The organism is Aquipuribacter sp. SD81, from assembly GCF_037153975.1.
Classification (GTDB): domain Bacteria; phylum Actinomycetota; class Actinomycetes; order Actinomycetales; family JBBAYJ01; genus Aquipuribacter.
Map to the genome: position 1 here is coordinate 1 of NZ_JBBAYJ010000016.1, position 93724 is coordinate 93724.

Genomic DNA, 93724 nt, shown 5'->3' on the forward strand with positions numbered 1-93724 from the left:
CCCCCTCGCCCCGACCCGCCCCGCGGCTCCGCCCAGCCGACCCGCCGCACCCCTCGCCCGGCCCTCCGCGGCCGCACCCGGCACCGTCCCGCCCCTGCCCACCCCCCGTCCGATCCCCCCGTCGCCCACCGGCACGACGACCATCCCCGGAGGCCGCTGATGCACGCCCTCGTCGTCGACGACTCGCGCGCGATGCGCCGCATCGTCTCGTCCATCCTCAGCCCGCTCGGCTTCACGCCCGTCGAGGCCGACCACGGCGCCACCGCGCTCGCGGAGCTCGAGCGGCTCACGGCGGACGGGCAGGTGCCGGTGCTCGCGTGCGTCGACTGGAACATGCCGGTCATGGACGGGCTGCAGCTCGTGTCGGCGATCCGCGCCGACCGCCGGTGGCGCGACGTCACGCTCATGATGGTGACGACGGAGTCCGAGCACTCGCAGATCGTCCGGGCCCTCGCCGCGGGTGCCCACGAGTACCTCATCAAGCCGTTCACCGCCGACGCGATGGCCGACAAGCTCCGCTACCTCGGGCTCGTGCCCGCCGCGGTGGCGTCGTGAGCACGGCCACGGGCGACCTGCCCGCGCTCGCCGACCACGTCGACCCGGCCGTCGTCGTCGAGCTCACGCAGGCGGTGTGGGCGTCGTTCGTCGACGCCGAGGTCGAGCTGCTCGAGCGCTGGGACGTCCCCGGCGCCGACGAGCTGCCCGACCCGGTCGTCGGGCGCGTCGACATCGTGGGCGCGCTCGACGCCGTCGTCCACGTCGCGCTGGCCGGCGAGGCGGCCCGCGAGCTCGCCGCCCGCATGCTCGGACTCGGCGCCGACGAGGTCGCGGTCGACGACGTCCTCGACGCGACCGGTGAGATCACCAACATGGTCGGCGGCAACCTCAAGGCCGTCCTCGCCGACGACCACCGGCTCGGTCTGCCCGCCGTCACCGCACCCGGGCTGCTGCCCGGCACGACCTCCGGTGAGGTCGTCGCCGCGCTGCAGTGGGGGGAGCACGCCGTCCTCGTGACGGTGTCCCACGCCGAGCCCGTCCACCTGCCCCGCCCCACCGAGCACAAGGACTCCCTGTCATGAAGGTTCTCGTCTGCGACGACTCCCGCGTCATGCGGCAGATCGTCGTCCGCACCCTCCGCCAGGCCGGCTTCGACGGCGTCGACGTGGTCGAGGCCACGAACGGGGCCGAGGGCCTCGACGTGGTCGCCGCCGAGCGGCCCGACCTCGTGCTGTCGGACTGGAACATGCCCGAGCTCACGGGCATCGACTTCCTGTCGCACCTGCGCGCCCGCGGGGACGCGACGCCGTTCGGCTTCGTCACGAGCGAGGGCTCGACCGAGATGCGCGACCGCGCCGCCGCCGCCGGGGCGCTGTTCCTCATCGCCAAGCCGTTCGACGCCGACACGTTCGCGGAGACCCTGGCGGGTGTGCTGTGAGCCTCGTCCTCACCCCCAAGGGCCCGGCGCCCGTCCCGGTCCCGCACCTCAAGCCGATCCGCGACCTGTTCGCCGACCTCACCGGCCGGGAGATCGAGATCTCCTCGGGTGCGGAGCCGGTGGCGGTCGGCGGCGCCTCGGGTGCCGTCGTCGGGCTCTACGTCGACGCCTCGCTCGAGACGCGCGCGATCGTCATGTTCGACCTCGAGCTCGCCGCCTACAGCGGCGCGGCCCTGGGTCTCGTGCCGCCCGCCGTCGCGCAGGACGCGGTCGAGGCCCGCGAGCTGCCGCAGACGCTGTACGAGAACTGCTACGAGGTGCTCAACATCTTCGCGTCGCTGTTCAACCTGCCGAACGCCCCGCACCTCAAGCTCTACACCGCCTTCGGCCCGGACGACGAGCTGCGCCCCGACGTCCGGGAGCTCGCCGTCCGGACGGCCCCGCGCGACGACATCACCCTCGAGATCGGCCGCTACGGCACGGGCCGGCTCAGCATCGTCGTCCGCTGACCCGCACGGCCGGACCCCCGCTCCGGCCACGACGACACCTCGGACGGCCCCCGGTGCGCTCCCATGCCACCGGGGGCCGTTCGTTGTGTCGCTGTGGTCGGTCGCAGAGCCGGCTCAGGGGGCGCGACGCACGGGCGCCCCCGCCCGCAGCGCCCGCGGGATCTCCGCGACCTCGTCGACCCGGGCGAGCAGCCGGGTCACGTCGGCCCCGTCGGCGGGGGAGTCGACGGAGACCGTGAAGGTGACGCCGGTCGAGGCCCACTGCTCGTCGAAGCCGCCGCCCGCCTCGACGCGGACCCCGGCGAGCGGCACGCCGAGCGCCGCCGCCTCGCGGTAGCAGTCGTTGAGGACGCAGCCCGCGACGGACAGGTGGAGCAGGTGCGCCCCGGTGAAGTCCGCGACCACCCCGACCCCGCCGTCGGTCCAGCGGTGCGGCAGGCGCACGGTCGCGTCGGGCGGGGTGAGGCTGCCCGCGCCCGCAACCACGTCGAACGTGTGCACGGGCCGATCCTGGCACCCCGGCGCGGCGCGCGGTACGGCCACGACGACACAACCGACGGGCTCCGGCGTCCCTGGGCGCACCTGACCACCGGTGGCTGTGTCGTCGTGGCCGCCATGGGCGTCGCGGGAGGCTGCCTCAGGGCAGCAGCAGCAGCTCGACGTCGTCGCTGCCGCCCGAGGGCACCACCGCGACGGCGTCGGCGCACGCGAGACCCCACAGCTGGGCCGGTCCGGCGGGCCCGGCCGGCTCCACGACCCCCGGGGCGCCTGCCCAGCGCACGGGCACGAGGGCCGTCACCGGCCGGCCCGACGGCACCTCACCCGCGAGCGAGGCCCTCGGCCCCGTCGCCGGGGCCCGTCCCGTCGCGCCCGCGAGCAGCGGGCCGAGCAGCACGAGCAGCGCCGCGACGGCGGCGAGCGGGTTGCCGGGCAGCCCGACGAGCGGGCGGCCGTCGGGCAGGACGGCCAGCAGCATCGGGTGACCGGGCCGGACGGCCACGCCGTCGACGACGAGCCGCGCCCCGACCCGGCGCAGCCACGGCCGCAGGTGGTCGGCGGGCCCGGCGCCGGCCATGCCGCACGTCATGACCACGTCGGCCTCGACCGCGAGCAGCGACTCCAGCGCGGGGTGGAGCTGCTCGACGGCGTCGTCGCTGCGAGAGCGGTGCACGAGCCGGCCGCCGAGGTGGGCGACCAGCCCCGGGAGCGACGGGCCCACGGCGTCGCGCACCTCGCCCGGCGCGGGGACGCCGTGGGTGACGACCTCGTCGCCGGTGAGGAGCACCGCCACCCTCGTCGGGGTCCGCACCGTCAGCGCGTCGGCGCCCGCGCTCGCGGCGAGGCCAAGGGTCGCCGGGGCGACCCGGTGCCCGGCGGGCAGCAGCACCGTGCCGGCCGTCACCTGCTCGCCCCGCGCGCGGACGTGCCGGCGCGCCGGCAGGGCCCCCCGCACCGCGACCCGCCCGCCGTCGGCGTCGACGTCCTCGGCGGGCAGGACCCGCTCGGTGCCCGCAGGCACGACGGCGCCCGTCGCCACCTCCGCGGCGTCGCCGTCGCCGAGCGGCGCCGACGGCGTGGCGCCCGCGAGCACCCGTGCACGCACACGCCACGACCCGGGCCCCCGCACCGCGAACCCGTCCATGGCGGAGGTGTCGGCGGCGGGGGCGTCGACGAGCGCGCGCAGCGGCTCCGCGAGCACCGCGCCCAGGCACTCCGCGAGCGGCAGCGTCGTCGCCGGGGCGGCCACCGACCGCCCCACCTCCGCCGCGGCCCGCCGGGCCCCGGCGACGTCGACGCCGGCGTGGTGCCGCACCGGGCCCGGTCCGGCGGGCTGCCGGGCCGTGTCCGGTGCGGCGCTCGTCACGAGCCGACGAGCGTGCCGTCGCCCACGGCGACCGGCGCGGGCTGCCGGGCCTGCAGCCGCACGACGACGGACTTGCTGGCCGGGGTGCGGCTCACGTCGGCCTTGTGGTCGAGCGGCACGAGCACGTTCGTCTCGGGGTAGTACGCGGCCGCGCAGCCGCGCGCGGTGTCGTAGGAGACGATGCGGAAGTCCTCCGCGACGCGCTCGCCGTCGGTGTACTCCGACACGATGTCGACGTGCTCGCCGTCGGCGAGCCCGAGCTCGGCGAGGTCGGCCGGGTTGACGAAGACCACGCGGCGCCCGCCCTTGATGCCGCGGTAACGGTCGTCGAGGCCGTAGATCGTCGTGTTGAACTGGTCGTGGCTGCGCAGCGTCTGCAGCAGCAGCCGACCGGCGGGGACGCGCGGGTACTGAAGCTCGTTCGCCGTGAACGTCGCCCGCCCGGACGCGGTGTTCCACCGGCGCTCGCGCGCGGCGTGCGGCAGCACGAACCCGCCCGGGTGGGCGATCTTCGCCTCGTAGTCCTCGAAGCCCGGCACCACGCGCTCGATCGCCGCCCGGATGGTCCGGTAGTCGTCCTCGAAGGCCTGCCAGTCCGCGGCGAGACGGTCGCCGAGCACCTCGCGCGCGAGCCGGCAGACGATGGCGACCTCGCTCAGCAGGTGCCGCGACGCGGGGCGCAGCGTGCCTCGGCTCGCGTGCACCGCGCTCATCGAGTCCTCGACCGTCACGACCTGCTCGCCCGTGCGCTGCTCGTCCCGCTCGGTCCGGCCGAGGGTCGGCAGGATGATCGCGGTGTCGCCCACGACGGCGTGGGAGCGGTTGAGCTTCGTCGACACCTGCACGGTGAGGGCGCACGAGCGCAGGGCGCGCTCGGTGACGGCGGAGTCCGGCGTCGCGCGCACGAAGTTGCCGCCCATCGCCATGAACACCTTCGCCTTGCCGTCGCGCATCGCCTCGATGGCCGCGACCGTGTCGTAGCCGTGCACGCGCGGGGAGGTGAAGCGGAACTCCTCGTCGATGCGGTCGTGGAACCAGTCCGGCATCCGCTCGAAGATGCCCATCGTGCGGTCGCCCTGCACGTTGCTGTGCCCGCGCACGGGGCACACACCCGCGCCCGGGCGTCCGATGTTGCCCTGCAGGAGCAGCACGTTGACGACCTCGCGCAGGGTCGCGACCGAGTGCTGGTGCTGGGTGAGGCCCATCGCCCAGCACACGACGGTCCGCCCGCTCGAGGCGAAGCGCTCGGCGAGCTGCTCGATCTCCGCCCGCGTCAGCCCGGTCGCGGTCAGCACCTCGTCCCAGTCCAGCGACGCGAGGTGCGCGCGGTAGTCCTCGACGCCGCTCGTGTGCTCCTCGAGGAAGGCGTGGTCCAGGACGCTGCCCGGCTGCTCGGCCTCCTTCTGCAGCAGCAGCGCCCCGACGGCCTGGAACAGCGCCATGTCGCCGCCGACGCGCACCTGCAGGTAGTCGTCGGCGAGGTCGGTGCCGGTGAGGACGCCGACGGGCTTCTGCGGGTTGCGGAACTTCAGCAGCCCCGCCTCGGGCAGCGGGTTGACGGCGACGACGACGGCGCCGTTCTCCTTCGCCCTCTCCAGCGCGCTCAGCATGCGCGGGTGGTTCGTGCCGGGGTTCTGCCCGGCCACCACGACGAGGTCGGCGCCGTGGAGGTCCTCTAGCTGCACCGAGCCCTTGCCGACGCCGATCGTCTCGCTGAGGGCCGAGCCGGACGACTCGTGGCACATGTTCGAGCAGTCGGGCAGGTTGTTGGTCCCGAAGCCGCGGGCGAAGAGCTGCCACAGGAAGGCGGCCTCGTTGCTCGTGCGCCCCGACGTGTAGAAGACCGCCTCGTCCGGGTCGTCGAGGGCGCCGAGCGCCGCGCCGATCGCGCGGAAGGCGTCCTCCCACGAGATCGCCTCGTAGTGCCGGGACCCGCTGCGCTTGACGACGGGGTGGGTGAGGCGCCCCTGCTGGCCGAGCCACCAGTCCGAGCGCCCCGCCAGGTCGTCGACGTCGTGCTCGGCGAAGAACTCCGGGCCGATGCGGCGGACCGTCGCCTCCTCCGCCACGGCCTTCGCGCCGTTCTCGCAGAACTCCGCCGGGGACCGGTGGTCCGGGTCCGGCCACGCGCAGCCGGGGCAGTCGAAGCCCTGCTTCTGGTTGAGCAGGCGCAGGGTGCGGACCGTCCGGGTCGTGCCCATCTGCTTCCACGACAGCTCGAGGGCGTGGTACACCCCCGGGACGCCGGCCGCCCACGTCTTGGGTGCGCCGACCGCCATGCCGTCGTCGGTGAAGTCCTCGCGCGGTGCGCTCGTCGCCACGGTCGTCGTCTCCTATCCGAAGAGCTGGGTGACCCTGCTGACGGTCTCGGCGACGCCGTACACGAGCCCGGCGCCGACCACGACCCAGAGGAACACGGCTGCGGTCCGCTCGCCGCTCGACGCGCTGTCCCCGTCGCTCGGCACGCTGTCTCCGTCGCTCATGGTGTCTCGTCCTCTCGTCGTGGGGTCAGCGCTCGCCGGCGAGGGCGACGTCGTCGCGCTCGGCGGCTCGCTCGGTGGGCTCGTGGAAGCGGGCGTCGACGGGCCGCACGAGCAGGTTCGCGACGAAGCCGACGACCAGCACGCCGACCATGATGTAGAGCGAGAGCAGGTAGAGGTCGGCGCCCTCGGCGCCGCGCGCGGTCTGCACGTCCTGGATGCCGCTCACGATGTACGGCCCCGCGATACCGGCCGCCGACCACGCCGTGAGGAGCCGGCCGTGGATCGCGCCGACCTGCAGCCCGCCGAAGAGGTCCTTGAGGTACGCCGGGATGGTCGCGAAGCCGCCGCCGTAGAAGCTGAGGATGACGATCGTCAGCAGCACGAACAGCACGAGCGAGGACGGCCCGAGCAGCGCGACCCCGAGGTACAGCAGCGCCCCGACGCCGAGGTACATCATGTACGTGTTCTTGCGGCCGATGACGTCGGAGGTCGACGACCACACGATCCGCCCGGCCATGTTCGCCAGGCTCAGCAGGCTCACGAAGCCGGCGGCGGCCGCGGCCTCGACGCCGGAGAAGGCCTGCACCATCGGCGACGCCTGGGCGAGGATGCCGATGCCCGCGGTCACGTTGCAGAACAGCACGACCCACAGCAGCCAGAACTGCGGGGTGCGGATCGCGCTGCGCGCGGTGACGTCGGCGGTGGTGCGCATGCTCGGCTCCCCCGTCGCCACCGGCGGGGTCCACCCCGCGGGGCGCCAGTCCGCGGCCGGCACGCGGACGACGTAGGCGCCCAGCGCCATGAGCACGAGGTAGACGACGCCGAGGGTGAGGAAGGTCGGGACGAGGCCGGCCACGAGGTCGCCGTCGCCGTAGGCGTTGAGCAGGCGGCTGCTCAGCGGGCTCGCGATGAGCGCGCCGCCGCCGAAGCCCATGATCGCCAGACCGGTCGCGAGACCGGGGCGGTCGGGGAACCACTTGATGAGCGTCGAGACCGGGGAGATGTAGCCCAGACCGAGCCCGACGCCGCCGAGCACGCCGTAGCCCAGGTACACGAGCCACAGCTGGCCGCTGGCGATGCCGAGCGCGCTCACGAGGAAGCCGAGCACCCACGCGGCGGCGGAGGCGGCCATGGTCTTCCGGGGGCCGTTGCGCTCGACCCACGTGCCGCCGAACGCGGCGGTGAGGCCGAGCATGACGATCGCGATCGAGAAGATGGTCGACACCGCCGACGCGCTCGCGTCGAAGCGCTCCTCGAGCGGCGCGTTGAAGACGCTGAAGGCGTAGACCTGGCCGATCGACAGGTGGACGGCCAGCGCGGCGGGGGGCACCAGCCAGCGGTTGAAGCCGGGTCCGGCGACCGTCCGGTCGCGGTCGAGCACTCGAAGCATCGTCGCTCCTCGGGTCGGGGGATCAGGTGAACCCTGGTCACAGGCGAGGTGGCTCAGCGTTCAACCGCCGAAGGAATGTCGGAAGCGCCGTGATCGCCAGCCGGACGGTCGTCCGTGCGACGAACGGTCGTCCTGGCACGACGAACGGTCGGGTCGTGCGGTCCGCGCGACCGCACCGGATACTCGCCGGGTGCCCATGACGGTCCGGCGGCGCGTGGTCCGCCACGACACCAGCACCGCGACGGTGTCCGCCCGCCCGGACACCCTCGCCGTCGAGGAGCCGCTCGAGGTGCGCCTCGGCGGGCGGCCGTTCAGCGTGACGATGCGGACGCCCGGGCACGACGTCGACCTCGCCATCGGGTTCCTCGCGGGGGAGGGTGTCGTCGCCGCGCCCGACGACCTGTCGTCGGTGCAGGCGATGGGGGCCGCGGTCGACGTGCGGCTCGCGCCGCACGTGCCGCCGCCGGACCCCTCGCTCGAGCGGCACGTCTTCACGACGTCGGCCTGCGGGGTGTGCGGCAGCGCCTCCCTCGAGGCCGTCGACAAGGTCGCCCGCTTCGACGTCGCCGCCGACGCGACCGCCGTGCGCGCGGACGTGCTCGCCGGCCTGCCCGACACCCTGCGCGCCTCGCAGGGGGTGTTCGACCGCACCGGCGGGGTCCACGCCGCCGGGCTGTTCACCGCCGAGGGCACGCTCGTCGTGCTGCGCGAGGACGTCGGCCGCCACAACGCCGTCGACAAGGTCGTGGGCTGGGCGCTGCGCGAGGGCCGGCTGCCGCTGGCCGGGCACGTGCTGCAGGTGAGCGGTCGGGCCTCGTTCGAGCTCGTGCAGAAGGCGCGGCTCGCGGGGGTGCCGGTGCTGGCGGCGGTCTCGGCGCCGTCCTCGCTCGCGGTCGAGCTCGCGGAGGACGCGGGCATGACGCTCGTCGGCTTCAGCCGGGGCGGGCGCTTCACGGTCTACACCGGTGACAGCCGGGTCACGGCCTCCTGACCCGCCGCGCCGGGCACGAGATCCTCACTGCGCGTGACATTCTGCTACCGGGGGCTCAACCTCGGTGCCATGCTGACCGAAGTACGTGGTGACGCCGCCCCTGCGGCCGAAAGACCCGCCTGACGCGACCACAGCGGTCGCTCACTACGACCGGAGGTCTCGCCATGAAGAAGTTCACCCTCTCCAAGGACGAGGCGTACGTGCGTCTCGCCGCCGCCACCACGACCGTCCTCGCCGTCGTCGCCGTCGTCGGCGCGCCGAAGAAGTTCGGCTGAGCCGGACGGCCCCCTGAGGGAGCAGCCCTGACGCGGCTCCGGCTCACCCGCTACGCGGTGCTGGCCACAGTGACCGCGGTCCTCGGGACCGCGGTCGCTGTCATGTCCGTCCTGTCGCAGGACTGGTCCGCGGTGCTCGTGCACCCGGTCGGGTTCGCCCTGCTGGCGCTGCTCGTCCTCATCGGCGAGGTCCGTCCGATCGCCGTGTCCCGCGGCGACGACGTCGACCACGTCACGCTGTCGCTGTCCTTCGTCCTGCCGGTGCTCGCGGTCGGCGGGCTCGGTCTCGCCGTGGTCGTGCTGCTGCTCGCCTCGCTCGTCGACGACGCCATCGCCCGGCGCGACCCGGACCGGGTCCTCTTCAACGCCGGGCAGTACGTGCTCTCCCTCGCCGGCGCCTGGGTCGCCTTCGCCCTGCTCGCCGGCGTCCCGCTCACCGGTGCGCGCGTGCAGATGACGGCCGGGCTCGTCCTGCCGCTGCTCGTCGCCGGTGTCGTGTTCGTCGTCGTCAACCAGTGCCTCGTCGCCGCCGCCGTCGCGACCTCGACCGGCCAGCCCTACGCCCGCGTCGTGCTGTCGGACATCCGCTTCACCATGACCGTCCAGGTCATGCTCGTCGCCGTCGCGCCGCTCGCCGCGATGGGCCTGCAGGCCGGCAGCGTGTTCATCGCGCTGCTCGCGGTGCCGGTCGCGGTGCTGCACCGCACGGCCGCGGAGGTCACCCGGCGCGAGCAGGAGGCGCTGCACGACCCGCTGACCGGGCTCGGCAACCGCGAGCTGCTCCGCACGCGGCTGCAGCGCGCCCTGCACCACGCGAGCGAGGACGGCACCCCCGGGCCGGGGCTCGTGCTCCTCGACCTCGACCACTTCAAGGACGTCAACGACACGCTCGGGCACCCGGTCGGCGACGAGCTGCTGCGGCAGGTCGCGAACCGGCTGAGCGCGAGCGTCGACGACCGCGGCACGGTCGCACGCCTGGGCGGCGACGAGTTCGCCGTCGTCGTGCCCGGCTCGCTCCGCGACGTGGAGGGGGTCACCCGCGCCCTGCTCGACGCCTTCGACGAGGCCGTGCTCGTCGGCGACCTCCGCCTGCTCGTGCGCGCGAGCGCCGGCGTCGCCGCGGCGCCGGACCACGGCACGACGCCCGCGGAGCTCATGAAGAACGCCGACGTCGCGCTGTACGACGCGAAGGCGGAGCGGGGCCGGTGGGCGGTGTACGCCCCCGAGGAGGACGTCAACTCCGTCGACCGGCTCCAGCTCATCGACGACCTCAGCGTCGCGCTCGACGACGACGCCCTCGACGTCGCCTACCAGCCGCAGGTGCGGGTCGCCGACGGGCGCACCGTCGGGGTGGAGGCGCTCGTCCGCTGGCACCACGAGCGCCGCGGAGACCTGCCGCCGGACCTGTTCGTCCCGCTCGCGGAGAACGCCGGCATGATGCCGCGGCTCACCGCCTTCGTGCTCGACGCCGCCCTCGCCGAGCTCGCCGGGTGGCACGCGGCCGGGCACGACGTGCGGGTGGCCGTCAACGTCGCGGCCCGGCAGCTGTCCGACCTCGCCCTGCCGCCGCTGGTGCACGAGACGCTGGTGCGGCACGGCGTGCCCGCGAGCGCCCTGGTCATCGAGGTGACGGAGACGGGAATCCTGTCCGACCCCGTCCGGGTCGACCGCGTCGTCCGCGAGCTGCGCCGGCTCGGCGTCGCCATCGCCGTCGACGACTACGGCACGGGCCACGCCTCGCTCAGCTACCTCAAGCGGCTCGACATCGACGAGCTCAAGATCGACCGCTCCTTCGTCGTCGACATGGCGACCAGGCCGGAGGACCTCATCATCGTGCGCTCGACCGTCACCATGGCCCGCGAGCTCGGCCTGCGGGTCGTCGCGGAGGGCGTCGAGGACGCCGCCACCAGCGCCGCGCTCGTCGAGCTCGGCTGCGACACCGCGCAGGGCTGGTTCCACGGCCGCCCGTGCCCCGGCCCGGAGATCCTGCTGCGCCTGGACTCCGAGGCCCGCGCCGGCACCGGCACCGAGGTCGGGGGCGGCGCGTGATCCTCGTCGTCGCCGCCCTCCTCGTGCTGCTGTCGCCGCTGGTCGCGCGGCGCATGCCCGCCCTCGTCGACCGTCGCTGGCGCGCGCCGTGGCTCGCCTTCGGGGCGCTCGCGGCCCAGGTCGTCGTCATCGAGGCGCCCCTCGGCGCCGCGGCCCCCGTGCTCCACGTCGTCACCTACGTCGTCGCGGGGCTGTTCCTGTGGCTCAACCGCCGCGTGGCCGGGTTGTGGGTCGTGTCGCTCGGTGCCGCGTGCAACGGGGTGACCATCGCGCTCAACGGCGGGGTGCTGCCCGCCTCGCCCGCCGCGGAGCGCGCCGCGGGCTTCGACCCGGACGTGGAGTTCCTCAACTCCGGCTACGTCGAGGACCCGGTCCTGTGGTGGCTCGGCGACGTCTTCGCGTGGCCGGAGCCGATGCCCCTGGCCAACACCTTCAGCGTGGGCGACGTGCTGCTCGTCGTCGGGGTCGGTGTCCTCGCGTGGCGCGGCAGCCGACGCCTCGGGCGCACGAGCGCGGCCGCGGTCGGCGACGACCCCGTCGCGGAGCCCGTCGCCTAGTAGAAGCCGTGGCGCGCCAGCGGCTCCACGAGCTGGCGCTCCTCGTACGACAGGTGCGACAGCAGCGTGTCGGTGAGCAGGTCGACCGCGTCGGCGAGCCGCTGCGGGCCGTCCGGGTCGGCCACGAAGGCGACGAGCGCGCGGTCCACCCGCTCGAGCACGTCGTGGATCGCGTGGTGCTCCTCCTGCAGCCGGTCCAGCACGGGGCCGAGCGCCGTCTCGGCGCGCCGCAGGTGCGGGAAGACGCTCTCGTCCTCCAGCGTGTGGTGGCCCGTGACGACCCGGCAGTACTGCACGCAGTACGTGCCGACCGTCCAGCGGTTCTGCCGGATCGTCATGGTCGCGACGTGGCTGCGCGCCTCACCCGGGTCGACCGCGCCGGTCGTCACCTGGTCGACGAGGTCGCGCAGCTGTGCGAGCTCGCGGCGCAGGTGGTCGTGCACGTCGACGAGGTGCTGCCCGGCCGCCTGCTCGTGGGCGGTGTACGCGCGGTCGGGGTCCGGGGCGACGACGGCCGGGCGGGCCGTCTCGTCCCACACCCGCTCCTCGCTGAGCCGCACGCCGTCGTCCGGGGTCGGGCGCACGCCGAGGCCGCTCGGCAGGTCGGTGGCCGGCGAGCCGGTGGGACCGGTGGGGTCGACCGTCCCGGGCGCCGGCTCGACCGGGGTGTCCGCCCGGTCCCGTGCGGAGGTGGGCGGTGCGGGCCGCTCGGCGCGCTGCCGGCGCTCGGCGGCCACGAGCTCGCGGACACCGGGCGCGACCTCCTCCGCGAACCGGCGGAGGGTGTCCGGCTGGTCGCCCATGACGACGAAGCCGCTCATGCCGTCGACGAGCGCGAGCTCGGCGAGCTGCTCGACCCACACGTGCGACGGTCCGTCGAGGAAGCCCTCGCCGCGGCCGTGGAAGCCGCCGCCGACGTTGTACAGCCGGCGGACGGCGGCCGGGTCGCGGCCCGCGGCGACGGCGGCCTCGTCGATGCGCGCGTTCATGTCGGCGAGCTGCTCCGGCGGTGCGTACGGCGCGCTCGGCAGCCAGCCGTCGGCGAGGCGGCCGACGAGGCCGAGCATGCGCGGCTTGTAGCCGCCGACCCACACCCCGATGTCGTGCGCCGGCGCCGGGCCGGGGTGGGCGCCCGCGAGGCGGTGGTGCGTGCCGTCGACCCGCGCCGAGCGCGCGCCGGTGTCCCACAGCGCCCGGACGACGCCGATCGCCTCCTCCAGCGCCGTGACGGCCTGACCCGGCGTGAGCCGCTCGCCGCCCATCGCGACGATCGCGTCCCAGAACGCCCCCGCGCCGAGGCCGAGCTCGACGCGCCCCCCCGTCAGCAGGTCGAGGCTCGCCGCGGAGCGGGCGAGGACCGCGGGCTGGCGCAGCGGCAGGTTCGCGACGTTCGGCACGAGCGAGACCCGGTCGGTGCGTGCCGCGAGGTACGACAGCAGCGTCCAGGTGTCGAGGAACCGCGCCTGGTACGGGTGGTCCTGCACGGTCACGAGGTCGAGCCCCAGCTGCTCGCTGAGGGTCGTGAGCGCGAGCACCTGCTCGGGGTTCTCCGCCGTCGGGGTGAGGAAGGAACCGAAGAGCAGGTCGTGGCCGTAGTCCGTCACGGCCGGTGCAACGCCGTCGGGCCCGCCCGCCATCCGCAGCGTCGAATTGCCGCCTTCGTCCGGTTGGCGTAGACCGTGACGCGTCCGGCCGGTCGGCCGGGCGCACGCGTCGACGAGGGGGTCGACCATGGGGAACCGCAGCGCACCGGTCGCGCTCGCCGTGCTCGCGCTCGCCGTGTCCGGCTGCGCCGGGTCCGCGGGTCGCACCGAGCTCGTCTTCTTCCAGTTCAAGCCCGAGGCGGTCGCCTTCTTCGAGGAGGCGGCCGCCGACTTCGAGGCGGCCAACCCGGGCGTCGACGTGGTCGTCGACAACGTGCCGGACGCGGAGACCGCGCTGCGGACGAGGCTCGTCAAGGGCGACGTGCCCGACGTCATGACGCTCAACGCCAACGGCACGTACGGCGAGCTGGCCTCGGCGGGCATCTTCGCCGACCTCGCGGACATGCCGGTCGTGGCCGATGTGACGCCCGGCTACCTCGACGTCGTGCAGGAGCTCGGGCAGAGCGAGCCCGGCGCGGTCGACGGGGTCCCCTTCGCCGCCAACGCCAGCGGCGTCCTCTACAACGTCGACCTGTTCGAGGAGCACGACCGCGAGGTGCCGCTCACCTTCGACGAGCTCGTCGAGACGGCCGAGTACTTCGAGGGGGAGGGCGTCACGCCCTTCTACGGCATGCTCGCCGACGCGTGGACCGCGCAGTCGCCGATGGCGCCGCTGACGGCGCAGACCGCACCGGACGGGTTCTTCGAGGCGCGCTTCGCGGGCGACACGACCTTCGCCGAGGGCTGGCGGGAGGCGTGGGAGAAGCTCGCGACGCTCTTCGAGTACACCCAGCCCAACGTCGGCGCCGCGAACTACGTCGACGGCACGCGCGCCTTCGCGGAGGGCGAGTCGGCGATGCTGCTGCTCGGCAGCTACGCCGTGCCGCAGATCCGGTCGTTCGAGCCCGAATTCCAGATCGGCTCCTTCGCGCTGCCGGGGACCGACGACCCGGCCGAGACGACGCTGGTCTCTGGCGTCGACGTCGTCCTCACCGTCGGGCGCGACACCGACGTGCCCGAGGAGGCCCGTGACTTCGTCGCCTTCCTCATGGAGCCCGAGCGGCTCGAGCGCTACGCCGACGAGCAGGTCGCCATCCCCTGCCTCGAGGGCGTGCAGAACGAGGACCCGGCCCTGCAGGGGGTGCGGGAGTACATCGAGGAGGACCGGCTCGTGGGCTTCACCGACCACCAGTTCATCCCCGCCGTCCCGCTCACGCAGACGCTGCAGGAGTACCTCGTGACCGGCGACCTCGACGAGGCGCTCGCCACGCTCGACACGACCTGGGACCGGGTCGCGCAGCGCCGCACCTGGGGCCTCGGGGCGGTGGAGGGCTGATGGCCACCGCGACCCGGGGCGCGGGCGGTCGGACCGGCGCAGGCCCGGCCGAGCGCACCGCGGACCCGCCCGGCACGCGGCCCGGCCGGCGCCGGACGACCGACCGGGCGTACTACTGGATGCTGCTGCCGGCCGTCGTGCTGTTCTTCGTCTTCCACACCCTGCCGGTGCTGCAGGGCATCTTCTACAGCTTCACCGACTCACCCGGCTACGGCGACTACAGCTGGGTCGGCCTGTCCAACTACGCCGCGCTCGTCACCGACGACCGGATCCGCTCGGCGTACCTCTTCACGTTCGGCTTCGCGGCCGTCAGCACGGTGCTCGTCAACGCGCTGGCCCTCGCGCTCGCGGTCGGCCTGAACGGCCGCATCGCGTTCCGCCGCACGCTGCGGGGGCTGTACTTCGTTCCGAACGTCCTCGCGATCCTCGTGATCGGCTACGTCTTCCAGTACCTGTTCTCGACGTCGCTGCCGGCCATCGCGACCGCGCTCGGCGTCGACCGGCTGTCGACGTCGATCCTCGCCGACCCGGCGCTGGCGTGGGTCGGCATCGTCGTGCTCGCGGTGTGGCAGGCGACGGCGTTCAACATCATCATCTACCTGGCCGGGCTGCAGACCGTCGACCCCGACCTGTACGAGGCTGCGGCCATCGACGGCGCCTCGCCGTGGCGGCGGTTCTGGAGCATCACGTTCCCGCTCATCGCGGGGTTCTTCACCATCAACATGGTCCTCGCCCTCAAGACGTTCCTGCAGGTGTTCGACCACGTCGTCGCCATGACGGACGGCGGCCCGGGCACCGCGACGGAGTCCGTCGCCCTCGTCATCTACCGCGGGGGCTTCCAGGGCGGCGAGTACGGCTACCAGATCGCCAACGCGGTCGTCTTCATGATCGTGATCATGGTCTTCGCGGTGGTCCAGCTGCGGGTCCTGCAGCGGCGGGAGGTGGATGCCTGATGAGCGCGACCGGGACCACGGCCGTCAGCACGAGCGCCGCCGCGGAGGAGAAGGCACCCGGCCTGCGCCGGGACGGGCCCGACCTGCCCGGCCGGCCCGGACGCGCCGCGCGACGCCGTCGCGGGCGTGGCCCCAGCGGCGTGAGCTGGTGGCTGACGGCGCTGCTCGTCGTGCTCTCGCTCACGATCCTCGTGCCGCTGTACTTCACGGTCGTCACGGCGCTCAAGACGCCCGACCAGCTGGGCGGCAGCGGCTTCGGCCTGCCGAGCGAGGTGCGCCTGAGCAACTTCGCCGACGCGTGGACCCTTACCGACTTCCCGCGGGCGCTGCTCAACTCGGCGTTCATCACGGTCGGCGCGGTGGTGCTCACGCTGCTGACCAACTCGATGGTCGCCTACGCGATCGCCCGCAACCTGCACCGCCGCCGGTTCAAGGTGCTCTTCTACTACTTCATCTCGGCGCTGTTCGTCCCGTTCCCCATCCTCATGCTGCCGGTGGCCAAGCAGACCGCCGCGCTCGGGCTGGACAACCAGGTCGGGCTCATCCTGCTGTACACGGTCTACGGGCTGAGCTTCAACGCCTTCCTCTTCGTCGCCTACATCCGCTCGATCCCCATCAGCCTCGAGGAGGCGGCGCGCGTCGACGGGGCGGGCACGTGGACCATCTTCTGGCGGGTGGTCTTCCCACTGCTCGCGCCCATGAACGCGACGGTGGGGATCCTCACGTGCCTGTGGGCGTGGAACGACTTCCTGCTCCCGCTCGTCATCGTGTCCGACCCGGCCGGCGCGACGATCCCGCTGGTTCAGTACGTGTTCCAGAGCCAGTTCAGCGCCAACTACACCGTCGCCTTCGCGAGCTACCTCATGGCGATGGCGCCGCTGCTGCTCGTGTACGTCCTCGCGCAGCGCTGGGTCATCTCGGGGGTGACGCGCGGCGCGGTCAAGTGACGGGTCGGTCGTGGGACGGGTCGGTCGCGGGACGCGTCGGTCGTGGGACGGGTCGGTCGTGCACGACACGGTCGTGCGTGAGCGACCGTCGGAGCACGTCCCCCTCAGGTCGTCGTGCACGACCTACCGTGACGCCCGCGCCGGGTCGGCGGCGACGGGCCGCGGCCGGCTCGGCGGACGGGACGGACGCCACCGGTGAGTTCCCGGCCGGGATGCCGTCTGCCGCACCGTGACGCACGCGAGGGACGCGTGCCGACGAGGAGGACACCACCGCATGGGACGCATCAGGGTCCACGAGTTCACGACCGTCGACGGCGTGGTCGACACGCCGATGTGGGCGGTCGACTTCCCGTTCACCGACGGGATGGAGAAGGCGCTCGGTGAGGTGACGGGTTCGTCGGCCGCGATCCTGCTCGGCCGGCGCACCTACGAGATGTTCGCCCCGGCGTGGTCCACCCGGACCGTCGAGGACGACCCGGGCGCGCCGTTCTTCAACGACACGCACAAGTACGTCGTCTCGTCCACCCTCGCCGACCCCGGCTGGGGCCCGGCGACCGTGCTGCCGTACGACGCCGACCGCATCCGCGCGCTCAAGGACGAGGTCGACGGCGACCTCTACGTGAGCGGCAGCGCGACCCTCGTTCGGGCCCTGCTCGCCGACGGCCTCGTCGACGAGCTCAACCTCGTGCAGTACCCGGTCGCGCTCGGGGAGGGGATCCGCCTGTTCCCCGAGGGCTCGCCGCGCACGCCGCTGCGTCTGGACGGCGTCGAGGACTTCGGCAACGGCGTCGTCCTCCTGCGGTACGCCGCGGGCGCGGCGGCAGGCTGACGACGCCGCGCGGCGGGGCCGGGTACGGGCGATGCTGGCGCGCGTGCCCGCCCAGCCGCTGCAGCCCGTGCCCGCCCTGCTCGACGACCCCGTCGCCCGCCGCATGCTCGACCTGCTGCCCGACGGCACGCTCGACGAGGTCGACCTCACCGCTTTCGACCGGATCGGGCTGCCCGTCCGCGCGGCGTCGTCGTACCCGACCTCGCCCGAGGAGCCGCCGGGCGGGGGCATCGGCTACGGCGCCGACCCGCGCGCCGCACGGCTGTCGGCGCTCGGGGAGCTGACGGAGTCCGCGCAGGTGTCCGGCTGGGTCCGGCGGTCGGACCCGGTCACCGCGAGCACCCGGGAGATGGTCGCGGCCCGCGGCGCCGAGGCGGTCGTCGACCCCGTCGCGCTGCCCGTCGACGCGGGCGCCGACACCGACCCCGACCGGCCGTTGCGGTGGCTGCCGGGTCGGCGCTGGCGCGACGGCGCGCTGCACGAGCAGGTGTGGCTGCCCGCGGAGGTCGTCAGCACGTCCGGCGACGACGTGCCCGGTGGGGCGCCGGCGGGCGGCTGGCTCGTCACGTCCGTCACCAACGGGCTCGGCGCGGGCGACACGCTCGAGCGCGCGGTCGGCCACGGCCTGCTCGAGCTGCTCCAGCGCGACGGCAACGGGCTGCGATTCCGCGCGCTGGACGCCGGGCACGTGCTCGACGTCGGACCCGGCGGCGGGCTGCTCGACGACCCCGTCACCCGCTCCGCGCTCGCGGCCTTCGACGCCGCGGGCGTCGACGTCACCGTCAAGCTCGCCTCGCTCGAGAACGACGTCGTCAACGTGTACGCCGTCGGCCGCGACCGCCTCGAGGACGGCGTCGAGCCGGTCCACCCCCTCGTCGTCACCGCCGCGGGGGAGGGCACCCACCCGGACCGCGAGGTCGCCGTGCGCAAGGCCGTCCTCGAGCTCGCGGCGTCGCGGGCGCGCAAGGTGTTCACCCACGGACCGGTGGAGACGGTCGACGCGCTCGCCCCCGACGGCTACCGCGCCCGCTGGGAGGCGCACCACCCGTCGGGCGGGGAGCGCCGGGCCCTCGAGGCGATGCGCGCGTGGTGCGCGCTCGACGCCGCTGCGCTCGCGGACCTGCTCGCGCCGACGTCGTTCCTCGAGCGCGAGCGGACACCCGTCACCGACCTGCCGGCTCGGCCCGACCTCGCGGGCACCACCGCGTGGCCCCGGGTGACGGCCCTCGTCGCGGACCGGCTCGCGGGTGCGGGTCTCGACGTGGTCGTCGTCGACGTCACCCCGCCGCAGGACGACGCGCCCCGCGTGCACGCCTGCAAGGTCGTCGTGCCGGGTCTGGAGGTCGAGAACCTCTCGTACGGGCGCCTCGGGGAGCGCGGGGCTGCGCGGCTCCTCGCGATGCAGGCGACGGGTGACGAGCGAGTGGCCGGCCTCGTCGGCCTCGGTCCTCCGGACGGCCCGGGCGCCCCGACCGACGCCGTGCCGGTGCGGCTGCACCCGGACGCCGTCGAGCGGCTGGGCGGACCGGTGTGGTTCTCGCGCGCCCGGGCCGCGGCGCTGCTCGGGCCGCTGTACGCGCTGTACCGCGAGCCCGGTCGCCACCTCGCCGCGCGCTGAGGCCCTCGTCCGAGATGTCGGCCTCGGGGCCGCGGGTTACGGTGCGCCGACGGCGCCGCGGGACAGGCCTGGCGGGGCGTCCACCGGAGGGACGACGATGACGGTCAGCAGGCGCACGTTCGTACGGGGGCTCGGCTACGGGGCGACCATCGGCGCGGTCGGGGCGGGCCTGGCGGCCTGCAGCTCGGACACCCCGGCCCCGGCCGGCAGCGCGGGCGGCAGCGCCGCGGCGGGCGGCTCCGGCGAGCTCACCCTCACCACGTGGGGCAGCGACGCCGAGATCGCCGCGTTCCAGACGATCGCCGACCGCTTCGCCGAGGCCGAGGGCGTGACGGTCACGATCGAGAACCTGCCGTACGACCAGATCCGGACCGTCGTCGACCGCCGGCTGCAGGCCGGGCAGGCGCCCGACCTGTTCCGCGTCTCCTACACCGACGTCGGCGGCTACGCCTCGCGCGGCGTCCTCGCAGACCTGTCCGGGACGCTCGACGCCTCCTACGGCGAGGAGTTCCTGCCCGCGCTGTGGGCGGCCGTGCAGTCCGACGGCGTCCCGGTCGGCGTGCCCCACCACACCGACACCTCCGCGCTCGCGTTCAACGTCGAGCACCTCGAGGCCGCGGGCGTCACGTCGGTGCCGCAGAGCCTGGAGGAGGCGTGGACGTGGGAGGAGCTCGTCGAGGTCCTCACCATGCTCCGCGAGTCCGACATCCCCGGTGCTCCCTTCGCCTTCAACTACCAGGCCTTCGGGGCCTTCCGCTGGTTCAACACCCTGTACCAGGCGGGCGGGCAGGTGCTCGACGGCGACACCGCCGCGCTCGGGTCGCCCGAGGCGCGCAAGGCCCTGGAGTGGACGAAGGGCCTCTACACCGACGGCCTGCACGAGCCGAGCGTCCTCGTGCGCCGCCCGACCTACCCCGACGAGATCTTCCCGACCGGCCAGATCTCCATGATCCAGACCGGGGACTTCCTCGTCCCGAGCCTCGAGGCCGCCATCGACGGCCGCTTCGAGTGGGGCGTCACCTACCTGCCGCAGGACGTCGCGGCCGCCGCCGACCTCGGCGGCAACGCCGTCGTCGTCACCGAGCAGTCCCGGGACCCGCAGGCCGCGGCCGCCTTCGCCCGCTTCCTCGGCGAGGCCGAGCAGATGCAGTACTTCTGCGAGCAGACGACCGTGCTGCCCGTCCGCAACGACCTCGCCGAGGCCGAGCTCGCCTTCGGCGTCCGGCCCGACCTGCTGCCGGTGTTCCAGCAGCAGGCGACCACCTTCCCCGAGGACCTCGTCCTCACCACGGTGTCGCCGGCGTTCCCGGGCATCAACCAGGCGCTCGTCGACAACCTCGACCAGTACCTCGGGTCGGAGGACAGCTCCACCGACGAGGTCGTCGAGGTGCTGAACGCCGACATCGAGGCCGCGGTCGCCGCGCAGGCGTGACGACCCCCACGGCGGCGCTGCTGCCGCAGGGACCCCGTGGGCCGCAGGTGCGGCCCACGGGCCGGCGCGGCGTCCTGCGCCCGACCGCGCGACGGGCCGAGGCGGTCGCAGGCGCGCTGCTCGCGGCCCCGGCGACGCTCGTCTTCGTCGTCTTCATGTTCGTGCCGCTCGCGCTCACGCTGTGGTTCAGCCTCCACGAGTGGGGCGGCTTCGGCCCCATGACGTGGGTCGGGGGCGAGAACTACACGGAGATCGCGGGCGACCCCGTCTTCTGGAAGGCGTTCGGCAACACGATCGTCTTCACGGTCCTGACGGTCCCGCTCGGCATGGCCCTCGGCCTGCTCGCGGCCGTCCTGCTCAACCGCGCGCTGCCCGCGCGCGGGCTGCTGCGGGCCCTCGTGTACGTGCCCGTCGTCGTGTCCGGCGTCGCGGCCGGCGTGATCTTCCTCCGCCTGTTCGACCCCATCCGCGGCGTCGTCAACCAGGTCGCCGGGACGCTCGGCCTGCCGCAGGTCGACTGGCAGTCCAGCGGCACGGCGGCGCTCGCGAGCGTCGTCGTGGTCGTCACGTGGCAGGGCGTCGGGTTCGCCATGGTCGTCTACCTCGCCGCGCTCCAGGGCGTCCCGCGCGAGGTCTACGAGGCGGCGGCGGTCGACGGCGCCGGCCCCGGCCGCACCTTCCGCAGCATCACGTGGCCGCTGCTCGCGCCGACGACCTGGTTCCTCGTCGTGTACAGCGTCATCCTCAGCTTCCAGGCCTTCGACGTCGTCTACGTGCTCACGCGCGGCGGGCCCGGCACGTCGACGACGTTCCTCGTGCAGTACGCCTACGACCAGGGCTTCACGCAGCTGCGGCAGGGCTACGCCGCCGCGCTCGGCGTCATCATCTACGTCGTCGTGCTCGCGCTGACGGTCGTGCAGTGGCGGGTCTCCCGCCGGGGGGGCGACGCGTGAGCGCGGGCCTGCGGCCCGCGGCCGCCGTGCGCCGCCCCGGTCGCGGCCCCGCGCGGCAGCGGCCGTGGCTGCGCCTCGTGCTCGCGCTCGTCCTCGTCGCGCTCCTCATGTTCCCCATGTACTGGATGCTGCGCGTCTCGGTCGCGAGCACCGCGGAGCTGTCGCAGACCCCGGTGCCGCTGTGGCCGCTGTCGTGGGACCTCGCGAACTACCTCGACCCGTGGTCGCAGTACCCCTTCGCCCGGTGGCTCACCAACAGCGTCGTCGTCGCGGTGGTGTCGGTCGCGCTGACGGTCGCGCTCAACCTCGCCGCCGGCTACGCCTTCGCCAAGCTGCGCTTCCCCGGCCGGGACCTGCTGTTCCTGCTCATCATCAGCACGCTCATGGTCCCGGTGCAGGTGATCATGATCCCGCAGTTCCAGGTCGTCATCACCCTCGGCCTGCTCGACGACCCGATGGGCGTCGTGCTCCCGCGGCTCGCGGAGGCCTTCGGGCTGTTCCTCGCCCGGCAGTTCTTCCTCGCCATCCCCGACGAGCTCCTCGACGCCGCCCGCGTCGACGGGGCCGGGCACATCCGCGCGTTCTGGTCGGTCGCGCTGCCGCTGTCCGGCCCGCTCGTCGCCGTGCTCGTGATCTTCACGTTCATGTGGCGGTGGAACGAGTTCGTGTGGCCGCTCATCGTGCTCACGACACCGGACAGCTACACCCTGCCGGTCGGGCTGCAGTACCTCGTGCAGCAGTTCGGCAGCGACTACGGCCCCCTGCTCGCGATGTCGACGCTGTCGATCCTGCCCATGCTGCTCGTCTTCGCCGTGTTCCAGCGCTTCTTCGTCGAGGGCGTCGCCCGCTCGGGGCTGCGGTGAGCGCGCTCGGCCGGCCGCCGGCGGAGGACCCCCTCGCGGTCCACGCCGCGTGCAGCGCCCGGGCGCTGGAGCGCGAGGGCATCCCCATGGTCCTCGTCGTGCGCGACGCGCGGGCCGGGGCGCCCGACGTGCTGCCCGTCGCCGACGAGCGCGAGCGGGCCGACGGGGCCGTGCTCGCGGGCCTGCTCGCCCGCTACGACGACGCGCTCGCGCCGCTGCGCGAGGGGAGCGCGGACGTCCCTGACGGCCCGTCGGCGCCGGCCCCGGACCGCACGGGCGGGGCCCGGCTCATCCCGAGCCTCGTCGTGCTCGCCGACGGCCACCTGCGGGAGGACGGGTGAGCGGCCCGGCCAGCCCCGTCACCGACCCCGCCTACGCCGGTCGGGCGCTGGCGGCCGGGGCGTTCCTGCGCGTCGTCAACTGGCACAACACGCCGGAGTCCGGCCGCGACGCGCTGCGCGCACAGCTCGCCGCCTACGCGCGCGAGTACGTGTGCGTCGGGCCGGACGACCTCGACCGCGTGGTCGCGACCGGTCGTTGGGACCTGCCGAAGCCGGGCATCGTGCTCGCGTTCTTCGACGGCTACGCGAACAACGCGACCGTCGCGGCGCCGCTCGTCGACGAGCTCGGGCTGCGCGCGTGGTTCCACCCGCCCACCTCGTTCCTCGACGTGCCGCCCGAGCAGCAGGTCGCCTACGCCGACGCGCACGACATCGACCTGCTCGCCGAGGAGCGCCGCGCCGACCGCGTCGCGATGACGTGGGACGAGCTCGCCGACATCGCGACCCGCCACGTCGTGTGCGCGCACACCGCGAACCACGTCGCCCTCGACGAGGTGCTCGACGAGGACGCCGTGGAGCGCGAGGTGCGCGAGCCGGTGCGCCGGCTCACCGCGCTGACGGGACGGGTGCCGCCCTCCTTCGCGTTCCTGTACGGGCGGCCCTTCGACGCGGCCTCGCCCGCCTGGCGGGCGGCCGCCGGGCTGGGCGTGCGGTACGCGCTCAGCAACACGGGCGTGGAGCGCATCGCCTGAGCCGGCGGTCGCGGCTCATCCGCGACGGGCGAGGCGCACCCCGACGGCAGCGGGGCACGGTTCCCCCGTGCCCGCCCGCCGACCGCCGTCCCGGCCGCGGGGGCCGGGACGACGGTGGCTCCCCGACCTCGCCGCAGGGCTCACGGTCTGGGCGGTCCTCGTCCCGGAGTCGCTGGCCTACGCGACCATCGCGGGGGTGCCCCCGGCGGTCGGGCTGTACGCGGCCCCGGCGGCCCTCGTGCTCTACGCCCTCCTCGGCACGTCGCGGGCGCTCGTCGTCGGCCCGATGTCCGCCACGGCGGCCCTGTCGGCCGTCGCCGTCGGCCCCGCCGTCGCCGCGGGGGCCGACCCCGTCGCGGTGACGGCGACGCTCGCGCTCCTGGTCGGTGCGGTGGCCGCGGTCGCGGGGCTCCTGCGCCTCGGCTTCGTCGCGGGGCTCATCAGCGAGCCCGTGCTCAAGGGGTTCGTCGTCGGCGTCGCGCTCACCATCGTCGTCGGCCAGCTGCCGGCGCTGCTCGGGGTGGACACCGACGCCGACGGGTTCGTGCGCGAGCTGCTCGCCCTGCTGCGGGCGCTGCCGCAGGTGTCGTGGCTGCCCCTCGCGGTCGGGCTGGGGTCGCTCGTGCTGCTCGTCGCCCTCGAACGGGCCGTCCCGCGCCTGCCCGCCCCGCTCGTCGTCGTCGCGGCCGCGGTCGCGCTGTCGGCGGCCCTCGACCTGTCCGGGCGCGGGGTCGAGGTGGTGGGCCGGATCGAGCGGGGGTTCGGCCCGGTGGGGCCGCCCGGCCTCGGCCTCGCGGTGTACGGCGACCTGCTGGCGGCGGCCGTCGGCATCGTGCTCGTCGGCTTCGTCGAGGGCCTCGGCGCGGCCAAGGCCTCCCCCGGCGCCCGCGACGTCGACGCGAACCGGGAGCTCCTCGCGCTCGGGGCGGCGAACGCCGGCGCCGGCCTCTGCGGCGGCATGGTGGTGAACGGGTCGCTGTCGAAGACGGCCGTCGCCACGGCCGCGGGGGTCCGCACCCGGGCCGGCGGGCTCGTGGCCGGCGTCCTCACCCTGCTCACCGTCGTCCTCCTCGCGCCGGTGTTCGGGCCGCTGCCGGAGCCCACCCTCGCCGCCGTCGTCGTGGTCGCGGTGTGGCGGCTCGTCGACGTCCGCGGGGTGGCGCGGCTGTCGCGCTACTGGGCGCGCCACCTCGGCGGGCGGCGCTCCCCGCTCGCGCACCCCGACCTCGCGGCCGCCGTCGCCACCCTCGCCGGCGTCCTGCTCCTCGACACGCTGGCCGGGCTGCTCGTCGGCGTCGTCGTCTCCGCGGTGCTGCTCCTCCTGCGGGCCGGTCGGCCCCGCGTCGCCGAGCTCGGCGCGCTGCGGCTGCCCGGCGGGGGCACGCGGTGGCTCGACGTCGACCGCCACCCGGCGGCGCGACCGGTGCCCGGGACCACCGTCCTGCGGCTGGAGGGGGCGCTCTGGTACGCGGTGAGCGACGGGGTGCGGGACCGGCTCGAGGCCACGGAGGCCGACCTCGTGGTGCTGGACGCGGCCGCCGTCCCCTTCGTCGACGTGCAGGGGGCCGTCATGCTCACCGACGTGGCGCGGGACCTCGCGTCCAGGGGACGGCGGCTGGTGGTCGCGGGCGCGACCGGCCAGGTCCGTGACGCCCTGCGGGCCGCGGGCGAGGAGACGGGCGTCGGGCTGCCGCTCGGCCGCGACGTCGAGGACGTGGTCGCGCCCGGCGGATCACCCGTCACGAGCGAACCGGCGACCGGCGCCGGGCGGCCGCCGTGACCGGGCCCGGGCTCCTCGTCGACGTCGCGCAGGCGGCCCTGCTCGGCTTCGTCGTCGCGAGCATGCTCGCCACCGGCCTCGCGCTCGAGCCGGGGCCGGTGCTGCGGCCGCTGCGCGACGGGCGCCTCGTCGCCGCGCTGCTGCTCGTCAACTTCGTGCTCGTTCCGCTCGTGGGTGCGGGCCTCGTGCTCGTGCTCCCGCTCGACGACGCCGACGCCGCGGCCGTCGTCCTCCTCGGCTGCTGCGCCGGGGCGCCGTTCCTGCCGAGGCTCGCGCAGCTGGCGCACGGCGACCTCGCGCTCGCCGCCGCGTCGATGGTGCTGCTCATGGGCGCCACCGTCGTGTACGCGCCGCTCGTGGTGCCGCTGCTCCTGCCGGGCGCCGCGGTGTCCGCGGCGGGGATCGCGGGGTCCCTCGTCGTGACGATGCTCCTGCCGCTGGCCGTCGGGGTGCTCGTCCGGTCCCGGTGGCCGCGCCTGGCCGGCGTGCTCGTGGGCCCGCTGGGGCAGGCGAGCAGCAGCGCCCTCCTCGTCGGCGTCGGCGCGGGTCTGCTCGTGACGTGGCGGGACGTGCTCGGGTCGGTCGGCAGCTTCCTGTTCCTCGCGTGCGGCCTGCTGCTCGCCCTGTCGCTGGTGGCCGGAGCGCTCCTCGTGCCCGCCTCGCGTGCCGGGCAGCGGGCGGTCCTCGGTCTGGCGGCGGCGCAGCGCAACATCGCCGCGGCCCTCGTCGTCGCCCCGTCGCTCGGCGGTGACGCCCTCGTGTCGACGCTCGTGGCCGCCCTCGTGGTCCCGGTGGCGCTGCTCGCCACGGCCGCCGAGCTCGGCCGCCGCCGCGAGCGCCGGGCGGGTGCGGCCGGCGCGCCCGGTCCCCGACCGGCCTGACCCCTCGGCTCAGTCGGGCAGCTGCCGGACCTCGACCACCCGGACGGCGAGAGACGCGAAGCGCTGGAGCAGTCCGCTCAGCTCCGACTCGTCGCGGACCGGTCCGTACAGCACGGTCCCCCCGGCGGGGCCGCGGGTCGCCTGCAGCGACGGGAACGCCTGGAGCACGGACTCGGACAGCTCCCCGGGGACCAGGAACTCGTACCGCGTCGCCGTGCCTGCCACCGGCCCAGCGTGCTCGGGGTGCGCGACGGCGCGCCTCACCCGCGGCAGATGAACGGCTCAGACCAGCCCGTGACGGCGGGCGGCGGTGACGGCGTCGCGCCGGGAGGACACCCCGAGCTTGCGGTACAGGGTGCGGACGTGGCTCTTGACCGTGTTGACGCTCACCTGGTGCCGCTCGGCGATCTCGTCCAGCTGCAGCAGGCTCGGCAGCTCCCGCAGCATGTCCCGCTCGCGCTGGGTGAGGGCGGGCGGCTCCGCGCCCGCCTCCTCGGCGCCGAGGGAGGCGAGTACGGCGCCGAGGGTGCTTTCCTGCGCTCCGGCCCGGCCGGCCAGGGGCACGAGGACGTCGCGCACGTCGCGGCGCAGGTCGACGAAGGGCCGCACGCAGCCGGTGCGCGCCGTCAGCTCCACGCCGTCGAGCACGGCCGCCTCCGCGGCGGCCGTGCGACCCTGCCGGTGCGCGGCGACGGCCTCGACGAGGTGTGCCGTCAGCCGGCACGTGACGGTCACGAGGGCGGTCCCCTCGTGCAGCGCTTCCCGCACGCGCCGGTGCGCGTCGTCCGTCCGCCCGCAGGCGAGGTCGAGGACGGCGGCCAGCACGGCCGCGTCCCCGTCCGCCCCGAGCCGGGACCCGGACCGGCGGACGACCTCCGCGGCCCGGTCCACCGCTCCCGACCGCAGGCAGGCGTGCAGCTCGCCGAGACCGGCGAGCGCGACGAGCGCACGGCTGACGTCGAGGCCCTCGGCCGCGACCCACCACCGCCGCAGGTCGTCCAGCGCCGCGCGACGCCCCGACGGGGCGTCGGCGCGGACCACGGCCTCCACGCAGCGGGCCGCGCCGTCGACCTCCGGGTCGACCCCGGGGCGCAGGACCGCGACCGCCCGCCCGGCGAGGCGGCGGGCCTCCTCCGGCTGCGCGCCGAGGTGGCACCCCCACGCCGCCAGGCCGTAGGCGTACGCCAGCCGGGGCGAGGACGACCAGCCGCGGCGCTCCGCCACGGCGATGGCGGCGGTCGCCCACGACCGCGTCCCCTCGAGGTCGCTCGCGGCGGCGGCGGCACCGGCCAGCCGGTTGAGGCACTCCAGCTCGAGGTAGGCGTTCCCGGCGGCTCTCGCGTGGTCGAGCGCCGCGCCGAGGACGCGCCGGGCCTCGGCCGTCGCGTCGAGGCCCACGAGCAGCGGGCCGACCTGGAGCGCCGTGAGCGCGGCGAGGTCGGGCTCGAGCCCGGCGTCCAGGTGCGCGAGCAGCGCCTGCGGCGTGAGCGCGGACAGGTCGCCGTCCACGCGGCGACGCCACAGCCCGGCCGTCACCCGCAGGTGCGCGTCGGAGCGCACCGGCGCGGCCGGGTCGTCGTCCGCCGCGCCCCGGCCGTCGTCGCCCGCGTCCTGCGCCTCCTCGGCGAGCAGCGCGTGGGCCCGGGCGGTCTCGCCGGCGTCGAGGGCGAGCAGCGCCCGCAGCAGCCGCGCCGTCGCCGACCTCGCGGCCGGTGGTGGGAGGGCCTCGAGGGCCCGCGCCACGACGGCGCCGTCTCCGGTCACGAACAGGTGGACGCCCGTGCGCCGCAGCTGCTCCAGCGCCGCCCCGGGGTCGCGGGAGGCGACGGCGTGCCGCAGCGCGGCCGCCGGCTGGCCGTCGTCCTCGTACCAGCGCGCGGCCCGCAGGTGCAGCTGTCGGTGCCCGTCGGGGTCCTGCACCCGTAGGTCCGCCTCGAGGTACTCCCGCAGCATGGAGTGGTAGCGGTACCAGCGGCCCTGCCGCCCGAGCCGCACGACGAGGGCGTTGCGGCGCTCGAGGTGGTGAAGGCGCGCCGCGGACCGCGAGGAGCCGGTGACGGCGTCGGCGAGGTCCGCGGTCACCTCCGTGAGGATGCTCGTGCGGCGCAGGAAGCGGTGCTCGTCCTCGGGCAGCCGCGCGAGCACGCTCGACATGAGGTAGTCCGCCACGATCCTCGTGTCGGCCGTGAAGCGCAGGACCGCCTCGTCGGGGTCGGGCTCGTGCTCCAGGCACAGCGACGCCAGGCGCAGGCCCGCCGGCCAGCCCTCCGTCCGCTCGTGCAGCAGGTCCGTGCTGCCCGCCGAGAGCGTGCGGCCGTAGGCCCCGAGCAGCCGGGCGCTCTCCTCGCGGGTGCACGCGAGGTCCGCGGCGCGCAGCTCCACGAGGCGCCCTGACAGGCGCAGGCCGTGCACGTCGACCAGGGGGTCGTGGCGACCCACGAGGACGAGGCGCAGGGCGGGCGGCCGGACGCTCAGCAGGTCGTCGACCGCCGTCCGGACGGCCGGGTCCTCGACGGCGTGGACGTCGTCGAGGACGAGCACGGCGGGGCGCCCGTCGACCGTGAGCCGGTCGAGGACCTCGGCGACGAAGGCCGCCTCCACCTCCCCCGGCGGGGGGACGAGGTCGCCCCACCACCGCGCGTCGTCGGCGTCCTGCTCCGGCACGGCCGAGCGGGCGACGCCCACGGCCACGGCGGCGACCACCGTGGCCCACCAGCCGCGGACGTCGTCGCGCGCGTCGCACGACACCCACGCGACGACGTGCCCGGCGCGGCGGAGGCCCCCCGCCCACTCGCTGACGAGCGTCGTCTTGCCGTAGCCGACGGGGGCGCACACGAGCGCGCTGTCACGGGGCAGCCCCGCGTCCTCGCCGAGGCGCGCCTCGAGCCGGGGGCGCGGGACCGAGAACGACGGCACCCGGGGCAGCGAGACCCGCGCCGCCGGGATCGACCGCACGGCCGTCACGCCCCGGAGGTCGCGCCGGCCGTCCCCCTGACGGGCCGAGGCCATGGGTGATCGTAAGCACACGAAGGGCTGACGGGAAGGGGTCGACCGGGCCGCCTACGACGCCGCGACCTGCCCGTCCCGCCACGTCCGCAGCCGCGCCACGACCCGTCGCACGGCGGCGACGACCGGCACCGCGAGCGACGCGCCCAGCACGCCGGCCACCGCCGCGCCGACGATCGTCGCGGAGAACGTGACGACCGGGTGCAGGTCGAGGGCGGCGCCGGTGAGCTTCGCCTGGACCACGGACTGCACGACGTTCTGCACGGCGAGCACGACGAGGAGCAGCACGAGCGCCTCGGTCGGGCCGGCGGCCCCCCACGCGACGAGCACGGCGAAGGCACCCGACGCGATGGCGCCGAGGTACGGCACGTACGACGTCACGAAGGTGACGACACCGATCGCGAGGGCGAGCGGCACCCCCAGCAGCCACGCCGCGAGCGCGATGACGACCGAGACGATCGCGCTGGAGAGCGTGAGGGCCACGTAGTAGCTGCGCAGCGGCGCGAGGACGTCCTCGACCACGCCCGCCCCCACGTCCGCGGGCAGCCACAGCCGCTGCGACAGCCAGCCGACGAGCCGCGGCCAGTCGGTGAGGAGCAGGAAGAGGAGGAACAGCGCGATCCCCGTCCCGACGAGGAACGCGGTCGCGGACGCGAGCGCGCCCGCGACCGCGCTCGTCGGCCCGGCCGCGAGGCCGCCGAGGAAGCCGAGGCCGAGGCGGAGCAGGGCGACCGGCGAGGCGACCTCCACGCCGCGCTCCTCCAGCCACGCGGAGAAGGCGCGCAGCCCGTCGCCGAGGTCGGCGGTGACCACCGACCACTGCGAGACCACCGCGGCGACGGAGAGCGCGGCGACGAGCACGACGACGAGGAGGAACCCGGCGAGGACGAGCAGCGCCCCGGCGACGCGCGGCACCCCGCGGCGCTCGAGCGCGTCGACGAGCGGCACGAGGAGGGCCGCGACGACGACCGCGACGACGAAGGGGACGACGAGCCCCGCGACGGCCGACAGCGCGAGGACGACGACCGCGGCGAGCGCGAGGATGCCGAGCCACGACCACGACGCGACCCCCAGGCGCCGCAGCACGGACCGCTCGGACGGCAGCGCGCCGGGCGTGCTCATGGGCAGCGACGCTAGGTGCCGCGCCCCCGTAGGGCGATCACCCGCGACGGGTGAGGCGTCCCGGACGACGGCTGGGGTGGGGTGCGGGCATGGCCACTCTCACCGCATGGAAGTTCGACTCCGCCGACGGCGCCCGCAACGCGAGCGCCACGCTCAGGGACCTGCAGAGCCAGGGCCTCATCCAGGTGCACGACGCCGCGGTCGTGTCGTGGGAGGAGGGCAAGAAGAAGCCGAGGACGGCGCAGCTCCACGACCTCGCCGGGGCCGGCGCGCTCGGCGGCATGTTCTGGGGCATGTTGTTCGGGCTCATCTTCTTCATCCCGCTGCTCGGGGCGGCGATGGGGGCGGCCGTCGGGGCGCTGTCGGGCTCGCTGACCGACGTCGGCATCGACGACGGCTTCATCCGCCGGGTCCGCGAGGAGGTCACGCCGGGCACGTCGGCGCTGTTCCTCCTCAGCTCCGACGCGGTCCAGGACCGCGTCAAGGAGGCCTTCACCGGCCAGCGCATGGAGCTGCTCCACACCAACCTCGACGGCGACCAGGAGGCCCGGCTGCGCGAGGTCTTCGAGGACAGCCAGGCCTGAGGCGGCCCGGTGTCGGACGCCCCGGCCGGGAGCGGCGCGCTCCCGGCGGCCGAGACGCTGCGCCGGCGCCTCGTCGAGCGCATGCGGCTGTCGCCGACGGCGTGGTCGGTCGACGGCGCCGTGTTCGCCTTCCGCGCCTCCCACGGTGACGACCTGCCGACCGGCGGCTACGTCGTCATCGACGTCGGGACGGACGCGGGAGCCGGGGTCGGCCGCGCCCGCCGGCGCGTCGTCGGGCAGGTGCACGAGCGGCACGAGGAGCGGGCGCCGGTCGGCACGTTCTCCCTGGACTGGGGGGCGCTCGGCGAGGCCGGTGACGAGCTCGCGGGCGTCGTGCAGGGGGTGGAGGTCGCGCTGCCGGTCCGGGTGGTGTCCGGGGCCGGGACGGTGCTCGCCGCCGTGGCCGAGGACGGCACGGTCGACCCGCGCCCGCCCGCGGTGGGCTTCGCCGACGCCGACCTCGCCCCCGCACCCGACGACCTCGTCGAGCAGGTGCTCGCGGCCCGGCGCGGCGGGGCGCCGACGCTCGCCCTCGGGCGGCTCGTGACGGCCCCGGAGCGCGAGGCGCCGCTGCGCGCGAAGGGCATCACGCGGCACACGTTCCTGTGCGGGCAGTCCGGGTCGGGCAAGACGTACGCGACCGGCGTCCTCCTCGAGCGCGTCCTGCTCCAGACCGACCTGCCGCTGCTCGTGCTCGACCCGAACTCCGACCACGTCCACCTCGGCCGGCTGCGCGACGACGCCCCCGCCGACGACGCCGAGCGCGCGCGGCACGGCCGCGAGGCGGGCCGGGTGCGAGTCGCCTCGCGCGGCGGGTCGCCGCCGCTGCGCGGCTGGTTCAGCGACCTCGCGCCCACCGAGCAGGCGCTCGTGCTCGGCCTGGACCCGGTCGGCGACCTCGAGGAGCACCACGCGCTCCTGCAGGTGGTCGCCGGGCTGCCGTCGCGCCACGGCGTCAGCGACGTCCGCGAGGCGGCGGTCGCGTCGGCGACCGAGGAGGGCCGGCGCCTCGCGCTGCGCATCGACAACCTCGGCCTCGCCGGCTGGTCGCTGTGGGCCGACCCGGCCGACGACCCGCTCGCCGGGCTCGACGACGACCGGCGCGCCCTCGTCCTCGACCTCGGCAGCCTCGCGGAGCCCCGGGAGCGCGCGGTCGCGGCCCTCATGGTGCTCGGGCGGCTGCGGCGGCGCCCCGAGCGCCGGCCGGTGCTCGTCGTCGTCGACGAGGCGCACACGTTCTGCCCGCCCACGAGCCCGGACCCCGTCGTCGCCGCCACCACGAGCCACCTCGTGTGGCTGGCCGGGGAGGGCCGCAAGTACGGCCTGCACCTGCTCGTGGTGTCCCAGCGGCCGGCCAAGGTCCACCCGGACGTCGTGTCCCAGTGCGACAACCTCGTGCTCATGCGCCTCAACGGGGAGCGCGACGCCGCGGCCCTGCTGGAGTCCTTCAGCCACGTGCCGGCCGGGCTCGTGGCCCTCGCGCCGAGCCTGCGCCAGGGCCAGGCGGTCGTCGCGGGGCCGCTCGCGGGCGACCCGCTGCTGCTGCAGGTGAGGGACCGGCTCACCCCGGAGGGGGGCGCGGACCTGCCGACCGACTGGCTGCGCCCGGGCCCGTGAGCGAGCCCGCGCCCGCGCTCGACCCCCGCCGCGCTCGGCTGGAGCTCGTCGCCGTCGTCGTCCTGTCGCTCACGACGATCCTCACCGCGTGGTCGGCGTTCCAGTCGAGCAAGTGGGGCGGCGCCATGTCGATCGCCTTCAGCGAGGCGTCGTCCGCGCGCATCGAGGCGACCCGCGTCGACGCCACCGCCAACGTGCGGACCTCCAACCACATCGGGCTCTGGACCGAGTGGGTGGCCGCCGAGGGGGCCGGGCAGGACGACGTCGCCGACTTCCTCGTCGCTCGCTTCCCGCCCGAGCTCACGTCGGCGCACGAGGAGTGGCTCGCCGCGGGCGGGGTCGACGCCGACGCGGAGTCGCCGTTCGCGCTGGCGTCCTACGAGCTGCCGGAGCGGGTCGAGGCCGAGCGGCTGCGCGAGCGCGCGGCGGAGCGCTTCGCGACCGCGCTGGCGAACAACCAGCGCGGCGACAACTACACCGTCCTGACGGTCCTCTTCGCGGCCGTGCTGTTCTTCGTCGCGATGTCCGGCCGGGTCACGACGCTGCGGGCCCAGCAGCTGCTCATGGGGCTCGGCCTCGCGCTCGGCGTCGTGGGGCTCGTGATGCTCCTCGTCTTCCCCAAGCTCGTCTGAGACCGTCCGTCCGGTCGCCCCGCGCAGCGGCGCCGACCGGCTCACCCGCGGCGGATGAGGCCGCCCCGGGGCGGGGGTCCGCACGATGGGCCGTCCGCAGCGCGGCGAGAGCAGCAGCCAGGTGAGCGAGCAGCAGGTCCGCGACCGGTCGCCGGTCGACGTCGACGGACCCGTCGACGTCGCGGTCATCGTCTTCGACCGGCCCCGTCCGGACCCGGACGTCGCCCCCGCGCTCGCGCGCCTGCAGGAGGACGGCACGGTGCGCCTGCTCGACGGGGCGTTCGTGTCGAAGGACGCCGACGGCCGCGCCGGCTTCGCCGAGCTCGCCGACAGCGACGACGGGCAGGCGTACACGGGGCTGTGGCGCGACCGGGTGGACCTGCTCAACGACACCGACCTCGCCGAGGTCGCCGACGGCCTCGACGCGGGCACGTCGGGCCTCGTGCTCGTGTGGGAGAACGTGTGGGCCGCCCGCTTCGCGGAGACCGTCCGGGGCTCCGCCGGACGGCTCGCGGCGTTCCACCGCATCCCGCACGACCGGCTCGCCGCGGCGCTGCAGGCGGGTGCGTTCTGATGCGCGGCGGACGACCCGGCCTCCTCGGCACCATGGCCCGCACGGCCGTCATCAGCGGCACGGCCACCCGCGTGAGCAGCGGCGTGGCGCACCGGCAGGCGCAGCGCTTCGCGGCCGAGCAGGCGGCGGCCCAGCCGCCGCCCGCGCCCGCCGGCTACGCGCCCGCGTACGCGCCGCCGCCCGTCCCGCCGCCGCCGGCCGCGGCCCCGGCGTCGACGGAGGACCGGCTCCAGCAGCTGGAGCGGCTGGCCGCGCTGCGCTCGAGCGGCATCCTCACCGACCAGGAGTTCGCCGCCGAGAAGGCGCGCATCCTCGGCTCCTGACCACCGTCCGCCCGTGGTCCCGCCAGCCTGCCGGCGGGACCACGGGCGGACGCTCAGGCGGCGGGCTGCAGCGCGGGGGAGACGGGGCCGGGAGCCGGGGCCCCGGCCTGCGGCGTGCGGGAGGCGCCGGTCCGGCGCCGCACGGCCGCCCCCACGCGGGAGCGCACCGAGCGGGCCGCGCCCTTCGCGAGCATCGCGGCGGTCTGCGCGGCGCTCGTGTCGTTGGGCAGCGACATGCGGAACACCTCGCGCCACGCGGAGGCGACCTGCTGCGGCAGCGTGCCGGTCACGTAGGAGATGCCGTAGCGCTCGCAGATGTCGCGGATCTGCGGGGCGATCGTGTGGTACCGGTTGCTCGGCATGTCCGGGAAGAGGTGGTGCTCGATCTGGTGCGACAGGTTGCCGGTCGCGATGTGCATGGCCTTGGAGCCGCGGATGTTCGCCGAGCCGAGCATCTGGCGCAGGTACCACTCGCCGCGCGTCTCGCCGTCGATCGACTCCTTGGCGAAGGTCTCGACGCCCTCGGGGAAGTGACCGCACATGATCACGGAGTGGGTCCACAGGTTGCGGACGAGGTTCGCGACGCCGTTCGCCGCGAGGGTGTGGAGGAACGACGGGCCGCTCAGCAGCGGGTGGACGACGTAGTCCTTCGTCATCTGCCGGCGGATCTTGTGCAGGACGGCCTTCGTGTTCTTGCGGAAGGTCGGGTCGTCCGTCGTCTTGTTGTGCAGGTGCTTGCCGAGCTCGAGGTCGTACGCCGCGATGCCGTACTCGAAGAAGCACGCGTTGAGGAAGTTCCACAGCGGCTGCAGGACGAACGACGGGTACCACTTCTGGTCCTCGTCGACGCGCATGATCCCGTAGCCCAGGTCGTTGTCGCGGCCGAGCACGTTGGTGAACGTGTGGTGCAGCTCGTTGTGGCTGTGCTTCCACAGGTCCGACGGGGAGGCGTTGTCCCACTCCCACGCCGTCGAGTGGATCTTCGGGTCGCGCATCCAGTCCCACTGGCCGTGCATGACGTTGTGCCCGATCTCCATGTTCTCGAGGATCTTCGCCACGCTCAGGCCGGCGGTGCCGACTATCCACGCCGGCGGGAACAGCGAGAACAGCAGCACGGCGCGGCTGCCGAGCTCGAGCGCGCGCTGCGCCGTGATGACGCGGCGGATGTAGGCGGCGTCGGCCTCCCCGCGCGAGTCGAACACCTCCTGTCGCAGCGCGTCGAGCTCGCGGCCCAGGGCCTCGACCTGCTCGGCGGACAGGTGCGCGGTGGGGTCGGGCTTGCCCGACGGCTTCGGCACGAAGGTGCGCTCGGTGGTGACGGTGGACAGCCGGGTGCTCGTGGCCACGGTGTTCTCCTGGGGTCTCGGTGGTGCAGGTCTCAGAGGTGCAGGTCTCAGAGGTCGATCTCGCACGGCCCGGCGGCGGCCGAGACGCAGGTCTGGATGCGGATGCCGTCCTCGGGGACGGCCGTGGTGAGCTCGCCGTCGCGCAGGTCGCGGACCGCGCCGGAGCGCAGCCCGGCCACGCAGCCGAAGCAGATGCCCATGCGGCAGCCGGACGGCATCAGGACGCCCGCCTCCTCGCCGGTGTCGAGCAGGGTCGAGGCACCGTCGGCGTCGACGGTCGTGCCGCTGCGCGTGAAGGTGACGGTGCCGCCCTCGCCCGCCGCCACGACCGTCGGGCGGAAGCGCTCCGTGTGCAGGCGCCCGGCCACGCCGGCCGCCTCGAAGTGGGCCTCCGCGTCGTCGAGCAGCGCGGTCGGCCCGCACGCCCACGTCTCGCGCTGGCGCCAGTCAGGCACGACGTCGTCGAGCTCGGTCGGGCGGAGGATGCCGTCGGTCGCGGTGTGGCGCTCCACGAGGCGCAGCCGGCCCTCGGCGTGCCACGCGCGTAGCTGCGGGCCGAACACGACGTCGGCCGCCGTGGGCGCGGAGTGCACGACGACGACGTCGTCGAGCTCGGCGAGGTGGTTGCGCAGCATGCCCATGACCGGGGTGACGCCGGAGCCCGCGGTGAGGAACAGCGTCGGGCCGCGGTGCGCGCCGAGGGTGAACTCGCCCGTCGCCTGGTCGAGGTGGACGAGCGCCCCGGGGCGCAGCCCGTCGCGCACGTGGCCGCTCACGAGGCCGTCCGGGATCGCCTTCACGGTGATCGAGACGAGCCCGTCCGGGGCGTCGACGAGCGAGGTGAGGGAGTAGGCGCGCCAGCGGCGGACGCCGTCGACGTCCATGCCGATCCGCACGTACTGCCCGGGCACGTGGCCGGCCCAGTCGCGCCCGGGGCGCAGCCGCACCGTCGTGGCGTCGGGGGTCTCGCGGACGAGGTCGACGACCCGGGCCCGGAGCGGGGCGCCGGAGCGCAGCGGGGCGACGAGGTCGAGGTAGTCGTCCGGGACCAGCGGGGTGAGCGCGGCACCGGCGACGCGCCGGGCGAGGGTGACGAGCCGCTGCCCGGAGGTCGCGACGCCGGCGGGCCGGCGGCTCTGCCGACGGGCCGGCCGGGGGTCCGGCGAGGTTCGGAGGAGTGCCATTGGTTCGACCATAACCTACGGATGCGTAGGTTACGAGGTCGTAGGTTGAAGTCCTGCTGTGGGACACCTCACCCCGACGGGGGCTCAAGGTCCGTGTCGTCCGGGCAGGCGGCGACCGGCCTCCTCTGCGCGTGGTGCTCCGTGCGGGTGAGCGCCACCTCCGCCGGTGTGCTCCCGCCCCGCCGCTGCCGACCTGTGGGGTGAACCGGCCGCGCCCTGCGGTCCACGGATGGTGACGGGGGTCGGAGTGGCGGCAGCGCGCGGCGGGAGCACCACCCGCCCCGTGAGGGACCGGCCCGCGGGTCTGCCCGCCGGTCCGCATCCAGATCGACCCGTCCGTCCAGGCGTGCGTCTGCTCGAGGTGGGCCTCGCACTCGGCTGGCTCGGTGTCGCCGCGGTGCTCCTGCTGCGGCCGCTGCCCCCTGCGTCCGGCGCGGTCGTGTCGTACGTCGTGCAGTGCGCGACGGTGCTGGCCGCGGCCGCCGTGATGGCCGTCCGCGCCCGGCAGGCGCGCGGCGCGTTCCGGAGGGCGCGTGCGCTGCTGGCGGCGTGCCTCGTCGTGACCGCGGCTGCGGGCGTGCTCGCGACGGTCATCCGGCTCGCGCACGACGGTGACCCGCCGGTGCCGTCGCTGGCGGACGTCGTGCACTTCGCCTTCCTGCCCCTGTGCGTCGCCGGGCTGCTCTGCTACCCGCTGCGGGACGACGACGAGGGGTCGTGGACACGCGTCCTGCTCGACGGGGTCGTCGCGGCGAGCGCGCTGTGGTTCGTGCTGTGGACGGTGCTCCTCGAGCCGGCCGGGGTCGGCGGGCTGCCGCTCGCCACCCTCGTGACCGCCGTCGGGTACCCCGCGACCGACGTGCTCGTCGCCGCGACGGCCGCCGGCATGATGCTGCGGGTCGCGCCGCGTGCGCGGCGCGAGCTCACCCTCATCGCGGCCGGCGTCACCGCCTACGGCGTCTCCGACGTCGCGTACACCGTGCTGACGGTGCAGGGGGCCTACCGGCCCGACAGCTGGGTCGGCGTGCTGGCCGAGGGCGGCATCCTGCTCCTGCTGCTCGCCGCCGTGCGGGCCGACGCGTCGCCGCGCGCCGTCGCCGACGGCGGGGAGGGGTCCGCGTGGTGGGCGTGCGTGCCGTACCTCGCGGTGCTGGCCGCCATCGTGACGGGCTCGTCGGCCGCCGTGGTCCGTGGGCAGCTCGACGCCTCGGCCGTCCTGCTCGCCGCCGTGCTCGTGACCGCCATGCTCGCCCGACAGCTGGTCGCGCACCGGGACCGGGGCGGCGCGCTGCGCCGCGTGCGCGAGAGCCGGGCGCTGTTCCGCTCCCTCGTCGTGAGCTCCAGCGACCTCATCACCCTGCACGACGTCGACGGCACGATCCGCTGGTCGAGCCCGGCGGTCACCACCCTCACCGGTCTCGACCTCGAGGACCTGCGGCGCACGCACCCGCGCGAGCTGCTGCACCCCGACGACGTCGCCGTCGTGAGGGACCTGCGCCGTGCGCTCACCGCGGACCCCGGCGAGCCCGGCCGCGTGCACGTGCGGCTGCGAGCCGCCGACGGGTCGTGGCGCTGGTGCGAGTCGGTCGTGCGCAACCTGCTCGACGAGCCGGGCGTCGCCGGCGTGGTGTGCAACACCCGCGACGTCCACGAGTCGTACGTGCTGGCCGAGCGGTTGCGGCACGACGCCTCCCACGACTCCCTCACGGGCCTGCCGAACCTGGCCGCCGCGCGTGCGGAGCTGCGCCGCGTCCACGAGGCGGGCGCCGACCCGGTGCCGGTGGTCGCGATGGTCGACCTCGACGGGTTCAAGGAGGTCAACGACACGTTCGGCCACCTCGTCGGTGACCGGCTGCTCGTCGCGGTCGCCGGCGCCGTGCGCGGCTGCGTGCGCGCGCCGGACCTCGTGGCGCGGGTCGGCGGTGACGAGTTCGTGCTCGTGCTGCACGACGCGGCCGCCGCGGAGGGCGTCGCCCGACGGGTGCTCGAGGCGCTGCGGCGGCCGATGAGCGTGGCCGGGCGCCCGCTGGCGGTGCGGGCGAGCATCGGGCTCGCGCCGCTGCACGCGGACGGGCCCGAGGCGACGCTGCGCGACGCCGACCTCGCGATGTACGCGGCCAAGGAGGCCGGCCGGGACCGGCTGGTGTGGGCGCACCCGTCCATGCACGAGGCTGCCGCCGCACGGGCCGAGATCGTCGCCGAGCTCCGGCAGGTGCTCGACGCCGGCGGGCTGACGCTGCACTACCAGCCGATCGTCGACCTGGCGGACGGTTCGCTGTCGGGCGTCGAGGCGCTGCTGCGCTGGTTCCGCGAGGACGGCTCGGCAGTGCCGCCCGACGTGTTCGTGCCCGTCGCGGAGGCGACGGGGCTCATGACGGCCGTCGACGAGTGGGTGCTCGACCACGCGTGCGCGGACCTCGCCGCCTGGCGGCGCGGTGGGGCGGACGTGCCGCAGGTGAGCGTCAACGTGTCCCGGCGCCACCTGACCGTCGGGCTGCCCGCCCTGGTGGCTGCTTCGCTCGCCCGGCACGGCCTGACGGGGGCGGACCTGTGCCTGGAGGTGACGGAGAGTGCGGTCGCGCCGGACCCTGCGACGGCGGTGGCCGTGCTCGAGGCCGTGCGCGCGACGGGCGTGCGGGTCGCGCTCGACGACTTCGGCACGGGCCAGTCGTCGCTGTCGCAGCTGGCGGACCTGCCCGTCGACGTCGTGAAGATCGACAAGTCGTTCGTCGCGAGGTCGGAGGCCGAGGGCGGTCGGCAGCTGCTGCGCTCGGTGCTCGCGATGTGCCGGGCGCTCGGGCTGCGCGTGGTGGTCGAGGGCGTCGAGGACCTCGCGACGCTGCCGGCGCTGCGGGCCGACGGCTGCCACCTCGGTCAGGGGTATGCGCTCGGGCGGCCGAGCCCCGCGCACGTCGTGGCCGGTCGGGCCCGAGCCGACGACGGCGTCGCCGTAGCCCCGCTCGGCTGAGTCGCCCCCGGTCGACCAGGACCGGTGCTCTGCTCGCGGAGAACGGTTCACCTACGAGGGGTGAGGTGAGGTCCGCGACATCCTGAGGACACTCTGTCGCGACCCCGCCCTTGAGGAGGTCTGCGATGAGCGCACCGGACGTCGTTCCGCCTACACCGTCGGACGGGCCGCCGGCTGCGGGGCGGGCCGGGCTCAGCGGCGGCACGATCGCGACGGGGGGAGGCGTCGCCGGGCTGGTCGTGTTCATGGCGCAGAACCGCGACGACGCGACGCTGACGTTCCTGCTGTGGAGCTTCACGTGGCCGCTGTGGCTGCTCGTGCTCGTCTCTGCCGTGCTCGGGTCGCTGGTCTGGATCGGGCTCGGGGTGCTGCGCCGCCACCGGCGCCGGGTCGCGCGCCGAGCCGCGCGTCGCGGCAGCTGAGCGACGGCCGTTCCCTACGCGCACGTGGCCTGGTCCTCAGACGGTCCGGCACACTGGGGTGCCCAGGAGGGCTGTCCGAGTGGCCGATGGAGACGGTCTTGAAAACCGTTGGGCGGGTACCCACTCCCGTCTCGTGGGTTCGAATCCCACGCCCTCCGCACCTGGGGTTTTGTGGGTCTGACCTGCAACGATGCGGATTCGCTTGGCCTTCGGGTCGCGCGCTACTGGTCCGGCTGTGTCCGGCCGTGAGCAGCCGTATACGGCTGGCTGTGCCCTATGAGTGCCCTCGGGAGGTCGTCCCGTTAGAGCGGGACTTGGCAGCGCCTGAGGTGGCGCACAGCGAACTGTCGGTTCGCCACGGGCGCTGCCAGAGCCCCGTCAGAGCGGGACGACGCGCCTGAGGTGATGCACGGGGAAGCGTCGGTTCACCACGGGGCCGTGAGAGACCCAGCGAAGACTTGGCAGACCTCGCCAGTACACGACGCGGGGCCTCACACCTCGGCGCTCGCGGACGAAGATCGCAGGCGGCCTGGACGCATGAAGCTTCTTGCGACTTGCACTACGCCGGCGGGTCTCACCTCGGAAGGGCCGCCCTCAGACGACGGTCGGCTTGAGCGTGTGGCGGAGCGTGAACACTTGCATGAGCAACGAAGACCCGCAGTAGGTGTGACCACTCGCCGGACATCCGCTGCATCCCGACGTCCGTTGCGTGCAGGCAACCTCAGAAACGCTTGCTGCGGCAGAAATCACCCCGAGGTGAGGGTGCGCGTAAGTGTTTTCGGCCCCAACTGAGACAATCGTGGCGTCCGGATTGGTGCTCGATAGTAGTTTCTTGGCGATTGACAGAGTTGGGTCGCCGTGCAATTCGGCTCCGTGATGGGGCCACCGCAACACGGACGCTTGCCCCAGTCCGCTCGACAAAAGGCGCGACCAAGTGGACGCGACAGCATCGCCGCCGATGAGAATGCGAACGTTGCCCACCAGCACTTCTACGACTGCGGACGCCTCATTCCGCCTCCCCTTCACGTAGGCGGAAGATATTTCGGCGTGGGTCGGCGCCAGCAGACGCCACTTGATGCTGCCAACCGACCCACTCGCAGGGTATGCAGCTGGATTGAGGGAGCCTGGTGGAAGATTAAGAAACGTTTTCAGCGTACTTCTGATGCCGCTGCGCCCGTAAGGAGGCTCGGGAAACAGCGTGTCGTGGTTGTAGAAGACCTGCGGCGGCAGGAAACTTCTGGCGAGCCGAGCGACCCCGCCGTAGTGATCACGATCCCAATGGGTTACCAGTACAGCCGCCAAATGCAGATTGTTCGTTCTCAGAAAGGCAGCAATTCGGTTCGCCGCATGGCTCGGGCAGTCCACGATTAGCGCTGCTCTAGACAGTGAGTCGACCATCAAGGTGCAGTCCCCCTGGCCAACGTCGATGAAGTACAATTCGGCGAGTGTCATCGACTTCTCTACTCCTGGAGCTCGGATGTTGATACCTCGCTTGGGAGACGCCACTCTGAGGGGTGCAGACTGAATATCGCCTTCTCGATCCCTGTGCCATAGGGCTGCACGGAGAAATCCTGCCCCTGTGCCATGAGCCAGCCGTGGGCTCGCTTCGGCACGGCGATCCATTCACCCTCGTCTGCAGTCATGCCCGAGACCCATACTCGGAGGCCCATATTCGGCGAGACCTCGAGCACCTCACCGAAAGTAGGCAGCTCAGTGGTCTCATCGTAGAAGACAGAGAGGCTTGGGGCAGGAAAGCGTTCGGTCCCTTCTGGAGCGATGGACCCGCCGAGAATGGATTTCATCTCTTCTTGTATGCCAGCTGGCACCTGGTAGATATCCGCAACAAGAGCTTCGAGCTCCGAACAGAGACGTGACATCTCGTCGTCAGAACCGCTCTGAGCGACTCCAAGCAGTGCCTTCCCCATGTTCGCCAGTCGGTGCCATCCGTCGGCCGGTGGAAGAGGGAGAGAGTCGAAACTTCGTGGACTGAGGTTTCGTCCCCTCGAGTGCTCTCCCACCCAGCAGTTGGCCAGCGCCGAGCCGAGAAGTGCCATTAGCGCAGGAAGGCGATCCGTGGCGGGAAGGTCGCCCCAGCGATGGTCGTCTTTCGGGACAATCAGGTGGAAAGTCTCGCGGAGCACCGCGCCGGAGTCATCGAAACCAACCTTGAACCGCCATGGGTCACCTGTGGACCACCGCTTTGCAGTGACCACGAGCTTGGGTGGTTGCACGTACTTTGCCCAAGCCGGACCCGTGTTATCGAAGTCTTCGGGGAAGCGGACTGGAGTCTTTGCGATGGCCCTGCCGAAAGCTGGTAGGTCGCGGAGTGACGTCAATTCCCAATGACTCGCATCATTAGCCGTTCGGCGCGGCCGGCCGGGCTTGTGAGGGCGGCCATTACGAACCACGGCGATATTCGCAATGGATCCGGCCGTCAAGCCTCGCTGCGTGAGGAAACTGGTGATCGGCCCCTGTAGTAGCGCATCCGCTGACTCATTTGCGTCCACCAATATCGCAGACTCGGGGGTGCCGAGTTCGTAGAATGAGGCCAAGTTCTCGGCTCGGCGCACGGTCTTGATGAGAGTTGGCCGCCGGATTGTGTGGCGTGACTTTTGCGCCACTACGACAATCGGTGCAATCGCATCGCTCACGGTCGGAAAAACCTCTGTTGGTAGATACCACAAATCCAGCAACCGGGCTTGAGCCAGCAACTCTTGGCGAGCGCTGCGATTGGACGCGGCCTCGGCCCAGCCGAGAGGCAACACGCACGCCACGTAGCCGCCCGGGCGCACAGCCTCGAGCATCCAACTCACGAAGAGGTTAGCCCTCTCGACTCTGTAGCCTTGGGCTCGAGTTTGAGACCAGGGCGGATTGCTTATAATCATGGAGGGCGCGCCAGCATTGTCAGGCGGCATGGACAGCACGTCAGCAGTCTGTACTCGCCAACTGTTCCCCGCCGGGAGTGCGGCTAGGAGGAGCGACAATTTTGAGATCTCAACAGCAAAAGGGTCGTTGTCGAAGCCCGCCAAGTGACCAGTCACGTACTGATGCGCGGAAGCTATGTCGCTTGTGGCGCTGTCCGCGAGCAGCGCATGGCGTAGCCGCTCGGCTCCAGCCAGGAGCATAGTGCCCGACCCACACGTCGGGTCCAGGATGTGTCTCTCCGCTGGGGGGAATGATTCGACAGGTAGCGCTGCCGCCATCTGTCTAGCTAGTCCTGGTGGGGTATAGAACGTGCCCTGGACTCGGCGCTGAGTAGGCGATACTAATGCCTCTTCGTAAACGTCACTGACCATGGCGGGCTCGAGGCCCGCAAAGGATAGAGAGGAGGCCAGTTGGTCCACGAGCGCATTGAATAGCTCGAACTCATGCGACGGCATGGCGACTGTCCAGTCAAAGTATCCGGGGAAGCGCTGGATTGCCGCGTCAATCAGCGCACCGCCAGTCTGCGCTTCAGGGAGTATCCGCTTATCGCGGAGCATAGAGACAGCTATGGCTGCAAGGGCGAGTCGGGTTATTGACGTTGGAACGGCATCGGGCAGAAGCGATGCAGCTGACGCAACCAAGTCCTCTACCGCTGAAGTGAGTATCTCTCTGCTCTTGCGACGAGACACATGCATCAGTTCGCCTGCGTCTAACGGAAACAACGCCGCTTGACTAAGGCCGTGATCCTTGGGTCGTCGAAGTACTTCGCGGCCGTATGCCGACCGGCGATCGCTTAACTGCCCGACCTCACCAATCGGCACTTGCTCCAGACGCTGCAATGCGTTGACGTCTGCTCGAATTGCCCACACTGAGACATTCGAATGGTCGACAGTCAGGGCGAGGGGAGCGGCAAGCATGGTAGCCATGGAGTGGAGGAGCGACAATTCATTGCGGCGCGTGGTGTCGGAAAACTCAGCAATCAGTGTAGCGGTGGACGCGTCGTGAATCTTCGAGTCGGTGAATGCGACCACATCGGCTACCCTCTGCTCGCGAACAGATAGGTTGACGGGAAACTCGCGCTCGATATAGCTCGACGAGTAGCCCCACTGATCCAGCAGCGCGCCAAGCACTGCAACTCGTCCTTCAATGTCGCCTTGCACCCGACGAGTCTCCCAGTCTGCCGATGAACCACACGACACGTGAGTGGCGTGTCCCGCACTTCTCCTCGGCACACTGCCGGAGAGGCAGGACACAACCGTCAATCGCGCGCTGCATGGTCGGGAGCCGGTAGCACGGACTCTCAGTGCAGGGCTCAAAGGACCGAAGAGGGCGCACTGGTCGCTCCCCTTCCGGTGGGCAGGCGCAGGTGTGTCGCCGATGCCCGCCTGGCGGCACGCCCGCGGAAGCAGCAGTCGCTGGGAGCGCGTTCGCATCACGAAGCCCCGGATACCGTGTTGTTCATGATGCAGCCGGTCGGCGACGCACGCGAGCTCGCTGCACGATGGCTGGACGTGGCGAGCAACCGTTGGCGACATGTGCAGTCGGTGGGGCGGCGGGCAGAGCGCTTGGTCCGCGAAGCCGACAACGTCTCCTCGGCGCTCGTGCGCGCCGCGTGGCTGCATGACGTCGGCTACGCGCCCGAGCTCGCTGCCACAGGCTTCCATCCCCTAGACGGCGCTCGGTACCTAGCCGAGCAGGGCGAGAGCGACGAGGTCGTGGCCCTGGTGGCCCATCACTCGGGGGCGCGGTACGAGGCCGAAGAGCGCGGGCTGGCCCACGAGCTCGCCGCACTGCCGAAGCCTGCCGCCGACGACCTCGACATGTTGACCTTTCTCGACCTCACCACGAGTCCTCAGGGGCGGGTTGTGACCGTCAAGGAGAGGCTGTCCGAGATCCTGTCGCGGTATGAAGCGGACGACCCCGTCTACCGAGCGGTCACGCGTTCGAGTGGCGAGTTGGTGGCCTCGGTCGAGCGTGCGCAGGCAGCCTTGCGGTCAGCCGATGTGCGGGCGGCCGCCGACCTCTAGCGCGTGAGCCACGCGCTGGCGCATGGACGGGTGCATGGGCAGCTCGTCGACGCGCGAGACGTCGACCCACTCGACGGCCTTGCTTTCGCTGCTCGTTCGCGCCTGACCGCCGACGAGTTTGGCGCGGAAGCAGATGGAGAACTGCTGGCGGACCTCGCCGTCGTCGTAAGCCATGACGTGCCGGGGGTTCGTGTACGTGCCGACGATGTCGGTCACCTCGACGTCGTAGCCGGTCTCTTCCTTGACCTCGCGGACGACTGTGTCGCTGATGGACTCGCCGACCTCGTGTCCGCCGCCCGGCAGGGCCCAGAGGTCGTTGTCAGTCTTGTGGATGAGGAGGAGCCGGCCCTGCTCGTCGGTCACCGCCGCAACGACAGACGGCACGACGCTGTTCGCCGCGGGGGCGTCGGGATCGTCGATGTAGTCGACACGGGCCATGGACCGAGGGTAGGGGCGGCGAGGGCTCGACCTGCTAATCAGCGGTCACGCCTGTTGCCTGCTCCCAGGCTCGGTCGAACGACTTCATGTACGTGGTGAAGAGCCGTCCACCCGGCAGCCGCCGAAGGTGAAGCACCGGAGACTGGCTCGCCGCTGCGCCGTACGTGTGCGGGTTGGCCAGCAACGTCTCGTCGAAGCGGAAGATCGACGCGTACAGGGTGGTGTTGTGCTGGCGAGCCGACAGCCCGGGCGTGCCAAGGACGCTCTGCAGGTAGTTCCAGGTGAGGCGGCACCGGGCGGAGAGGAGGTCCCCGATGCGTTCCTCGGCGCCTCTGCGCTCGACTGCGTCGCCCTCGGGGTCGCCGAAGAGCAGGCGTACCTGCGCGCCGCGTCGAGCCGCTGATGTGATGCGCTCGTCGAACTCCGGGATGGCGTCATGGAGAAAGCTGCCGGCGAAGGCGAGCACGTCGATCGCCTCCGTCGCGTTGTCGATGAGTGACGCCCAGGTGTCGATGCTGACCGAGCCTCGGTTCGGGTAGAGCGCGACGAACTCCGCCTGACTGGCGGACTCGGCCCGCTGGCTCGTCGCCGTCTCCGGCCAAAGGAAGAGATCGTCCTCGCCGAGAAGCCGGGCGACGGCGAGACGGTGCCGCTGATGCGGGACCCGACCGGCGCTTAGCCAGCGCTCGACCGTCTTGCGGTCCACGCCAACCGCTTCGGAGACGCTCGCCAGAGACAGCCCACTCCCGGTGATGGCTGCGCGCAAACGCTCGTTGCTATCGGACCGGGACCCCATAGGACGTTTATAGCGCAGAAGGACGTCCCAAAGCGTCCCGCCGCGGGGTGTCGACGTCCCATTCTTCACCGATGTCATGGCTGTCCGGCGGTCATCGAGCAAAGCGAGAGGACCACGGCCAGCGACGGACACATCGATCCGCGCGGGAGGCGATCGGGGGAGGCGACCATGCAGCAGCCGGCGAGGGTCAGGCCCGCACTCGTGCGTCACAACCATGACTGCGCGGCGAGGTGCCAACGCGCCACCTCAGCCGTGCGTCGCTGCGCAGGCTGCTCACGGCCTAGGAGTGCCGGAGCATGAGCACGACGGCCAGGGTGGCCGACGCGGCCCTGGGCGACTGCTCCGCGTGGCGAGCCCCTCGTACTCCCCCCATCGCCGCAGGTGAGCTCGACAGCGTCGAGCTGCTCCGTTTCGAGACGAGCGACGCCATCACGCTGGCCGAAGACGTGCTGGACAAGGCGCGCGCCCTGCAGACCTGGCTGCGCTCGCTCGCGGAACGGCACGCGTCGGCGGATCTGCCGGGACCACCCATCGACGATGAGGTGCGCGCCGTGGCCGGCGCCGATCTCTCGACCGACGCCGTCGAGGGGCTCCTGCTCGCTCTCGACGAGCTGGCGGGCCGCCTTGAGGCCGAGTCGCAGCCACTCACCAACAAGGGCGGACGGTCGTGACGGCGCCGGTCATGGTTCCGGCGTGGCTGTACAGATGCGGCTCCTGTGGCCGACCGATCTCGACCCCGTCCCAGTGCCGTGCGTGCGGACCGCACCTCGGTGTGTCGATCGTCGGCTGCACCGAGTGTCGACGCTGCCGCACGTTCGCCACCGAGGTGGCGGATGTGGTCGCCCAGAAGCACGAGCGGGCCCGGGGGCACCGGACGTGGGTCGTGCTGGACCAGAGCCTGCTGGCGCCGTACCCGAAGGTGCCTGCATCGTGAGGCGGCAGCCGTGGCCATCCGCCTGATGACAGCCGTCTGGGACGACGAGTCGCTTCCCAGAGGCGACGTGCTCCTCATGCTCGCTCTGGCTGACCACGCCAACGACGAAGGCGCCTGCTTCCCGTCGATCAACCGGCTGGCCCGTCGGACCCGCTCATCACCGAGCACCGTGCGCCGGCACCTGAGGTCGCTTCGCGAGGCCGGCCGGGTGACCGTCGACGCACGTGAAGGGACGTCGAACGTCTACCGCATCGTGCTCCGCGGCGCGGGCTGGGCGTACGGCAACGGGGCGGCCGGCGCCCCCTGCCAGTCCGACACCCTCCTGCAGAACGATACCCCCCGCGGACTGACACCCCTGTCGCCTCGCGACCGGGGTACCCCTGCCACGGCTGTGGCAGGCCGGGGTGTCAGAGCCGTGGCACCCGAACCGTCCCGAAGCCCCAGTGGAACCGACCGGTACGCGGTCGAGCAGCCGTCCGTCGACCTCACGCCCGAGACGTCGGTTGGTGCGATCGGTGCAAGCCAAGCCCCAGGCACATCTCGGCCCCTGGCCGCGCCGGAGTCGGCCGCGTGGGCGGCGACGAAGGCGGAGCTCGTCTCCCGGTTTCCGGACGTCGCCTGGCGGGGCTGGTCCGACCGCCACGACGCCGAAGCGGAACGCCACCTAGCTCGCCTCGGCGCCGACGTCCTCATCCGCGTCGCCGGCCGGCCGAAACGTCCAGACCTGTCGCTCGCCTGGCTGAAGCGCTGGGAGCACGAGCCGGCGACCAGAGCCTCGCGACCGACGCAGCGCTGCCTGGACCACCACGTCACCCACCACGGCACCTGCCCGGGTTGCCGCGCCGACCAGCTAGCCGCTCGATGACCGCGCATGCGGCCACGGAAGGACGACCCATGAGCCGAACCACGCACCTGTCCATCGCCGATGTGTGCGCCGAGCTCGGCGTGTCGCGCTCGACCTACTACGACTGGCGCGCGAAGGGGCGCGGTCCTCGCTCGCTCAAGCTGCCGAACGGTGAGATCCGCATCCGCCGCCACGACTTCGAGCAGTGGCTCGCCAGCTGCGATGAGTCGTGATGTCTGGCATTGAGGGTGACGAGTCCGTCGTCGCGTACGACGTCCGCGTCTTCTCCATCTCGCGCGTCAAGGGCAAGACGGTGACGACGTACAGGCTCCGTTGGGAGGTCGGCAATCGGCGGCACTCACGGTCGTTCTCGACCAGGGCGCTCGCCGACAGCACGCGTTCCATGCTCGTCGCGGCGAGCAAGAAGGGGGACCCGTTCGACGTCGAGACCGGGCTTCCGCAGGCGCAGGTCGCCAGAGAGCTGAGCCTCACCTGGTGGGCGTGGTCGTTGACGTACGTCGACCTGAAGTGGCCGGCCCTTGCGCCCATCTCTCGCCGCTCCCTCGCGGAGGCGTTGGTCGACATCACGTTGCACCTCAGCCGCTCGACGCCGGACCGTCCTCCGACGACTAACCTTCGCCAGGCGATGTTCGCGTGGGCCTACCACTCGCAGAACCGAGAGGCGGGGGAGGTGCCTGCGGAACTCGGCATGGCGGTGCGGTGGCTGGAGCGCACGTCGCCCGCCATGGCGGTTCTCGAGGAGCCCTCAACGGTCCGTGAACTGCTGCAGGCGCTGGCGCGCCGGCAGGACGGCCGGCCCGCCGCCGCCACGACAGTGGCGCGGAAGCGCGCCATCCTGAACAACGCCCTCGAGGTCGCGGTGGAGCACCGGCGCCTCAGCAGCAACCCGCTTACGAAGACGAGCTGGAAGGCGCCTCGGGTGGACGACACGATCGACGCTCGGTCGGTGCTCAGCCCACAGCAGGCCCGCGCACTGCTCGACGCGGTCGACGCTCAGGGGCCGCGGGGGCGTCGCCTGACCGCGTTCTTCGCCCTCATGTACTACGCGGCCCTACGGCCCAGCGAAGCAACGGCGTTGACCGTCGACGACCTTGAGCTGCCGGAGAGCGGCTGGGGACGACTGCACCTCTCGCGGAGCGACGCGGAGGTCTCCGGCAGGTGGTCCGACTCTGGGCAGCGGTCGAGCCGCCCGCTGAAGCACCGCGCGCAGGGTCACGTGCGGCTCGTACCGCTCGCCCCGCAGCTCGTCGAACACCTGCGCAACCACGTCGAGGAGTTCCACGTCCGGCCGGGTCAGAGGCTCTTCCGCGGGCCGCACGGCGGCACGGTCAACGCCAAGACCTACACCGACGTGTGGCAGCGAGCGAGACGTGCCGCCCTGACGCCAACCGAGCAGGCAGGTTCGCTCGCCCGGCGCCCGTACGACCTCCGCCACACCGCGGTGTCGACGTGGCTCGCTGCCGGCGTCGACTCCGCCCAGGTTGCCGCGTGGGCCGGCCACAGCGTCGCCGTGTTGCACCGGGTGTACGCGCACGTCGTCGAAGGGCGGTCGGACATCGCTCGGCTGCGCATCGAGGCGATGCTCAAGGAGTAGGCCGGGCCGTTCGGTTGCCTTAGAGCTGCGCCGAATACGACCGGCCCCGCGCAGCGCCTTGCGGTCGAACGCCCTCAGCGTCCGAGCATGCCTGCAGCACGGACGGCGACCGAGCCCGGGCTCGAGGGACGGTCCAGCGCCCGCTGCGTCAAGCGGCTCACGACGATCGCGCGCGGAGGTTGCCCGATCCGGGCGAGAGTCAGGGCGGCCCCCGCCTCTCCGGCCGGGAAAGGGTTGTGCCCGGCCGCCGCCTCGACGCCATGGGCCGTATGGCGCGTGTCCCGAAGTCGCATCACCACGTCGGGGACCTCCGCGGTGGCCGACGGCGCGCGCACCACCCACAGCACGCTCGTCGCCCGCTCGTTCGGATTGGGCACGAGCCACGAGCCGGAGCCGAGCTGCCGGAGCGCCGTGCGTTCAAGAGCGTCGACCAGCGCTGGCTGACTCCTCGCGAGCGCGGCCGCGACCTCACCGGCGTGCTTGTGCGACGGCGGCATCGCAGACACGAACGACAGGACGGCCTGGCTCTGCAGGAGCGCGCGGGTGTCGCTGCGCGGCTCGACGGTCGCCAAGGCGCGTGGGACCACACGGCTGAGTGCGTCGAGGTGCGACTTCGCGGCGTCGGCAACAGCCGGGTCGTCGGTGAGGCGGGCGACGTGCTGCATGAGCCGTGCCTGGGCGTGGACGGCCAGCACGAAGTCGCGCGGGCTGATGACGTTGGCGCGGGCGAGCAGTTCCGCGATCGCGGCTTGTGCGTCCGGCACGTGCGCGGGATGGCGCAGCGGGGCCGGCCGCGTGACCGGCTGCCGCAGTGGGCCGACGTCCGGCAGTGGGCCCTGCTGGGCCATGGAGAGGACGCGCTCGCCCGCAGCACGGAGCCCCTCTACTGCGGCCGTCGCGTAACGATCGGACAGCTCGGCGGGCGACACGGCGAGGCGCTCCTGCAATGCGCTCGACATACGGCTGGCCGCGTGCGAGATGTCGAGGTCGAGCAGGGCGGCCGCCTGGCTGAGCGCCGCCACGTCGGCCATCACGGACCACGCCTGGTGCTGCTGCGGGCGGGATTCCGGATCCGCCGAGCGCCAGGCGTGCCCGGCCACGGTCGCCGCCTTGACGAGGGACTGCCAGGCGGCCGACGTACCCGGTGCCGCTCGTGTCGCCATGACGTTGGAGACGGCAATTCCACCGGAGACGGTGTGCCTTTCGAGGGCGTCGCCGAGCGCACGGACCGGGTTCCGCTCCAGCAGCTCGATCGACGGTGCCGCCGGCAGCCGCTCGCGCTCGCGCTGTGGCCGCGCGGTCAGGTCACGGTGGACCTCGCGCAACAGCCGGATGAGCGCTCCATGGCCAGCCAGCGTCAGCTCAAGGTGCTTGGGCGTGCCCGGCTCCTTGGCGGCCAGGAGTCGCGCGACGTGGTGGCCCACGGCGTGCCACGACTCGCTCCACTGCTGGGCGTTCATCGCGGGGCCAGGACCCAGCGGTCGCCCGCCTGTCGTCGAGCTCTCATTGGCCACGACCGTCTCCGACTTATCCCTCGCTCGATGAGGACGGCGGGGCAGTCTCCCGCAGGGTTCGAGCCGCCATGCCCCATGGCACCAAACGCGACGGTGAGGACCCGGCTTCCTGCTCGATGAGGCGCTCAAGGGCCTCAGCGGCGTCGCGCGTTGCCCGCTGCCACGTGCCGCTGCGGACGTCCCGCGGCTCGATAGGTGCGTACGGAGGCGCGACGTCGAGCAGTGCGCCGTAGACGTCGGCGATCACGAGACGTGCCTCGCTCGGGACGTCGTCTCGTTGCAGGACACCGTCGAGGAGGGCCACTGCCTCTCGCAGCTCACGCGGTGCCTCCTGCGAGTCGCCCGTCGTGCTCACTGCTCGTTCTCGCTCTCGGGCGTGCGGTCGTCGGCGGCATCGGGTCCACGGCCGGTTTTCGCGGGTGCTGACGCCGCAGCTCTGGTGCGCGGCCGTCCGGGCAGGCGGACCTTCGGCACGTCCAGGCCCACCCGCTTGAGCTCGTCCTCCGTCCAGCCGGCCCGCAGTGCAGCGGCCCAGGCGCCGGCGTCCTCGCGCTCAGCCACCGCAAGCGCAGCGCTGGCGTCGAGGCGCCGCTGTCGTGCCTGCGCGAGCAGGCGCACCGCGGCGACCTTCTCGTCCAGCAGCGCACGCGCCGCCTTCTCGACGTGAGCGGTGTCCATCGTCGCTGCCCTCATGACGGACAGCCTACGTAAACTGTTATCCACAGCGCCAGTCCGTGTCGACTGTTGTGAACAACTCCGCCGGGCGCCCACCCTGGACAGAACGCACAGCCAGGAGGGAGCGGAGCAAGCTATGCACTTGCGTGCCGTAAGCGGTCGAGGCGCTGACGCCAGCCTCGCCCGAGGCGTGCCAGGGGGCACGGTCCCCGTGGCCGGGGTCGCTGCGCTGGGCCTGAGGGAGCACGTCGGATGACCGGCGGGACGTCTCGTGCCGGTGCGTTGCGCCGCCGGCGTCGCGCCAACGTGCCGGGTGGCCGGCACCACTCCCATCGGGTGCTGGTGACACCGGAGGAGGAGGCAGTCCTCGTCCGGCTCGCGGAGGCCTCGAGGGTGACGGTGCCGAGGCTGCTTATCGAGGCGGCGATGAGCGGCGGCGGTGAGACGCCGACGGAGCGCCGCGACGCCGTCGCGGGCCTCTACTCGGTCCGGCGGCTGCTTGCCGCTGTCAGTAACAACGTGAACCAGCTCGCGCGTCACGCCAACTCGGGCTTCGGCTTCCCCGATGAAGCCGCGGCGACGCTGGTGGCCGTGCGGCGGGTCGTCGTGCGGATCGACGCGGTCGTCGAGGCGTTGAGCGAGCCGTGATGCCGAACATCACCCGCGGCAGCCGCATGGGTGGGTTGTTGGCGTACCTGCAGGGCCCGGGGCGAGCGAACGAGCACACGGACCCGCACCTGGTTGCCGGCGACGTGTCCGTCATGACGTTGCACGGCAATGCCGTCCTCGACCGCCCCACGGCGCTTGCCATCGCCGCGCAGCTCGACCAGCCGCGTCGCGCCTTCGGCGTCGAGGTCGCAGGAGGGTCGGTCTGGCATTGCTCGCTCAGTCTTCGCGCGGACGAGGGCCAGTTGAGTGATGAGCAGTGGGCAGAGATCGCGCGCGACTTCGTCGAGGGGATGGGCTTCTCGGACGAGACCCGCACCGACGAGGACGGTCAGGTCGTGGGACGAGCCGGGTGCCGGTGGGTGGCCGTTCGGCACGGGGTGTCCGCCAACGGCAACGACCACGTGCACCTCGCTGTGTCGCTGGTGCGAGAGGACGGCACGAAGGCGTCCGTGTGGAACGACCGGCGCACTGCCCAACGGATCGCCGGCGAGCTCGAGGCCCGGCACGGGCTGCAGGTGTTGGAGTCCCGCGCGGTCGGTCGAGGGGGACGTGGGTACAAGCCGGCGGAGCTCGCGACGGCGCAGCGTCGCGGCGACGTCGAGCCGGCCCGCGCGGCGCTCGCCCGCGCGGTGCGGGCCCACGCCGGTGCCGCAGCGGACGAGGCCGAATTTGTGCGTCGGCTTCGCCGCGGAGGGCTGCTCGTGCGACCTCGCTTCGCCACGGGTCGGGACGACGTCGTGGTGGGGTACTCGGTCGCCCTACGCCCGCCCGGGGGTGCGAAGGGGACGGCGGCCGAACGTCCCGTCTGGTACGGCGGCGGCCACCTGGACAAGGACCTCAGCCTGCCCCGACTCCGGCGGGAGTGGCCGGACACTCCGACCGGCGCGAGCGAGGCGGTGGCGGAGTGGAACGCCGCTCGCCGCGGCGCCCGCCTGGTGAGGCCGGGGCGGGAGGAACAGGAGCCTGCTCCGCGACTGTGGCAGGAGTACGGACGCGACATCGCGGCGCTTCGGGAGCGGCTTCGGCAGGTGCCCGTGACGGAGCGCGCGACGTGGGCGCACGTTGCGCATGAGACTGCGGGCGCGCTCGCCGCGTGGTCACTGCGTGTCGAGCAGCCCCCCGGTCCGCTCGCCGAAGCCGCTGACGCGCTGGCTCGGTCGGCGCATGTCAGGGCGGCCGACGTACCCGCGTCGCGCCTTTCCGACGTCTCGGCGGTGAAGGGCGCGACGCTGCTCCTTGCGTCGCTCTCGCGCGGCGGACGAGGGACGGTCGCGCAGGCGATCCTGCTGCGGCAGCTGATGAACCTCGCCAAGGCGATTCACGACGCTCATGTGGCCGTTGGCGAGGCCACGCGCGCGGCACAGGTCGCCGCGGCGGCGCGTCAGCAGTTGCGCCAGGTCCAGTTGGGCCTGCCGGTGGTGCGCGTGCATCCGGACGTTCAGGTCGGCAAGCCAGCGGCCAGACCGGGGCGGGCTACGCGCGTCAGCCCGACCGAGGGGGCGAGCGCCGCGGTCGGTCTCCTGGGCTCGGACCCAAGGAGCATCAAGCACCGGCGTGTCACGCCCCGACCGTCTGCTGTGGCCGACGTCGAGGTCGGGAGGTAGCCCGCCTTGGCAGTGCTGGAAAAGGAAGCCGGGCACGTCCGACGCGTTCACGATGGAGGAACAGGGATGTCTCAAGACAGCGACGGCGTCAATGACGCACTGGACGCCGCGGTACGCATCGCGCTGACGCTGGCCAGCCAGATGGCGGCGAGGCTAGCCCGGGAGCGCGAGCGTGCCGCCCGGGAGGCCCGCGGTGTTGCTGACGCCGAAGCGCGCGAGATCCAAGCGCGCTCCGCGGCGGAGCGTGCAGCCGCGCGCGCCCAGCTCGCGCCGGTCGAGCGCGACGCATGGTGGGAGACCGCCACGAAGAAGCAGGTGGCGCAGGCGCTGCAGACGGCCGTGACCTGGCAGGCCGTCGACGTCCGGGCAGCGGCCGCGGTCGAGACGATCTACCGCCGAGTGCAGCTGCGACACGGTGTCAGCACGGACCAATGGCTTCGGCAGCCAGACCGCTCTGTGGCCGGCCCTTCCGCGGCTGCTCAGCGGACAGCCGCCGCCGATACCAGTGCGCAGCTGGCGGAGGCCAGGCGCACTCCGGCGGACAGCGAGAACAGCGAGGCCGCCGTCGCCATGCGTGACCGGCGCAGCTTCGACAGCCCCGACCGACGGCGAGAGCGTGCGAATCGCCTGCGAGCACGCGGTCACGATGCGGTGACTGTCGCCGCCGTGCTGTCCGCGGACGTATCCCAGGCGCGGCCCGCGATCGAAGCTGCCGTGCCCGCCGCTGCGACCGCGAGCCGCCTCGCCGCGCCCGCGGGGCTGCAGCAGCTGGAGCTTCGGCGGTAGGTGAGCGACGACGAACCAGTTGGGGCACCCGCACGGGACGCCCGTCCGATCGGGTCATGCGGGACGGTGCCGTCCAGGTGCTTGAAGGTCGAGCGGCTGAACAGCATCTTCCCGTTGATGGGTCGGCTGCTGGGATGAGTGCCGATGAGCCCTTTGGCCGTTGTCGGGCGACGGACGTCGGCGCGACACTTCATCCATGGGGAGCAAACGTCGCGTCTCGGGACCGACCTTCGCCGAGGTTGTGAGCCAGCTACCCGAGCCTTCCGGTGCCCGTGAGGTGCGGCTGGTCAGGCTCGCGCAGGAGGAGGCGTTCACGGACGCCGACGGCGTTCGGTGGCAGATGCGCGAGGGCGTGGTCGAGGGCAGGGCGCTGCGCAAGGTGCTGTTCGACGAAGCGGTGCGCGTTCTCCACGACGATGCGGGAGAGGTCGCCGTCATCGCGCCCGAAGGCAGGGAGCGGTTCTGGGTGACGCTGCAGGAGCGCATGGAGGCATGGCCGCACGCGACGTTCTACGGCGCTACCTTCCGCAACGACCGACACGAGAGCCTGTTGGTCGTCAACGAAGACTGCTGAACGTCCGCTCGCCGAGCCAGACTGCCCAGGGCTCAGCCCAGCCGGCGTCGACTTTCGGGTCAGCCGCAGAGGCAGGACGACCCGTTCAGCCGTTGCGCCGATGCTGCGCGGCGGCGAGGGTGTTCTGCTGGGTTCGGCAGCGGTAATAGCGCTGGTCCAAGCTGAGGGGAGGAGAGACGGGTGGCGGTGTCATTTCAGGTGTCCCCTCATCAGGTGGTCGTGGACCCCCGTGGGGCTACCTGGCGGGTGTCGATGCTGCGGGGGAACGTCTGGCCGGGCTGGTCATGGACCTACCGGGTGTCGCTGTCGTCGGGGCGCGCGACGCCGACCATAGAAAACCCCGTGCTGGAGGGCCCGCTTTTCGCCTTGCCGGCGCTGAACGGGCCGCCGGCCTTGTGGCGGTGGCTGATGTATCGGCTTCGTCGGCGTGAGGATCACCGGGTCGTGGTGCGGAGAGCCGAGCAGGCGAGCATTCGCGGCGCGCGACTTGACGTGTCGTTCTCGACCAAGGCGGAGGCTGCAGCCGCGGCTGCGTCGATCGCCGCCGGCCTCGAGCGTGATGGCACCTGCTGATCGGTCGCGCCGTCGAGACGTCACCGTCTGAGGATCGCAGACTGGTGATCGCTATGCGGGAACAGCGCCGTTCAGGAGTGCTCTCGGAGCGGAGGACGCCAACGTCCATTTCGGAGGGCCTCCGTGAGTTCCGTCGCTCGTCCGGCGGCTGCGTCCTTGGTCTCGTGACGCTCTTCGTGGGCGGCTTCTCGGTCAGATTGCGCGTCGCCGAGGCGCACGACGACTCGCCAGTCGGTGCGCCGCTGGAGGTGGTAGACGGCCCACAGCCACAGTCGGACGGGCACGCTGTAGGCGAGCAGCAGCATGCTCAAGTTGGCGTTGGCCGGGTCCATGGGATTCCTCTTGGTCAGTACTCGGCGCTGCCCTGGCCATCCTCGCCAGTCGTTGCCGCGCACCAACCGGACCTGCCAGAGCACCCCGTCAGGGGTGGTCGCTTCACGCGAGGGGTTGGCCAGGAACGACGCCATGGTTCGATCATCGGCCCTGGCCGGCACCCACGTGAGCTGCTCGACCAGGTTCGCTCCGTCGCTGTTCGCCAGCAGGTCGACTCACTGTGGGCCAATGGACCGGTTGACGATCCACTTCGCGCTGGTCGTAGCCCTCATGGAACTTGGTCACCGCGAACCGCTTGGCCCGTACATCCGCCGCTGTCAACACTTCACGCCTCCTGTCGCAGCGAGGCAAGTCCGTCCGCCCCCGCCCATCATCGACGGCCGCCGTGACTCCTTGAGCAACATCGCGTCCTCGGCGGCTCGAAACTCGCCGTGCCGTGAGCGCGAATTGACGGACAGGTTCACAGCCCTGCACGACGCCGTGCGGTCGCCTTCTTCGCCGCGACCCGCGCCAGCACGGTCTCCACGGTCTCCGGCTCAGGCGCGTTGTGCCGGTCCCATCGCTCGGCCCAGGTCGTGGCGTACCACTCGTCCCGCACGAAAAACAGCAGGCCCGCGCCCAGACCGACGACCAGGGCGATGCTCCACGGCCAGGTCCACAACTGCCCGGCAGTCTCGATGGGGTGAGGGAAGACGTAGTCGGGTCCCACGTCGGTGCGCAGCACCCGGATGACGTCACCGACGACGTCCCCCTCACCGAGGGCGCACCTCGCCTCCCAGAACTCGTCCGGGTAGCCCTGGCGGGGCGTCAGCGTCCGGTAGGTGACGATCTCGGCTGGCTCCTCGTATAGGCCCAGCCGGTCGCAGGTCACTGTGACCGTCTCGGAGATCTCGATGGACACCACCTCGGCGTCCTCGACAGGCACGTCCTGGTAGCCGAAGTAGTCCAGGCTCGACATGCCCACCAGGAACAGCCACGCCACCATCCCCCAGAAGGCACCGCGGACCCAGAACAGGTCAGACGCGTCCGCCACACGCCACCAGGCCCTGCGAAGCGCATCCGGCTCACCGAACACGCCCAGGCGACGCTCCCGACGCTTCGTCTCCAGGAGCGCCCGCTTCCGAGCGCGGTGCAGCGACCAGCGACCCACGCCACCACCAGGCTCCGACGCAGAGGCGCCGGGCAGCGCGGAGTCGCTGTCGTCCATGGCGCTCATGGTGCCTCCTCAGCGCTCAACGGCACCGCTGTTCAGCGCGAGAACCTCCCGCCGGCAGCCCCTCGGGGGCAGCGACGGCTCCGCCTGCCGCTCACGATCAGGGTGGCGTGCAGCGCCGACCAGTGGCCCGCAAACGGCCCGTCACCGGACACCGATCGGCTACTGGACACCGAGGCGGGTCGTTGTGCCAGGCGCTGGGGTCCGGCAGGTTCGAGCCGTGGTGAAGCGGGTGGCGGTCCTGCCCGACGTGCACGGAGTGCTTCCGGTGCTCGAGGCGGTGCTGGCCGAACCGGAGGTCGCAAAGGCAGACCTGGTCGTGGTGACCGGGGACCATGCGTCCGGTCCGCAGCCGGTTGAGGTCCTGGACCGGCTGACCGCCCTGGGAGACCGCCTTGTGCTGGTCCGCGGCAACGCCGACCGCGAGCTCGTGGCGTTGGCCCGCGGAGAAGCGCTCCACCCGCCGGACGAGGGGTGTCACCGTGGGCGGCCGCGCAGCTCACCGACAAGCACGTCGCTCTGCTGGCGGCGCTACCGCACCCGGTCACCATCGAGGTGGACGGGCTCGGTCCGGTTCTGTTCTGCCACGGCACGCCGCGGGACGACGAGGAGGTCGTGCTCGTCGACAGCGGGCTGCAGCGCTGGGCGGAGGTCTTGGCCGACCTCCCGGCGGAGGTGAGGACCGTGGTGTGCGGACACACCCACATGCCGTTCGTGCGCCTGGTCGACCGTCGAATGGTGGTCAATCCGGGCAGCATCCACATGCCATACGGGCGTGCCGGTGGCGCGTGGGCGCTGCTGCACGACGGGGCCGTCACGCTGCAGCACACGCCCGTCGACGTCAACGCCGCGGTGGCCCGCGTCGTCCGGGAGTCGCGCTACCCCGACCGGCAGGAGTGGGCCGACTACTTCCTGCGCGCAGCAGCCAGCGACACCGACGCCCTGGCCGCCTTCGGACCCCGCGACGGCCGCTGACCTTTGACGGAGCGCCCTCGATGCGTGTCCGGTGACCGATCGACAACCGGACGCCGGGGCGGCTGTGCCGCCAACTCCCCGCCGCCTACCGTCTCCTTCTGAGCCACTTATGGCGCTCGGGACGGCAGGTGTCCGTCTCAGGTGCCAAGTGCTGCGTGCCGAACTCAAGAGCAAGTGCCTTCGTCTGGCCGTCGTCGAAGTCGATCCAGACCGTGGGGATGTCCTTGTAGTGGCCGACGTGACCGATCGCCCCTGGGCCGAAGGTGGCGTGCACGACCCTCGCACCTGTCACCATCCAAGGCGGCGGCTCTATCGACAGGTCTGGCTCCCACTTAGGCACAGCAGAAGTATCTCCAGTGCGGGATCCCTCTGCTCGCGTCCCGCGAACGATCGGCTACTGGGGCCGTCCTGGCGCGATCGGTGGACCACTAGTCCGTCGACAACGGAACATCGGGTTCGTGAGCAAGACCCGTGACGCCGTCCTGATGCAACGGGTGCGTCCCCCCGAGGTCCTGTGGTTCGCGTTCGCTGTGCTCGTCTTCGTCGGCCTAGGAACGACCCTGGGCGCGGTCGTCTACCTCACGATCGTCACGCTCGCGCTCGTCGCGGGTGACGCCTCGCTGCAATGGGAGGCTTTCCCCTTCGGCATCAGCTTGCTCGCTCTGGGCATCGGGGCGCTGCTGGGTGCGCGAGCCCTGTGGCGCCAGCGCAGACGAGCTCGAATGGTTGCCCTCGTCGTGCTGCCTCTGATCATCGCGGTAGGAGCCGTGGGCCGCCTTGTCGTGAACGACGACGGGGGCCTACAACTGAACCTCTTCGTCGCGTTGTCCCTCCTCTTCCCGCTGTTGGCGTGGGCGATCTTCTTCCTCCCCTCGGTTCGCAGCTACTACGAGCGTCTTCTCGGGTAGCCGGCATCCAACTGGGATCGGCTCTTGGGACGGGGTCGCTCACGTGTCGTACTCGAGGCCGTCCCACGGTTCGTAGTAGGCGATGAAGTTGCCCGGCTCGATGTTGATGAAGTACTCGCCGCCGTTGTACTGCCCGATCCGCCAGCCGAAGTCGACGCCGTCCACCTGCTCGATGAAGGGCTCGACCTCGATCTCCTCGAGGACGTAGTCGCCGAGCTCAGCCAGCCGAGCCTGCACAAGCGCATCGGCACCGGCGGGGCCGGCCTGCCCCGGCGGCAGCGCGTCCGGACGCGGCACTGGATCGACACGGACCTCGTCGAAGGTTCCGTCTGGGTGCCAGAGGAACAGGCCGACATAGGAGTCCCTGGCAAACAGCTCCTGGCTGAGGAAGAACTTGCGGCCATCCTCCGCGGTCCCCGCGAAGGGCACGTGGTAATCGTCCGGGGCGATGGTGAAGCGCTCGGGTTTCTCTGCTGCTGTCACGGCAACCTCTTCTTCGTCGGCTGACGATGCCCCGCAGGCCGTGACAGGCACGAGCAGCATCGCTGTTGCGGCCAGCAGAAAGGGCTGCGCCCCCTGACGACCCCCCGGGCGACGTGAGCACCGCACGGGGTGAGGCTAAATCCGATCTGCGGGCCTCGTCGGTGAGATCGCCGACGTCAGCTGCTTGGACGCAGAACCCGCCCGGCCCCGATCGTCAGCAACGGATCCCCTGCTGACGATGCTCTTCGAGCACCCGCCGGCAGGGGCCCGCCTCATGAGCCGGCGTCGCGACTAGCGTCGACCAGATGCAGCAGCCCGCCGATCTCGACGAAGTGCGCGCCTCCTACGACCGGGTGGCTGACGCCTACGTCGATCTCGCGGTGGGACGCCTGGAGGACGAGCCTTGGCTGCGGGCGGCCCTGGACGCCTTCGCCGAAGACGTCGCCGGGCTGGGTCCCGTCCTGGACGTCGGCTGCGGGCCAGGGCATGTCACCGCCCACCTGTCCGCACGGGGACTCGACGCGCGTGGGGTCGACCTGTCGCCCCGGATGGTCGAGCACGCCAGGCGCCGATACCCGGCTCTGCGGTTCGACGTGGCCAGCGCCACCGACCTCGACCTGGCGCCGAGATCACTGGGGGGCGTGCTCGGGTGGTGGTCGCTGTTCAACCTGCCCCGCGAGGTGCTGCCCGAGGTCCTCGTCGACTTCGCCCAGGCCCTGGTGCCCGGAGGCCAGGTGCTGATGGGGACACACGTCGGAGATCACGACGTCCCTCGTCGGCAGGCCTACGGCGGTGTGCCGGTGACGTGGACGACACACCGCTGGCTGCCCGAGCAGCTGGTCGACATGCTCACTGGCGCAGGACTCGAAGCGGTCGCGGAGGTGCGATTCCCCGCCTCCGGTGACCAGCCACCTCAGGTCGTTCTGGCCGCCCGACGCCCGCGACCGCCCTTGCCCGGTTGACGATCCGAGTGCGGACGAGCTGCAGCTTCGATCAATCGAAGAGGCCGACCGGAGCCGCCGAGACGGGCAACGGGGCTGACCGAGGCTGGTGGCCACGCTCGGTACCGCACCCCTTGAACGGGCCGTCCGGGGCCAGGAGGGCCGCCATGTGAGGGTCCGCGTGGTCGCGCCACCAGACGCTCATGCCGGTGGCTGGCTCCAGTCGCAGGTGCTCCCAGGCGCGCCAGAGCGCCTCCAGCCGGTTGATCGCCTCGGCGTGGCGCCACCACTGGAGGCACCACACCCGCTGCGTCCCTTCCAGGGACCGGCAGTAGGTCGGGGCGAGGTACTCGAGAACGAACACCTCGACGTTGGGGAAGTAGAGCTGCGGTTCTTGGCTGTCGAGGCCCGCCGGGTCGCTGCCCTCAGGTGCATCGTCGTCCCATTCGTCACGCGGCAGGTCGAACATGTCGGTAGCGCTGACGTCAGGACGTTCCGGAGCGCCCGACATCAGCTCGTCGCTTCCATGCGCACACGGGCGCTCGGGTCGTGAGCAGCGATCGACGCTCGGACCGCCGGCGCGTGCGGTCCTGTCATCCACGGCGCGGTCCTGATGAGCGTCGGAGCCACGCCGGAGGCGAAGAGCAGCGCGCGCCCTCGGGGCAGCGAGCCGAGGTCGGCAACGTCGAGCACCCGCTCGCGGCGCACGGAGCGGCTGGTGGAGCGGCCGCCCCTGCCATGCGAGGTCGAGACCGACCGCACGTCGTACTCACCGATGAGCTGCGACAGCTCGGACAGGAACTCGACCTCACTGACGCCGCCGCCGTACACCTTGACGTTGGCCGCGGACCAGAGTTTGCGCATGCCGTCGCGGCCCCACACCTCGACTCCTTGAGACCAGGACTGCAGGACCGTCATCATCACGATGCCGCGGGACCCGTAGTGGCTGTAGAGGTTGGGCAGCTCGCGCCAGCGGCACACGTTGGCCGCCTCGTCGAGCACCGCGACCAGCGGCACCGGCAGACGGCCGGCGGCGGATCGGATCGCCAGCTGTTCGGCGGCCTCGGTCACGGCGACGGTGAGGGCGGCGACGAGCGGGCCCGCGGAGCCGCGCCCTTCCCTGGACAGGGAGTACAGGGTGCCGGTGGTCCGGACGAATTCCTCCGTCGAGAACTGACGCCGCGCCCGGCCGTTCGGCACGCCGCCGAGGACCGGTGTGGCTACACCGGCGCCAACAGGACCATCGGTGACCCAGGCCATCGCCTGGCGGTTCGTCATGAACGACGCCTGCTGCTGGGCGGTGCCGTAGACACCCGCCCGCTGCTTGTCGGGAGCGTTCACGACCCCGGACACCGCCGAGGCCGGCAATGGGTAGCCCGCCTCGCGCAGTAGGGCAACCGGCTCGTCGTCAGTGGGGTCGGTGAGCCACAGGTAGACCTGCGTGAGTGGCCGGCGGGCGACGGCGGCCGCGAGAAGTAAGCCGGCCATGAGCTCGCGGGCGGCGGCGTCGAAGTACGCGTCGGAGCGAGCGCCAGGCTCCCGGGCTGCGGTGGCGAAAAGGTCCGCGAGGATCGCGGCCTTTACCTCGTCGGTGACGTACGTCAGCGGGTTCCACCACCAGCTCGGCTCCTCCCCGGCGACGCCTTGCGGGTCGAAGACCCACACCGGCCCGAGTGCTGCTCGCGGGTCGCGGGTGGCGTCAACGAGGTCCCGCTTGTTCGAGGTCGCCAATACGGCTCCGGGAGCGGCGAGGACGGCGGGGATCGCGCGAGCAGTCGTCTTGCCGGTCCGCGGACCCCAGATGTCGACGGCGTTGTCCTCCCACGAGGAGAACAGCTCCTGCCCGGTCAGCGACCGGCCCAGCGGCAGCCCGGGTGAGCCCTCGACGCCGAGCCGGACCGCGGTCGCTGTCGACCCCCGACGACTCACGGGACGCAGCGCCGAGCCGCGCGTCAGGTGCGGAGCGGCTCGGTCGACGGCTACACCGCTGGCGCCGCGCCGCCACCACAACATGGCGACGAGCGTGCCCACCGCCGCAAGGCTGGCCGCCAGACCGCAGGCGATGCAAGTCGCCGACGACGTCCAGGGCAGGCTTCCGTCCAGTACGCCGATGACGACGGAGAAGGGGTTGCGAGGCAGCTCGACCCCGGTGCCGTCGAGGCGGTGCCCGACGTGCGCGGCTCCGGCCACGACACCCGTCACGAAGGCAGCGCCGACTACGCCGACCCACAGCAGGGCCGTCTCGCCGGCGACGGCGGTCGACGGCCGCTTCGTCGTCGCGCTCATGCCGACACGTCCGCAGAGGCAGGCGACGCCGTCTCCGCGTCGGACTCGTCCAACGACTGCGCGAGCTGGTCGCGCGCCGCGAGGTCGATCGCTTCGAGGGACTCGACAGGGTTGGTGACGGCGTCCAGGTTGATGCGCTCCGCCGCAGCGACGCCCCCGCCGTCGGGGGCGTCTGCGCCACGGATGGTGGCGGGGTCGACGGCGCGCCACTTCTTGTTCGTGTCGTTCAAGCTCCCCTCGACCGACGTGAGCGTCACCTGCACGGGGATGCCCGGACGTCCGCCGACCTTGATGAGGAACTTGCCCTGCCCCGGTGGCGCGGTGGCGTCGCCGACCGCCGAGTCCCACGACGGGGGAGTGGTCCAGCTCGTCACGAGGTCCCGCTCGGCGCGCGACATGCCCACCGCGGAGGTGAGCATCGGGATCTCGGCCGACGGCAGCCCGCCGCAGATGACCATGCCGGCCCGCTCGACGAAGCCGCGTGCCTTCATCCGGTCCTCCTCGCTCGGCAGCGCGAGCAGGTCGCTCATGGTGTGCGACACCATCGCCATCCCGACGCCGCGCTGCCGATTCAGTCGAGTGAGGGCGTCGACGCGGTCGACGATGCCTCGCCCCGCACGCAGGGCGCGCCAGAGCTCGTCGAGGACGACGAAGTAGTGCCGTCTCGGCTCGAGGCCGGCGTCGGCCAGGGCGTGCGCGACGTTGATCGCGCCGAATCCGGTCGACCAGCACGCGAGCAGGACGGCGGCCTGCAGGTCGGTCTCCCCGTCGCCGATCGCGCTGACGTCGAAGGCGACCGGACGGTCGCGGCGCATCGGCGCGGTCGTCGGCGCGGCGAAGATCCGCCCGAAGCGGCCGCCCTCGACGAGGGCGACGAGCGACGCCTCGAGCCCTTCGGTGACCGCTCGGTACCGGTCGATGTCGCCTCGGTCGAGCGCGACCTGTCGCACGTCCGCCGGCGCGGAGCGCAGCACCTCGACGAGGTCACCCAGCACGGGCACGGCGCCACGGTCGACCGTCCGGTCGTCGAGGACGCGCAGTGCGCGGTCGAGGATCGCCTCCTCGCGGTCGCTGGGGGGAGCGGCGCGCGCGATGGTCAGCAGGGCGCTCACGGTGGTGAGCCGACGGCCATGGGCGTCGGCGAGCACCTCCTCCCGCGCTCGGCCCGTGAGGCGGCGTGCCGCCGCGGTCGACTCGCCGGGGTCGAGGACGTTGAGGTGCCCGCGGCCACGCCCGAGGGGCAGCACGTCGCCGCCCATGGCGGTGATGAGGTCGAGGTAGTCGGGCTTGAGGTCGCCGAGGACGAGCGGCAGCACGCCGTAGCCGGCGAGGCCGAGAGCCATCCGCCGCACGACCGTCGACTTGCCGAGCCCGGGAAGGCCGAGGACGAACGCGCTCGGGTTGGCGATGAGGTTGGCGCGGCGGAACCACGAGATGGGGTCGCACCCGACGGTCGCCCCGCTGATGAGGTTCTGGCCGAGCGGCACCCCGACGATTGGCGACCCGGTGCCCGCGGCGAAGGGGTAGAGCCCACACACTTGCACCGTCGTCCCTCGGAACTCGGGTGCCGGCTCGACGAGTGCGGCTGCTCCCCGGCCGGGTCCGGTCCAGCCGCGTGGACCGGGTCGCCGGCCTCCTCGCGGCGGGGTCGCTCGACGGCGGAGGCTCACAGCGCGCTCCGGATGGAGGTCGGCAGCGCCGAGTGCGCCGGCAGGACCAGACCGAGGGGGAGCGACGCGGCGAACCCCACGTCCTGCGAGCCGTACATCGGCCGGAGCTGCAGGCGGGCGGACGCCGACAGCATGTCGATCGCGGCGATGGCGTCAGGCAGCCGGTCCTCTTCCGCGACCGTGGCCGTCACGAGCAGCGAGAAGTCGACGAGCCCGGCGCCAAGGGCCTCCTCCGCCGCAGTCGCGGCGGCGGACCGCTGCTCGCTGATGGCCCGTGCAGACGGGCGGTCGCTGACCGTCGCCCGGAAGTCGGCAGCTCTCTTGTCGATCTCGACGATGCGCGCCGCGCGAGCCGCGTCCAGGGGACGAAAGACGAGCGTCACGCGCTTGCGGTCCACGTCGGGGTGCGGGTTCAGCAGGCCGTGCAGCACCGAGCTGTACACCTCGCCGCGTGGCGGTGCGGTCATCGCCCAGGTGACCGAGAGGGCGCTGTCGTGCCGGTACGTCGACCAGGTCGCCTCCGTCGCGGCGGGTCCTACGTCACTCCAGCGCAGCTCGGGCACGGACCGGTCGTGACGCGCCTCGTCGAGCGTCAGCGCCGTCGACGGGTCGTAGGCGACGCGGACGAACTCGCAGAGCTCCTGCGCTCCGACCGGCCGGACGCCGCCGGCGCCCGTGGCGAGCAGCCCCTGGCTGACGACGGGCAGGCGGGAGGCGAGGTCGCGGCCGACCTCAGCCGCCGTCCGTCGGCGCGCCCCCGGCCGCGGGGCGGCAGAGAAGGTGAGGGTCACCCACGCGCGGATGGTGGCCGAGCCCTCCGGGTAGCGCGTGACGACCTCAGACAACATGGCGAGGGCGACGGCCGGCGCGTCCGCGGCGGCCTGCTTCTCGACCTCCTGCTTGAGTCGACTGCCCGAGTCCGGCGCCGTCTCGACCGTCACGCTCGCACCCACGAGCCCCGCCTCGGAGCCGATGGACGCAAGCCAGGCCCCCCACTGCGCGACCCACAGGTCGACCTGCTCGGCGTCGACGAGCGAGGCGCCGTCCGGCTCGGTGGCGAAGACGACGGAGTAGTGGCCGGTCGAGGGCACGCGCAGCAGGGCGAAGTGGCGGCCCCACGAGTCGGTCCACTCGCTCAGCTGCGACGCGGCGAGCAGGCCGGGCAACTGGTAGGTCCCCCACGGGGCCGACGACTGCGGTCCCGACCGGTACAGGTGCAAGCCGCGTCGGCGCCCGATCCGCCACAGCCCCCACCGTCCGAGTCGCTCGGCGGCCGTGGCGCCGTGGCGGTCCCGGAGGGCGAGCAGCGCGAGGGCCGACGCGAAGAGGACTGCTGTCGGGACCGTGGCGCGGAAGCCTCCCGTGAACCACGTGATGATGAGGCTGACGAGCCCGACGAAGAGCACGAGGGTGCCGAGGGCGCCCATCCCGAGCAGGCCCGGTGTCGTCGGGCGCCGCCAGTTGCCGTACGTGCGTGGGCGGGTGCTCGCCGTCTCAGCGACTGCCATGAGGTCCCCCATCGGCTCCAGATGCCGCGCTGTCGGCCGACTGCTTGAGCGCGTTGACGGTCTGGACGGTCAACCTCGTTGCCGTCACGGCTGCGGCGGTCACGGGACCGCCCGCGGCTGCGGCGGCGGCCGGGACACGGGCGGCGGTGGCGCCGGTCGCGCTCGTGGTTGCCCCGCTCGTGGTTGCCCCGCTCGTGGTCGCCCCGCCACGTGAGGCGCTGCCAGCCGCTCCCGCGCCCGACGGCTCGCTCGGCGGGCGCGCGGCTGAGGCGCCCTGGCTCGAGCCAGAGCCTGCCGACACGCGCGAGCCAGAGGGGCCGCTGGAGCCGGCTGCGCCGCTCCGGCCACTGCGCGCGAACGCGGCGCCGCTCGGCATGGCGCCCATGGCAGCGACGGCGAGTCCCGCTCCTGCGCCGCTCGAGGACGCGGCCATGATGCCGACGGCGGGCGTGACGAACCGCATGAGAGCCGGCAGCGCGAGGATGGCGAGCACCATCATCGTGACGCCGACGAGTACGTCGAGCATGCCCGCGCCTGCCTCGTCGCCGAACAGGTCGGCGCCGGACAAGCGGAAGGCCGTTGCGTACACGATGGCGGCGGCCGGCTTGTAGAGGATGAAGGCCAGCAGCCACGCGCAGCACCGACGGAACCACGTGCGTCCCGTCTCGGTGGTCGTGAAGGCGGCCGACAGCGGGAAGATCCCGGCGAGGATCACGAGCATCCCCGACCTGACGATCATGAGGATGATCTGGACGCACGAGGTCACGATCCCCGCGACGCCGAGCACGATCACGAGGAGCGCGGGGAGGCCGTCGCCCACCGCGGTCGGCGTGATGAGCGGCGTCAGGAGCAGGGCGCCGAGGTTCTCGCCGAAGTCGGTGCCGACCGTCGAGCGGTCGATGATCCACTCTGCGAAGGCGTCCGCCGCCTGCACGGCCAGGGCGATGACGGCAAGGCCGGACCCGGACACGACGGCGAGCGTCATGAGGGAGCGGAGGACGTCTCGACCTGGCTCTGCTCGGCGCTCCCACGCCATGCGGGCACCGCCCACGGTGACCGACAGGACTGCCGCGGTGGCCATGTACCACCACAGCGACCCCTGGATGAAGGCGACGGCGTCGGACGGGTTGTTGCCCGACGTCGTGAGGTTGGGCGTCCCGATGTCCACCCACAGCGTCGACAGCGACGTCAGGACGGCCCCGACGGCGTCACCGACCGCCACGGCCAGCCGAGCCAGCGTGTCCGTCAGCACCTCGGCTGCGACCTCCTGCAGCTGGCAGTCGACCTGCCAGACCTCGCACTGCGGAGCCGCGGGCGTCGTCACGTGCCGCTCCACGGCACGTAGCCCGCGAGTCCGGGCAACGCCTGCACGCGGGGGAAGGGAGCGCCCGCGCGGCTGTAGACCAGCCGCCAGTCGCCGCGTTCCCAGCGGAGGGTCATCGGTGCGTGGGCGTACACGCCCTGCTGATCGGCGACGCCGAGGACGGCGAGGTCGATGACGGTCTCGTCCTCGGTCCACGACAGGAACGAGAAGCCGGCCAGCTGGAACGGCGCCCCCGAGGTCGCCGGCATCGGGGGCGCATCTGAGAGGTTGTCGAGGGCCACGTCGCGGCCCGGGCCCTCGGCGGCGAGATCCTCGGCGAGCACCCGGCCGCCGTCGGGGAGCGTCGTCGCCGCCAGGGCGTTCACTGCCGCGTACAGCGCGCCAATCGGCGTGCGAGCGAAGCACGACCTGACCGGCTCGGTGAGCGCCGGGCCGTGGACCTCCGGCGCGGTCGGGGCGACCACACGTCCGACGAGCTCCCACTCCGTGTCCGTCGGGGTGGTCCGCGGCACGGCCTGGTCCGAGGCGGGCAGGTCGCACTCGGCGGCGTCGGTCGTGTCTTGTTCGGTGTCCATCGCGGACGCCCCGGCGACCGGTGGCTCCTCCGCCGTCGGCTGTCGCTGGCCCGGGTCAGCAGTCGGCAGGACCAGCGCCACGACGGCCGCGACCAGCAGCGCGGCGACGAAGACCGCCGCTACGACGAAGCCGCGGCGTCGCGGCGAGCCGGCCGCCTCGTCGTTCGTGTCCGTCATCAGATCCCCCGTCCCCCTTGCCCGGCGCCTCAGACGAGGGCGGTCACGAAGCCGGACGCCGCGCCCACCACGACACAGCCGGCGAGGACGGTGCCGAGCTTGCCGATGTGCTCACCGCCCTCGCCCCGGCGACTCGAGATGATCATCGCGATGCCGGCGAAGATGACCCCCGCCACGCAGATCACGAGCGCACCCCACGACACCCAGTTGAGGATCGTGAGGAACTGCGCCGACCCGGGCGGAGCCCCCGGTGTGGGGACCGGGGCGAGCGGGACGTTGAGCAGACCGTTCACGGCTGTTCCTTCCTGCCGGTGCTGTCGGAAGTCGTCCGTTCACATCTGACGACAGGGCTGGACGCTACGCCGTTCTGTACACCACAGTCTACAGGCAGAGCTCATTGTCTTCTGCGGTGGACCGCGGTGAGGAGCACAACGGATGGCGCGCCATATCCACGAGCTACTGGGGGACCTGCCCCGCCGGCTCTCGGTGCCGCAGGTCGCGGAGCTCCTCGGCGTGCGCGAGCCGACGGTCTACCGCTGGCTCCGCGACGGCGAGATCCCTGCCTACAAGGTTGGGTCCACATGGGTGATCCTTCGTGACGAGGTGTGCGACCACCTCGAGCTACGGCACAACCGGCACGGGGCCGAGGCGTGACCGTCTCGACGGGCCCCGTCGGCTGGCGCGTCCTTGCTGTCGCCCTCGTCGCGTTGCCGCTCTCGGCCTGCGGGCCGGCGGACCCCACGACCGTCGCGATGGAGACGCCAGCGTCCGCTACCGCTGTGGCGCGGGCGGTGGCGAGCGACGTCGGTCGCCTTGACGACTACCCGGCCAACGGCCACGACCATGCCGGCCCTGACGCGCACGTCGACCTTGAGTCGTCACCGATGGCGGTCCCGACCTGGGACGCGGCCACGGGCGACGCAGCGGTCCGAGCGGCCATCAGCGCAGTCACCGCCTACGGCGCGGACGCCGATGCGGACGAGTGGTGGGGTGGTCTCGCTCCGCTCCTGTCGCCGTCCGCGCAGGCGGCCTACGCCGCGACGGACCCGACCAACGTCCCGATCGGCCTGGTGCGTTACGGCGTGCTCTCGGCCGAGGAGCCGCCGAGCGTGTTCGTCGTCGAGGTCGACGTCGGCACGGACGTCGGCGTCTACACGCTGCTCATGTCGCGCGCCGGAGCGGGCGAGCCGTGGCTCGTCGAGCGCTTCGTGCCGCCCGTGACCGACGCGGCCCAGCCGTGAGGGGCCTCGTCGGGCTGCTGCTGGGCCTCACGCTCGCCTTCGCAGGAGGCGTCGGTGGCGTGGCGCTGGTTCCCCCGCCACCCACGGCGGCCTGCGGCATTCCGGTGGTGCTCGATCCGAGCGGAGCTCCGCTTGAGAGTGTCGCGGGTTACGGCCCCGAGCAATTGGGCAACGCCGCCGCCGTCCTGACCGCCGGAGGTGCGCTCGGCGTCCCCGCACGGGGGCAGCTCATCGCCGTCATGACGGCGATGGGGGAGTCCGGTCTGCGCGTCCTCGACTACGGCGACGCGGTCGGGCCCGACAGCCGCGGTCTGTTCCAGCAACGGGACAACGGCGCGTGGGGCAGCTACGCGGACCGGATGGACCCGCTCATCTCGAGCACGAACTTCTACCGCGCCCTGCTCGCCGTCGACGGCTGGGAGTCGCTGCCGCCGACGATCGCCGCCCACCGCACCCAGCGGAACGCCGACCCCTACCACTACGAGCGCTACTGGCCCGCCGCCGTCGAGGTGGTGAGTGCCCTCACCGGGGACGTCGCGTTGAGCGGCTGCCAACCTGCGCCGCCGGGCGACATCACGACGGAGGGCTGGGTCAGGCCGGCGGCCGGTCGGCTCAGCAGCCCCTTCGGCTACCGCATCCACCCGATCACCGGCGTGCGCAAGCTCCACTCCGGCATGGACATCGCCGGGCCCTGCGGGACGCCGATCTACGCCGCCGGACCAGGGCTCGTCGTGCGCGCCGGCCCGGCGTCCAGCTACGGCACGCTCGTCGTCATCGACCACGGCGGCGGGGTCCTCACCCGCTACGCCCACATGTGGAACGAGGACGTCCTCGTCACTGTCGGCACGCCCGTCGCCGGCGGGACCGCGATCGGTCGCATCGGCAGCAACGGCATGAGCACCGGCTGCCACCTGCACTTCGAGGTCCAACGTGGCGGGGAGTTCGTCGACCCGGCGCCGTTCCTGCGATCGCTCGGTGTGGTGGTCTGACCCGCGCTCGGCACGCCGTCGGCACCTCTACGTTGATCACAGAGAGACACCTGAGCGGCGATACTTGCTGACGTCGCAGACCGCCGAGAGGAGCGAGGCATGGCCGACAGCCCGGAGCCCCGCTCCCTGGCGTCCAAGCTCGACCACCTCTTCGCCAGCGTCCGCGCGCGTGGGGCAGACGAGCCCACCTACCGGGAGGTGGCGGCGGCCATCGCGGAGCAGGGCGGACCGACCATCTCCCCGTCGTACATCTGGCAGCTCCGCACCGGGCTGAAGGACAACCCGACGCTCAAGCACCTGCAGGCGCTCGCCCGGTACTTCGGGGTCGAGACGGCGTACTTCTTCGACGACGCCGCGGCCGAGCGCATCGACGCCGAGCTCGCGCTGCTCACCGCTATGCGCGACGCCGGCGTTAGGTCGGTGGCCCTGCGCGCTGCGGGCCTGTCGCCGGAAAGCCTCGGTCTCGTCCGCGACGTGATCGACGGCGCGCGACGCCTCGAAGGGGAGTCGCGGCGGCGGGGCGGTGGTCGTCCACAGGCCACTGACGAGCCGACCGACGACATGTGACAATCCGGGTGTAAGCCACTGTCACGAAGGTCAACCGGTCCGCAAGGGGCGGTGAGCATGTCGATCGTCAGTCGTATCGCCCGCGGCCGCGCGGCGCGTTTCTCTGCCGACGCTGACCTACGCGCGCGCTGCGAGCGCCGTCTTGTGGACCTCGACGTCCCCGACCCGTTCGACCTCGACGTCTTTATCGAGCGGCTCATCACCGCCCGGGGACGTCCGCTTCTCCTCGTGCCATACCGCTTCGCTGTGGCAGGAGCACCGTGCGGTCTATGGGTCCCGCTGCCGGACGCCGACGTCGTCTTCGTCGAGGAGACGACGACCGGCGCTCAGCGCGACAACATCGTCGCGCACGAGATCGGCCACCTGCTCGCGGACCACGAGCCGGATCCGGAGCTGGTGAGGGCCTACCGCGCGCGCCTGTTCCCCAGCCTCGACCCGTCCGTCGTCGACCGAGTCCTCGGGCGCACGTCGTACACGACGGCCCAGGAGCAGGAGGCGGAGGTCTTCGCCTGGCTGCTGCTCGGCCGCCGCGCGTGGGCGCCGCCTCGTGGCGACCATGGCGCCGAGGTCGGCCGGGCCCACCAGCTCTTCGGGCCCAGCCGGTGAGTGTCCTCGTCGTCGCCCCTGCACTGCTCCTCTGGGTCGCGGTCGGGGCGCGCACCCGACGGCTGAGCGACCCCTCCCAACGTCCTCTGTGGTGGGCACTGCTTTTCTGCGCGATTGCAAGCACGCTCAACGTGCCGGCGGTGGCTGCCGAAGTCGACGTCGAACCTGCGCCGGCGAACGTGAGCCAACTGCTCAAGCACGCCTTCGTCATCGCGGCTGCGTGGCAGTCCTACGAGGTCGTGGGGGGCCTGACGAAGGACCTGCCCCAGGCACGGAAGGGGCGTGCAGCGCGGCGGTCGGTCGCGGGTCTGGTCGTCCTCCTGCTGGTCGCGCTGTTCGTGCTCAGTCCAGCCGACCGGGAGGTTGCCAACTTCACCGCGGCCTACGGCGACGAGCCCGTCATCGGTGCCTACTGGATGGTGTTCCTCGGCGCGTTGGGTCTCTCCTTGGCCAGCATTGGTCGCCTGGCCTGGTGGTACCGCCGCACCACGCCACCGGGGGGATTGCGGACGGGCATGTCGCTCGTAACGGTAGGCGTGGCGGCCGGGCTCATCTACGTCGCACTCAAGGTGCTGTACGTGGCTGCCCGGCTTGCCGGTACCCCGGAGCAGGCGCTCGCCGGCTCCGAGCGAGTAGTGACTCCTGCGCTCTTGGCCCTCTCGATCGTCGGCATCGTTGCTGGCGTGATGTGGCCCGCCTTGGTCGAACGCCGGCCGCTGCGACAGGTGCATGCGGCCTACCAGTACGCGCGCCTGCGCCGGCTTTGGGTAGAGGTCACGACCGCCGCCACGGAGGTGTCCCTCGAGCGCGTGTTGGCTGAGGAAGCGACACGCGCTGGCTCTCGCCCTCTGACCGGATGGCATGAGGCGGAGCTGCTGCTCTTCCGTCGGCTGATGGAGATCCTCGACGGGCTGCTCGTGCTCGATCAGTACGTGACCCCTGCTCAGGTGGCTGCAGTCAGGCGCCACGTCGCGCGAGACGTACCGGCACGCATGCGCTCGTCCGTTGAGGAGCGAGCACTTCTCGAGTTGGCTATGGCTGCTCGCGCGACCGGCGCCGCCCCCGCGTCACCACGGCAATGTCGTGCCTCGAAGGACCGCACGCCCATGCAGGAGGTGCACCGCTTGAGGGCTGTCGACGCGGCGCGCCGTGCCGCTCGACCGGTTGTCGCCGCCGTCATGGCTGAGCCGGTCGCCTCGGTGACGGGACACTCGACGACGTGAGCGTTGTCGAGGCGGGACCGGTGACCCGTCAGCAGCGCGCCGCCCGCGTGCTGACCGAGGTGTTCTCCCCGGCGCACCTCGCCATCGTCCTGCCGCCGATCGTGGGCGCCCGGGCGGGCGGGCTGACCGGCTTCGCCTACGGCTGCCTGGCCGCGCTGTTCACGGGCGTCATCCCATATGCGTTCCTGCTGCTGGCCGTGCGGGGCGGCCGGATCGGCGACCGGCACGTGAGGCAGCGAACCCAGCGGTTCCTGCCGCTCGGCTTCGGTGTCGTGTCGGTGATCGTCGGATTCGGCCTCCTCGTGCTGCTCGAGGACGCTCCAGGCGATCTCTCAGCGCTGGTGGTGGCCATGCTGACCGGCTTAGTCATCACGGTGGCCATCACGGCCGTCTGGCAGATTTCGATCCACACCGGCGTCGCGGCGGGCACGGTCGTCATCCTCACGCTGACGCTGGGATGGGTAAGCGCGCTGGCCTGGCCGCTGGTGGTGGCCACGGGCTGGGCGCGTGTGGTTCTGAGGGATCACACGGTCGCTCAAGTAGCCGCAGGCGCCGTTGTGGGCGCGGTCGTCGCAGGGCTCGTCTTCACGACTCTGCGCTAGGGCCAAATGGGTCGTCCCGATGCGGGTTGCTGTTCGCCGGCCCGTCCACGGTCCGCGGACTGCCGGTCACTCGCGCCTCGGGCAGCACGTCCAGGTAAACGGGTCATCGGCACGGGCGGGATGCCATCCGGCCGCTCAGGAGGTACGCCCACAGATCTGGCAGCGATGTCACCCATGTCCGCCCTGAGCAGCTCCGCCACGCCTAGAGTCTCGTGCGTGATCACTGGCGAGTTGAAGAGCAAGATCGACCGCGTCTGGGACGCCTTCTGGTCTGGCGGCATCAGCAATCCGCTCGAGGTCATTGAGCAGGTCACCTACCTGCTGTTCATCCGCCGCCTCGACGACATGCAGACCCTGACCGAGAGAAAGGCGCGGGTCACGAAGGCGCCGGTCGAGAACCCGATGTTCCTGCCCGGCCAGGCCCACCTGCGCTGGAGCCAGTTAAAGAACGCCGCCCCCGACGTCATGCACAAGACCATCGCCGACGAGGTCTTCCCGTTCCTGCGGGACATGGGTGACGGCACTACCTACAGCGAGCACATGAAAGACGCGCGCTTCACCATCCCGACTCCGGCGTTGCTGTCCAAGGTCGTCGACATGCTCGACGACATCCCGATGGCCGATCGCGACACCAACGGCGACTTGTACGAGTACCTGCTCTCCAAGATTGCCTCCGCGGGTGTCAACGGCCAGTTCCGCACCCCGCGCCACATCATCGAACTGATGGTGAAGATGACCGCACCTCAGCCGCGCGACGAGATCTGCGACCCGGCGTGCGGGACAGCCGGCTTCCTCATCGCCGCCAGCGAGTTCGTTCGCGACACCCACGCCGACGCGCTGCTCGACTCGGCGCAGCGCAAGCACTTCCACGCCTCGATGTTCCACGGCTACGACTTCGACTCCACGATGCTCCGGATCGGCAGCATGAACATGCTCCTGCACGGCATCGAGTCACCCGACATCCGCTACCGCGACTCTCTCTCCGAAGGCGCTGCGGGAGACGCCGACAAGTACACGCTCATCCTCGCCAACCCGCCCTTCGCCGGATCGCTGGACTACGAGGCCACCGCCAAGGACCTCCAGCGCATCGTCAAGACCAAGAAGACCGAGCTGCTCTTCTTGGCACTATTCCTGAAGCTGCTCAAGCCCGGGGGCCGCGCGGCCGTCATCGTCCCGGACGGCGTTCTGTTCGGATCGAGCAGGGCGCACAAGGCACTGCGCAAGACGCTCGTCGAGGACCAGAAGCTCGACGCCGTCGTGAAACTCCCGTCGGGTGTGTTCCGCCCCTACGCTGGCGTCTCGACTGCGATCCTGTTTTTCACCAAGACCAACTCCGGCGGCACCGACAACGTCTGGTTCTACGACGTCCGCGCCGATGGGTTCAGCCTCGACGACAAGCGCAACCCGATCGGGGCCAACGACCTCCCCGACGTCGCGAGTCGTTGGTTGAGCTTGTCGAAACCAGACTCGCCAGAGAGGGGCCGGGCCCGCACCGAGCAGTCCTTCCTCGTCCCCAAGGCTGACATCGTCGCCCAGGGCTACGACCTCTCATTGAACCGCTACAAGGAGATCGTTCACAACGAGATTGAGCACCGCGCCCCGCTCGACATCATCGCCGACATCGAAACTCTCGAAGACGAGATCACCACGGGCCTCGCCGAGCTGAAGGCGATGCTCCCGTGACCGCCTTGGGCGAGGTCCTCCGACCAAGCAAGGATCCCGTCCGCGTCGAAGACCCCGCAACCGCACGACTGATCTCGGTCAAGCTCCACGGCAAGGGCGCCGTGCAGCGGACTGTTGGCGACGGCAAGGCACCCAAGCCATTCACTGGCAACCGCGGGCGGGCGGGTCAATTCGTATTCTCGCGTATCTGGGCGCGACGAGGCGCGATGGCCCTCGTCCCAGTCGAACTCGATGGCGTCGTCGTCACCAACGAGTTCCCGCTCTTCGACGTGGATTCCGCCAGGCTGGACGCGCGCTACCTCAACCGATACGTTCAGACGCCCTCCTTTCTGGCTGCCCTCGAGCGTGTCAGCGCGGGTGCATCAGGGCAGAACCGCGTGAAGGAAGCCGCCTTTCTGGGCCTCGATATTCCGCTCCCGCCGCTCCCCGAGCAGCACCGCATCGGCTCGATTCTCGACCACGCCGACACCCTCCGGGCCCGGCGACAAGGTGGTCGGCGGTTGTACCTGGAGTTGATCGAGTCTCAACACGATCGCCATACACGCGAAGCAACAGAGGTCACAATCGCGACGCTTTTGAGGGAAGGAGCCTTGACGGTCCACAAGGACGGCAACCACGGCAGCGTGTACCCGCGGGCGGAGGAGTTCGTTCCTTCCGGCGTTCCTTTCCTCACCGCCAAAGCCGTTCGTGATGACGGAACGTTCATCACTGAAGCGGTCGACCACCTCAATGAGACAAAGGCTCGCCAGCTTCGCGTCGGATGGATTCGGCGAAACGATGTATTGCTCTCCCACAATGCATCGGTCGGGAAGGTCGCCGTATATGAAGGCCAGTTCGGCGAAGCCCTCATTGGCACGTCCTTGACGTCGTTTCGTTCTAACCCGGCTCTCCTGGACCCGAGGTTCCTCGCAGCTTCCCTACGGTCGTCGTTCTTCCAACGTCAACTGACGAGCAACATGGCACAAACAACGCGGAATCAGGTTCCGATCACGGCCCAGCGAGAGCTCAGAGTCAAGTGGGTCGGGCTGGCACAACAGCGCGCGTTCGTGACGATCGCAGAAGAGATCAATGCAAGGCTCAGGGACGAGTGGCGCTCCGCCGCCGCCTACGAAGAGCTCTTCGCCTCCCTCCAGTCCCGCGCGTTCCGAGGGGAGTTGTAACCCATGCCTGTTGAGATGAGGATGTGGCGCATCGACGGTGCCGCGCCGAAGCCACTGACGACCTCGGTGCTCCCGGCAGAGAAGGACCTGCATGAGTTCCTCAAACGCGACCCGTCCCTACTCGGCGAACGCCTGCTGGTCATCGGGAGCGAGGTCATCACGCCCTACGGTCCACGTCTCGACCTACTGGCGATCGACGCCGAGGGCAACCTTAACTTGCTGGAGCTCAAGCGCGACAAGACTCCACGCGAGGTTGTCGCCCAGGTTCTCGACTACGGGTCGTGGGCCTCGACGCTGTCACGGGACGAAATCATCGACATCGCAACGAAGCACCTTGACCAGCCCTTCGAGGCTGCGTTCGAGGACGTCTTCGGCAGCGCCCCGCCCGACGAGCTGAATGGCGACCTCAGCCTCACCATTGTGGCTGCCGAGCTCGACGCAAGCTCGGAGCGCATCGTCAACTATCTGCGTGACTTTGGAGTTCCCGTCAACGCGGTCTTCTTCTCCTATCTCGAAGACGACGGCCGTCGTTATCTCGCCCGTTCGTGGCTCGGCTTGTCCGAGGAAGGCGCTCCAGCAGCGCCGTCGGCGGCCAGGAAGGGCAAGCGTGCCGCCTGGAACGGACTGGACTGGTACGTGTCCTACGGTGGAAACCGGAACTGGGAAGACGCACACCGGTTCAAGTTCATCGCGGCCGGGGGCGGGAAGTTCTACTCCCAGACGATGAGGTCACTGCCCGAAGGCGCACGCGTATGGGTGAACCTCCCCGGCACCGGTTACGTGGCCGTCGGCAAGACCCTCGCCCCAGCGCGCCGGTGGACGGACGCCAAGGTCAAGGTCGGCGAGGGCTGGGTGAAGCTGTCCGAGCAGGACCTCGCCGGCACACCGCAACCACACTTCGACAACGCCGACGCCGACACGGCCGAGTGGGTCGTACCCGTGGAGTGGCTCGACGCCCGTCCCGAGGCCGCCGCCTTCTGGGAAAAGGGGTTGTTCGCTAGTCAGCACAGTGCTTGCAAACTGCGCCAGGAGTTCACCCTCGGCCGATTGGCCGACCACTTCAACATCGACGATAGCGAGTAGACGACTGCGATGGGAAACTTCGACTTCGTCCGCCAGACGCTGCCGTCCGTGCATGAGGACTGCGTCCGGGCTGAGTCGTACTTGTCGTCCGATCCTCGTTCTGCGTGCTTCTATAGCCGTCGCGTCGTCGAGGAGCTCGTCGGCTACCTCTACGACGTCCTGTCCCTGCGGACGCCGTACCGCGACGACCTCGCCGCCAAGATCGGTGACCCCGCGTTCAAGGCGAAGGTGCCGCAGGGCATCGCGCAGAAGCTGACCGCGATCCGTCGCATCGCCAACACCGCTGTCCACGAGAACCGTCAGATCCGCCCCGATGTGTCGCTCGCGGTGCTGCGCGAGTTGTTCAACGTGGTGGTGTGGACGTCGTACCACCACTCACCGTCCCCCGGCGCGGTGCCGTTGCAGGCGCAGTTCGACCCCGCGCGCGCCGCTCAAGCAGCGCCGCTGTCGCGCGACGAGGTCGCTCGGTTGGCCGCGAAGTTCAAGGCGCAGGACGAGGCCCACGCCCGTGAGCTCGCGGAGAAGGACGACCGTCTCGCTCAGCACGAGGCCGAGATCGCGCAACTGAAAGCGCAGATCGCCGCGGCGCAGGCGGCGACCGCGCCGGACACCCGCGACTACGACGAGGCCGTGGCCCGCGACCTATTCATCGACGTACTGCTCCACGAGGCTGGCTGGGAGCTCGCCGATGGGCGCGACCGCGAGTACGAGGTCGCTGGCATGCCGAACGCCGAGGGCAAGGGGTTCGTCGACTACGTACTGTGGGGCGCCGACGGCTTGCCGCTGGCCGTGGTGGAGGCCAAGCGCACGGCGAAGTCGCCGGAGGTGGGCCAGCAGCAGGCCAAGCTGTACGCCGACTGTCTCGAGAAGCAGTTCGGGCGGCGGCCGGTGATTTTCTACACCAACGGTTACGAGCACCGGATTTGGGACGACGCGGGCGGCTACCCGCCCCGCGAGACCCAGGGCTTCTACACCCGCGACGAGCTCGAGCTGCTGATCCAGCGCCGCCGGACCAAGCAGGCTATGTCGAGCGCTCCGGTGAACACCGACATCGCCGGTCGCCCCTACCAGGTACTGGCTATCAAGGCAGTCAGCCATGCGTTCGACCGCAAGCAGCGCGAGGCCCTACTGGTGATGGCGACAGGCTCGGGCAAGACCCGCACCGTCATCGCCCTTGTCGACCTGCTGCAGAAGGCGAACTGGGTCAAGCGAGTCCTCTTCCTCGCCGACCGCACGGCGTTGGTCAACCAGGCCGCGAACGCGTTTAAGGAGCACCTGCCCGGCTCGACGACCGTGAACCTCGTGACGGAGAAGGCCGTCGAGGGTCGCGTCTACGTCTCGACGTACCCGACGATGGTGAACCTGATCAACGAGGTCGACGGCGGCCTGCGTCGGTTCGGTCCCGGCTACTTCGACCTCATCGTCATCGACGAGGCCCACCGCTCGGTCTACGCCAAGTACGGCGCGATCTTCGACTACTTCGACGCCCTGCTCGTCGGCCTGACCGCGACCCCGAAGGACGAGGTCGACCACAACACCTACAGGCTGTTCCACCTCGAGGACGGCGTCCCCACCGACAACTACTCGCTGGACGAGGCTGTCGGTGCCGGCTATCTCGTGCCCCCGAAGGGCATCAGCGTGGGCACTCAGTTTCTGCGCGCGGGCATCAAGTACGACGACCTCACCGAGGAGGAGAAGGATCAGTGGGATGCGCTGGACTGGGGCGAGAACGGACCTCCCGACGAGGTCGGAGCCGAGGAGATCAACCGGTTCCTCTTCAACGAGGACACTGTCGACAAGGTGCTCGAGACCTTGGTGATGCAGGGCTACAAGGTGGCGGGCGGCGACCGGCTGGGCAAGACGATCATTTTCGCCAAGAGCCAGAAGCACGCCGAGTTCATCGAGAAGCGCTGGAACCTCGCCTACCCCGAGCTCGCCGGCCACTTCGCCCGCGTGATCACCCACGGCACGCCGTACGCACAGTCCCTGATTGACGACTTTTCGATCAAGGACAAGGCGCCGCATATCGCGATCAGCGTCGACATGCTCGACACCGGTATCGACGTGCCCGAGGTCGTCAACCTCGTGTTCTTCAAGCTGGTGCGCTCGAAGTCGAAGTTCTGGCAGATGATCGGCCGCGGCACTCGCCTGTGTCCCGACCTGTTCGGCCCGAGCGAGGACAAGGAGGACTTCCTCGTCTTCGACTTTTGCGGCAACCTTGAGTACTTCAGCCAGGACCTGCCCGGCTCGCAGGGTCAGGTTCAGAAGTCACTCACCCAGCGCCTCTTCGAAGCGCGGCTCGGGCTTGTCACCGCGCTTGCCGGTGACGAACCCGACCTTAGGTCGTCGACGGTGGAGACGTTGCGCGAGTTCGTGGCCGGCATGAACCTTGACAACTTCGTCGTCCGGCCCCACCGTCGCGCCGTCGAGATGTACGCGTCTGCCGACGCTTGGAGCAACCTCGGTACGGAGGACTTGGAGGCGCCGCTAACGCTCGCTGGTTTGCCATCCTCGGTCCGCGACGACGATGAGGATGCCAAGCGCTTCGACCTGCTCATCCTGCGCCGCCAGCTCGCCCAGCTCGACGGCGACGCCGTGTTAGCCGAGCGGCTGCGGGAGACTGTGCAAGAGATCGCGGCGTCACTGCTAGGCAAGACCACGATCCCGAGTATCGCCGAGCAGGCCGTCCTGCTGGAGTCGGTTGCCGGGGACGACTGGTGGATCGACGTCACTTTGCCAATGCTGGAGGTCGCGCGACTCCGCATCCGTAGTCTCGCCAGCTTCATCGAGAAGACGGCCCGCAACCCGATCTACACCGACTTCGAGGACACGCTTGCCGAAGGAATCGAGGTCGTACTGCCCCGCGTAACGCCCGGCACCAACTTCGAGCGCTTCCGCTCGAAGGCTGAGGCCTACCTCCGCGACCACCTCGACAACCTCGCCCTGCAGCGCCTGCGCCGAAACAAGCAGCTCACACCCGAGGATCTGACGGAGCTGGAGAACATGCTTGTTGCCTCCGGCGGTCAGGCTGTTGACATCGCCTGGGTAACCCAGCAGGGGGGCGGCCTGGGAGTCTTCGTACGTGGCCTGGTCGGCCTCGACCGCGCGGCAGCCACCGAGGCGTTCGAGCGCTACCTGAACGGCACCAGCTTCTCGGCCGAGCAGGTCCGCTTCGTGAACCTCATCGTCGACGAGTTGACGAAGAACGGCGTCATGGAACCTGCTCGGCTCTTCGAGTCGCCGTACACGGACCGCGCCCCCACCGGTCCTGATTACATCTTCCCAGACTCCGACGTCGAGGTCATCGTCAAGACACTGAACGAGATCAAGCAGACCGCCCTGCCGAAGGAGGTAGCGTGATCTTCAGTTCGAAACGGGCGGACAGGGTACGCACACCTCGGGTTCTCCAGCGCAAGACACAGTCACTTTACGCTGACGACGCAGACGGCCTGGAACGTGACGTACTGAATCGAAAGCGACTGGCGACCCAGTTGGCGCGTGCCATTCGCGACCTTGCCGAAGAGACCGAGAGCGCTGTAGTCGGTCTCGTCGGTCCGTGGGGATCGGGGAAGTCCAGTTTACTCGGCCAAATCGAGACTGAGCTGTTCACCAGCAACTGGTACATCGGGTATCACAACCCATGGGCCTACTCTGACTTCGCGGGTTCCGCTGCTGGCTTCTTTGCTTCATTGCGGGACGCCGTCCCCGAGGATGTTCTTGGCAAGGAATGGCGCGCGGTTGTGGGCGAGTGGGTTTCTAAGGCAGCGCCACTCGGCGCGGCCGGCGGTGTAGCGGGCGTCGACGGATCGGGAGCGATAGGCGCTGTTGGGGCTGTAATCACCGGAGACCGAAGTCCGGCCAAACTGCGGGAGTCCGCCGCGGAGGGGCTTAGCAGGATCGACCACCCAGTATTGATGGTACTCGATGACCTGGACCGCCTGGCGCCAGACGAGTTGCTGTACACCTTCAAACTCGTGCGACTCCTCGGTCGCCTGCCGAACGTGTACTACTTGCTTGCTTACGACGAGGCGACCCTGACAGATCTTCTGGAATCAACTGACCTGGCTGGGCGGGGCTCCGGCCGCGCTCAACAGTACCTGGAGAAAATTATCCAGGTCCGTCTTGAGGTCCCTCCTATGCTGCCAGAGCAGCAGGCCGCATTGGCCCAAGCCGCCATCGATGAGATCTGTGCAAGGAGAGGCATCACGCTCACGGCCGGTACTAACCGGCGGATGCAGCGGATGTGGCGGGACTGCTTGTCGGTCTACTTAGATCAGCCGCGGTCAGTCAAGCGGCTGTTCACTCAGGTCGATGCGACCTGGCCCGACGTTTCAGGAGAGGTTGACTTCTCGGACTTCGTCGCCATGACGTTCCTTCGTGTCTTCGAGCGGCCTCTTCTGGACGTCATCCTCGAAAAACGCGCTGAGATTCTTCAGCAGCCCTCCGCTTGGAGTCTCAAGGCACACAAGGAATCGCCGCAGGACCGATTGGCGCGTTGGAAGCAGCAAATCGCCGATGCTGAGCCGCGGCACCCGGCTGCCATCGAGGACCTCCTGGCACACCTCTTCCTCTACATCCGCGGCGCCAAGGAAGGCACTCAGTACGTTGGGTCGTCCTATCAGGAGGACGTCAAGCAGAGGATGGGAGTCGGCACGTCGGAACACTTCGACCGGTACGTCCAGGTCGGGGTCCCGGAATCGGATCTGGCTGAGTCGACCGTCAGAACGGCTGCTGAGGAGCTCCGAGATGGAAGGCTGGGTCCCGCCACCAAGGAACTAGTACAGCGAATGCGCGCGGATGCTTCGCCCGCTTTGAGCAAATTGCGAAGAGAGCACCGAGCGTCGCCGTTGCGAGCGTCGAGCACCCTGCGTCTCCTCGCCAGCCTCTACTTCTCAGCGATGGACCAGAAAAGCGGCCCCTTCGGGCTGTCTCCAGACTTCAGCATCATCAGTCTCTCAGTTGACGTGCTTGACCAGACCGAAGTATCGGCGGCGAGCGATCTTGTCGAATCGTTGGCCCAATCCGACTCGGCGTCTCTAGCGCTGGCGGCCGACATAACGCGGGTCGCCTTGAGGGACTCCGACACTCCGCACCCGTGGGCCGAAAGGGCGAAGCCAGCTGTAGCTAACGCCCTCTCGACAGCCATTCGGACGCTCGCCGGAGAGCCCGCTCGATCACACCCAAGACTGTTGTCGCTTCTGTACAGCCACTTCCATCTCGCTCAACCTGGGGAGACCCGCGGCTTGCTCTGGGAGGCGATCGACTCGGGCGTGTGGGAACTGCGTGAGATTCTCGGACTGCTTATACCGCTTGGGCAAGCTAGCAACGGTGAGGACACCTGGACTTCTATGGGCGACTTTTCGGAAGGGACCATCGAGGACATGCTCGGGCTTGACCGCGTCCTCGACCGCCTCCCGGAGCAGCCGGAACTGCTGGAGCGACACGTGACTAATCAGTACTTCGATGGACCAGTTGACGCCGACGATCTCGAGGCGAGAATCGAGTGCGCGTTGACCGGCCTAGAGCGCGTGCGAGCGCGCCGCGGCCACGAGGCTGAGGTCGCGAGCGGCGGCGAAGCGACGGCCACTGGCGGTGACGGCGATCATGAGCAGGGCGACTCCTGACGCTTTGGCGAATCCCTCTCGGCGCCAGTCTCGATTCGTACTCGCCTCCTGCGAGACTGGTGCCTCGTCTGTCGCCACGCTCCGTTAGTCAGCCGCGTCTGTGTCTCGACTCGGGTCTGCTGAGCTCCACACGACGGACGTGCCAGCGGCGGCGATTGTCAGGGAGCACCAGGCATGACCCGCCTCGGGCGAACCAAGGCGCACAGCGTTCCCGAGCGTTGAGGAGTGAAACACTGCTGGTATGCGGACCCATCTTCGGGATCGATTCAAGCCCGCAGCGACTTCGGCCGCTAGGGCCCCAGCGCTGCCCCGAAGCAACATAATCACCGTCGCGCTCATCTCTGTTGCGGTCACACTCGTCCTAGCGTTTCTGGCATTCGCGACACTAGTCGGCCTCGCCACGCCAGGGGGCCGCCTTGATCTTCCGGCCGAGGTTGATGTCTTCGAGGTTGTGCCAGCGGCGGGTACCCTCTTGGGCTTGATTGCGGTCGTTCTCGCTGGTGTCTACGCCTACCGGCGGCAACGCATTACGGAGGTGGACGCTCACAGCGCCGAGGCCGTGGAGCTTTCTCGGCGGTTCGAGTCGGCGACAGCTCAGCTTGGCGCAAGTAGCTCAGCGCAGAGAGTTGCTGGCGTCTACGCATTGAGCCGGCTTGCGGACGAGTGGCCTGAGCAGCGGCAGACGTGCGTCGACGTGCTTTGCGCCTACCTGCGCATGCCGCCGGGAGCAGTCGAAGAAGCTGGCTCAACTACAGAGGAAGCAACATCGCTTCGCGCTGAGATAGAGGTGCGTCGTACTATCCAGCGCGAAGTTGTGATCCGACTCGACCACAACCTTGAGGATGCGTCCGAGACACCGACCAAGGTGCCGGTCGAGGCGGGGACATGGACCGGTTGCACGCTGGACCTGCGGCGAGCGGTGCTCTACGACTGGCAGGCCGACCGAGCACGCTTCAGTGCACAGGACTCTTTCGATGAGGCTGTTTTTGAGGGAGAGACTCTCTTCCGCAAGGTAATTTTCGACGGAAATGCCGAATTCCACACCGGCGCCCACTTTGGGGGCGACGTAGCATTCAACGACGCTTTTGTTCACGGGGAGGCAGGCTTCATCAGCGCGAAGTTCGATGGAGAGGCCGAATTTTGCGCTTTCGAGGCAGGCAAGGAGGCCTTCTTCGTGCACGCCATTTTCGAAGGCACCATCGATTTCCGTGACTCCAGCATTGGACCGGGTGGGCCACCGAGTGCAACTATCAGACGAACGGCCAGAGGCCGCGAGGCTTGAATGTCGTGAAGGTGCCGAGGGCAGCAATGCACGCGTAGGTGACGCCTGACGTCTGGTGTGGTCGTGTGAGCCGCGCAGGTGTCGTCGGGTCCGCGGCACGCGTCGGTGACAGCTGTCGTGTGTTGCCGCCGACCGGCCCAAGGTGGGTCGCCGTCGCGCCGGGGGCCGCAGCTTGAGGAGCCCCACTCCGTCCCTGTGCGGTCTCATGCGCTCGTGTCCGGCAGTCACTGGCCAACCGCGGCCAGCAATGGACCGAGAACTGTGCCCGTCTCGTGCCCCCGAACGAAAGGAGGCGTCCGAACCTGCAGGTCAGCAGCCGAACAGCAGACGCTCTTGAAAGCCGTTGAACAGGTAATCATTCCTGTTTCGTGGGTTCGAATCCCACGCCCTCCGCTCAAACACGACAATCCCTCACCAAGGAGGCGCGGTCAAGGGGGCTGCCGGTTATCCACAGGGAGGTCGATGAGGTCGAGACTGCAGGCCTCACCCACGCGAAGCCTCGGACGCGCGGCGGCAGCGCGACCCCACAGCTGGACGACATCGACCTCGTCACCCAACGCGCCCTCAGCGAAGGACAGCCACCCCCGTTGGGTCCGTTGTTCACCTTCCAGGTGCCCGTTGGTGACGTCGCCGCCCTCACCGGCCTCGACTTCGGACCGTTCCTGGGCGCCGGCGACTACCAGCCCGCACGACGCCCGCTCGACGAACCCACCCCAACTGGATGGAGCGGCACCGGGTGGGTGGCGGCTGTTGACGGGGCTAGGTGACATGCAGCTGCGTTCGCTGGCTGACGACGCGTCGGGAGTTGATTCCCGAGGGGGGCGGTGCTCGGCTTCACGCGCCCCGCGGACATCACAGGGCAGTTGTCACCCGGCCGTGCAGCAGTCCCGAGCATGCAACAACCTTGACCGCTCGTCGTCTGAGGTCTTTACTCTGGGAATCGCGCCACACCACCAGCGCGTCGTGGCGAGGTTCAGACACAGCGACTGTTGGCTGCGGCTTACGGGGGACCGCCTGCCTGGCCAAGCGTCGGGTCCGAGGGGAGCCACCGCCATGTCCACTTCGGACGCGGACACGACCGGAACCTCTGCATTGGCCGCCGGCACCCGGACTTTCCGGTCGGACACCTCCCCAGCGCGAACCGCCAAGCGCCCACGGGGCGCAATAGGGACGAGAGCGGGTGACACGGCAGCCGGCAGGTCGAAGGCTGGGGCCGCCACGGCCCCGAACCGCACCAAGCCGAACCTCTTTTCGGCCGGATGCGACAAGGTCCTCGACGCGTGGGGGGTCACTCGTCAGTTCGAGTTCGGCCAGTTCGTCATGCTGTACCACCGCGAGACTGTGAGTGGACAGGAAGTCACCGTGCCCGTGACGGTGATGCCCGACGGTGCAATTAACCAAGTCGCCCCGCCCCCCGCGTCAACCGCGACCGCGTCGACAGGCTCATCGGCGACGACCGGCACCGCAGGAGGAACGACCGGGACCGCCGGCGCGGCGGCGGGGGCGGCGTCCGGTGGCTCAGCGGCCACACCCGCCCGCCGCGTCACGACCAGCGACGGCTCCAACGATCTGGCCTGGCTTGAGGGCGGCACCCGGTCAGCGTCCTTGCTGGAGACATTGGGCGGTGTTCCGCTGGCCCTTCTCGGCCGGGTGAGCAACCCGATCGGCCTGCTCACCCAGAGCCCGGTTGAGAAGAAGGTCTCTGACCTGTCCCCGGTGCTGTCGGGTGGAAGGGTCACCGTGGACAGCAAGGCTCGCTACCCGCAACTGAGTGGCGCAGTAGCGGAGGCGCTCAAGTCTGGTCTCGCAGTCACTGTGCTCGCGACGAACAAGCCGGCCCTTGACGACTCCGACCCCACCCAACACCTGTTGGTGCGGCTCACCCCGGAGTCCACCCCGGTCACCCTCTCCGAGAACGAAATCGACACCGCGATCGCGACCGGACAGATCGCCCTTCCCCGCGGGGAGCAACTCGCCATCGACGCCGATGTCACTGCGGCACTGGTCGCAGGGCAGGCGATCCAGCTCACGGTGCGGACCGGTACTGGAGAACTTCGCCTCTACACGGTGCGTCCCTCCCGCACCGCCGACGCCGCCGCGCCGGCCGCGGAGAAGTTCGTGGTGCATGACCTTGCGGCCTTCCTCGCCGACCCGGTCGTGCCGAGCCTGCAGGCAACACCGGTGCGCGTTCCGCTGGACGCCGCCGCCGTCCACGCACTCCGCACCAACCAGCCAGCCACCGTCGCGGTCAATGGAACCAACATCGAACTTCGCATCAAAGCCCGCGCGTCACGCCTGCCCGCCGCATCGATCTCTCGCGAGGCACGGGTCAACCGGGGCCGCATCTGGGCACCGATAGCGCGGGCGTTCGCGCCGCCGACCGCCCGCCTCGCCTCGGACCCCCTCCTGCGTGACCTGCCGCGCGGTGGCCCGTTTGAGCCTGGCTGGGACCCGAGCGACGGCGTCGGCGAACTCCCACACGGAGCCGTGGCAGCACCCGCGCGCGCACTTGGACTTCCCGGCGTGGACGGAGTGCTGACAGGTCCGTTCTGGGATGAGGTCGGCCTCACGCTCGACCCGGACGCCGGGCCTTGGCCGGGGCTGGAACAGCCGATACTGGAGCTCGAGCTCGACTACCGATATCTCCTCTGGCTCGAACTGCTTGAACGCAGACGCCACTCGCCGCCGGGAGCCGGCGGCTCCACTGCTGTGCCCGGCGCTCCACCGGGAACCGCGAGCGCCGACAACTTCCCGCGAACCAAAGCGACGCCACTGCCCGTCGCGCTGCTGCTGCCGTGGCGGCAGCGGTGGACGTTCGAGGGCTGCTCCCGCGGCAACTTGCTGTCATCGATCGCGCTGGCTCCGGGCGAGACCCGCACCATCCGGATGTACAGCTGGGAACGCACGGCCAAGGCACTCGAACAATCCACCGAAACCGAGACCGAGCTGAGTCAGGACTTCACCTCCACCACCAGGGACACAGAAGATGTGTTCCGCGAGATGACCTCCAGCCAGGACTTCAACGCCCAGGCGCACGGCGAAGTCGACGCCTCCTACAGCACCGGCTTTGCCTCCATCACCGCCGGCGCGGGCGGCTCGCTGCAGAACGGGTCCGCTCTGGAGCAGGTGTGCCGGACCACGTCTTCCAGCATGAGTGAGACGGTGCGGCGCGCCTCGGCGCGGGTCCGGTCCCGGCGGATCACGAAGATCACCGAGTCCCAGGAGTCCATCCGGGGCGACGAGGTCATCCGGCAGGTCAACAACCCCAATCGCTGGCACACGCTGACCCTGGACTACTACGAGCAGCTCGCCCACTACACGATCACCACCGCCTTCGTGCCCGCGAAGTTGAAGACCGTAGTGATGGTGCCGAACCCGTTACGCGGGGTCGTTTTCGACAACCTCACCGTGCGGACCAACGAGACCGCGCTGCGGCAGGCTCTGCTCACTCCCGATCTGAGTGGCGGATTCGCCGCGGCCAGGCTGCTTGCCAGCTACAAGCACGCCTGGGAGGAGGCCGAACGGACCGCCGCCCGCGCCAAGGAGGTCGCCGAGTTGGACCGTCAGCGCGTCGAGCCGGCCGCCAGCGACACCACCGCGCCGAAGGCGCCGGACAACCCACACAAGGCCGTCCTCGAGGCGACCCTCGACCGGATCAAGACCTCCTCGGCCGCGGTGCTCAGCGCCGAGATCAACTCGGCGTTGGCCACCATCGCCGCGCATGGCACCGTCACCGCGGACATGCGCAAGAAGGGCCAGATGTGGCTCTGGCGTCGACTGGTCGAGACCCGACTCGGCATCGGGTTCATCAACGCCCTCGCACAGATGCGTGACGCGACCGCGAGCCCGCTTACCCCAAATCATGCCCGCGCACTGGTGGACGCGGTCCCCACCGGGTTCCCTGGAATGAAGGACTTGCACTCGTTGAAGGACAACGAGAAGGAAGAGGGCGCACTCGCCGCCGAGTTTCACAACCGGATGGGCGCCCCGTGGGATTGGGCCTGGTGGTCCGGCGAAGCTCGCAAGAACGGCCTGTACGACCCCGACGACAACGGCATCGCGGCCGCCTGCGAACGACTGATCAAGATCCTGCGCGACTACGACGCCAAGGAGGCCGAGGGCGGCGCGGTCCTGGCTCAGCAGGAGATGGTGAACAAAGCCAACGAGGCACAAGCGGCGGCAAACTGGGTGGACAAGCTGGAGATGAAGTATGGGCTTGACGAGATCGCCGACGCCCGCGAACGCGAGGACGCGCTGCTGGCGCACCTGAACGGTCATGCCGACTACTACCGGTACGTGCTGTTCCAGGCGCTCCCACCCGGAGAGCAGCTGTCGGCGCTCGCCGCGGCGGCGCCGCAACTGCGGGTAGGGTTCTTTGAACCCCGGGTGGTCGCACACAGCGGCGACCTGCTCGCCGTCCCGCTGTCGCCGACCGCCAAGAGCGAGCTTGAGACTCTGGTCAAAGGCATCTCCGACACGCTTAAGCAGGCTGCGGACGAGGCGATCAAGATTGCCGAGGAGATCGAGGCCGATGACGTAATCTTGCCCACCCCAGGCCTGACCGTGGAGACCTCGCTTGGCAAGTGCAGCGCGGCCGAACCGCACCAGGTGGCGCTCAACGACCTAGAGCTCCAGCAATTGCGAGCCGCCCTCGCCTTGGACGAGGCGGAGGGCGGCCGTCGCACCAACAGGCTTGCGGCCGGCGATGTTTCGGCGTTTGAGTCCCCACCGACCCCGCTGGCGGTCGACCTGCACCTCCACCACGCCAGCGGCGGCAGTACGAATGCGGACGGCACCGACGCCCGCGGCGGAGGTCGTAGCGGCAGCGGTGCAGCCCCGGCGTCTCCGCCTGTCACAACCGGCTGATTGCGGGCTGGCCCCCTTGGCGCCCACCGACCGGGTGGTGTCGATCTCCTGGACCGACCCCGTCCCTACCACCACGAGGCCGACACCGGCGCAGCCCGTGACAAGCTCGCGCGCGGTCACTGTCATGCTGCCGAGGCTGTCCAAGGACTCGCAGGCTCAGCGCCACACGGTGACCAACGACCCGGAACAGATGCGCGACCTACTCTCGCTGTACCTCGCCACCGGTGGCTGGCCTGCTGTCAGGGAGGTTTACGAGGCAATCTTCAAGGCGGATCCAGCGGTCCCGGTCCAGCACGTCGCCAACGTCGCGCACAGCACCGCCGAAGCGCTCGTCGACGCCACCCTCCAACAGCTGATCAACATCGACCGACGAGCTCAACAGATCCTCGCCGACGAGCTGGCGTTAGGTCTGCGCCAGCTCAGGACCGCCGCGGTCACCTTCTTTCAACCCAACGTTCTCTGGCCGGGCGGCTCGCTCGAGGACATCCGGGTGCTCGCCAAGCTCGACAAGCATCCCTTCCGGCGAGGCATCACGCTGCGGGAGGGCACGCACCTGCAGGCGTGGAAGCAGTTGCTGGTCGATCTTGATCCGCTGAACCGCGCTATCGACACCGCCGCGGAGAAGTATCGCCCAATCGAGAACTATGCGCACGTGCTCGTCCCCGAGGCTCTCGTACGGTACCGGACGCCGGTGCTCAAGGCGCGCGCGGAGCGCGCCATACGGCTGCACCGGGACGTGACCCGTTGGCCGCTGCTGGCCTGGCTCACCTGGCTACCCCGCGATCCTCAGCCGCTGGCGCTCGTCGAGGCCGCCCGGACCGCGATAGCGGTGGCCGCGCGCGCCTGGCTGACGGTCGTGGAGAACTCCGAACTTCGCCGCCGTCCTGGTCGCGAGAAACTTGAACCGAACCCGGAGACGGCGGAGCGACGTTGGCGATTCAAACGGATGCATCCGGCGCACCTGGGCCCGGACCCGTTCGCACGGGGAGCTAAGGGCGTCTGGGTATACCCGAGGCTCATTGAGCAGGCTCGGCGGGATCTCGGGCTGACCCGCGACGCGGTGGTGTCCCACGCGGTGGAACGGGCCACCAGGAGCGACGTGCCGCTGACGTTCACCGCGCTTCTCTTCGTCCTCCAAATCGAGATCGCGATCGGATCCGCCGGGCTCGCCAAGCTGCTTGGGGCGATGCAGTCGTCCTGGCACCTGATGGCCGTCATGGACAAGGGGGACAACGAGCGGGCCGCCTTTCGAGCCATTCTGGACCCCTCGCGCTCCCTCGCGACCGAGCCAAGCTCCATTCCCGCGATCGGGGCGGCCATCAGTATGGCCGGCGACCTGCTGCCCGGCTGGAGCGGAGCTGTGGTTGGTATCGGGGGGTTCGTTACCGAGCAAATCTCCGGCACGGGCGGGCCGTAGGCATGACGAAGTTGCCCGCCGCGGCCCAGAAGGTGGCGGCGGCGGACGAGGTGCTCCCGGAAGCTGAATCGGTGGCGGCCGCGGTCAGCGGTGTTTTCGATGACGCCACCTCGGTGCTGGCCGCCCTGGGCTGGGCCACCCGGATCGGCACCGGGACCAGCGGGCCTCTGCTCGCTCGGGTCCGCGCCTGGCGGGAGGCGCTCGACTACGTCGTTGAGTACCCGAACGCGCCCGGAGTGAGGCAGTTCGCGACTAAGGTCGCCGACCAGTTGGCTGCGCAGCTGCGCGCCGTCGCCAGCGGCATGCCCGAGAACGTAGCCAAGCAGATGCGCGCCGACGCGGACGAGGTGCTGCGCGTCGCCAAGACTCTCGCTAAGCCGGTGGCCTCCGTGGTCCCACACGCCAAAAAGGCGGTGAAGCCGTACGCATCCCTAACCGACCTCGAGCGGCTCGCGGTCGCCGGTAAGCTCGGCCCAGCGTCCGACCGGCTGGTCGCCGCGTTCCGCGAATGGCACGCAGCGTTGCGCTCCTACGCCCTCACCGGAGTCGACCAGTTCGGCAACCCCCAGAGCCTCAAGGCAGCGGGTGACTCCTTGGCCACAACGATCCGCAGCGTCCTAAGCGGACGCAAGGCGGCAGCCCTGGCGAAGCAGGGCGTCGACGTAAAGCCGCCCGGCAAGTATGTCGACGCGATCGAGGTCGCCGTGGACACGCTGCGTGCGACCCAGCCCACCGAGGCCGGAGTCGAGCTACGCCGAGCCATCCTGCGGGGCCTGCTCCAGCCACCTACCCCAGAGTTGGGGAAGGTGTACCGGAACGTCATCGCTCCTGCTGCCGCCGCGCATCCGCACGCCTGGGACAAGCTGTGCAACGTGGTCGCCGCACTTCCGGCGGTGTCCAAAGGCGACAAGGACGCGGCGGACAAGATCGCGGGCCTCATCTATAAGACGCTCGGACACCTGGGCGAGTTGGCCGCCCGCGCGTCCGCGACCTACATCCGCAGTTACCAGGACGCGCTCCGGCACTCGGAGATGCTGGTTGACGTGCTGAACAATATCGCGTTCCTCAAGGCCGATAAACCGAAGAACTGGATACCTCCGTTCCAACTGCGGCTGCCGCAGACCGACCTTCGCGCCCCCGGCGTGACCGGCACCGGGATGCCGCTGTTCGTTGACGACGCGATCGCCATAGTCAATACGGACACGCGCGAGGCGTTCTTGACCTTTACCGCGCAGATGAAGGGCGGGGATGCCTCCAGCGCCGGGCTGTTCGCTCAGTGGGTTAAGGACCAGATCCGGCACTTGACCGGGCGGGTCCGCATCGAGACCGTCGACTACGTCCTGCTGTCTGAGCCGTGGGAGCAGATCGCCGAGATCACCGTGGTGACCCGGACGTTCTTCGGCACCACTACTCAGAGCACCTTGTCCCAGCTCGGCGACGAGATTGTGGTTGGCACGCTGCCAACCACTGGCGACCAACTGGCCGCGTTCGCTGAGTGGATCCTGACCTTGGCGGGCAGGATAACGCCCTGAACGGTTTGAACCGCCCTGAGTTCGGTAGAGACTCGGGCTATTGGATTTCGACCAGGGGCTGGTCGGTCCGTGAGGCAGCGTAGAACGCCTCCTCGAACTCCGTAGGCGGGACGTCGTCGAGGTAGCCGTGCAGGCGCTGACTGTTGCGCCAGTGGACACAGCCGAGGGTCGCGAGCTCGACGTCCTCGACGCTCTTCCACGGCTCTGATCGGGCCGGTCCGCGGATGAGCTCGGCCTTGTAGTAGCCGTTCACCGTCTCCGCGAGCACGTTATCGAAAGAGTCCCCGACGGTGTCGATCGAGGGGACCGCGCCGCTCTCTGCGAGGCGTTCGCCGTAACGTAGCGACGTGAACTGACGCCGACATCCGAGTGACACCGCAGTCCGGTCAGGTGGGTGCCGCGGGACCAGCGGGCCATCTCGATCGCGTCGAGCACCGTCTCGGTGCGCATTTTGGACGCGACGCGCCAGCCCACGATCATCCGGCTGAACGCGTGGGACTGCTGCACAAGCATGTGACACATGTCGGTGGCGCCAGGCCTACCGCGGAACGCATCGCCCTCGCTATCAGGCCCAGCGGGTGCCGTACTGGGTGGGTGACGGGCGCTGCCGCGCCGGGTCGGGGCAGGAGCTCCCAGTACTGCTTGCGTGTCGGCATGGCCTGGATGACCGGGGGCGCCGGCGCCTTCGAGGAGCAGGACGACGGTCACGAGGAGCCGCGCCTATATGTCGAACCCGAGGCGTAGTTCGCGGTGGGGCAGTCGCCGTCCGAGGCTCCACCCACAGCGGCCAGTCGGCCGCCTAGATGGCGTCTTGAGGAACTACCCCGTGCTTGAGCGCGCTGTCGTGGACCTTCACGCGGCGAAGCCGGCCAACGCCCTGCGGATCGCCTCCGATCGCGAGATGTGCTCGCGGGCAGCCACGGCGTCGACCGCGGCCAACTCTTCCGCGGTCAGGCGCACGGCGACGACCTGCATGGGCTCCGCGCCTCGACCGGGGCGGCCGCGTCCGCGTCGCTGCAGCCCCGCCACGTCGTAGCCGGCCCCGGCCTCGTCCGCCCACTGCTGAATCTGCTCGTCGCCCACCACGACCATTAGCGCATGACGAAATTGCGTGTGCTTGGAGCCGTCTCGGCTACTCGCGCCTTCTCGGAGAACACAACCGTGTCGACGTCTCAGTTCACTGGATGTGGGCCCAGCTCATGCGGGCACTGCTGAGCACAGCCCTGATGCCGTCACCCCGTCCGGCCGTCACGGACTGACGGCAGACGTCATCAGGCTGGCCGTGCCCGTCCCGTGCCCCCGGACCGACGCACGCCCATGAACCCGCAGGTCAGAGGCGGTACAGCAGACGCTCTTGAAAACCGTTGGGCGGGTACCCACTCCCGTCTCGTGGGTTCGAATCCCACGCCCTCCGCACTGTGATGTCTCAGGACATCGCGGACGGCCGGACCCACATTCTGTGGGTTCGGCCGTTCGTCGTTTCCGGCGGCCGCGGGGTCATGGGTGGCGTGGCTGGTAGCGGCGGGTGGGGTCGATGGTGAGCTCGCGGAGGAGCTCGCCGGTGTGGGCGTGGACGACGCGGACGTGGCGGTCCTGGGCGAGGACGAGGACGCGGGTTCGGGCGTGGGCTCGGCCGATGCCGATGGAGCGCAGCCGCCCGTCGTAGCGCAGGGTGATCTTGCCGCTGGCGTCGACGCGGTCGCGTCGGACCCGGTCGTGGGTGTCACGGTCCCGCCCGGCGCGCGCGGCGGGGGTGACGGTGGCGTGGGGCAGGGAGTCGTAGAGGGTGGCGGGGGTGGCGTGGTGGGGCAGGGACCGGTGGGGGCGGTGGTGGTTGTACTGCTCGACGAAGGTGTCGATGAGGCCTTGCAGCTGCTGGACGG

General features: G+C 71.2%; 85 protein-coding genes, 2 tRNA genes and 3 pseudogenes. 58 read left to right on the top strand and 32 right to left on the bottom strand.

The features are described 5' to 3' along the window. Positions 1 to 159: 159 nt before the first annotated feature. From WAA21_RS10890 to WAA21_RS10905, 4 genes are read left to right on the top strand one after another with little or no spacing between them, the layout of a single operon-like run. Positions 160 to 555 (top strand): response regulator, encoded by a 396-nt coding sequence (locus WAA21_RS10890; protein WP_336922825.1) that lies wholly within the window; start codon positions 160 to 162, stop codon positions 553 to 555. After that, positions 552 to 1079 (top strand): chemotaxis protein CheX, encoded by a 528-nt coding sequence (locus WAA21_RS10895; RefSeq protein ID WP_336922826.1) that lies wholly within the window; start codon positions 552 to 554, stop codon positions 1077 to 1079. The genes WAA21_RS10890 and WAA21_RS10895 overlap by 4 nt, the downstream gene beginning before the upstream one ends. Further along, positions 1076 to 1435 (top strand): response regulator, encoded by a 360-nt coding sequence (locus WAA21_RS10900; protein ID WP_336922827.1) that lies wholly within the window; start codon positions 1076 to 1078, stop codon positions 1433 to 1435. The genes WAA21_RS10895 and WAA21_RS10900 overlap by 4 nt, the downstream gene beginning before the upstream one ends. After that, positions 1432 to 1944: a hypothetical protein gene (locus tag WAA21_RS10905; protein ID WP_336922828.1), complete on the top strand. Its 513-nt coding sequence runs from the start codon at positions 1432 to 1434 to the stop codon at positions 1942 to 1944. Before WAA21_RS10900 ends, WAA21_RS10905 begins: the two co-directional genes overlap by 4 nt. Positions 1945 to 2058: 114 nt before the next feature. On the opposite strand, the gene WAA21_RS10910 is transcribed toward WAA21_RS10905, so the two are convergent. From WAA21_RS10910 to WAA21_RS10930, 5 genes are all read right to left on the bottom strand, one after another. Next, positions 2059 to 2445: an OsmC family protein gene (locus WAA21_RS10910; RefSeq protein WP_336922829.1), complete on the bottom strand. Its 387-nt coding sequence runs from the start codon at positions 2443 to 2445 to the stop codon at positions 2059 to 2061. Between the two features lie 136 nt (positions 2446 to 2581). Further along, on the bottom strand, positions 2582 to 3808 hold the full coding sequence (locus tag WAA21_RS10915; protein WP_336922830.1) for a molybdopterin molybdotransferase MoeA: 1227 nt from the start codon (positions 3806 to 3808) through the stop codon (positions 2582 to 2584). Then, on the bottom strand, positions 3805 to 6129 hold the full coding sequence (locus tag WAA21_RS10920; protein WP_336922831.1) for an FdhF/YdeP family oxidoreductase: 2325 nt from the start codon (positions 6127 to 6129) through the stop codon (positions 3805 to 3807). Before WAA21_RS10920 ends, WAA21_RS10915 begins: the two co-directional genes overlap by 4 nt. A 12-nt stretch (positions 6130 to 6141) precedes the next feature. Then, complete coding sequence (locus WAA21_RS10925) at positions 6142 to 6291, bottom strand: MFS transporter small subunit (RefSeq protein ID WP_336922832.1); 150 nt, start codon at positions 6289 to 6291, stop codon at positions 6142 to 6144. 25 nt (positions 6292 to 6316) lie between these two features. Continuing rightward, positions 6317 to 7681, bottom strand: a complete 1365-nt coding sequence (locus WAA21_RS10930) for an L-lactate MFS transporter (RefSeq protein ID WP_336922833.1) — start codon at positions 7679 to 7681, stop codon at positions 6317 to 6319. A 196-nt stretch (positions 7682 to 7877) separates the two neighbouring features. Here WAA21_RS10930 and fdhD point away from each other — a divergent pair, with 196 nt between their 5' ends. The 3 genes from fdhD (at position 7878) to WAA21_RS10945 (ending at position 11553) form a co-directional block, all read left to right on the top strand. Next, a complete protein-coding gene (gene fdhD, locus WAA21_RS10935; RefSeq protein ID WP_336922913.1) occupies positions 7878 to 8672 on the top strand; it encodes a formate dehydrogenase accessory sulfurtransferase FdhD in 795 nt (264 codons plus the stop codon). 332 nt (positions 8673 to 9004) lie between these two features. Further along, positions 9005 to 10996: a putative bifunctional diguanylate cyclase/phosphodiesterase gene (locus WAA21_RS10940; RefSeq protein ID WP_336922835.1), complete on the top strand. Its 1992-nt coding sequence runs from the start codon at positions 9005 to 9007 to the stop codon at positions 10994 to 10996. After that, positions 10993 to 11553 carry a DUF5317 domain-containing protein gene (locus WAA21_RS10945; protein WP_336922836.1) on the top strand — a complete coding sequence of 187 codons (561 nt, stop codon included), beginning with the start codon at positions 10993 to 10995 and terminating at the stop codon, positions 11551 to 11553. Before WAA21_RS10940 ends, WAA21_RS10945 begins: the two co-directional genes overlap by 4 nt. On the opposite strand, the gene WAA21_RS10950 is transcribed toward WAA21_RS10945, so the two are convergent. Beyond that, complete coding sequence (locus WAA21_RS10950; protein ID WP_336922838.1) at positions 11550 to 13157, bottom strand: LLM class flavin-dependent oxidoreductase; 1608 nt, start codon at positions 13155 to 13157, stop codon at positions 11550 to 11552. The genes WAA21_RS10945 and WAA21_RS10950 overlap by 4 nt on opposite strands. Before the next feature lie 127 nt (positions 13158 to 13284). Here WAA21_RS10950 and WAA21_RS10955 point away from each other — a divergent pair, with 127 nt between their 5' ends. The 12 genes from WAA21_RS10955 (at position 13285) to WAA21_RS11010 (ending at position 25821) form a co-directional block, all read left to right on the top strand. Then, positions 13285 to 14532 carry an ABC transporter substrate-binding protein gene (locus tag WAA21_RS10955; protein WP_336922840.1) on the top strand — a complete coding sequence of 416 codons (1248 nt, stop codon included), beginning with the start codon at positions 13285 to 13287 and terminating at the stop codon, positions 14530 to 14532. Continuing rightward, positions 14532 to 15485 carry a carbohydrate ABC transporter permease gene (locus WAA21_RS10960; RefSeq protein ID WP_336922842.1) on the top strand — a complete coding sequence of 318 codons (954 nt, stop codon included), beginning with the start codon at positions 14532 to 14534 and terminating at the stop codon, positions 15483 to 15485. Before WAA21_RS10955 ends, WAA21_RS10960 begins: the two co-directional genes overlap by 1 nt. After that, positions 15485 to 16432: a carbohydrate ABC transporter permease gene (locus tag WAA21_RS10965; protein ID WP_336922843.1), complete on the top strand. Its 948-nt coding sequence runs from the start codon at positions 15485 to 15487 to the stop codon at positions 16430 to 16432. The genes WAA21_RS10960 and WAA21_RS10965 overlap by 1 nt, the downstream gene beginning before the upstream one ends. Before the next feature lie 274 nt (positions 16433 to 16706). Further along, positions 16707 to 17261 (top strand): dihydrofolate reductase family protein, encoded by a 555-nt coding sequence (locus tag WAA21_RS10970; RefSeq protein ID WP_336922844.1) that lies wholly within the window; start codon positions 16707 to 16709, stop codon positions 17259 to 17261. A gap of 43 nt (positions 17262 to 17304) precedes the next feature. Next, the gene (locus tag WAA21_RS10975) at positions 17305 to 18879 is read left to right on the top strand and encodes a YcaO-like family protein (protein ID WP_336922845.1); all 1575 of its coding nucleotides are present in this window, start codon (positions 17305 to 17307) and stop codon (positions 18877 to 18879) included. A 97-nt stretch (positions 18880 to 18976) separates the two neighbouring features. Continuing rightward, positions 18977 to 20311 carry an ABC transporter substrate-binding protein gene (locus WAA21_RS10980; RefSeq protein ID WP_336922846.1) on the top strand — a complete coding sequence of 445 codons (1335 nt, stop codon included), beginning with the start codon at positions 18977 to 18979 and terminating at the stop codon, positions 20309 to 20311. After that, on the top strand, positions 20308 to 21264 hold the full coding sequence (locus WAA21_RS10985) for a carbohydrate ABC transporter permease (protein WP_336922847.1): 957 nt from the start codon (positions 20308 to 20310) through the stop codon (positions 21262 to 21264). The genes WAA21_RS10980 and WAA21_RS10985 overlap by 4 nt, the downstream gene beginning before the upstream one ends. After that, positions 21261 to 22127 carry a carbohydrate ABC transporter permease gene (locus WAA21_RS10990; RefSeq protein WP_336922848.1) on the top strand — a complete coding sequence of 289 codons (867 nt, stop codon included), beginning with the start codon at positions 21261 to 21263 and terminating at the stop codon, positions 22125 to 22127. Before WAA21_RS10985 ends, WAA21_RS10990 begins: the two co-directional genes overlap by 4 nt. Beyond that, complete coding sequence (locus WAA21_RS10995) at positions 22124 to 22468, top strand: hypothetical protein (RefSeq protein WP_336922849.1); 345 nt, start codon at positions 22124 to 22126, stop codon at positions 22466 to 22468. Before WAA21_RS10990 ends, WAA21_RS10995 begins: the two co-directional genes overlap by 4 nt. Beyond that, the gene (locus tag WAA21_RS11000; protein ID WP_336922850.1) at positions 22465 to 23160 is read left to right on the top strand and encodes a polysaccharide deacetylase family protein; all 696 of its coding nucleotides are present in this window, start codon (positions 22465 to 22467) and stop codon (positions 23158 to 23160) included. The genes WAA21_RS10995 and WAA21_RS11000 overlap by 4 nt, the downstream gene beginning before the upstream one ends. Positions 23161 to 23227: 67 nt before the next feature. Beyond that, positions 23228 to 24940 (top strand): SulP family inorganic anion transporter, encoded by a 1713-nt coding sequence (locus WAA21_RS11005; RefSeq protein ID WP_336922851.1) that lies wholly within the window; start codon positions 23228 to 23230, stop codon positions 24938 to 24940. Continuing rightward, positions 24937 to 25821 (top strand): bile acid:sodium symporter family protein, encoded by an 885-nt coding sequence (locus tag WAA21_RS11010; RefSeq protein WP_336922852.1) that lies wholly within the window; start codon positions 24937 to 24939, stop codon positions 25819 to 25821. The genes WAA21_RS11005 and WAA21_RS11010 overlap by 4 nt, the downstream gene beginning before the upstream one ends. Before the next feature lie 9 nt (positions 25822 to 25830). Here WAA21_RS11010 and WAA21_RS11015 read toward each other — a convergent pair whose 3' ends face one another. From WAA21_RS11015 to WAA21_RS11025, 3 genes are read right to left on the bottom strand one after another with little or no spacing between them, the layout of a single operon-like run. Then, complete coding sequence (locus WAA21_RS11015) at positions 25831 to 26046, bottom strand: hypothetical protein (protein ID WP_336922853.1); 216 nt, start codon at positions 26044 to 26046, stop codon at positions 25831 to 25833. Positions 26047 to 26103: 57 nt separating this feature from the next. Beyond that, positions 26104 to 28830, bottom strand: a complete 2727-nt coding sequence (locus tag WAA21_RS11020) for a LuxR C-terminal-related transcriptional regulator (RefSeq protein ID WP_336922854.1) — start codon at positions 28828 to 28830, stop codon at positions 26104 to 26106. 51 nt (positions 28831 to 28881) lie between these two features. Continuing rightward, on the bottom strand, positions 28882 to 29949 hold the full coding sequence (locus WAA21_RS11025) for an AI-2E family transporter (RefSeq protein WP_336922855.1): 1068 nt from the start codon (positions 29947 to 29949) through the stop codon (positions 28882 to 28884). An 89-nt stretch (positions 29950 to 30038) separates the two neighbouring features. On the opposite strand from WAA21_RS11025, the gene WAA21_RS11030 reads away from it, so the two are divergent. The 5 genes from WAA21_RS11030 (at position 30039) to WAA21_RS11050 (ending at position 33679) form a co-directional block, all read left to right on the top strand. Next, positions 30039 to 30533 carry a DUF1269 domain-containing protein gene (locus tag WAA21_RS11030; RefSeq protein WP_336922856.1) on the top strand — a complete coding sequence of 165 codons (495 nt, stop codon included), beginning with the start codon at positions 30039 to 30041 and terminating at the stop codon, positions 30531 to 30533. 9 nt (positions 30534 to 30542) lie between these two features. Beyond that, positions 30543 to 32150 carry an ATP-binding protein gene (locus WAA21_RS11035; RefSeq protein WP_336922857.1) on the top strand — a complete coding sequence of 536 codons (1608 nt, stop codon included), beginning with the start codon at positions 30543 to 30545 and terminating at the stop codon, positions 32148 to 32150. Further along, positions 32147 to 32782, top strand: coding sequence for a hypothetical protein (locus WAA21_RS11040; RefSeq protein ID WP_336922858.1), 636 nt, complete (start codon positions 32147 to 32149; stop codon positions 32780 to 32782). The genes WAA21_RS11035 and WAA21_RS11040 overlap by 4 nt, the downstream gene beginning before the upstream one ends. Before the next feature lie 121 nt (positions 32783 to 32903). Beyond that, positions 32904 to 33356 (top strand): DUF6325 family protein, encoded by a 453-nt coding sequence (locus WAA21_RS11045; protein WP_336922859.1) that lies wholly within the window; start codon positions 32904 to 32906, stop codon positions 33354 to 33356. Between the two features lie 32 nt (positions 33357 to 33388). Further along, the gene (locus WAA21_RS11050) at positions 33389 to 33679 is read left to right on the top strand and encodes an SHOCT domain-containing protein (protein WP_336922860.1); all 291 of its coding nucleotides are present in this window, start codon (positions 33389 to 33391) and stop codon (positions 33677 to 33679) included. Between the two features lie 53 nt (positions 33680 to 33732). On the opposite strand, the gene WAA21_RS11055 is transcribed toward WAA21_RS11050, so the two are convergent. Together WAA21_RS11055 and WAA21_RS11060 are read right to left on the bottom strand one after the other, a co-directional pair. Next, a complete protein-coding gene (locus WAA21_RS11055; protein ID WP_442893269.1) occupies positions 33733 to 35025 on the bottom strand; it encodes a fatty acid desaturase in 1293 nt (430 codons plus the stop codon). Positions 35026 to 35072: 47 nt separating this feature from the next. After that, complete coding sequence (locus tag WAA21_RS11060) at positions 35073 to 36209, bottom strand: ferredoxin reductase (RefSeq protein ID WP_336922861.1); 1137 nt, start codon at positions 36207 to 36209, stop codon at positions 35073 to 35075. Positions 36210 to 36555: 346 nt separating this feature from the next. Here WAA21_RS11060 and WAA21_RS11065 point away from each other — a divergent pair, with 346 nt between their 5' ends. The 3 genes from WAA21_RS11065 to WAA21_RS11075 all read left to right on the top strand — a co-directional run bounded on the left by WAA21_RS11065 (position 36556) and on the right by WAA21_RS11075 (position 39757). Next, the gene (locus WAA21_RS11065) at positions 36556 to 39177 is read left to right on the top strand and encodes a putative bifunctional diguanylate cyclase/phosphodiesterase (protein WP_336922862.1); all 2622 of its coding nucleotides are present in this window, start codon (positions 36556 to 36558) and stop codon (positions 39175 to 39177) included. A gap of 125 nt (positions 39178 to 39302) precedes the next feature. Then, the gene (locus tag WAA21_RS11070) at positions 39303 to 39599 is read left to right on the top strand and encodes a LapA family protein (RefSeq protein WP_336922863.1); all 297 of its coding nucleotides are present in this window, start codon (positions 39303 to 39305) and stop codon (positions 39597 to 39599) included. A 65-nt stretch (positions 39600 to 39664) separates the two neighbouring features. Next, positions 39665 to 39757, top strand: a tRNA-Ser gene (locus WAA21_RS11075). Between the two features lie 436 nt (positions 39758 to 40193). On the opposite strand, the gene WAA21_RS11080 is transcribed toward WAA21_RS11075, so the two are convergent. Both WAA21_RS11080 and WAA21_RS11085 read right to left on the bottom strand, forming a co-directional pair. After that, positions 40194 to 41051: a ComEC/Rec2 family competence protein gene (locus WAA21_RS11080; protein WP_336922864.1), complete on the bottom strand. Its 858-nt coding sequence runs from the start codon at positions 41049 to 41051 to the stop codon at positions 40194 to 40196. Between the two features lie 8 nt (positions 41052 to 41059). After that, positions 41060 to 43684 carry an N-6 DNA methylase gene (locus tag WAA21_RS11085; RefSeq protein ID WP_336922865.1) on the bottom strand — a complete coding sequence of 875 codons (2625 nt, stop codon included), beginning with the start codon at positions 43682 to 43684 and terminating at the stop codon, positions 41060 to 41062. Between the two features lie 300 nt (positions 43685 to 43984). Between WAA21_RS11085 and WAA21_RS11090 the strand changes: the two genes are divergently transcribed. Continuing rightward, complete coding sequence (locus WAA21_RS11090) at positions 43985 to 44551, top strand: HD domain-containing protein (protein WP_336922866.1); 567 nt, start codon at positions 43985 to 43987, stop codon at positions 44549 to 44551. On the opposite strand, the gene WAA21_RS11095 is transcribed toward WAA21_RS11090, so the two are convergent. Then, positions 44519 to 44989 (bottom strand): NUDIX hydrolase, encoded by a 471-nt coding sequence (locus tag WAA21_RS11095; protein ID WP_336922867.1) that lies wholly within the window; start codon positions 44987 to 44989, stop codon positions 44519 to 44521. The two genes, WAA21_RS11090 and WAA21_RS11095, sit on opposite strands and share 33 nt — an antisense overlap. A gap of 34 nt (positions 44990 to 45023) precedes the next feature. After that, a complete protein-coding gene (locus WAA21_RS11100) occupies positions 45024 to 45695 on the bottom strand; it encodes an XRE family transcriptional regulator (protein ID WP_336922868.1) in 672 nt (223 codons plus the stop codon). Between the two features lie 386 nt (positions 45696 to 46081). Here WAA21_RS11100 and WAA21_RS11105 point away from each other — a divergent pair, with 386 nt between their 5' ends. The 4 genes from WAA21_RS11105 to WAA21_RS11120 all read left to right on the top strand — a co-directional run bounded on the left by WAA21_RS11105 (position 46082) and on the right by WAA21_RS11120 (position 49178). Beyond that, positions 46082 to 46456 (top strand): hypothetical protein, encoded by a 375-nt coding sequence (locus WAA21_RS11105; RefSeq protein ID WP_336922869.1) that lies wholly within the window; start codon positions 46082 to 46084, stop codon positions 46454 to 46456. 273 nt (positions 46457 to 46729) lie between these two features. Continuing rightward, positions 46730 to 47584 (top strand): helix-turn-helix domain-containing protein, encoded by an 855-nt coding sequence (locus WAA21_RS11110; protein ID WP_336922871.1) that lies wholly within the window; start codon positions 46730 to 46732, stop codon positions 47582 to 47584. A 29-nt stretch (positions 47585 to 47613) separates the two neighbouring features. Further along, positions 47614 to 47796 (top strand): helix-turn-helix transcriptional regulator, encoded by a 183-nt coding sequence (locus tag WAA21_RS11115; RefSeq protein ID WP_336922873.1) that lies wholly within the window; start codon positions 47614 to 47616, stop codon positions 47794 to 47796. After that, positions 47796 to 49178: a tyrosine-type recombinase/integrase gene (locus WAA21_RS11120; protein WP_336922874.1), complete on the top strand. Its 1383-nt coding sequence runs from the start codon at positions 47796 to 47798 to the stop codon at positions 49176 to 49178. Before WAA21_RS11115 ends, WAA21_RS11120 begins: the two co-directional genes overlap by 1 nt. Positions 49179 to 49252: 74 nt before the next feature. On the opposite strand, the gene WAA21_RS11125 is transcribed toward WAA21_RS11120, so the two are convergent. Further along, positions 49253 to 50692 (bottom strand): hypothetical protein, encoded by a 1440-nt coding sequence (locus WAA21_RS11125; RefSeq protein WP_336922875.1) that lies wholly within the window; start codon positions 50690 to 50692, stop codon positions 49253 to 49255. A gap of 351 nt (positions 50693 to 51043) precedes the next feature. After that, positions 51044 to 51385, bottom strand: a complete 342-nt coding sequence (locus WAA21_RS11130; RefSeq protein ID WP_336922876.1) for a hypothetical protein — start codon at positions 51383 to 51385, stop codon at positions 51044 to 51046. A gap of 324 nt (positions 51386 to 51709) precedes the next feature. Here WAA21_RS11130 and mobC point away from each other — a divergent pair, with 324 nt between their 5' ends. From mobC to WAA21_RS11155, 5 genes are all read left to right on the top strand, one after another. Next, positions 51710 to 52015 carry a plasmid mobilization relaxosome protein MobC gene (gene mobC / locus WAA21_RS11135; protein ID WP_336922877.1) on the top strand — a complete coding sequence of 102 codons (306 nt, stop codon included), beginning with the start codon at positions 51710 to 51712 and terminating at the stop codon, positions 52013 to 52015. Continuing rightward, positions 52015 to 53640, top strand: coding sequence for a relaxase (locus WAA21_RS11140; RefSeq protein ID WP_336922878.1), 1626 nt, complete (start codon positions 52015 to 52017; stop codon positions 53638 to 53640). Before mobC ends, WAA21_RS11140 begins: the two co-directional genes overlap by 1 nt. A gap of 66 nt (positions 53641 to 53706) precedes the next feature. After that, the gene (locus WAA21_RS11145; RefSeq protein ID WP_336922879.1) at positions 53707 to 54426 is read left to right on the top strand and encodes a hypothetical protein; all 720 of its coding nucleotides are present in this window, start codon (positions 53707 to 53709) and stop codon (positions 54424 to 54426) included. A gap of 196 nt (positions 54427 to 54622) precedes the next feature. Beyond that, positions 54623 to 55000 carry a hypothetical protein gene (locus WAA21_RS11150; RefSeq protein ID WP_336922880.1) on the top strand — a complete coding sequence of 126 codons (378 nt, stop codon included), beginning with the start codon at positions 54623 to 54625 and terminating at the stop codon, positions 54998 to 55000. A gap of 213 nt (positions 55001 to 55213) precedes the next feature. Continuing rightward, positions 55214 to 55573 carry a hypothetical protein gene (locus tag WAA21_RS11155; protein WP_336922881.1) on the top strand — a complete coding sequence of 120 codons (360 nt, stop codon included), beginning with the start codon at positions 55214 to 55216 and terminating at the stop codon, positions 55571 to 55573. Positions 55574 to 55644: 71 nt separating this feature from the next. Here the strand turns inward: WAA21_RS11155 and WAA21_RS11160 are convergent, their stop codons facing one another. The 3 genes from WAA21_RS11160 to WAA21_RS11165 are packed head-to-tail and all read right to left on the bottom strand — an operon-like array spanning position 55645 to position 57122. Further along, the gene (locus tag WAA21_RS11160; protein WP_336922882.1) at positions 55645 to 56040 is read right to left on the bottom strand and encodes a hypothetical protein; all 396 of its coding nucleotides are present in this window, start codon (positions 56038 to 56040) and stop codon (positions 55645 to 55647) included. A 7-nt stretch (positions 56041 to 56047) separates the two neighbouring features. After that, positions 56048 to 56380, bottom strand: a complete 333-nt coding sequence (locus WAA21_RS17960; protein ID WP_442893271.1) for a DivIVA domain-containing protein — start codon at positions 56378 to 56380, stop codon at positions 56048 to 56050. Continuing rightward, positions 56367 to 57122, bottom strand: coding sequence for a hypothetical protein (locus tag WAA21_RS11165; protein ID WP_336922883.1), 756 nt, complete (start codon positions 57120 to 57122; stop codon positions 56367 to 56369). The genes WAA21_RS17960 and WAA21_RS11165 overlap by 14 nt, the downstream gene beginning before the upstream one ends. On the opposite strand from WAA21_RS11165, the pseudogene WAA21_RS11170 reads away from it, so the two are divergent. After that, positions 57121 to 57531 (top strand): annotated as a pseudogene (locus WAA21_RS11170) (metallophosphoesterase); the annotation flags it as partial. The gene WAA21_RS11165 and the pseudogene WAA21_RS11170 sit on opposite strands and share 2 nt — an antisense overlap. A 62-nt stretch (positions 57532 to 57593) precedes the next feature. Then, positions 57594 to 58094, top strand: coding sequence for a metallophosphoesterase family protein (locus tag WAA21_RS11175; RefSeq protein ID WP_336922884.1), 501 nt, complete (start codon positions 57594 to 57596; stop codon positions 58092 to 58094). 85 nt (positions 58095 to 58179) lie between these two features. On the opposite strand, the gene WAA21_RS11180 is transcribed toward WAA21_RS11175, so the two are convergent. Then, complete coding sequence (locus tag WAA21_RS11180) at positions 58180 to 58434, bottom strand: hypothetical protein (RefSeq protein WP_336922885.1); 255 nt, start codon at positions 58432 to 58434, stop codon at positions 58180 to 58182. A 118-nt stretch (positions 58435 to 58552) separates the two neighbouring features. Here WAA21_RS11180 and WAA21_RS11185 point away from each other — a divergent pair, with 118 nt between their 5' ends. Then, positions 58553 to 59002 carry a hypothetical protein gene (locus WAA21_RS11185; RefSeq protein WP_336922886.1) on the top strand — a complete coding sequence of 150 codons (450 nt, stop codon included), beginning with the start codon at positions 58553 to 58555 and terminating at the stop codon, positions 59000 to 59002. Positions 59003 to 59041: 39 nt separating this feature from the next. Here WAA21_RS11185 and WAA21_RS11190 read toward each other — a convergent pair whose 3' ends face one another. Beyond that, entirely contained in the window at positions 59042 to 59485 is a 444-nt protein-coding gene (locus WAA21_RS11190; RefSeq protein ID WP_336922887.1) for a hypothetical protein, read from the bottom strand. Between the two features lie 305 nt (positions 59486 to 59790). On the opposite strand from WAA21_RS11190, the gene WAA21_RS11195 reads away from it, so the two are divergent. Continuing rightward, entirely contained in the window at positions 59791 to 60447 is a 657-nt protein-coding gene (locus WAA21_RS11195) for a class I SAM-dependent methyltransferase (protein WP_336922888.1), read from the top strand. A 31-nt stretch (positions 60448 to 60478) separates the two neighbouring features. Here the strand turns inward: WAA21_RS11195 and WAA21_RS11200 are convergent, their stop codons facing one another. The 7 genes from WAA21_RS11200 to WAA21_RS11230 form a co-directional block, all read right to left on the bottom strand. Further along, positions 60479 to 60895: a DUF4913 domain-containing protein gene (locus WAA21_RS11200; protein WP_336922889.1), complete on the bottom strand. Its 417-nt coding sequence runs from the start codon at positions 60893 to 60895 to the stop codon at positions 60479 to 60481. 41 nt (positions 60896 to 60936) lie between these two features. Next, positions 60937 to 62712 carry a type IV secretory system conjugative DNA transfer family protein gene (locus WAA21_RS11205; protein WP_336922890.1) on the bottom strand — a complete coding sequence of 592 codons (1776 nt, stop codon included), beginning with the start codon at positions 62710 to 62712 and terminating at the stop codon, positions 60937 to 60939. Further along, on the bottom strand, positions 62709 to 64256 hold the full coding sequence (locus WAA21_RS11210) for an ATP/GTP-binding protein (RefSeq protein WP_336922891.1): 1548 nt from the start codon (positions 64254 to 64256) through the stop codon (positions 62709 to 62711). The genes WAA21_RS11205 and WAA21_RS11210 overlap by 4 nt, the downstream gene beginning before the upstream one ends. Before the next feature lie 122 nt (positions 64257 to 64378). After that, complete coding sequence (locus WAA21_RS11215; protein WP_336922892.1) at positions 64379 to 65890, bottom strand: SCO6880 family protein; 1512 nt, start codon at positions 65888 to 65890, stop codon at positions 64379 to 64381. After that, complete coding sequence (locus tag WAA21_RS11220; protein WP_336922893.1) at positions 65877 to 67214, bottom strand: hypothetical protein; 1338 nt, start codon at positions 67212 to 67214, stop codon at positions 65877 to 65879. The genes WAA21_RS11215 and WAA21_RS11220 overlap by 14 nt, the downstream gene beginning before the upstream one ends. Next, positions 67211 to 67966, bottom strand: coding sequence for a hypothetical protein (locus WAA21_RS11225; protein WP_336922894.1), 756 nt, complete (start codon positions 67964 to 67966; stop codon positions 67211 to 67213). The genes WAA21_RS11220 and WAA21_RS11225 overlap by 4 nt, the downstream gene beginning before the upstream one ends. A 29-nt stretch (positions 67967 to 67995) precedes the next feature. Further along, entirely contained in the window at positions 67996 to 68259 is a 264-nt protein-coding gene (locus WAA21_RS11230; RefSeq protein WP_336922895.1) for a hypothetical protein, read from the bottom strand. 142 nt (positions 68260 to 68401) lie between these two features. Here WAA21_RS11230 and WAA21_RS11235 point away from each other — a divergent pair, with 142 nt between their 5' ends. From WAA21_RS11235 to WAA21_RS11310, 16 genes are all read left to right on the top strand, one after another. After that, positions 68402 to 68620 carry a helix-turn-helix domain-containing protein gene (locus WAA21_RS11235; protein ID WP_336922896.1) on the top strand — a complete coding sequence of 73 codons (219 nt, stop codon included), beginning with the start codon at positions 68402 to 68404 and terminating at the stop codon, positions 68618 to 68620. 230 nt (positions 68621 to 68850) lie between these two features. Next, positions 68851 to 69207 (top strand): hypothetical protein, encoded by a 357-nt coding sequence (locus WAA21_RS11240; RefSeq protein ID WP_336922897.1) that lies wholly within the window; start codon positions 68851 to 68853, stop codon positions 69205 to 69207. Between the two features lie 164 nt (positions 69208 to 69371). Next, positions 69372 to 70196 (top strand): M23 family metallopeptidase, encoded by an 825-nt coding sequence (locus WAA21_RS11245; RefSeq protein ID WP_336922898.1) that lies wholly within the window; start codon positions 69372 to 69374, stop codon positions 70194 to 70196. Between the two features lie 99 nt (positions 70197 to 70295). Further along, positions 70296 to 70763 (top strand): helix-turn-helix domain-containing protein, encoded by a 468-nt coding sequence (locus WAA21_RS11250; RefSeq protein WP_336922899.1) that lies wholly within the window; start codon positions 70296 to 70298, stop codon positions 70761 to 70763. Between the two features lie 144 nt (positions 70764 to 70907). Beyond that, positions 70908 to 71369 (top strand): hypothetical protein, encoded by a 462-nt coding sequence (locus tag WAA21_RS11255; RefSeq protein ID WP_336922900.1) that lies wholly within the window; start codon positions 70908 to 70910, stop codon positions 71367 to 71369. Continuing rightward, positions 71366 to 72592, top strand: a complete 1227-nt coding sequence (locus tag WAA21_RS11260; protein ID WP_336922901.1) for an MAB_1171c family putative transporter — start codon at positions 71366 to 71368, stop codon at positions 72590 to 72592. Before WAA21_RS11255 ends, WAA21_RS11260 begins: the two co-directional genes overlap by 4 nt. Further along, the gene (locus WAA21_RS11265) at positions 72589 to 73194 is read left to right on the top strand and encodes a phosphatidic acid phosphatase (protein ID WP_336922902.1); all 606 of its coding nucleotides are present in this window, start codon (positions 72589 to 72591) and stop codon (positions 73192 to 73194) included. The genes WAA21_RS11260 and WAA21_RS11265 overlap by 4 nt, the downstream gene beginning before the upstream one ends. A gap of 216 nt (positions 73195 to 73410) precedes the next feature. Continuing rightward, positions 73411 to 74877 (top strand): type I restriction-modification system subunit M, encoded by a 1467-nt coding sequence (locus WAA21_RS11270; protein ID WP_336922903.1) that lies wholly within the window; start codon positions 73411 to 73413, stop codon positions 74875 to 74877. Then, complete coding sequence (locus tag WAA21_RS11275) at positions 74874 to 76037, top strand: restriction endonuclease subunit S (RefSeq protein WP_336922904.1); 1164 nt, start codon at positions 74874 to 74876, stop codon at positions 76035 to 76037. Before WAA21_RS11270 ends, WAA21_RS11275 begins: the two co-directional genes overlap by 4 nt. Before the next feature lie 21 nt (positions 76038 to 76058). Continuing rightward, complete coding sequence (locus tag WAA21_RS11280) at positions 76059 to 77120, top strand: hypothetical protein (protein WP_336922905.1); 1062 nt, start codon at positions 76059 to 76061, stop codon at positions 77118 to 77120. Between the two features lie 9 nt (positions 77121 to 77129). Then, on the top strand, positions 77130 to 80480 hold the full coding sequence (locus WAA21_RS11285; RefSeq protein WP_336922906.1) for a DEAD/DEAH box helicase family protein: 3351 nt from the start codon (positions 77130 to 77132) through the stop codon (positions 80478 to 80480). Continuing rightward, positions 80477 to 82744 carry a KAP family P-loop NTPase fold protein gene (locus tag WAA21_RS11290; protein ID WP_336922907.1) on the top strand — a complete coding sequence of 756 codons (2268 nt, stop codon included), beginning with the start codon at positions 80477 to 80479 and terminating at the stop codon, positions 82742 to 82744. Before WAA21_RS11285 ends, WAA21_RS11290 begins: the two co-directional genes overlap by 4 nt. A gap of 241 nt (positions 82745 to 82985) precedes the next feature. Then, complete coding sequence (locus WAA21_RS11295; RefSeq protein ID WP_336922908.1) at positions 82986 to 84026, top strand: pentapeptide repeat-containing protein; 1041 nt, start codon at positions 82986 to 82988, stop codon at positions 84024 to 84026. A gap of 1362 nt (positions 84027 to 85388) precedes the next feature. Beyond that, positions 85389 to 88892, top strand: a complete 3504-nt coding sequence (locus tag WAA21_RS11300; RefSeq protein ID WP_336922909.1) for a hypothetical protein — start codon at positions 85389 to 85391, stop codon at positions 88890 to 88892. A gap of 169 nt (positions 88893 to 89061) precedes the next feature. Beyond that, positions 89062 to 90309 carry a hypothetical protein gene (locus WAA21_RS11305; protein WP_336922910.1) on the top strand — a complete coding sequence of 416 codons (1248 nt, stop codon included), beginning with the start codon at positions 89062 to 89064 and terminating at the stop codon, positions 90307 to 90309. 2 nt (positions 90310 to 90311) lie between these two features. Beyond that, entirely contained in the window at positions 90312 to 91841 is a 1530-nt protein-coding gene (locus WAA21_RS11310; protein ID WP_336922911.1) for a hypothetical protein, read from the top strand. A gap of 37 nt (positions 91842 to 91878) precedes the next feature. Here the strand turns inward: WAA21_RS11310 and WAA21_RS11315 are convergent. Continuing rightward, positions 91879 to 92333, bottom strand: a pseudogene (locus WAA21_RS11315) (DDE-type integrase/transposase/recombinase); the annotation flags it as partial. A gap of 360 nt (positions 92334 to 92693) precedes the next feature. Next, positions 92694 to 92933, bottom strand: a complete 240-nt coding sequence (locus tag WAA21_RS11320) for a ribbon-helix-helix protein, CopG family (RefSeq protein ID WP_336922912.1) — start codon at positions 92931 to 92933, stop codon at positions 92694 to 92696. Between the two features lie 243 nt (positions 92934 to 93176). Between WAA21_RS11320 and WAA21_RS11325 the strand changes: the two genes are divergently transcribed. Beyond that, positions 93177 to 93252, top strand: a tRNA-Ser gene (locus tag WAA21_RS11325). A gap of 86 nt (positions 93253 to 93338) precedes the next feature. Here the strand turns inward: WAA21_RS11325 and WAA21_RS11330 are convergent. Further along, positions 93339 to 93724: pseudogene (locus tag WAA21_RS11330) on the bottom strand (IS481 family transposase); the annotation flags it as partial.

Bases quoted from the DNA above. Each gene is read 5' to 3' on its own strand.
- WAA21_RS11120 (WP_336922874.1), top strand. From the start codon at position 47,796: ATGTCTGGCATTGAGGGTGACGAGTCCGTCGTCGCGTACGACGTCCGC.
- WAA21_RS11080 (WP_336922864.1), bottom strand. From the start codon at position 41,051: ATGACACTCGCCGAATTGTACTTCATCGACGTTGGCCAGGGGGACTGC.
- WAA21_RS11215 (WP_336922892.1), bottom strand. From the start codon at position 65,890: ATGGCAGTCGCTGAGACGGCGAGCACCCGCCCACGCACGTACGGCAAC.
- WAA21_RS11165 (WP_336922883.1), bottom strand. From the start codon at position 57,122: ATGAGCGCCATGGACGACAGCGACTCCGCGCTGCCCGGCGCCTCTGCG.
- WAA21_RS11195 (WP_336922888.1), top strand. From the start codon at position 59,791: ATGCAGCAGCCCGCCGATCTCGACGAAGTGCGCGCCTCCTACGACCGG.
- WAA21_RS11295 (WP_336922908.1), top strand. From the start codon at position 82,986: ATGCGGACCCATCTTCGGGATCGATTCAAGCCCGCAGCGACTTCGGCC.
- WAA21_RS11025 (WP_336922855.1), bottom strand. From the start codon at position 29,949: ATGAGCACGCCCGGCGCGCTGCCGTCCGAGCGGTCCGTGCTGCGGCGC.
- WAA21_RS11200 (WP_336922889.1), bottom strand. From the start codon at position 60,895: ATGTTCGACCTGCCGCGTGACGAATGGGACGACGATGCACCTGAGGGC.
- WAA21_RS11050 (WP_336922860.1), top strand. From the start codon at position 33,389: ATGGCCCGCACGGCCGTCATCAGCGGCACGGCCACCCGCGTGAGCAGC.
- WAA21_RS10965 (WP_336922843.1), top strand. From the start codon at position 15,485: ATGAGCGCGACCGGGACCACGGCCGTCAGCACGAGCGCCGCCGCGGAG.
- WAA21_RS11160 (WP_336922882.1), bottom strand. From the start codon at position 56,040: ATGGCGTCGTTCCTGGCCAACCCCTCGCGTGAAGCGACCACCCCTGAC.
- WAA21_RS10925 (WP_336922832.1), bottom strand. From the start codon at position 6,291: ATGAGCGACGGAGACAGCGTGCCGAGCGACGGGGACAGCGCGTCGAGC.
- WAA21_RS11030 (WP_336922856.1), top strand. From the start codon at position 30,039: ATGGCCACTCTCACCGCATGGAAGTTCGACTCCGCCGACGGCGCCCGC.
- WAA21_RS11240 (WP_336922897.1), top strand. From the start codon at position 68,851: ATGGCGGTCCCGACCTGGGACGCGGCCACGGGCGACGCAGCGGTCCGA.
- WAA21_RS10980 (WP_336922846.1), top strand. From the start codon at position 18,977: ATGACGGTCAGCAGGCGCACGTTCGTACGGGGGCTCGGCTACGGGGCG.
- WAA21_RS11115 (WP_336922873.1), top strand. From the start codon at position 47,614: ATGAGCCGAACCACGCACCTGTCCATCGCCGATGTGTGCGCCGAGCTC.
- WAA21_RS11150 (WP_336922880.1), top strand. From the start codon at position 54,623: ATGGGGAGCAAACGTCGCGTCTCGGGACCGACCTTCGCCGAGGTTGTG.
- WAA21_RS11060 (WP_336922861.1), bottom strand. From the start codon at position 36,209: ATGGCACTCCTCCGAACCTCGCCGGACCCCCGGCCGGCCCGTCGGCAG.
- WAA21_RS10955 (WP_336922840.1), top strand. From the start codon at position 13,285: ATGGGGAACCGCAGCGCACCGGTCGCGCTCGCCGTGCTCGCGCTCGCC.
- WAA21_RS11070 (WP_336922863.1), top strand. From the start codon at position 39,303: ATGAGCGCACCGGACGTCGTTCCGCCTACACCGTCGGACGGGCCGCCG.
- WAA21_RS11250 (WP_336922899.1), top strand. From the start codon at position 70,296: ATGGCCGACAGCCCGGAGCCCCGCTCCCTGGCGTCCAAGCTCGACCAC.
- WAA21_RS11105 (WP_336922869.1), top strand. From the start codon at position 46,082: ATGAGCACGACGGCCAGGGTGGCCGACGCGGCCCTGGGCGACTGCTCC.
- WAA21_RS11205 (WP_336922890.1), bottom strand. From the start codon at position 62,712: ATGAGCGCGACGACGAAGCGGCCGTCGACCGCCGTCGCCGGCGAGACG.
- WAA21_RS11235 (WP_336922896.1), top strand. From the start codon at position 68,402: ATGGCGCGCCATATCCACGAGCTACTGGGGGACCTGCCCCGCCGGCTC.
- WAA21_RS11095 (WP_336922867.1), bottom strand. From the start codon at position 44,989: ATGGCCCGTGTCGACTACATCGACGATCCCGACGCCCCCGCGGCGAAC.
- WAA21_RS11225 (WP_336922894.1), bottom strand. From the start codon at position 67,966: ATGACGGACACGAACGACGAGGCGGCCGGCTCGCCGCGACGCCGCGGC.
- WAA21_RS10970 (WP_336922844.1), top strand. From the start codon at position 16,707: ATGGGACGCATCAGGGTCCACGAGTTCACGACCGTCGACGGCGTGGTC.
- WAA21_RS11140 (WP_336922878.1), top strand. From the start codon at position 52,015: ATGCCGAACATCACCCGCGGCAGCCGCATGGGTGGGTTGTTGGCGTAC.
- WAA21_RS11130 (WP_336922876.1), bottom strand. From the start codon at position 51,385: ATGAGGGCAGCGACGATGGACACCGCTCACGTCGAGAAGGCGGCGCGT.
- WAA21_RS11145 (WP_336922879.1), top strand. From the start codon at position 53,707: ATGTCTCAAGACAGCGACGGCGTCAATGACGCACTGGACGCCGCGGTA.
- WAA21_RS11020 (WP_336922854.1), bottom strand. From the start codon at position 28,830: ATGGCCTCGGCCCGTCAGGGGGACGGCCGGCGCGACCTCCGGGGCGTG.
- WAA21_RS11285 (WP_336922906.1), top strand. From the start codon at position 77,130: ATGGGAAACTTCGACTTCGTCCGCCAGACGCTGCCGTCCGTGCATGAG.
- WAA21_RS11090 (WP_336922866.1), top strand. From the start codon at position 43,985: ATGATGCAGCCGGTCGGCGACGCACGCGAGCTCGCTGCACGATGGCTG.
- WAA21_RS10900 (WP_336922827.1), top strand. From the start codon at position 1,076: ATGAAGGTTCTCGTCTGCGACGACTCCCGCGTCATGCGGCAGATCGTC.
- WAA21_RS11280 (WP_336922905.1), top strand. From the start codon at position 76,059: ATGTGGCGCATCGACGGTGCCGCGCCGAAGCCACTGACGACCTCGGTG.
- WAA21_RS11310 (WP_336922911.1), top strand. From the start codon at position 90,312: ATGACGAAGTTGCCCGCCGCGGCCCAGAAGGTGGCGGCGGCGGACGAG.
- fdhD (WP_336922913.1), top strand. From the start codon at position 7,878: ATGACGGTCCGGCGGCGCGTGGTCCGCCACGACACCAGCACCGCGACG.
- WAA21_RS10890 (WP_336922825.1), top strand. From the start codon at position 160: ATGCACGCCCTCGTCGTCGACGACTCGCGCGCGATGCGCCGCATCGTC.
- WAA21_RS10960 (WP_336922842.1), top strand. From the start codon at position 14,532: ATGGCCACCGCGACCCGGGGCGCGGGCGGTCGGACCGGCGCAGGCCCG.
- WAA21_RS11320 (WP_336922912.1), bottom strand. From the start codon at position 92,933: ATGGTCGTGGTGGGCGACGAGCAGATTCAGCAGTGGGCGGACGAGGCC.
- WAA21_RS10930 (WP_336922833.1), bottom strand. From the start codon at position 7,681: ATGCTTCGAGTGCTCGACCGCGACCGGACGGTCGCCGGACCCGGCTTC.